The sequence below is a fragment of the Sphingomonas sp. LR59 genome, assembly GCF_036855945.1.
Taxonomy (GTDB): domain Bacteria; phylum Pseudomonadota; class Alphaproteobacteria; order Sphingomonadales; family Sphingomonadaceae; genus Sphingomonas.
Genome location: NZ_JASPFL010000001.1, coordinates 3622813 through 3738155, shown reverse-complemented (window position 1 = coordinate 3738155; position 115343 = coordinate 3622813). Strand labels below are relative to the sequence as shown.

General features: G+C 66.5%; 85 protein-coding genes and 7 pseudogenes (2 of these 92 only partly in view). 51 read left to right on the top strand and 41 right to left on the bottom strand.

The genetic code is table 11. From position 1 onward, the window contains the following. Positions 1-1131 carry the 5' portion of a class II fumarate hydratase gene (gene fumC / locus QP164_RS17545; protein WP_333923960.1) on the bottom strand. The gene continues 258 nt to the left of window position 1, outside the view, so the window shows 1131 of its 1389 coding nt (coding positions 1-1131); its start codon is at positions 1129-1131; its stop codon lies off the left edge, out of view. Between the two features lie 190 nt (positions 1132-1321). Beyond that, positions 1322-1807 carry an SspB family protein gene (locus QP164_RS17540; protein ID WP_056489744.1) on the bottom strand — a complete coding sequence of 162 codons (486 nt, stop codon included), beginning with the start codon at positions 1805-1807 and terminating at the stop codon, positions 1322-1324. Between the two features lie 71 nt (positions 1808-1878). Between QP164_RS17540 and hisB the strand changes: the two genes are divergently transcribed. From hisB to QP164_RS17500, 8 genes and pseudogenes are all read left to right on the top strand, one after another. Beyond that, positions 1879-2466 carry an imidazoleglycerol-phosphate dehydratase HisB gene (gene hisB, locus QP164_RS17535; RefSeq protein WP_333923959.1) on the top strand — a complete coding sequence of 196 codons (588 nt, stop codon included), beginning with the start codon at positions 1879-1881 and terminating at the stop codon, positions 2464-2466. 123 nt (positions 2467-2589) lie between these two features. Then, entirely contained in the window at positions 2590-3195 is a 606-nt protein-coding gene (hisH, locus tag QP164_RS17530; RefSeq protein ID WP_333923958.1) for an imidazole glycerol phosphate synthase subunit HisH, read from the top strand. After that, positions 3192-3925: pseudogene (gene hisA, locus QP164_RS17525) on the top strand (1-(5-phosphoribosyl)-5-[(5-phosphoribosylamino)methylideneamino]imidazole-4-carboxamide isomerase). Before hisH ends, hisA begins: the two are co-directional and overlap by 4 nt. Before the next feature lie 247 nt (positions 3926-4172). Then, complete coding sequence (gene hisF / locus QP164_RS17520; RefSeq protein ID WP_333923957.1) at positions 4173-4946, top strand: imidazole glycerol phosphate synthase subunit HisF; 774 nt, start codon at positions 4173-4175, stop codon at positions 4944-4946. Between the two features lie 4 nt (positions 4947-4950). Continuing rightward, a complete protein-coding gene (locus QP164_RS17515) occupies positions 4951-5142 on the top strand; it encodes a hypothetical protein (RefSeq protein ID WP_132895998.1) in 192 nt (63 codons plus the stop codon). A 32-nt stretch (positions 5143-5174) separates the two neighbouring features. Further along, positions 5175-5491: pseudogene (locus QP164_RS17510) on the top strand (phosphoribosyl-ATP diphosphatase). A 112-nt stretch (positions 5492-5603) separates the two neighbouring features. Further along, positions 5604-5981 (top strand): HIT domain-containing protein, encoded by a 378-nt coding sequence (locus QP164_RS17505; RefSeq protein WP_132895996.1) that lies wholly within the window; start codon positions 5604-5606, stop codon positions 5979-5981. A 110-nt stretch (positions 5982-6091) separates the two neighbouring features. Further along, positions 6092-7624: an amino acid permease gene (locus QP164_RS17500; protein ID WP_132737247.1), complete on the top strand. Its 1533-nt coding sequence runs from the start codon at positions 6092-6094 to the stop codon at positions 7622-7624. Between the two features lie 109 nt (positions 7625-7733). Here the strand turns inward: QP164_RS17500 and QP164_RS17495 are convergent, their stop codons facing one another. After that, entirely contained in the window at positions 7734-8732 is a 999-nt protein-coding gene (locus tag QP164_RS17495) for an adenosine kinase (RefSeq protein ID WP_333923956.1), read from the bottom strand. A 486-nt stretch (positions 8733-9218) separates the two neighbouring features. Here QP164_RS17495 and QP164_RS17490 point away from each other — a divergent pair, with 486 nt between their 5' ends. The 3 genes from QP164_RS17490 to QP164_RS17480 all read left to right on the top strand — a co-directional run bounded on the left by QP164_RS17490 (position 9219) and on the right by QP164_RS17480 (position 10791). Then, positions 9219-9908, top strand: coding sequence for an EI24 domain-containing protein (locus QP164_RS17490; RefSeq protein WP_333923955.1), 690 nt, complete (start codon positions 9219-9221; stop codon positions 9906-9908). After that, a complete protein-coding gene (locus QP164_RS17485; protein WP_333923954.1) occupies positions 9905-10276 on the top strand; it encodes a hypothetical protein in 372 nt (123 codons plus the stop codon). Before QP164_RS17490 ends, QP164_RS17485 begins: the two co-directional genes overlap by 4 nt. A 65-nt stretch (positions 10277-10341) precedes the next feature. After that, on the top strand, positions 10342-10791 hold the full coding sequence (locus QP164_RS17480; RefSeq protein WP_333923953.1) for a hypothetical protein: 450 nt from the start codon (positions 10342-10344) through the stop codon (positions 10789-10791). Between the two features lie 78 nt (positions 10792-10869). Here the strand turns inward: QP164_RS17480 and queG are convergent, their stop codons facing one another. Next, complete coding sequence (queG, locus tag QP164_RS17475; RefSeq protein ID WP_333923952.1) at positions 10870-12024, bottom strand: tRNA epoxyqueuosine(34) reductase QueG; 1155 nt, start codon at positions 12022-12024, stop codon at positions 10870-10872. Positions 12025-12068: 44 nt separating this feature from the next. Between queG and QP164_RS17470 the strand changes: the two genes are divergently transcribed. The 4 genes and pseudogenes from QP164_RS17470 (at position 12069) to msrB (ending at position 16157) form a co-directional block, all read left to right on the top strand. Beyond that, positions 12069-12995: an ABC transporter ATP-binding protein gene (locus QP164_RS17470; protein WP_333923951.1), complete on the top strand. Its 927-nt coding sequence runs from the start codon at positions 12069-12071 to the stop codon at positions 12993-12995. After that, a complete protein-coding gene (locus tag QP164_RS17465) occupies positions 12992-14227 on the top strand; it encodes an ABC transporter permease (protein WP_333923950.1) in 1236 nt (411 codons plus the stop codon). Before QP164_RS17470 ends, QP164_RS17465 begins: the two co-directional genes overlap by 4 nt. 141 nt (positions 14228-14368) lie before the next feature. After that, positions 14369-15608, top strand: a pseudogene (locus QP164_RS17460) (cytochrome P450). A 60-nt stretch (positions 15609-15668) separates the two neighbouring features. Further along, positions 15669-16157 (top strand): peptide-methionine (R)-S-oxide reductase MsrB, encoded by a 489-nt coding sequence (gene msrB, locus QP164_RS17455; RefSeq protein ID WP_333923949.1) that lies wholly within the window; start codon positions 15669-15671, stop codon positions 16155-16157. A gap of 409 nt (positions 16158-16566) precedes the next feature. Here msrB and QP164_RS17450 read toward each other — a convergent pair whose 3' ends face one another. From QP164_RS17450 to QP164_RS17430, 5 genes are all read right to left on the bottom strand, one after another. Further along, entirely contained in the window at positions 16567-17184 is a 618-nt protein-coding gene (locus QP164_RS17450) for a CHAP domain-containing protein (protein ID WP_333923948.1), read from the bottom strand. Between the two features lie 136 nt (positions 17185-17320). Then, complete coding sequence (locus tag QP164_RS17445; RefSeq protein ID WP_333923947.1) at positions 17321-18628, bottom strand: leukotriene A4 hydrolase C-terminal domain-containing protein; 1308 nt, start codon at positions 18626-18628, stop codon at positions 17321-17323. Next, positions 18628-19200 carry a hypothetical protein gene (locus tag QP164_RS17440; protein ID WP_333923946.1) on the bottom strand — a complete coding sequence of 191 codons (573 nt, stop codon included), beginning with the start codon at positions 19198-19200 and terminating at the stop codon, positions 18628-18630. Before QP164_RS17440 ends, QP164_RS17445 begins: the two co-directional genes overlap by 1 nt. A 180-nt stretch (positions 19201-19380) precedes the next feature. Then, entirely contained in the window at positions 19381-20823 is a 1443-nt protein-coding gene (locus tag QP164_RS17435; RefSeq protein WP_333923945.1) for an MFS transporter, read from the bottom strand. Then, positions 20820-21647, bottom strand: a complete 828-nt coding sequence (locus QP164_RS17430) for an SDR family NAD(P)-dependent oxidoreductase (RefSeq protein ID WP_333923944.1) — start codon at positions 21645-21647, stop codon at positions 20820-20822. Before QP164_RS17430 ends, QP164_RS17435 begins: the two co-directional genes overlap by 4 nt. A gap of 130 nt (positions 21648-21777) precedes the next feature. Here QP164_RS17430 and QP164_RS17425 point away from each other — a divergent pair, with 130 nt between their 5' ends. Next, the gene (locus QP164_RS17425; RefSeq protein WP_333923943.1) at positions 21778-22566 is read left to right on the top strand and encodes an SDR family NAD(P)-dependent oxidoreductase; all 789 of its coding nucleotides are present in this window, start codon (positions 21778-21780) and stop codon (positions 22564-22566) included. A gap of 161 nt (positions 22567-22727) precedes the next feature. Here the strand turns inward: QP164_RS17425 and QP164_RS17420 are convergent, their stop codons facing one another. After that, positions 22728-24983 (bottom strand): NADP-dependent malic enzyme, encoded by a 2256-nt coding sequence (locus tag QP164_RS17420; RefSeq protein ID WP_333923942.1) that lies wholly within the window; start codon positions 24981-24983, stop codon positions 22728-22730. Between the two features lie 298 nt (positions 24984-25281). Between QP164_RS17420 and mutS the strand changes: the two genes are divergently transcribed. The 3 genes from mutS (at position 25282) to QP164_RS17405 (ending at position 29544) form a co-directional block, all read left to right on the top strand. Further along, entirely contained in the window at positions 25282-27861 is a 2580-nt protein-coding gene (gene mutS / locus QP164_RS17415) for a DNA mismatch repair protein MutS (RefSeq protein WP_333923941.1), read from the top strand. Positions 27862-28087: 226 nt separating this feature from the next. Then, entirely contained in the window at positions 28088-29050 is a 963-nt protein-coding gene (locus tag QP164_RS17410; protein ID WP_333923940.1) for a cation diffusion facilitator family transporter, read from the top strand. Positions 29051-29115: 65 nt separating this feature from the next. Then, positions 29116-29544 (top strand): glycine zipper 2TM domain-containing protein, encoded by a 429-nt coding sequence (locus QP164_RS17405; RefSeq protein ID WP_333923939.1) that lies wholly within the window; start codon positions 29116-29118, stop codon positions 29542-29544. 91 nt (positions 29545-29635) lie between these two features. Here the strand turns inward: QP164_RS17405 and QP164_RS17400 are convergent, their stop codons facing one another. Further along, positions 29636-30664 carry a polyprenyl synthetase family protein gene (locus QP164_RS17400; protein WP_333923938.1) on the bottom strand — a complete coding sequence of 343 codons (1029 nt, stop codon included), beginning with the start codon at positions 30662-30664 and terminating at the stop codon, positions 29636-29638. A 110-nt stretch (positions 30665-30774) separates the two neighbouring features. On the opposite strand from QP164_RS17400, the gene QP164_RS17395 reads away from it, so the two are divergent. The 12 genes from QP164_RS17395 to QP164_RS17340 all read left to right on the top strand — a co-directional run bounded on the left by QP164_RS17395 (position 30775) and on the right by QP164_RS17340 (position 43594). After that, the gene (locus QP164_RS17395; RefSeq protein ID WP_132737208.1) at positions 30775-31062 is read left to right on the top strand and encodes a chorismate mutase; all 288 of its coding nucleotides are present in this window, start codon (positions 30775-30777) and stop codon (positions 31060-31062) included. A gap of 258 nt (positions 31063-31320) precedes the next feature. Then, positions 31321-32070, top strand: a complete 750-nt coding sequence (locus QP164_RS17390; RefSeq protein ID WP_333923937.1) for an AcvB/VirJ family lysyl-phosphatidylglycerol hydrolase — start codon at positions 31321-31323, stop codon at positions 32068-32070. 147 nt (positions 32071-32217) lie between these two features. After that, on the top strand, positions 32218-32511 hold the full coding sequence (locus QP164_RS17385) for a DUF2147 domain-containing protein (RefSeq protein ID WP_243643278.1): 294 nt from the start codon (positions 32218-32220) through the stop codon (positions 32509-32511). Positions 32512-32516: 5 nt separating this feature from the next. Then, positions 32517-35063 (top strand): bifunctional lysylphosphatidylglycerol flippase/synthetase MprF, encoded by a 2547-nt coding sequence (mprF, locus tag QP164_RS17380; protein ID WP_443027489.1) that lies wholly within the window; start codon positions 32517-32519, stop codon positions 35061-35063. Between the two features lie 19 nt (positions 35064-35082). Beyond that, a complete protein-coding gene (locus tag QP164_RS17375) occupies positions 35083-35742 on the top strand; it encodes a thymidylate kinase (protein ID WP_333923935.1) in 660 nt (219 codons plus the stop codon). Positions 35743-35824: 82 nt separating this feature from the next. Next, positions 35825-36622, top strand: a complete 798-nt coding sequence (locus tag QP164_RS17370; RefSeq protein ID WP_333923934.1) for a TOBE domain-containing protein — start codon at positions 35825-35827, stop codon at positions 36620-36622. A 276-nt stretch (positions 36623-36898) separates the two neighbouring features. Then, positions 36899-37288: a MarR family winged helix-turn-helix transcriptional regulator gene (locus tag QP164_RS17365; protein WP_333923933.1), complete on the top strand. Its 390-nt coding sequence runs from the start codon at positions 36899-36901 to the stop codon at positions 37286-37288. Positions 37289-37367: 79 nt separating this feature from the next. After that, positions 37368-39341 (top strand): FUSC family protein, encoded by a 1974-nt coding sequence (locus tag QP164_RS17360; RefSeq protein ID WP_443027460.1) that lies wholly within the window; start codon positions 37368-37370, stop codon positions 39339-39341. Then, the gene (locus tag QP164_RS17355) at positions 39338-39544 is read left to right on the top strand and encodes a DUF1656 domain-containing protein (RefSeq protein ID WP_132737194.1); all 207 of its coding nucleotides are present in this window, start codon (positions 39338-39340) and stop codon (positions 39542-39544) included. Before QP164_RS17360 ends, QP164_RS17355 begins: the two co-directional genes overlap by 4 nt. Beyond that, positions 39541-40440, top strand: a complete 900-nt coding sequence (locus tag QP164_RS17350; RefSeq protein ID WP_277982920.1) for an efflux RND transporter periplasmic adaptor subunit — start codon at positions 39541-39543, stop codon at positions 40438-40440. Before QP164_RS17355 ends, QP164_RS17350 begins: the two co-directional genes overlap by 4 nt. Before the next feature lie 218 nt (positions 40441-40658). Then, positions 40659-42086: a TolC family protein gene (locus QP164_RS17345; protein WP_333923932.1), complete on the top strand. Its 1428-nt coding sequence runs from the start codon at positions 40659-40661 to the stop codon at positions 42084-42086. Further along, positions 42083-43594, top strand: coding sequence for a DHA2 family efflux MFS transporter permease subunit (locus QP164_RS17340; RefSeq protein ID WP_333923931.1), 1512 nt, complete (start codon positions 42083-42085; stop codon positions 43592-43594). The genes QP164_RS17345 and QP164_RS17340 overlap by 4 nt, the downstream gene beginning before the upstream one ends. Before the next feature lie 101 nt (positions 43595-43695). Here QP164_RS17340 and mdoH read toward each other — a convergent pair whose 3' ends face one another. From mdoH to QP164_RS17235, 21 genes and pseudogenes are all read right to left on the bottom strand, one after another. Beyond that, the gene (mdoH, locus tag QP164_RS17335; RefSeq protein ID WP_333923930.1) at positions 43696-45504 is read right to left on the bottom strand and encodes a glucans biosynthesis glucosyltransferase MdoH; all 1809 of its coding nucleotides are present in this window, start codon (positions 45502-45504) and stop codon (positions 43696-43698) included. Beyond that, entirely contained in the window at positions 45504-46997 is a 1494-nt protein-coding gene (locus QP164_RS17330) for a glucan biosynthesis protein (protein ID WP_333923929.1), read from the bottom strand. Before QP164_RS17330 ends, mdoH begins: the two co-directional genes overlap by 1 nt. 87 nt (positions 46998-47084) lie before the next feature. Beyond that, positions 47085-47330 (bottom strand): hypothetical protein, encoded by a 246-nt coding sequence (locus QP164_RS17325; RefSeq protein WP_332755681.1) that lies wholly within the window; start codon positions 47328-47330, stop codon positions 47085-47087. Between the two features lie 301 nt (positions 47331-47631). Further along, positions 47632-48321, bottom strand: a complete 690-nt coding sequence (locus QP164_RS17320; protein WP_333923928.1) for a response regulator transcription factor — start codon at positions 48319-48321, stop codon at positions 47632-47634. Next, positions 48318-50976 (bottom strand): annotated as a pseudogene (locus QP164_RS17315) (DUF4118 domain-containing protein). The gene QP164_RS17320 and the pseudogene QP164_RS17315 overlap by 4 nt, the downstream one beginning before the upstream one ends. Next, positions 50973-51554, bottom strand: coding sequence for a potassium-transporting ATPase subunit KdpC (gene kdpC / locus QP164_RS17310; RefSeq protein WP_132737174.1), 582 nt, complete (start codon positions 51552-51554; stop codon positions 50973-50975). Before kdpC ends, QP164_RS17315 begins: the two are co-directional and overlap by 4 nt. Before the next feature lie 315 nt (positions 51555-51869). After that, a complete protein-coding gene (gene kdpB, locus QP164_RS17305; RefSeq protein WP_333923927.1) occupies positions 51870-53900 on the bottom strand; it encodes a potassium-transporting ATPase subunit KdpB in 2031 nt (676 codons plus the stop codon). 14 nt (positions 53901-53914) lie between these two features. After that, a complete protein-coding gene (gene kdpA, locus QP164_RS17300) occupies positions 53915-55618 on the bottom strand; it encodes a potassium-transporting ATPase subunit KdpA (RefSeq protein WP_333923926.1) in 1704 nt (567 codons plus the stop codon). A gap of 12 nt (positions 55619-55630) precedes the next feature. Next, positions 55631-55720, bottom strand: a complete 90-nt coding sequence (kdpF, locus tag QP164_RS17295) for a K(+)-transporting ATPase subunit F (protein WP_055875324.1) — start codon at positions 55718-55720, stop codon at positions 55631-55633. Positions 55721-55836: 116 nt separating this feature from the next. Then, positions 55837-56685 carry a TorF family putative porin gene (locus QP164_RS17290; RefSeq protein WP_333923925.1) on the bottom strand — a complete coding sequence of 283 codons (849 nt, stop codon included), beginning with the start codon at positions 56683-56685 and terminating at the stop codon, positions 55837-55839. A 127-nt stretch (positions 56686-56812) separates the two neighbouring features. Beyond that, positions 56813-57890, bottom strand: a pseudogene (gene nhaA / locus QP164_RS17285) (Na+/H+ antiporter NhaA). A 43-nt stretch (positions 57891-57933) separates the two neighbouring features. Beyond that, positions 57934-59310 carry an FAD/NAD(P)-binding protein gene (locus tag QP164_RS17280; protein ID WP_333924294.1) on the bottom strand — a complete coding sequence of 459 codons (1377 nt, stop codon included), beginning with the start codon at positions 59308-59310 and terminating at the stop codon, positions 57934-57936. Positions 59311-59535: 225 nt separating this feature from the next. Further along, positions 59536-61528, bottom strand: a pseudogene (locus tag QP164_RS17275) (alpha-L-fucosidase). Further along, a complete protein-coding gene (locus QP164_RS17270) occupies positions 61525-63834 on the bottom strand; it encodes a GH92 family glycosyl hydrolase (protein ID WP_132895961.1) in 2310 nt (769 codons plus the stop codon). Before QP164_RS17270 ends, QP164_RS17275 begins: the two are co-directional and overlap by 4 nt. After that, positions 63831-65279: a glycoside hydrolase family 125 protein gene (locus tag QP164_RS17265; RefSeq protein ID WP_243693202.1), complete on the bottom strand. Its 1449-nt coding sequence runs from the start codon at positions 65277-65279 to the stop codon at positions 63831-63833. The genes QP164_RS17270 and QP164_RS17265 overlap by 4 nt, the downstream gene beginning before the upstream one ends. Further along, positions 65276-67807 carry a glycoside hydrolase family 3 C-terminal domain-containing protein gene (locus QP164_RS17260; protein WP_333923924.1) on the bottom strand — a complete coding sequence of 844 codons (2532 nt, stop codon included), beginning with the start codon at positions 67805-67807 and terminating at the stop codon, positions 65276-65278. Before QP164_RS17260 ends, QP164_RS17265 begins: the two co-directional genes overlap by 4 nt. Before the next feature lie 154 nt (positions 67808-67961). Then, entirely contained in the window at positions 67962-70574 is a 2613-nt protein-coding gene (locus QP164_RS17255) for a beta-mannosidase (protein WP_333923923.1), read from the bottom strand. Continuing rightward, a complete protein-coding gene (locus tag QP164_RS17250; RefSeq protein WP_333923922.1) occupies positions 70574-72862 on the bottom strand; it encodes a beta-N-acetylhexosaminidase in 2289 nt (762 codons plus the stop codon). Before QP164_RS17250 ends, QP164_RS17255 begins: the two co-directional genes overlap by 1 nt. Further along, entirely contained in the window at positions 72859-74277 is a 1419-nt protein-coding gene (locus QP164_RS17245; protein ID WP_333923921.1) for a glycoside hydrolase family 2 TIM barrel-domain containing protein, read from the bottom strand. The genes QP164_RS17250 and QP164_RS17245 overlap by 4 nt, the downstream gene beginning before the upstream one ends. Positions 74278-74279: 2 nt before the next feature. Further along, positions 74280-75032: a sugar-binding domain-containing protein gene (locus tag QP164_RS17240; RefSeq protein ID WP_333923920.1), complete on the bottom strand. Its 753-nt coding sequence runs from the start codon at positions 75030-75032 to the stop codon at positions 74280-74282. 58 nt (positions 75033-75090) lie between these two features. Beyond that, positions 75091-77916 carry a TonB-dependent receptor gene (locus QP164_RS17235; RefSeq protein ID WP_333923919.1) on the bottom strand — a complete coding sequence of 942 codons (2826 nt, stop codon included), beginning with the start codon at positions 77914-77916 and terminating at the stop codon, positions 75091-75093. A 478-nt stretch (positions 77917-78394) separates the two neighbouring features. On the opposite strand from QP164_RS17235, the gene QP164_RS17230 reads away from it, so the two are divergent. The 8 genes from QP164_RS17230 (at position 78395) to QP164_RS17195 (ending at position 89209) form a co-directional block, all read left to right on the top strand. Beyond that, positions 78395-79018 (top strand): copper homeostasis protein CutC, encoded by a 624-nt coding sequence (locus tag QP164_RS17230; protein WP_333923918.1) that lies wholly within the window; start codon positions 78395-78397, stop codon positions 79016-79018. A 125-nt stretch (positions 79019-79143) separates the two neighbouring features. Further along, the gene (locus QP164_RS17225) at positions 79144-79881 is read left to right on the top strand and encodes a GntR family transcriptional regulator (RefSeq protein WP_132737137.1); all 738 of its coding nucleotides are present in this window, start codon (positions 79144-79146) and stop codon (positions 79879-79881) included. Positions 79882-79926: 45 nt separating this feature from the next. Then, complete coding sequence (locus tag QP164_RS17220; RefSeq protein ID WP_333924293.1) at positions 79927-80967, top strand: SIS domain-containing protein; 1041 nt, start codon at positions 79927-79929, stop codon at positions 80965-80967. 26 nt (positions 80968-80993) lie between these two features. Continuing rightward, positions 80994-82145, top strand: a complete 1152-nt coding sequence (gene nagA / locus QP164_RS17215) for an N-acetylglucosamine-6-phosphate deacetylase (protein ID WP_333923917.1) — start codon at positions 80994-80996, stop codon at positions 82143-82145. Between the two features lie 4 nt (positions 82146-82149). Continuing rightward, positions 82150-84738 (top strand): phosphoenolpyruvate--protein phosphotransferase, encoded by a 2589-nt coding sequence (gene ptsP / locus QP164_RS17210; RefSeq protein ID WP_333923916.1) that lies wholly within the window; start codon positions 82150-82152, stop codon positions 84736-84738. Then, the gene (gene nagE / locus QP164_RS17205) at positions 84735-86432 is read left to right on the top strand and encodes an N-acetylglucosamine-specific PTS transporter subunit IIBC (protein WP_333923915.1); all 1698 of its coding nucleotides are present in this window, start codon (positions 84735-84737) and stop codon (positions 86430-86432) included. The genes ptsP and nagE overlap by 4 nt, the downstream gene beginning before the upstream one ends. A gap of 213 nt (positions 86433-86645) precedes the next feature. Further along, complete coding sequence (locus QP164_RS17200; RefSeq protein WP_333923914.1) at positions 86646-87509, top strand: TonB-dependent receptor plug domain-containing protein; 864 nt, start codon at positions 86646-86648, stop codon at positions 87507-87509. Continuing rightward, entirely contained in the window at positions 87506-89209 is a 1704-nt protein-coding gene (locus tag QP164_RS17195) for a TonB-dependent receptor (protein WP_333923913.1), read from the top strand. Before QP164_RS17200 ends, QP164_RS17195 begins: the two co-directional genes overlap by 4 nt. Positions 89210-89382: 173 nt before the next feature. Here QP164_RS17195 and QP164_RS17190 read toward each other — a convergent pair whose 3' ends face one another. From QP164_RS17190 to QP164_RS17180, 3 genes are all read right to left on the bottom strand, one after another. Beyond that, positions 89383-92226: a TonB-dependent receptor gene (locus tag QP164_RS17190; protein ID WP_333923912.1), complete on the bottom strand. Its 2844-nt coding sequence runs from the start codon at positions 92224-92226 to the stop codon at positions 89383-89385. A gap of 185 nt (positions 92227-92411) precedes the next feature. Beyond that, the gene (locus tag QP164_RS17185) at positions 92412-92609 is read right to left on the bottom strand and encodes a hypothetical protein (protein ID WP_333923911.1); all 198 of its coding nucleotides are present in this window, start codon (positions 92607-92609) and stop codon (positions 92412-92414) included. Beyond that, complete coding sequence (locus QP164_RS17180) at positions 92606-92932, bottom strand: hypothetical protein (RefSeq protein WP_132895950.1); 327 nt, start codon at positions 92930-92932, stop codon at positions 92606-92608. Before QP164_RS17180 ends, QP164_RS17185 begins: the two co-directional genes overlap by 4 nt. Before the next feature lie 253 nt (positions 92933-93185). Here QP164_RS17180 and bamA point away from each other — a divergent pair, with 253 nt between their 5' ends. The 3 genes from bamA (at position 93186) to QP164_RS17165 (ending at position 97155) form a co-directional block, all read left to right on the top strand. Further along, positions 93186-95807 (top strand): outer membrane protein assembly factor BamA, encoded by a 2622-nt coding sequence (gene bamA, locus QP164_RS17175; protein ID WP_443027459.1) that lies wholly within the window; start codon positions 93186-93188, stop codon positions 95805-95807. A 134-nt stretch (positions 95808-95941) separates the two neighbouring features. Continuing rightward, a complete protein-coding gene (locus QP164_RS17170; protein WP_332755706.1) occupies positions 95942-96241 on the top strand; it encodes a putative quinol monooxygenase in 300 nt (99 codons plus the stop codon). A gap of 11 nt (positions 96242-96252) precedes the next feature. Continuing rightward, a complete protein-coding gene (locus tag QP164_RS17165) occupies positions 96253-97155 on the top strand; it encodes a Gfo/Idh/MocA family protein (RefSeq protein ID WP_333923909.1) in 903 nt (300 codons plus the stop codon). A 345-nt stretch (positions 97156-97500) separates the two neighbouring features. On the opposite strand, the gene QP164_RS17160 is transcribed toward QP164_RS17165, so the two are convergent. The 3 genes from QP164_RS17160 to QP164_RS17150 are packed head-to-tail and all read right to left on the bottom strand — an operon-like array spanning position 97501 to position 100744. Next, positions 97501-98223 (bottom strand): TadE/TadG family type IV pilus assembly protein, encoded by a 723-nt coding sequence (locus QP164_RS17160; RefSeq protein ID WP_333923908.1) that lies wholly within the window; start codon positions 98221-98223, stop codon positions 97501-97503. After that, on the bottom strand, positions 98220-98837 hold the full coding sequence (locus QP164_RS17155; protein ID WP_333923907.1) for a TadE/TadG family type IV pilus assembly protein: 618 nt from the start codon (positions 98835-98837) through the stop codon (positions 98220-98222). The genes QP164_RS17160 and QP164_RS17155 overlap by 4 nt, the downstream gene beginning before the upstream one ends. Positions 98838-98839: 2 nt before the next feature. Beyond that, positions 98840-100744, bottom strand: a complete 1905-nt coding sequence (locus tag QP164_RS17150) for a TadE/TadG family type IV pilus assembly protein (protein WP_333923906.1) — start codon at positions 100742-100744, stop codon at positions 98840-98842. Positions 100745-101074: 330 nt separating this feature from the next. On the opposite strand from QP164_RS17150, the pseudogene QP164_RS17145 reads away from it, so the two are divergent. After that, positions 101075-102464 (top strand): annotated as a pseudogene (locus QP164_RS17145) (cation:proton antiporter domain-containing protein). Between the two features lie 362 nt (positions 102465-102826). On the opposite strand, the gene QP164_RS17140 reads toward QP164_RS17145, so the two are convergent. Next, a complete protein-coding gene (locus QP164_RS17140; RefSeq protein ID WP_333923905.1) occupies positions 102827-103186 on the bottom strand; it encodes a hypothetical protein in 360 nt (119 codons plus the stop codon). A gap of 192 nt (positions 103187-103378) precedes the next feature. Here QP164_RS17140 and QP164_RS17135 point away from each other — a divergent pair, with 192 nt between their 5' ends. Both QP164_RS17135 and topA read left to right on the top strand, forming a co-directional pair. Further along, positions 103379-105541: a TonB-dependent siderophore receptor gene (locus QP164_RS17135; RefSeq protein WP_333923904.1), complete on the top strand. Its 2163-nt coding sequence runs from the start codon at positions 103379-103381 to the stop codon at positions 105539-105541. Positions 105542-105863: 322 nt separating this feature from the next. Next, a complete protein-coding gene (gene topA / locus QP164_RS17130) occupies positions 105864-108482 on the top strand; it encodes a type I DNA topoisomerase (protein WP_333923903.1) in 2619 nt (872 codons plus the stop codon). A 113-nt stretch (positions 108483-108595) separates the two neighbouring features. On the opposite strand, the gene QP164_RS17125 is transcribed toward topA, so the two are convergent. Together QP164_RS17125 and panC are read right to left on the bottom strand one after the other, a co-directional pair. Beyond that, positions 108596-108892, bottom strand: a complete 297-nt coding sequence (locus QP164_RS17125; protein WP_132737094.1) for a sel1 repeat family protein — start codon at positions 108890-108892, stop codon at positions 108596-108598. A gap of 78 nt (positions 108893-108970) precedes the next feature. After that, a complete protein-coding gene (gene panC / locus QP164_RS17120; protein ID WP_333923902.1) occupies positions 108971-109810 on the bottom strand; it encodes a pantoate--beta-alanine ligase in 840 nt (279 codons plus the stop codon). 75 nt (positions 109811-109885) lie between these two features. Between panC and QP164_RS17115 the strand changes: the two genes are divergently transcribed. The 6 genes from QP164_RS17115 to QP164_RS17090 all read left to right on the top strand — a co-directional run. Continuing rightward, complete coding sequence (locus tag QP164_RS17115) at positions 109886-110704, top strand: division plane positioning ATPase MipZ (protein ID WP_333923901.1); 819 nt, start codon at positions 109886-109888, stop codon at positions 110702-110704. After that, positions 110701-110955 (top strand): DnaJ domain-containing protein, encoded by a 255-nt coding sequence (locus QP164_RS17110; RefSeq protein WP_333923900.1) that lies wholly within the window; start codon positions 110701-110703, stop codon positions 110953-110955. Before QP164_RS17115 ends, QP164_RS17110 begins: the two co-directional genes overlap by 4 nt. Positions 110956-111097: 142 nt before the next feature. Next, entirely contained in the window at positions 111098-112471 is a 1374-nt protein-coding gene (gene pgmG, locus QP164_RS17105) for a phosphoglucomutase/phosphomannomutase PgmG (protein ID WP_333923899.1), read from the top strand. A 330-nt stretch (positions 112472-112801) separates the two neighbouring features. Further along, entirely contained in the window at positions 112802-113257 is a 456-nt protein-coding gene (locus QP164_RS17100; protein ID WP_333923898.1) for a PH domain-containing protein, read from the top strand. Positions 113258-113322: 65 nt separating this feature from the next. Next, positions 113323-114063: an exonuclease domain-containing protein gene (locus tag QP164_RS17095; RefSeq protein ID WP_333923897.1), complete on the top strand. Its 741-nt coding sequence runs from the start codon at positions 113323-113325 to the stop codon at positions 114061-114063. A 213-nt stretch (positions 114064-114276) separates the two neighbouring features. Then, positions 114277-115343: the 5' portion of a sensor histidine kinase gene (locus QP164_RS17090; RefSeq protein WP_333923896.1), read on the top strand. It continues 442 nt past the right edge of the window; the window shows 1067 of its 1509 coding nt (coding positions 1-1067); the start codon lies at positions 114277-114279; the stop codon falls past the right edge of the window.

Genomic DNA, 115343 nt, shown 5'->3' with positions numbered 1-115343 from the left:
CGCGAGCAGGTCGATCGAGCGCAGCACGTTGGCGCCGATCAGCGGCTTGAACACGTTCAGCTCGAGATGGCCCTGCATCCCGCCGACGGTGACGGCGACGTGGTTGCCCATTACCTGGCCGGCGACCATCGTCAGCATCTCGCACTGCGTTGGGTTGACCTTGCCGGGCATGATCGAGCTGCCGGGCTCGTTGGCGGGAAGGTCGATCTCGCCGAAGCCGCAGCGGGGGCCGGAGCCCAAGAGACGGATGTCGTTGGCGATCTTGGTCAGTGCGACCGCCAGCGTGTTGAGCGTGCCCGAGAGGTGGACGAGCGGGTCGTTCGACGCGAGCGCCTCGAACTTGTTGCGCGCGCTGACGAACGGCAGGCCGGTGATCTCGGCCAGTTCGTGCGCGATCGCGTCGCCGAACCCGGCGGGGGCGTTGAGTCCGGTGCCGACCGCGGTGCCGCCTTGCGCAAGAATGACCATGCCGTGGCTGATCGCAGGCTCGATGCGGTGGCGACAGCGGTAGAGCTGGTTCGCATAGCCGGAGAATTCCTGCCCGAGCGTCAGCGGGGTCGCGTCCTGGAGGTGCGTCCTGCCGATCTTGACGATGTCGTCCCAGGCGTTGGCCTTTGCGTCGAGCGCGGCGTGGAGCTTGTCGAGCGCGGGGATCAGGCGGTGGGTGGTGGCGATCGCGGCGGCGATGTGGAGCGCGGTCGGGAAGCTGTCGTTGGACGACTGGCTCATGTTGACGTGGTCGTTGGGGTGGACGGGTGACTTGCCGCCGCGGGTGCCGGTGAGGACTTCGTTGGCGCGGCCGGCGATGACCTCGTTCGCGTTCATATTGGACTGCGTGCCGCTGCCGGTCTGCCAGATGACGAGCGGGAACTGGTCGTCGAGCTTGCCGTCGATGACTTCCTGCGCGGCGGAGTCGATCGCGGCGGCGATTTTTTCGTCGAGGCCGTGCGACCGGTTTACGCGGGCGGCGGCTTGTTTGACGAGGGCTAGCGCGTGGACGATCTCGATCGGCATGCGTTCGCGGGTGGCGAAGGGGAAGTTCTCGATCGAGCGTTCGGTTTGCGCGCCCCAATAGGCGGCGGCGGGGACTTCGATCGGGCCGATCGTGTCGGTTTCTGTGCGGGTGGTCATGCTGGGAGAACCTTCCGTAGCGTGCGTGGGTCCCTCGCCCCTCCGGGGAGAGGGAGGGAGGAGCCGCAGGCGACGGAAGGGAGAGGGGCCGTTGGGATGAACCGTCCCGAGCCTCACTCCCCTCTCCCTTCCCACCGCAAGTGCGGCGGGCCCCTTCCCTCTCCCCGAAGGGGCGAGGGAGTTTAGAGGGTCACTTTTTCCGTTTGAAATCCACCGCCACGACATTCGAGCCGTCTTCGATAGGCACAGCCGTCGGGCCGTCGTTTTCCGCTTCGTCGTGGTCGCCGAGTGCGTCTTCCGCACCTTCCTGCGCCTGGAAGCGGAGTTCGAAGCTTACGGCGGGATCCTGGAACGCGGTGATCGCCGAGTACGGGATCACCAGCTTCGAGGGCACCTGGTTGAAGCTCAGCCCGATCGAGAAGCGCTCGTCGTCGACGATGAGGTCCCAGTAGCGGTTCTGCATGACGATCGTCATCTCGTCCGGGAAACGCTCGATCAGGCGCTTGGGGATATCGACTCCCGGCGCCTGCGTCTTGAAGGTGATGTAGAAATGATGCTCGCCGGGAAGCCCGCCGGCCTCCGCGACCGAACCTAGCACGCGGCCAACCACGGCACGCAGGGCTTCTTGTACGATCTCGTCGTACGGAATCAGGCTATCGGGCAGTCCATCGGTCATATCCCTTGGGTAGCGCCATTCGGATGCCGGTCAAGATTGCATGCGTCGTGGCGCACGTTATGGGAGGTGGCATGCGCACCGCCACGATCACCCGCTCCACCGCCGAGACGGCGATCGACGTCACCGTGAACCTCGATGGGACCGGCATGTACGACGTCGAGACCGGGGTCGGTTTCTTCGATCACATGCTCGAACAATTGTCGCGTCACTCACTGATCGACATTCGCGTGCGGACGAAGGGCGATTTGCATATCGACGAGCACCACACCGTCGAGGATACCGGCATCGCGATCGGCCAGGCGTTCGCGCAGGCGCTCGGCGACAAACGCGGCATCGCGCGGTACGGCGATGCGCTGTCGCCGATGGATGAGACGCTGACTCGGGTGGCGCTGGATATCTCCGGGCGGCCGTGGCTGGTGTGGAAGGACCTGTTCTCGCAGAAGCGGCTTGGCGGCATGGATACCGAGATGTTCGAGCATTTCTTCCACAGCTTCGCGCAGGCGGCGGGCATCACGCTGCACGTCGAGACGCTGTACGGGTCGAACAACCACCACATCGCCGAGGCGGCGTTCAAGGGTGTCGCGCGCGCACTGCGGACCGCGATAGAGATCGATCCGCGCAAGGCCGACGCGATTCCGTCGACCAAGGGGATGCTGTGAGCGCGTTGACTCCGTCAGCTCAAAGTCCGTCACCCCAGCGAAAGCTGGGGTATCCCCGTTACGACGAGACCCCAGCTTCCGCTGGGGTGACGGACTTCTTGTACCGTGTCGCGGGGATACAGCATGACGCTCGCGCTCATCGATTACGGCGCAGGGAACCTGCATTCGGTCGAGAACGCGCTGCGGACGGCTGGGTGTCTCGATCTGGTCGTGACGTCGGACGCCGATGTGGTTGCGAAGGCCGAGCGGATCGTGCTGCCGGGTGTTGGGGCATACGGCGCTTGCGCGGCGGCTCTGCGCGCGGTGCCGGGGATGGTCGAGGCGCTCAACCGGCGGGTTCGCGATGAGGGTACGCCGTTTCTGGGAATTTGCGTCGGCATGCAGTTGATGGCCGATGCAGGCGAAGAGATGGGGACGCATGCGGGACTCGGCTGGGTCTCCGGACGCGTGCGGCGGCTTGAGCCCGGTACGATGGAGGCCAAGGTGCCGCATATGGGGTGGAACGACGTCGTTCCGTCCGTCGCGCATCCGCTGATCGAACCGGGCGAGGCGTATTTCCTGCATAGCTTCGCGTTCGAAGGCGCCGACGTGCTCGCGACGACCGACCATGCCGGTGCGGTTACCGCGGCGATCGGTCGCGACACGATGATCGGCGTGCAGTTTCATCCTGAGAAAAGCCAGCGCTATGGCCTGGCATTGCTCGAACGTTTCCTGGAGTGGCGGCCGTGAGCCTGATTATCTTTCCTGCGATCGACCTCAAGGCGGGTCAGGTGGTGCGTCTCGCCGAGGGCGATATGGACCGGGCGACCGTCTATGGCGACGATCCCGCAGCGCAGGCGATGCTGTTCGCAGACGCCGGCGCGGAGCATCTGCACGTGGTCGATCTCGACGGCGCGTTTGCGGGGGCTTCGGTCAATGGCGACGCGGTGCGGTCGATCGTCGCGCAGTTTCCGGGGCACGTGCAGCTTGGCGGCGGGATCCGGACGCGGGCCAGCGTCGAGGGCTGGTTCGATCTGGGCGTGTCCCGCGTGGTGATCGGGACGGCGGCGCTGGAGGACCCCGACTTCGTGCGCGGCGTGGCGAAGGATTTCCCCGGCGGGATCGTCGTCGCGGTCGACGCGAAGGACGGCATGGTCGCGACCAAGGGGTGGGCGGATGTGTCGACCACCAGCGCGGTCGATCTGGCGCGGCGGTTCGAGGATGCGGGGGTGGCGTCTTTGCTGTTTACCGACGTCGGGCGCGACGGGATGCTGAAGGGGTGCAACGTCGACGCGACTGTCGATTTGGCGCGGTCGGTGGACATTCCGGTGATCGCCAGCGGCGGGGTGAAGGGGATTGCCGAGATCCACGTGCTGGCGCTGCATGTGCGCGACGGGGTCGAGGAGTCATCACCGGGCGGGCGTTGTACGACGGTCGGCTCGATCTTGCTGCGGCATTGAGTGTGGCGAAGGCTGCATGATGGTTCATGCGGAGACGCGGAGACGCGGAGATAGTAGTTTCGCGCAAAGGCGCGGAGCATCGCTTGGCGCCGCAGGCAAAAATATGTTCACGCAAAGGCGCAAAGGCGCGAAGAGTAAGCAGAAGGGAAGGCCTGTTCTTCTTTTCACTCTTCGCGCCTTTGCGCCTTTGCGTGAATCATTCTTAGCGGCTTTGCCGCGTCTCCGCGTCTCCGCGTCTCCGTGTGAACAAAACCTGCGGCACAGCGCATGACGGTCCGCGCGCGCGTCATTCCGTGCCTCGACGTTGCCGATGGGCGCGTGGTGAAGGGCGTGAACTTCGTCGAACTGCGCGACGCCGGCGATCCGGTCGAGCAGGCGCGGGCCTATGATGCGGCCGGGGCGGACGAGCTGTGTTTCCTCGATATCGGCGCATCCCATGAAGGCCGGGGTACGATCCTCGACGTGGTGCGACGGACCGCAGCAGTGTGCTTCATGCCGTTGACGGTCGGCGGCGGCGTGCGGACGGCGGACGATGCGCGCGCGCTTTTGCTGGCAGGTGCCGACAAGGTGGCGGTCAATTCGGCGGCGGTCGAGCGGCCGGAACTGGTCGCCGACATCGCCGAGCGCTTCGGCAGCCAGTGCTGCGTCGCGAGCGTCGATGCGCGCAGGTCCGGCGAAGGTTGGGAAGTATTCACGCATGGCGGCCGCCGCGCGACCGGGATCGATGCGATCGCGCATGCCTTGAAGCTCGCCGAGCTGGGCGCTGGCGAGTTGCTGGTCACGTCGATGGACCGCGACGGCACGCGCAGCGGCTACGATCTCGAGCTAATCCGCGCGATCTCGGACCGCGTCAGCGTACCGGTGGTGGCGAGCGGCGGGGTCGGCGGGCTCGACGACCTGGTGGCGGGCATCCGCGACGGGCATGCGAGCGCGGTGCTGGCCGCGTCGATCTTCCATTTCGGGCAGGCGTCGATCGGTGACGCGCATGCCGCGCTGGCGGCGGCAGGGATCCCGGTGCGGACACCGGTCAGGTCGGCCTGATCCGATGATCGCGCTGCCCCTCCTCGCGGTGCAGTCGGGGCATAGCGGCATCGTCCACCCGCGTACCGGGCCCGAACTCTCGGACATCGCACTTTTCGTGGTAGCAGCGCTAGGCGTGTGGCTGGTCCGGCGGGCGCTGCGGAAGCGGTTCGCCAAGACCAAACCGCCCGCGAAGGCCCACCCGAAGAGGGATTGACCCGCCTGCTCGGCTACGTCAGCACGCGAGCCATGGACCCCGTATTCGACCGCCTCGAAGCGACCATCCGCGCCCGTCGCGATGCGCCCGCCGACACCAGCTACACCGCCAGCCTGTTTGCGAAAGGCCGGCCCAAGATCGCACAGAAGCTCGGCGAGGAAGCCGTCGAAACGGTGATCGCAGCGTGCTCGGGCGACGAGGCGAGCATCGTGCCGGAAGCGGCGGATTTGATGTTCCACCTTGCCGTGCTGCTGGCGGATGCGGGGCTGAGTTTGGACGACGTGCGGGCGGAATTGGAACGGCGCGAGGAGTCGGTGGCCTAGTCGAAAAGGCCGGCCGGGCGGGGTAATCTGCCCCCTCCCGCTTGCGGGAGGGGTCGGGGAGGGCATGGTCTATGCGCTCCGCCGGGATCGGGACGGCACGCCCCTCCCTAACCCCTCCCGCAAGCGGAAGGGGGATTTATGCCGATCGACGCCACCCAGCCGTATGACGACCAGAACATCTTCGCCAAGATCCTGCGCGGAGAGATTCCGTCGAAGCGGGTGTACGAAGACGACTTCGCGATCGCCTTTCACGACATCAACCCGCAGGCGCCGACGCACCTGCTCGTGATCCCCAAGGGTGCGTACGTGTCGTGGGACGACTTTTCCGCGCGTGCACCCGATGCCGAGATCGCCGGGTTCATCCGGGCCGTCGGGGCCGTGGCGCGCGCTGCGGGCCTCGTCGAACCGGGCTATCGCCTGCTCGCGAACATCGGCCAAGACGGGCACCAGGAGGTGCCGCATCTGCACGTTCATGTCTTCGGCGGGCGTCCTCTGGGGCCGATGCTGGCGCGATAGGGCAGCTTTGCCGCACTAAAGGATTGCACGTAATAAAATTGCCATTAGGCTCTGGGGATTGAGCAAGGGGGCCTTCTGACCGGGCCCCTGCAATCCCCGGGGGTACCGAATTGATTTTTGGTCGCGTAAAATCACTGGACGCCATCCTGGCGACGGCGGAGAAGAAATCGCTCCACCGATCGCTGGGCGCGTTCCAGCTTACCATGCTCGGCATCGGCTGCGTGATCGGCACGGGCATCTTCGTGCTGACCTCCGCCGCCGCGCAGAAGGCGGGGCCGGGCATGATCCTGAGCTTCATCGTCGCCGGCGCGGTCTGCGTCGTCGCCGCGCTCTGCTATGCCGAGATCGCGGCGATGGCGCCGGTCGCCGGCTCCGCCTACACCTATACCTATTCGGTGATGGGCGAACTGCTCGCCTGGACCGTGGGCTGGGCGCTGATCCTCGAATATGCCGTCGCCGCGAGCGCCGTGTCGGTCGGGTGGTCCGGCTATTTCTCGGGCTCGATCCTGCGAGAAACGTTCGGGATAGACCTGCCGCTCTGGCTGGCCGCGGGGCCGTACGTGCCCGGCGGGTTCATCAACCTGCCCGCGGTCGTCATCTCGCTGCTCGTCACCTGGCTGCTGATGATCGGCACCACCGAGAGCGCACGCGTCAACGCAGTGCTGGTGACGATCAAGGTCGTCGCGCTGACCGCGTTCGTCGCGCTGACGCTGCCCAAGACGCATGGCGGCAATTTTGAGCCGTTCCTCCCCACCGGCATCCTCGGCAGCAACGGCCTCGGCGTGGTCGGTGCGGCGGCGACGATCTTCTTCGCCTATGTCGGCTTCGACGCGGTCTCGACCGCGGCCGAGGAAACCAAGGATCCGCAGCGCAATGTGCCGATCGGCCTGATCGCGTCGCTCGGCATTTGCACCGTGTTCTACATGCTGGTCGCGGCGGGCGCGATCGGAACGATCGGTGGCCAGCCGCTGTTCGGGGCGGACGGCGTACCGTTCACGACCGGCTCGCCAGAACTGGCACGCGCATGCCTCATTCCGGCCAACGCGCAGGCGCTGGTATGCTCGAACGAAGCGCTCGCGCACGTCCTTCGCCAGATCGGCTATGCCAATGTCGGCAACTGGATGGGCTATGCGGCCGGGCTCGCGCTGCCGTCGGTGATCCTGATCCTGATGTTCGGCCAGACCCGCATCTTCTTCGTGATGAGCCGTGACGGCCTGTTGCCGGAAGTGCTGAGCCGCGTGCATCCGAAGTGGAAGACGCCGTATATCGTCACCGCGATCACCGGCGTGTTCGTGGCGTTCGCCGCGGCGTTCCTGCCGGTCGGCCAGCTGGCGGACATCGCCAATGCCGGCACGCTGTACGCGTTCATGATGGTCGCGATCGCGCTGCTGATCCTGCGCAAGCGCGAGCCGAACCGGCATCGTCCGTTCCGTACACCGGCCGCTTGGGTCGTCGCACCGCTGACGATCGTCGGCTGCATCGGGCTGTACTTCTCGCTGCCGTACGAGGCGATGGCGGTGCTGCCGATCTGGGGCGCGGTCGGGCTCGTGATCTACTTCCTGTACGGCTACCGGAAGAGCTATCTGGGTCGCGGAATGGCCGATGGTGGCGAGACCGACATCGACCTGACGCCGGGTCACTGAGACCGGACGCAAAAGGGCCGCGGGAGGAAACTCCCGCGGCCCTTTTTTGTGCTCCATAGCCAACGCGTCATCCCCGCGGAGGCGGGAATGACGGTGCGGCGGGCCACGTTCAGCCGATATGTTTGGCGGCGAGCGCCTGCATGTCGACCATCGGGCGGGCGCCGACATGGCTGATGATCTCGGCCGCGCAGACCGCGCCGAGCTTCAGCGACGCGTGCAGGTCGTAGCCCTGTGCCTGGCCGTGGAGGAAGCCGGCCGCGAACAGGTCGCCGGCGCCGGTGGTGTCGACGACCTTGGCGATCGGCTCGGCCTTGACCTCGGCGCGCGTGCCGTTCTGGAGCGCGCAGGCGCCGTGCTCGCCGCGGGTAACGACCAAAGTCGGGACCTGTGCAGAGATCTTGGCGACTGCTGCGTCGAAGTCTTCGGTCTCGGCGAGCGCGGCGAGTTCGCTCTCGTTGGCGAACAGGATGTCGATCAGGCCGTCGCTGAGCAGCTGGCGGAAATCGCCGCCGTGGCGCGAGATGCAGAACACGTCGCTAAGCGTGAACGCGACCTTCCGCCCTGCCCCGCGTGCGCAATCGATCGCGGCGCGCATCGCCGCGCGCGGCTCCTCGGGGTCCCAGAGATAGCCTTCGAGATACAGGATCGCGCTGTCGGCGATCATCGCGGTGTCGATCGCGGCGGCGGGCAGGAACTGGCCCGCGCCGAGGAAGGTGTTCATCGTGCGCTGGCCGTCCGGCGTCACGAAGATCAGGCAGCGGCCGGTGGTCGGGTCGCCGGCGCGGACGGGGGTGGCGAACTCGATGCCGATGCTGCGGACGTCATGCGCGAAGACCTGGCCGAGCTGGTCGTCGGCGACCTGACCGATGAACCCGCATTTACCGCCGAGTGCGGCGATGCCGGCGACCGTATTGGCGGCCGACCCGCCCGAGACTTCCATGCCCGGGCCCATCTTGGCGTAGAGCGCGTCGGCTTCTTCCGACGAGAACATGAGCTGCATCGAGCCCTTGGCGACGCCGATCTCGGCGATGAACGCGTCGTCTGCGGTGGCGAGGATGTCGACGATGGCATTGCCGATCGCGACGACGTCGTAGGTTGGGTTGGGCAAGGCGAGACTCCGGGGTGCGGGAAAACGCTTGCCGTAAATGCCGGGCGGGATTGGTGCAACTGGTGTGGGGGTGCCGCTGCCTGCGGAGGCGGGGTCTGCGGGGCCGCCGGAACAGTATGTCGTCTGGGGATAGGTACCACCCCGGCGGAGGCCGGGCCCAGTTGGAAAGGTGGTCGTAATGAAACGCGGCCCGTCATTACCGCTGTCTCCCAACTGGGCCCCGGCCTCCGCCGGGGTGGAGATCATGGTTCGGGCTGCTGCAACGGTTACGGCGGTTCGAACAGTTGCAGCGGTTCTCGCGTAATAGATATCTACAGCACAGACACACCGCCTTTCCTGTTCCCTCGCGGACGCGGGGGTCCAGAGTCTCGGGCGGTATGCGTGGCCGCGTCGGAGGGGGAACGTAACGCTCAGGGGGAACGTCGTAGCCACCATCGGCGCCAAAGCTTCGTTGACCTCGCCACCACCGCGCGTCATCCCGAACCGATGTTCCGCGCCCTCCTCCTCTCACTCGGCCAACTCACCGATCCGCCGGTCCTCCGCGTGTTCGTGAAGTCGATGCTCGTCACGCTGCTCGTCTTCGCGCTGCTCGGCGTCGGGACGTGGTGGGGCACGCAGGCCGCGCTCGCCGCGTGGCTCGGCTGGCATGCCGACGGACTCGCCGCGGCGTTCGCGCTGTTCGTCACGATCCTCGCGTTGTGGCTCCTGTTCCGCGCCGTCGCGATCGCGGTCGTCGGGATCTTCGCGGACGAGGTGGTCGAAGCCGTCGAAGCGCGGCATTATCCCGAGGCGCTGAAAACCGCCCGCCCCGTGCCGCTCGCCCGCAGCCTCGCGATGGGCCTCCGCTCCGCCGCCCGCGTCGTGCTCGTCAACCTGCTGATGCTGCCGGTCTATATCGCGCTGCTCGTTACCGGTGTCGGCACCGCGGCCGCGTTCTTCGTCGTCAATGGCTGGCTGCTCGGGCGTGATCTTGGCGACATGGTGGCAGCGCGACATATGGACGCAGCGGCGATGCGGGGCTGGCGTGCGACGACCAAGAGCGGGCGGTTCGTACTGGGGCTTGCGAACACCGGGCTGTTCGTGGTTCCGATCGTCAACATCGCTGCGCCGGTTCTGGGCGCCGCGATGGCGACGCATTACTTCCACACCCAATATTACCGTAAGGCCCGATCATGACGCGATTGACGACGATAGGGATCGCGCTGGCGCTCGGCGGCGGGCTCGCGGGTTGCGCCGCACCGGTGGCCAAGCCAGCAGTCGGGCGTCCGGCGATTCCATACACGAGCGTCGGGCTCGAGCGCGTCCTCGGCCAGGATGCCGCCGGCCTGGCCAAGCTGTTCGGCCAGCCCGACGCCGACGTCCGCGAAGGCAGCGCGCGAAAACTCCAGTTCCAGAGCGGCATCTGCGTGCTCGACGCGTATCTCTACCCCAAGGGATCCGACGCCCCCCGTGTCACCTATCTCGACGCGCGCGAACCCGACGGCAGCACGATCGACCGCGCCAGCTGCGTAGCGGCACTGACGCGCCGCGAGGGTGGCAAGTAACGGGCGAGATCGTCCACTTTCCGACAGTCACTCTGCATAGTAGCATCTCCAAAAGGAGACGTTCGTTGCCCGCAACTGCTCGCCCCTTCTGGATTTTGACAGCAGTTCTAATTGCTGCATTTCCAATTCTAAATTTTGTGTACTGGCCTCAGCTACTGCGCTCAGGCCGGTTGCAGCCGGACGGCGATAATATTGGCGTACCGATGTATGGCAGCGTTCTGATCGCGATTATCGCGTCACCGTTCGTAATTGGCATCGCCGGTCTTTGCCTACGAAGATACAATCAGCCAGTTCGCCTGACCGCCTACAGGCGCGACCGACCTTTCCGAAGCGCTCTTGCGACGATCTTTTTTGGTGGTGCGGGATTCGTCCTGATGCTCGGTTCGATCGCCCAGCTTGTACACCCGCTTCCATGGTACGAATATCTATGGCCAGCGTACACGGCGCTTTGGGTCCCATGGATGTTCGGCTTGCGTGCCGCCTTCATTGAGCAAGACACCGTTGTTGTCGGTTAGGCGGCTGGGCTCAACCACGTTTTATCCCTGGCAAAAGCGGCCAGTCCGCTCTCCTCCTCAAGCCGGACGTGCCGAAAACTAGGCTTGATAGTCGGCGGCGACGCTGGCGGCCCATTCCGCGGTGACGCCCGGGTCGTGCTCCGAGGTCGAGAACCAGTTGCGTTCGCTGTGACAGCGCACGGCATCCAGCCGCCGGAGTGCCCAGATTGCGGCACCGCGCACCACCGGGGCTTCGTCGGCCAGCAGCTTTACGACAGGCTCGACCAGCTCCAGATCACCGCTATTGCCCGCTGCGATCAGCGCGTTGCGGACCATCCGGTCGCGGCCGATGCGTTTGATCGGGGAGCCAGCGAAGACCTGGCGGAAGCTCGCGTCGTCCAGCGCGAGGATGTCCCCCAGTTCCGGCGCGACCAGTTCCGCGCGGGGGTGAAACGCGAGGTTCGCGTTGGCCGAGGCGGCGAATTTGTTCCAGGGGCACACCGCCAGGCAGTCGTCGCAGCCATAGATGCGGTTGCCGATCGCGGCGCGGAACTCGTGCGGGATCGGGCCGGCATGCTCGATCGTGAGATAAGAGATGCAGCGGCGGGCATCGAGCTGGAACGGCTTCGGGAAGGCGTCGGTCGGACAGGCGGTCTGGCATGCGTCGCAACTGCCGCAGGAGTCGACGCCGCCCTTGTCCGGCGCCAAGTCGAGCGTCGTGTAGATCGCGCCGAGGAACAGCCAGCTGCCATGCTCGCGGCTGACGAGGTTGGTGTGCTTGCCCTGCCAGCCGAGGCCAGCGGCTTCGGCGAGCGGCTTCTCCATCACCGGCGCGGTGTCGACGAACACTTTCAGGTCGAACGGCGGCAGGTCGCGCCCCGCTTCCGCCGCAAGCCACCGGCCGAGCGCCTTCAACTGCCGCTTCACGACGTCGTGATAGTCCGGCCCCTGCGCATAGACCGAGATGCGCCCTACCCCGCCCTCGTCCGCGAGCCGCAGCGGATCGTCCTTCGGCGCATAGCTCATGCCGAGCGCGATGACGCTGCGCACTTCGGGCCAGAGGCCGGCGGGGCTCTCGCGGTGGTGCTTGCGCTCCTCCATCCAGATCATGTCGCCGTGACGCCCGTCCGCGAGCCACTGGTGCAGCCGTTCGCCCGCGCGCGGCGCCGCCCCCGCATGCGCGATCCCGCACGCGACGAAGCCCAGTTCCGCCGCTTTGGCCTTCAGCCTGTGTTCCAGCTTGTCTTGCGCCACGTCCGCCCGCTACCACGACGCCACCCTCGGGAGGAAGATTGCGCGTGAACGATGAATGGGCGGTCACCGCGAACGGGATCGTGAAGCGGTTCGGCGACCGGCGCGTGGTCGACGGGGTGGACATCATGGTGCCACGTGGCGCGGTGTACGGCGTGCTCGGGCCCAACGGCGCGGGCAAGACGACGACGCTGCGGATGCTGCTCGGGATCATCGAGCCCGACGAGGGATCGCGCACGCTGCTTGGGCACGACAATCCGCGCGATGCGAGCGACCAGGTCGGCTATCTGCCCGAGGAGCGCGGACTGTATCCGGCAATGAAGGCGCGCGAGGCGATCGCATTCCTGGGAGCCTTGCGCGGGCTCGACTGGAAGACCGGGCGCGAGCGTGCGGTGGTGCTGATGGAAGCCGCCGGCCTTGGCCATGCGGTCGACGAGAAGATCCGGAAGCTGTCGAAGGGCATGGCGCAGCTGGTGCAGTTGCTCGGCTCGGTGGTCCACCAGCCCGACTTGCTCGTGCTCGACGAGCCGTTTTCGGGCCTCGATCCGGTCAACCAGGAGCGGCTCGAGAAGCTGATCCTCGCCGAACGCGACCGCGGCGCGACGATCCTGTTCTCGACGCATATCATGAGCCATGCCGAGCGACTGTGCGATCGGCTGGCGATCATCGCCGGCGGCAAACGCCGGTTCGAAGGCACAGTCGCGGACGCTCGGGGTATATTGCCGCAACGCGTCCACTACACGCCGCATCGGCCCGATCCTGCGATCCGCGCCGTGCTGCCGATGGACGCGGTGCAGGACGGGGATAGCTGGCGGTTCGAGCTGCCGGACGAGGGGATCGAAAGCTTGCTGGTGAGGCTGATCGACGCTGGATACGGGATTTCGGGATTGTCGATCGAGCGCCCCGGTTTGCACGAAGCGTTCGTCCGGATCGTCGGCCAGCATGGCGACGTCGCGAAGGAGCAGGCGGCATGACGCGTTTCCGCCGAACCCTCCGCCAGACCTTTACGATCGCGCGGCGCGACTTCATCGCCACGGTGTTCACGCCGATCTTCCTGCTATTCCTGTTCGCGCCGCTGATCATGGGATCGTTCGGCGCGATCGGCGGGCTTGGGGCGGCGAGCGTCAGCGGCGGCGCGCAGGACAAGACGCGGATCATCGCGATCGTCCCCGCCACCGTCACACGCCCGATCGCGGAGGCCGATACACGGCTGCGCGGCATGTTCCGCGACGACGAGGCGCCCCCAGGGCTGACCACCGTCGCGCCCTCGGCCGACCCGGCGGCACAGGCGCGCGCGGCGTTCGAAACGAAGGATATCGACGCGTCCGCAGTTCTCTACGGCCCGCTCAACGCGCCGCAGATCCTGTACGGGCCGCGCGGCGCGAGGTCGGCGGACTATCTGGGGATGCTCGCACAGACGACTCTGGCGGCGCAGAAACTGGGTGGCACGCTGCCCACGATCGCCGCGACCAAGACGCAGGTCACGCGCTCGACCACCTCGGTCGGCGGGCAGCACCAGTCGGCGTTCTTCGCGGTGTTCGGAATCTTCTTCCTGACGCTGTTCCTCTCGGGTCAGGTCGTCGGGACGATGGCCGAGGAGCGCAACAACAAGGTGATCGAGGTGCTAGCCGCCGCGGTGCCGCTCGAGTCGGTATTCTTCGGCAAGCTGATCGGCATGTTCGGCGTCGCGGTGCTGTTCGTCGCGTTCTGGGGCACCGTCGTCACGCAGATCACATCGCTGATGCCGGCCGCCGCGGCGGTGGCGCTGGGCGACCTGACGCCCGCGGTCGGCGCACCGATGTTCGCGCTGCTGTTCGCGGCGTATTTCAGCATGGCGTATCTGCTGCTGGGCTCGGTGTTCCTCGGCGTCGGTGCGCAGGCGTCGACGATGCGTGAAATCCAGATGCTGTCGCTGCCGATCACGATCCTGCAGGTCGCGATGTTCGGGCTGTCGTCGGCGGCGGTTTCGCATCCGGGAAGCTGGATCGCGACCGCCGCGGAACTGTTTCCGCTGTCGTCGCCATTCGCAATGGCAGGCCGCGCGGCGAATTCGCCTGAGCTGTGGCCACACGTCGCGGCGCTTGCTTGGCAGGCGTTGTGGGTAACGATCTTCATCACCGTCGGCGCGAGGCTGTTCCGCCGCGGGGTGCTGCAATCAGGGAGTGTCCGGCCGTTCTGGCTGCGCAAGGCCAAGGCAGTCGCTTAACCGTTCTCCTGCGAACGCAGGAGCCCAGGACCGCGAGGGATGGCGTTTGTTACCCTGGACTCCTGCGTTCGGAGGAGAACCGCGTCTATTGACATAAGTGTCAGCAAAGCCTCTCCTGCGGCAAAACACGGGAGAGAGACGATGGCGACTCTGGTACGAGACGTGGCGCAACCGACGGTCGATCCGCTCGACGTGAGCCGCGCCGAACTCTACCGCGACGACCTCTGGCAAGCGCCGTTCGCGCAACTGCGCGCCGAGGCCCCCGTCCATTACGTCGAGCAGTCCGACTACGGCCCCTATTGGTCGGTCTCCTCCTACAAGGGCATCGTCGAGGTTGAGTCGCTTCCCGATCTCTATTCCTCCGAGGCGGGCGGGATCACGATCGCCGATTTCGTTGCCGAGCGCGACGTCCGCATGCCGATGTTCATCGCGCGCGACCGCCCCGTGCATACCGGCCAGCGCCGCACCGTCGCGCCGGCCTTCACGCCGAGCGAAATGACGCGGATGTCGGGCGATATCCGGCGGAGGACTGCCGACATGCTCGATAGCCTGCCGTGGAACACGCCGTTCGACTGGGTCGACACGGTCGCGATCGAACTGACCACGCAGATGCTCGCGATCCTGTTCGACTTCCCCTGGGCGGACCGGCGGAAACTGACGTTGTGGTCGGACTGGGCGGGCGATATCGAGATCGTGAAGAACGAGGAACTGCGCGGCCAGCGGCTCATGCACATGTTCGAATGTGGGTCGTATTTCAAAGGCCTGTGGGACGCGAAGATCGACAAGGATCCGACGCCCGACCTGATCTCGATGATGATCCATTCGGACGCGATGAGCCATATGGATCACAACGAGTTCATCGGGAACCTCATCCTGCTGATCGTCGGCGGCAACGACACGACGCGCAATCTCGATGTCCGCGCTTGCCTACGGCCTCGACAAGTTTCCAGAGTCGCGCGCGAAGCTGGAGGCGGATCCGGGGCTGATCCCCAATGCGGTGAGCGAGATCCTCCGCTGGCAGACCCCGCTCGCGCACATGCGGCGAACCGCGACCGTGGATACGGAACTGATGGGGCAGCAGATCAAGGCGGGCGACAAGCTGGCGCTCTGGTACATCTCGGCAAACCGCGACGAGAGCGTGTTCGGCGATGATGCGGATGCGGTCGTGGTCGATCGGCCGAACGCGCGGCGCCATCTCGCGTTCGGGCACGGCATCCATCGCTGCGTCGGCGCGCGGCTGGCCGAAATGCAGATCGCGATCCTGCTGGAGGAAATGGCCGCCCGCCGCATGCGGATCAACGTGCTCGCCGAACCGACGCGCGTCGCCGCGTGCTTCGTGCACGGCTATCGGACGTTGCCGGTCGAGATCAGCCGGTACTGAGGTCTTGAGTCACCTTTCCGTGCGTTCGTACGTACCTATATTCGAACCATGGAGACCGATATGACCCAGGACCGTCGCGCCTTTCTCACCTTGGCCGGAACAGGCGTGGCCGGCTTCGCGCTGTGGGGGTGCACGTCGCAGCCCGCGCAGGCGGCCGAGCGGTTCGAGGTCACGCTGACCGCCGCGCAGTGGCGCAAGAAGCTGTCGCCGGATGCGTATGATACGTTGCGCAAGGAGGGCACCGAGCGACCCTATTCGAGCCCGCTCAACGGCGAGCATCGCGCGGGGATCTTCTCGTGCGGCGGGTGTGCGTTGCCGAACTTTTCGTCGAAGACCAAGTTCGAGAGCGGGACGGGCTGGCCGAGCTTCTGGCAGCCCTTGCCGAACGCGGTGCGGACGCGGGTGGATTCGACGATGGGAATGGCGCGGACCGAAGTCCATTGCCGGCGCTGTGGGGGGCATCTCGGGCATGTATTCGACGATGGGCCCAAGCCGACGGGGAAGCGCTATTGCATGAATGGCGACGCGCTGACGTTTAAGGCTGCCTGAAGCCGTTCTCCCGTCAGGCGGCTGCCACGTATCGCGTGGAGCGCGGAAAGCTTGTTTCCCCGCGAAGGCGGGGATCCAGACTGGGCTCCCGCCTTCGCGGGAGAACAAGGTGGCGGACGGGGCGGCTATGGTGCGCTTGGCTCGCTCCTATAGTTCTCTCTCAGACCCTTCCCTCAACACCTCCCCGGCGAAGGCCGGGGTCCAGTTGGGGGACGTCGCTAACGAGGGTCGCGCGCCGTTACGGCGACCTTTCAAATTGGGCCCCGGCCTTCGCCGGGGAGGTGCATTGTGGGGAAGTAGAGACGCTGACCTGCCGGGGGGACGATCAGTAGCGAAACTTTAGACTGCTGACCTGAGCAGCGTGCGGTGATGCCGGAACGAGCCCAGCCCCACCCCGCAAAGACGAACCTCAGTTCGCCTCGTTCACCAGCGTGAAGATCCCGCGCGGATCGGTCGGGCCGTGCTGGGTCGTCGCGAGCTGCGCGGCGTTGGCGCGCTGCGTTGCGGTGATGGTGTGGGCGGCACTGGCCAGCTGGTACGAGGGCTGTGCGTCGAGCGTGTCGCCAGCAGGCGCATGGCCCGAGTAGATGAAACCCTTGGTCGGATAGGCCGAGGTCCCGAGGTCACCCTGCGGGCCATACCACACCTTCACCATGCTCCAGTCGCCGGCAGCCGAAACGTCGACCGCGCGAACGTTGGTCTCGATTGCGCCGGGGCGCGACCAGTTGGCGTGCGTAAGGAGGACTTCGCGGTCGCTGACGACCTTCGAGACCATCGCGACATGGCCAACGCGCATGCGGGAAGTGGGCGAGAAGGCGAGGACCGAACCGGCCTTCGGGGTGTGGCCACGCTCGTAGCGACCCTCGGCCTGGCCCCACCAGGTGTTGGCGTTGCCGCGGATTTCGATCCCCGAAACCGAGCGAGCGAACGTCACGCACTGCCAGAACTGGGCCGCAGCAGGGGTGGCCGTCATCAGGCCGCACGATACCAACAGCGCAAAACGCGCTGCTAACGCCTTGAAATTCATCGAGACCCCCGGCCAAAACCCGTTTGTCACAGTCTGGCTACGGGAGGTTCGATTTAATTGAAACCCGGCTGGGAACCATATCCGACGAAGCGTGTTACCGCGCCGACCAACGCCCGAAAGGGCCAGCCAGGCTGGCTCAGTTCATGAGTTTCCAGCCGGTTATGCGGTCCACGGTGACCTGCGTGACCGCATGATAGCCCGGCCGCGCCTTGCCGTAGATCTGCATCGCGAGCTTGTGCCCCCAGTCGCCCGAGTCCATCATCTGCTGGAAAAGCGGCGCGACGAATTTCCGGCGCCCCTGCGAGGTCAGGAACTGCTCGGCCGACGCGTCGGCAGGCGCATAGTGATTGGCGAGCGCGAGTTGCAGCCAGGCGAAGCGGATTTCCGAATTGCCGGTGGTATTCCAGCCGAACGCGGTGTCGAGAGTCTTCAACCGCTCAGCCGGCAATTTACGCGGGAGCTGCGTGATGAAGCGCGTGATCTCCTGCGTGGTCGCCTTGCCCGGCACGCCCGAGACCGGCCCGCCGGCCGCATATGCCTTCGCCGCCGCATCGACTGCGGGGAACGCGGCGGACGTCACATGGACCGCGTTCGCCGGAATGCCAGGGCTGTAGACCCAGGTGTCGACACCGATCGTCTTGGCTTCGGCGGGGGTCAACAGCTTCGACTTTAGGTCGGCGAGGAAGCCGGCGCTGGTCTGCGGCTGGAAGGCGTGGCGGTCGAAATAGCTGCGGAGATAGGCATCCCACCGGGCACGACCGACCTGCTTTTCGATCGTGCGCAGGAACGCGGCGCCCTTGTCATAGGCGATCTGCGTCATGCCGTCGTCGGGATCGCGCGCGGCGTCGAGATCGAGGTGGAGCTGCGTGTCCTTCGCGGCCGGGCCACCGGCGTCCTTCACCGCGGCGAGCATGTCGGTCCAGGCGAGGTCGGCCTCCATGTCGGCGCGGCGCTTGCCGTAGAGCGCCTCCATGATCCGGTTCTCGAAATAGCTGGTGAAGCCTTCGTTGAGCCAGAAATCGTCCCACGTCGCGTTCGTCACGAGATTGCCCGACCAGCTGTGCGCAAGCTCGTGCGCAATCAGCGAGACGAGGCTGCGGTCGCCGGCGATCGCGGTCGGCGTGGCGAAGGTGAGCGTCGGGTTCTCCATGCCGCCGAACGGGAACGAGGGCGGCAGGACCAGCACGTCGTACCGGCCCCAGCGATACGGGCCGTACAGCCCCTCCGCTGCGGCGACGAATTTCTCGAGCTCCCCGAATTCGTACGCGGCCTTGGGTAGGGTGGCGGGTTCGGCCCAGATGCCGGTGCGCGGGCCGGTCGACTTGAACGCGATGTCGCCGACCGCGAGCGCGATCAGGTATGGCGCGACGGGCTTGTCCATCTTGTACTGGAACGTGCAGCGATCTGCGACGCAGGCGGGCTTGCCGGTCGCGAGCCCGCTCATCACCGCGGTGAGTTGCTTGGGAACGGCGATCTTCGCTTCCCAGGTCTGCCGGATGCCGGGGAGTCTTGCGTCGGAATCCAGCTGCGGTTGAGGATCGCCTCGCCCTGGCTGAACAGGAAGGGCTGTTTCTTGCCGGCGGTTTGCGCGGGGGTGAGCCATTGCAGCGCCTTCGCATCGGGGGACGAGGCGTAGGCGATGCGAATTTTCCTGGCGCCGTTGAGCGTGACGGTCAGTGGCGCGCCATGGATCTTGTCGACCGCGCCGACCGAGTAGGGGAGCGGCTTGCCGGCCATGTCAGTGATGTTGACGATCTTCAGGCCGTTGTCGTCGAGCACGACCTGCTTCGCGCCGGGAGCTGCGAGGATGTCGAGAGTGGCGATGCCGCGGATGACGTGCGTGTCGAAGTCGGCGGCTAGATCTAGCGCAACGTGCGTGACGCGCGCCTCGGCGGGGCGGGCATAGCTGTGCGGGTCGTGCGCGTCGGGGGTGGTGAGGACCGGCGCGACCGTCTGCGCGACGGCGGGGGATGCGAGGACGAGACCGAGGGCGGTGGCTAAAGCGGGGATGCGCATGGGAACTCCGATGTCGCCGTTCCTCGATATCGGGACGGCTAAGCGCCGGTCCTACCTTGGTGTCCCTGGCACTGGAAGGGCGGGCCGCGCAATGCCTTCCATCATCCTCGTCATCCTGACGAAAGTCAGGATCCAGAGTAACGGATGGCTGCCCTTCGCGGCTCTGGATCCTGACTTTCGTCAGGATGACGGAGGAAATTGCGCCGGTGTCGTTGCCAGTCTCGCCAACCGCGCCTCATGCTCGACCCGCCCGAACGGAAACCGCGAGAAGAAGAACGCCGAGACGCACGCCAGCACGATGTAGAGGCCGGCATAGATCAACGTCAGCCGGTCGATCGTCGCCACGGGCACCGTCCCCGGCATAGCCTTGGCCGGGAACCCCGCCACCGCGAGGATCATCCCCGCGAAGAATATTCCGATCCCGCTGGTGCACTTCTGGACGAAGAACGAGCCGGCGAAGAACACGCCTTCCGACCGCCGCCCCGTCTTCGCCTCCGAATCCTCGACCACGTCGGCCATCATCGACGCGCCGAGGATGAACCCGGTGACGTTCGATGCGGTGCCAAGGATGAAGAAACCGAACAGCATCGGCAGCAGCGAGGACTCGCCAACCTCCGGAAACACGCCGAGCATCCGCAGCCAATAGGGCGACGTGTTGAGCGCCGCGCCGAGCAGCACCGCGCCCATCGCCGCCTTGGGCTTGCTCCCCGTCCTGCCGAGCCGGGGCGCGGCGAGGAATGCGAGGAACACGCCCGAGAACAGCGCGATCGTCAGATAGACGAACACCGGCCCCTTGAAGCCCCACACATACGTGTAGAGGTAGTTCGACATCGCATAGCTGATGCCTTGGATCGTGTACGCGCAGACGCCCGCCGCCATCAGGATCGCGAACGCGCGGTTCTTCACGGTCTGGCGCAGTTCGGCGAAGGATTCGCGCAAGGTCTGCTTGGCGATCGGCGGGTTCGGCAGATGCCTGATCTCGTGGTGCGTGCCGAGCGCCGACACGAGGATCGCGACGCCGATGAACACCGCCCCCGCCAGCGCGAAACCACTGTAACCGGCGCGGTTGAGCAGGCCGTTCGGGAACGCGGCCGTCGGTGCGAGGAAATACTGGTACGCCGACAACAGCATCAGCAGCCCGCCGACCCAGCCGAACAGGTAACGATATGCCATGATCCGCGTCCGTTCGTCATACCCCGAGGTGAGCTCGGGCGTCAGCGCGACCGACGGCACCTCGTAGCAACTCACCGCGCTGCGCACGATCACCGCCATGACGAACAGCCAGACGAGCGTCTGCGGCTCCGACATGATCGGGGGCGGGTTCCACAGCAGCAGCCACCCCACCATGATCGGCAGCGCGGAGGCGTACATCCACGGATGTCGCCTGCCCCATTTCGTCCGCGTGCGATCGGAGAAGAAGCCCACCGCGGGATCGACGAACGCATCGATCAGCAGCGCCATCATGATGACGAGGCCGACGGTGGCGGATGGCAAGCCGACGACCTGGTTGTAGAACAGCAGCAGGAACGTGCCGAACCCGGCGTCCTTCACCCCGTAGGCGACGGCGCCGAAGCCGTAGCTCGCCATCGTGCCGGTCGAGAGGCGGCGGGCGGGTGCGGTCATTTCAGTTTGTCGAGCAGCGCGAACAGCGAGGGTTGCGCGGGATCCCAGCTCGGCCGCGTGCCGATCGTCATGCCGCCATCGACGAGGATATGCGTGCCCGTGATGAAGCTCGCATCGTCGCTGACGAGGAACGCGACCGCGGCGGCGATATCATCGCCGGTACCGGGCCGGCGGATCGGCTGTGCGTCGGCGGCGATGTGCGCGATCATCGCGTCCGCGTGCGACGTCTTGGCAGCGTCGAGTTCGAGCGTGCGCGTGAAGATGTTGGTGACGATGAAGCCGGGCACGACCGCGTTCACGCGGATCTCGTGCTGCGCGAGATCGGCGGCGGCCTGCTTCGTGAGGTGGAGGACGCCGGCCTTGGCGGTGGAATAGGCGGTCGGCGCGTAGCCGGTGCCGAGCGCGGATACCGACGAGGTATTGACGATGGCGCCGCCGCCGCGTTTCGCCATCAAGGGCGCGGCGTAGCGGATGCCGAGCGCCACCGAGCGAAGGAGAAGCGCTTGGGTACGATCCCAATCCTCCGGGGAGATCTCGCCGATCGGGTCGCGCGAGCCGCCCGCGCCGGCGTTGTTGAACAGGATGTCGAGCCCGCCCGCATCGTCGGCGGTCTGCATCAGCGCCTCGATATCGCCGGCTTGGAGCACGTCGGTACGCTGGAAGAGGATGCGGCCGCCGGATTCGTCGGCTAGCGCGTGGCCGCCGGCCTCGTCGATGTCGCCGATCAGGACGGTGGCGCCTTCGTCGGCGAGTCGGAGTGCAGTCGCTCGGCCGATGCCGGACGCGCCGCCGGTCACGACGGCACGCTTGCCTGAAAACCTCACACGCTCTCTCCTAGTTTTTGGCGAGCATAGTACGGGCTTTGCACTCGTCAATGACGGCTGGTTCGAAAAACGGGTTTGCGGCGGACGGCACTCGACGATACCAAGCGGGCAAACATTCGGAGGATGCGTGATGGATACGACCAACCTGTTCCGGCTCGACGGCCGCGTCGCGCTGATCACCGGCGGCAGCCGCGGGATCGGCAAGATGATCGCCGCCGGCTTCATCGCGCAGGGGGCCAAGGTGTATATCTCGTCGCGCAAGGCCGATGTCTGCGAGGCGGCGGCCGCGGAACTCGGGTCCAACTGCATCGCGTTGCCGCAGGACGTCTCGACGGTGGCAGGGTGCAAGGCGCTGGCCGCGCAGTTCGCCGAGCATGAGTCGAAGCTCGATATCCTCGTGAACAACGCGGGCGCGGCGTGGGGCGTGCCGTTCGAGGAATTTTCGGAGGTCGGCTGGGACAAGGTCATGGACCTGAACGTGAAGTCGCCGTTCTTCCTGACGCAGGCGCTGCACGCGGCGTTGAAGGCTTCTGGGTCGCGCGAGAAGCCGGCGAAGGTGATCAACATCACGTCGATCGACGGCCAGCGGCTGAACCCGTGGGAGACGTACAGCTATCACGCGTCGAAGTCGGCGCTGATCTACCTGACGAAGCGGATGGCGGCACGGCTTGTGACGGACTCGATCAACGTGACGTCGATCGCGCCGGGCGCGTTTGCGAGCGACATGAACAAGGCGGCGCGGGATCACGGCGATGCGGTGGCGCAGGGGATTCCGGCGAAGCGCGTCGGGGTGGACGAGGATATGGCTGGGGCGGCGATCTATCTTGCGAGCCGTGCGGGGGATTATGTGATCGGAGAGACGATCACGGTGGATGGGGGGCTGGTGCACGCGTCGTTGGGGACGAGCATCGACGCCTGAGCTAATTCCCTCGCCCCTCCGGGGAGAGGGAGGGAGGAGCGCTTGCGACGGAAGGGAGAGGGGCTTTGGGACGAACCGTCCCGAGCCTCACTCCCCTCTCCCTTCCCACGGCAAGTGCCGCGGGCCCCTTCCCTCTCCCCGGAGGGGCGAGGGACTTCTAGTTAGCGCGCTATGCCGCCAGCCGCGAGAACAGCCAAGGTCACCAGTTCGCTCGCGGTAGACGTCATCGGCGCGACCTGGACCGGCTTTTCCATGCCGATCAGCATCGGCCCGATGACCGAGTCCCCGCCCAGTTCGCGCAGCAACTTCGCCGAGATATGCGCCGACTGGAGCCCCGGCATGATTAGCACGTTCGCCGGCCCCGACAGCCGCGCAAACGGATAGTTCGCCAACTGCTTCGGGTTGAGCGCAACATCCGGCGCCATCTCGCCTTCATACTCGAACCCGACCTTCCGGCCATCCAGCACCGTCACCGCATCGCGGATGTTGTCGAGCCATTCCCCCTTCGGATTGCCGAAGTTCGAATAGCTCAGGAACGCCACGCGAGGCTCATGCCCCATCCGCCGCGCGACCGCCGCAGTCTGCTCCGCGAAATCCGCCAGCTGCTCGGCGGTCGGACGCTCGTTGACCGTCGTGTCGGCAATGAACACCGTATGGCTCTGCCCGACCAGCAGGTGGATACCGAATGGCGTCTTCCCCGCGGCCGGATCGATCACGCGGTAGATCTGGCGCATCGTTTCGCCATAGGTACGCGTGATGCCGGTGATCATCGCGTCGCCCTCGCCGAGCTGGAGCAGCAGCGCGCCGAAGATGTTGCGGTCCTGGTTGACCATCCGCTCGCAATCGCGGCGCAGGTAGCCGCGACGCTGGAGCCGCGAATACAGGAAGTCGACCATCCGCGGCACGAGCGGCGAGACGCGGCTGTTGTGGAGTTCGAAGCTCTCGGGATCGGTGACGCCGAGCGCGCGCAACCGGTCGGGCACGTCGTCGCGGCCGACGAGCACCGGCGTGCCGTAACCGCCCTCCTTGAACGCGATGGCGGCGCGCAGGACGACTTCTTCCTCGCCTTCCGCGAAGATCACGCGCTTGGGATGCGCGCGGGCGCCTTCATACGCCATCGACAGCACCGAGGTGGTCGGGTTGAGGCGGGCTCTCAAGGAGTGTCGATACGCTTCGATGTCGAGGATCGGCTTGGTCGCGACGCCCGAGGCCATCGCCGCCTTGGCGACCGCGACCGGAACGACTTCCATCAGCCGCGGGTCGAACGGCGCGGGGATGATGTAGGTCGGGCCGAAGCTGTGGCTGACGCCGTATGCGGCCGCGACTTCCTCCGGCACGCGTTCGCGCGCCAACTCCGCGATGGCGTTGGCAGCGGCGATCTTCATCGCGTCGTTGATACCGGTCGCGCGGACGTCGAGCGCACCGCGGAAGATGAACGGGAAGCCGAGCACGTTGTTGACCTGATTCGGATAATCCGAGCGGCCGGTCGCGACGATCGCGTCGGGGCGCGCGGCCATCGCCAGTTCGGGGCGGATTTCGGGCTCAGGATTGGCCATCGCGAAGATGATCGGCGCGGGCGCCATGTCCTTGACCATCTCGGGCGTCAGCGAGCCCGCCGCGGAGAGCCCCAGGAACACGTCGGCCCCGACCAGCGCCTCGGTCAGCGTGCGCGTTTCTGTCACCGCCGCGTGCGCCGACTTCCACTGATCGACGCCCTCGCGGCCCTGGTAGATCACGCCCTTGCGATCGCACAGGATGACATTGTCGCCGCGCACGCCCATCGCCTTGACGAGTTCGGTGCAGGCGATCGCCGCGGCGCCGGCGCCATTGACGACGATCTTGACCTCGGACAGTTTCCGCCCGGTCAGCAGGCACGCGTTGATCAGGCCGGCCGCGGTGATGATTGCGGTGCCGTGCTGGTCGTCATGGAAGACCGGGATGTTCATCCGCTCGCGCAGGGCCTGCTCGATGATGAAGCATTCGGGCGCCTTGATGTCCTCGAGGTTGATCCCGCCGAAGGTGGGCTCCATCAGCTCGACCGCGTCGATGAAGCGGTTCACGTCCTCGGTCTTCAGCTCGATGTCGATCGCGTCGACGTCGGCGAAGCGCTTGAACAGCACCGCCTTGCCTTCCATCACCGGCTTGCTGGCGAGCGGCCCGAGATTGCCCATGCCGAGGATCGCGGTGCCGTTCGAGATGACCGCGACGAGGTTCCCCTTCGCGGTATAGTCGTAGACGGTGGCGGGATCGTCGTAGATCGCCTGCACCGGCACCGCGACGCCGGGCGAATAGGCGAGCGCGAGATCGCGCTGCGTCGCCATCGGCTTCGACGCGATGATCTCGATCTTCCCCGGACGGCCTTCCGAATGGAAGAGCAAGGCTTCGCGTTCGGAGAATTGCAGCGTTTCGTCGGACATGGGCGGGGCCTCGCGCGGTCGTTAGGTTTGGAGGACCTTCTAGGCAGGTGGTCCGCGTTCGTCACCCTGGACACTTCGCCCTATAGCGTAGCCACCACCCCGGCGAAGGCCGGGGCCCAAGTGGAAAGGCCGAAGTGACGACGGGTCGCCCTTCGTTATTGCCGTCCCCCAATTGGGCCCCGGCCTTCGCCGGGGTGGTGCCAGGAAGCGGGAACCCGTCCAATCGGATGACGAACCCGCAAACTCCCGTTAGATCGACGCCGATGTCCACCCCTCTTCCACACCCGCCCCTACCCCCATGATGACGCAGTATCTCGGCCTGAAGGCGGAGGCGCAGGATTGCTTGCTGTTCTACCGGATGGGCGATTTCTTCGAACTGTTCATGGACGATGCGCGGATCGCGGCGAGCGTGCTCGACATCGCGCTGACCGCGCGCGGCGAGCATGAGGGCAAGCCGATCCCGATGTGCGGCGTGCCCGTCCACGCGGCGACGGTGTACCTGCAACGGCTGATCAAGGCCGGGCACCGCGTCGCGATCGCCGAGCAGGTGGAAAGCCCGGCGGAGGCGAAGGCGCGCGGTGGCTCTAAGGCGCTGGTGGCGCGCGCGATCGTGCGGGTGGTGACGGCGGGGACGCTGACCGAGGAAGCGTTGCTCGACGCGCGGTCGGACAATTGGTGCGTGGCGATCGGCGAGGCTGGGGGGTCTGTCGCCATTGCCGCGGCGGACGTGTCGACCGGGCGGTTCGAGATCGTCGAGGTTGCGGGCGACGCGGTCGAGGCGGAACTCGCGCGGCTCGGCGCGGCGGAAGTGGTGGCGTCCGAGGCGAGCGCTTTCGAGGAGTCCGCTACCACGCTGCGGCCGAAGATCGACTTCGACAGCGGCGCAGGCGAGGCCCGGCTGAAGCGGGTATATGGTGTAGCGACACTCGACGGGTTCGGGCAGTTCGGCCGCGCGGGACTGGCCGCGGCGGGCGGACTGGTCGCGTATCTGGAGCATAATGCGAAGGGCACGATGCCCTTCCTCCGCCCCCCGCGGATCGGCCGCGCGGCGGAGACGATGGCGATCGACGCCGCCACTCGCGAGAGCTTGGAGCTGACCTGCACCACCGGCGGCGTGCGCAAAGGCAGCCTGCTCGACGCGGTCGACCGGACCGTCACGGGCGCCGGCGCGCGGTTGCTCGGCGCGGACCTCGGTGCGCCATTGATGGACAAGGCGGCGATCGACGCGCGGCTCGACTTGGTGCGGCTGTTCCACGACGACCAGGCGGCGCGCGAGCGGTTGCGGTCGACGTTGCGGGCTTTGCCGGACATCGGGCGGGCGCTCGGGAGGCTGGCGGCAGGACGTGGTGGTCCGCGCGACCTCGGGCAGTTGCGCGACGGACTCGATGGCGCGTGGAGCCTTGGCGAGCGGATGGACGCGATCGTCGATCCGCCGGTGCTGCTCCGGGACATCGCGCCCAGATTACGCGGACACGGCGCGCTGATCGATCTGCTCAAGCGCGCACTGGTGCCGTCGCCGCCGATCGAGGCGTCGGACGGCGGCTATATCGCGGCGGGCTATGACGCGGCGCTCGACGACCTACGCGATGCCGGCGCTGGTGGGCGGCGGGCGATTGCCGCGCTGGAGGCGGAGTTCCGCACGGCCACCGGCGTCACCGCGCTGAAGATTCGGCATAACGGCGTGCTCGGCTATCATGTCGAAGTGCCGGCGCGGGCGGCGGATCCGTTGATGAAGCCCGAGAGCGGGTTCACGCATCGGCAGACGCTGGCGGGCGTGGTGCGGTTCAATACGCCTGCGCTGCACGAGGTCGCGGCGAAGGTGTCGCAGTCCGGCGCACACGCACTCGCGGCGGAAGCGGCGCATCTCGAGGAATTGACCACGCAGGCCCTCTCCGGGCGCGATGCCATCGCCGCGACGGCGGATGCGCTCGCGCGGTTGGACGTGGCCGCCGGGCTGGCGGAGCGTGCGGCGGAAGGCGCCTGGGCGCGGCCTTCGCTGGTCGATCACGCGTGCTTCGAGATCGAGGGCGGACGGCATCCGGTGGTCGAGGCGGCTGTCGCGAAGTCGGGCGACCGGTTCGTCGCCAACGACTGTAACCTGTCGGAGGCCTCGCGACTGTGGCTCGTCACCGGCCCGAACATGGGCGGTAAATCGACCTTCCTCCGCCAGAACGCGCTGATCGCGGTCCTCGCGCAGGCCGGGTCGTACGTGCCCGCGACCAAGGCCACCCTGGGTCTGGTCGATCGCCTGTTCAGCCGCGTCGGTGCGTCGGACAATCTCGCGCGTGGCCGCTCCACCTTCATGGTCGAGATGGTCGAGACCGCGGCGATCCTTGCGCAGGCGACGCCGCGCTCGTTCGTGATCCTCGACGAGGTCGGGCGCGGTACCTCGACCTATGACGGCCTCGCGATCGCGTGGGCGGTGGTCGAGGCGATCCATGAAGACAATCGCTGCCGCTGCCTGTTCGCGACGCATTATCACGAGCTGACTCGGCTGGCGGAGCGCTGCGAGGCGCTGTCGCTACATCACGTCCGCGCGCGCGAGTGGAAGGGCGAGCTGGTGCTGCTCCACGAACTCGCCGACGGGCCGGCGGATCGGAGCTACGGGCTGGCAGTCGCGCGGCTGGCGGGGATGTCGCCGGTGACGGTTGCGCGCGCGAAAGCGGTGCTGGCGAAACTTGAGGCCGGGCGGGCCAAGACTGGCGGGCTGGCCGCCGGGCTCGACGACCTGCCGCTGTTCGCAGCCGCGGCGCAGGTCGAGGAGGTGGCGTGCGACGTGTTGCGCGAGGATCTGGCCAAGCTCGATATCGACGCGATGAGTCCGCGCGATGCGCTGGACGCGCTGTATCGGTTGAAGGCCCTCGCGAACGAGGGGTGATCCTTTCCCCGTGCCGGGCCCTTCGGCTTCGCTCACGGGAGCCTCGTTCCGGCATCCACTGTTCCGCACATCCGAAACAGGTGAGTATGCGGTACGGTGGGCCCCGGCCTCCGCCGGGGTGACGGAGTGGGAGGGGACAGGGCGCAACCGACTAAGAATGCGCGCGTCCTAGTATCTCATGATACGTCGATGCTAGGCGGCGGCCGGATTTAGCGGAGCGCGGGCCTTGGGCGGACATCATCACGGGCATTCACATGGCCACGCGCACGCGGGCCACGCCGGAGGCCACTCCCACGGCGGCCACAGCCACGCCCCCGCCTCGTTCGACCGCGCGTTCGCGATCGGGATCGGGCTCAACATCGTGTTCGTCGCGGTCGAGGCCATCGTCGGCCTGCGGATCGACTCGGTCGCGCTGCTCGCCGACGCCGGGCACAATCTATCCGACGTGCTCGGCCTCGTCGTCGCCTGGGGCGGGACGATGCTCGCGCGCACGGCACCGACCAAGCGCTTCACCTACGGGCTGAAGGGCTCGACGATCCTCGCCGCGCTGACCAACGCGCTGCTGTTGCTGGTAGCACTCGGCGCGATCGTGCTGGAGGCGTCGCAACGCTTCTCGGACCCCGCCCCGACCGCCGGCCTCACCGTATCGATGGTCGCGGGCGTCGGCATCGCGGTCAACGCGATCACCGCCTGGATGTTCGCGCGCGGGCGCAAGGGCGACGTCAACATCCGCGGCGCGTATCTCCACATGGCCGCCGACGCGCTGGTCTCGGCGGGCGTGGTGATCGCGGGTATCGTGATCTGGCGTACCGGCTTCACCTGGATCGATCCGGCGGTCAGCATCGTCATCGCCATTCTCATTTTCTGGCAGACCTGGGGCCTGCTCCGCGAGACCGTCGAGATGTCGCTGTCTGCCGTCCCCCGGGGAATCGAGTTCGATCATGTCGACGAGGCATTGTGCGGCCTGCCCGGCGTCACCGAGATCCACGATCTCCATATCTGGCCGATGAGCACCACCGAGCCCGTCCTCACCGCGCATCTGGTCATGCCGGGCGGGCATCCAGGCGATCAGTTCCTCAGCGATGCGCGGACGATGCTCCACGACACATTCGGGATCGGCCATGCGACGTTGCAGGTCGAGACGGGCAGCGGCCATGATTGCTCGATGGCGAACGCGGCGACCGTCTGAGTCTGGCGGTTTGAACTTTTCCGGTGCGGCACGGGTTACCCTGTCACGCATCAGGAGCAAAGTTCATGAAAAAGCATCTTATAGCAGCGTTGATGTCGGTCGCCGTCGCAGCGCCGGCGATGCTGCCGACCGCCGCGACCGCCCAGCGGTACGATGACCGCCGCGACAACAACGACCGTCGCGACCGTGACGACCGTCGCGGTGGCGATCGCAACTGGCGTGGCGACGACCGCAACTGGGATCCGTCGAACAGCTACCGCGACGGCAAGTACCGCGAGCGCCGCCTCGGCCGTAACGACCGGATCTATCGTGGTCGCGATGGCCGCGCCTATTGCAAGCGCAACGACGGCACGACCGGTCTGGTGATTGGTGCACTCGGCGGCGGCGCGCTGGCGAACCTGATCGGTGGCGGCACGCTCGGCACGCTGGCAGGTGCCGGTGGCGGCGCACTGCTAGGCCGCTCGGTCGACCGCGGCAACGTGAAGTGCCGCTGAGCCCTAACCGGTTCTAGAAACAACGGCGGCCGAGCGATCGGCCGCCGTTTTTGTATCTACGAAATATGCCGTTCGTGCTGAGCGAAAGGGTCTAGTAGGCGCGGGCGACCGCGAACTCGACGGCTTCGATCATCGCATCCTTGGCGTCGCCGTTCGCAAAACCGGCGATCGAGTCGATCGCGCGCTGGCCGTAATGCCGGGCTCTCGCAAAAGTATCGTCGACCGCGCGGGTCGAGCGGATCAGGCGGATTGCGTGCTGGAGGTCGGCGTCACTGTCGCGGCGACCCTCGACCGCGTCCTTCCAGAACGCGCGATCCTCGGCCGAGCCGCGCGCATAGGCCAGGATCACCGGCAGCGTCATCTTCCCCTCGCGGAAATCGTCGCCCGCGTCCTTGCCCATCGTGTCCGCATCCGAGACGTAATCGATCGCGTCGTCAACCAGCTGGAAGGCAATGCCGAGGTTGCGGCCGTACGCGTCGAGCGCGGCCTCCTCGGCCTCGGGGCGTTCCGCGACGACCGCGGAAATCCGGCAGGCGGCGGCAAACAGCGCGGCGGTCTTCGCGCCGATGATGTCGAGATACCGCTCTTCGCCGAGTTCGACGCGGCGGGCGGCGGTCAGCTGGTTGACCTCGCCCTCGGCGATCACCGCGCTGGTCGAGGACAGAATCTTCAACGCCTTGAGGCTGCCCGCCTCTACCATCAGTTCGAAACTGCGGCTGAACAGGAAATCGCCGACCAGCACGCTGGCGGGGTTGCCCCAGATGATGTTGGCGGTGCGCTTGCCACGACGCAGGTCCGAGCCGTCGACGACATCGTCGTGGAGCAAGGTCGCGGTGTGGATGAACTCGACCGCGGCGGCGAGCAGGTGATGCTGCGTCCCCGAATAGCCGATCAGCTGCGCACTCGCGAGCGTCAGCATCGGCCGCATCCGCTTGCCGCCGCCCGCGATCAGGTGACCGGCGAGTTCGGGGATCAGCGGAATCTCGGACTCCATCCGGCCGCGGATCACCGCGTTGACCTGGTCCATATCGCCCGAGACGAGCTTGACCATCGGGTCCAGCGACGGCTGGGACTCGGGATTGGGACGTACGGTTTCGAGGCGGTGGACGGTGGCGCTCATCTTTCCGAGCCTCTGCCGCCTATGCCCCGGCAAAGCAACCCTTGGTGCCCCTTGCCGTTCATCGTCCGCGCCCGCAAAAGGCGCGGCGAACCAATGAAAGGGTGCTTCGCGTGGCTGACGAACTGCTGAACGGATACCGCCAGAGCATCGACAATATCGACGCGGCGCTGATCCACATGCTCGCCGAGCGCTTCAAGGTGACGCAGGCGGTCGGCCGCCACAAGGCGACGCACGGCCTGCCGCCCGCCGATCCGGGTCGCGAGGAACGCCAGATCGCCCGGCTGCGACAGTTGGCGACCGACGCGCAACTCGATCCCGAATTCTCGGAAAAATTCCTGCGCTTCATCATCGACGAGGTGATCCGCCATCACGAGCGCCTCGCGCACGATCCGGGGTGAGGCGGGAGGCAACGACCAAAACGTGTCGAAATGCCTCGCCTTCAAACTACCGCGTCGGCGAAATTCACGCTCCACCGAAACCTACCACCCCGGCGAAGGCCGGGGCCCAATTGGGGAACGGCAATAACGAGGCGCGGCGCGCCGTTACGACCACCTTGCCAATTGGGCCCCGGCCTTCGCCGGGGTGGAGCTTCTCAAACAGGCATTTTCGGCGCCCGGACAAAGTGCGATACGGCCAAAATGCGTGACGAAAACGTCATGTCAGCTCCACGTGCCGATCATCCGGTCGGGCGCAATCGGTTGCAAATGATGTGGTTTCGCCGATCCTTGCTCGCTTTTGCCGTATTCGGGTTCGCCGCAGTCGGCTTCATGGCTTGGCTCGGCTATTTCGGTGGACCTGTGTTCGCCGACATCACGCCGTCCAAACCCCAGCGCCGCTATGCGGTCGTGTTGCTGAGTGGCGACCTCGGGTTGAAGATCGGCATGGCGCCGGAGATCGCGCGGCGGCTGGCCGCAGACGGCGTGCCGGTGGTCGCGGTTAACACGCTGACCTATCTACGCAAAACTCGGACGCCCGCGGACATCACCACACTGATCGCGCGTGCCGAACAGCGCGCGTTGCGGCTCGGCCATACCGACCGGGTCGTCCTGATCGGCCAGTCGTTCGGCGCAGACATGCTCCATGTCGGGCTGGTCGGCCTCCCTCAGCCATTGCGCGCAAAAATCGCCCGCGTCGCGCTGATCGTGCCCGAGGACAACGTCCAGTTCCGCGCCTCGCCCAGCGAAGTGTTCGATCTCTGGACGCCGACCACGCCGGCGCTGCCCACCGCGCGCCACCTCACCTGGGCCCCTCTGCTGTGCGTCCAGGGCATCGTCGAGACGAATAGTCTTTGCCCGCTGTTAACGCAGGCCAATGCAAGACGCGTCGCGCTGCCCGGTGGGCATCCGCTTCACCGCGACGCCGATGCGCTCTACGACGTGATATGGCGGTTCGTCTCCGCAGCTTGAGGATCGATTGATGGTTGCTGCACTGTTGGCGCTCGCGATGATCGCGGGAAGCCCCGCTTCCCCGTCTCCCGCCCCCGCGTCTCCCGCTCCCCGTCTCCCGCCCCCGCGTCTGCAGTCGAGGGAATCTGGCACAATCCGAAGGACAGCGTGGCCGTGAAGACGGGCGCGTGTGGCGACAAACTCTGCGGCTGGGTCGTCCGCGCCAATGACGAGGCGCAGGCCGATGCCCGCGACGGTGGCACGCCGAAACTGATCGGTACCGCCTTGCTCCGCGAGTATCGCCCCAGTGGACGCGACACATGGTCGGGGCAGATTTTCGTCCCCGACATGGGACGCACGTTTGGATCGACGCTGAAGCTGGTCGACACGAACACGATCACGGTGAAGGGCTGTCTGATCGGCGGCTTCTTCTGCAAGACACAGACGTGGCACCGCGGTTGACGCACATGACCGGTATCCGCGACTGGATCGCGCATCGTCGCGGCACGCTGATCGCGCTTGCGGTGCTGGTCGTCGCCGTGCTGGGCTTCGCCGCGATCCACAAGCTGACCGCGGAGATCCGTCTATCGGAGGTGCGCGCGGCCTTCGCGGCGCTCGGCTGGCCCGAATTGTCCGCGTCGATCGCGCTGACCGTCGTCAGCTATATCGCGCTCACCTTCTACGACACCATCGCACTGAAGGTGATCGGCCACCCCTTGCGATGGCGGACCGCGGCGGTCGCCTCGTTCACCAGCTACACGATCAGCCACAATCTCGGTCTGGCGATGCTGACCGGGGGCTCCGCGCGCTACCGCGTCTATAGCCGCGCCGGTCTCGACGAGGCGGCGGTGGCGCGGGTCGTGCTCATTGCAGGCGTAACCTTCTGGGCAGGGGTTATCGCCGTCGCCAGCCTGTCGATGGCGATCCATCCGGGGATGCTGCCGATCGTCCACTGGACGATGCCACCGCTGCTTGAGCGGACGATCGGGATCGCGATCCCGCTGGCGATGCTGGGGATCGTCCTGCGGTATCGTCATGGCGGCGCACTCAGGCTGTTCGGCTGGCGGCTGCCCTTGCCGAACTGGCGACAGGCGATCGCCCTCCTGCTGGTGTCCACCGTCGACCTCGCGGCGGCGAGCGCGGCGTTGTTCGTGCTGCTGCCAAACGCATCGCCAGACCTCTATCCAGTGCTGTTCCTCGGCTATGCCGTCGCGATCGTCGTCGCGTTGATCAGCCATGTCCCCGGCGGGCTCGGCGTGTTCGAGGCGGTGATCATCGCGACGATGCCGCAGGACAACGCCACGGTTCTCGCCGCGCTACTCGCCTACCGGATCATCTATTATGTCGCGCCGCTGATCCTGGCGGCGATGCTGATGGCGTTTCACGAGGGGCGGCAATGGCGCAATCGGGATCGGGGCAAGGGCCGCGGCACCGATCCGCTGACGATCGCACTACCGCTCGCGCCGCTGCTGCTCGGCGTGCTGGTGTTCCTGAGCGGCGCGATGCTGCTCGTGTCGGGTGCGCTGCCCGCGGCGCCCGGCCGGATGGACACGCTGGCGACGATCCTGCCGCTGCCGATCAGCGAGATGGCGCACGTCGCTGCCAGCCTTGTCGGGGTGATGCTGCTGTTCGTTGCGCTTGGCCTGTACCGGCGGCTCGACGGTGCGTTCTGGGCGGCGCGCACCCTGCTCGTCGCGGGCACGCTGCTGTCGATCGCCAAGGGCCTCGATTACGAGGAGGCGACGATCCTGCTGCTCACCGCCGTCGCGCTGCAATGGACGCGCGCGGCCTTTTATCGGCGAACGCGACTGACCGCCGAGCCGCTGTCGCCCGAATGGCTGGTCGGCGTCGGCGCGGCGATCGGGCTGTCGGTGCTGATCGGGTTCTTCGCGTACCGCCGGGTCGGCTATTCGAGCGACCTGTGGTGGCAGTTCGAGACCAATGCCAATGCGTCGCGGTTCCTGCGCACCAGTCTCGCGGTCGGGCTCCTGTTGATCGGTGCGGCGATCTGGCGGATGTTTGCGGCGGCGCCGGTGCCGGTCGTCCACGACACGCTGCCCGACGACGTGGCTCAGGCAGCACTCGCGCACGCCGACCGCACCGACGCCATGCTCGCCTTCACCGGCGACAAGCGCTTCCTGGTATCGGACAGCGGCGATGCGTTCCTGATGTACCAGGTCAAGGGCGCGAGCTGGATCGTGCTTGGTGACCCTGTCGGCCCAAGCGAGGCGTGGTCAGAACTGCTCTGGGCGATCCGCGCGCGCGCCGATGCCGCACAGGGCCGGCTGCTGCTCTACCAGATCGGCCTCAGGATCGTGCCGATCGCGATCGAGATGGGGCTGAAGCTCGTCAAATACGGCGAAGAGGCAACCGTCGAACTTGAGGGCTTCACGCTGGAGACTCCCGAGATGCGCAGCGTCCGCAAGGCGGCGCGGGTCGCGGAACGCGCGGGCGCGCAGTTCGCGGTCGTCCCCGCCGCCGAGATGCCCGCGATCATCCCCGAGTTGCAGCAGATCTCCGACTGGTGGCTGGCCGACAAGGATCATGCCGAGAAGAGCTTCAGCGTCGGCAGGTTCGAGCCGGGGTATATGGCCAAGTTCGACTGTGCGGTGGTGCGGATCGAGGGCAAGGTCGTCGCCTTCGCCAACGTCTGGGGCACGCCCAACAGGCAGGAACTGTCGGTCGACCTGATGCGCCATTCGAAGGACATGCCACAGGGCGGCATGGACTTCCTGTTCACGCGGCTGATGCTGTGGGGGCATGAGAACGGCTATCGCCATTTCTCGCTCGGGATGGCGCCGCTGTCGGGGATCGAGGCGCGTCGACTGTCGCCGACCTGGTCGAAGGTGGCGGCGTTCCTGTTCCGCCACGGCGAACGCTTCTACGGGTTTGCAGGCCTGCGCGCGTACAAGGAGAAATTCCGCCCGAACTGGACGCCGCGCTACATCGCGTCGCCGGGCGGCACGTCGCTGCTGCGGGGCCTCATCGATTTGCAGGCTTTGGTGAGCCGGTAAGGCTTGCTAGGGCTCCCCTATGAGCTTCCTAATGGCAATCGAAGGCGCCGACGGCGCGGGCAAGGCCACCGCCTCGGCGTTGGTGGTCGAGCAGCTGCGCGCCGCCGGCCGCACCGCCGAAATCATGTCGTTCCCACGCTATACCGAAACGGTCGGCGGCTGGGCACTCGGCGCGATGCTGGCGGGCACGCTGCCGCGCGGCACGTCGCCGAAAGCGGCTGCGGTGCTGTATGCGCTCGACCGGATGGAATCGCGCGAGCACCTGCTGGCGACGATGGCGGCGAACGAGGTGGTGGTGTTCGATCGCTACATCGCTTCGAACATGGCGTATCAGGCGGCACAGGTGCCTCGGCACGAGGCGGACGCGATGATGACCTGGATCGCCGACCTGGAGACGGGCTCGTTCGCGCTGCCGAAGCCGGACCTCTCGGTGTATCTCGACACGCCCGCCGACATCGCCCGCGGGCTGATCCTCAAGAAGCGCAAGCGGTCCTACACCGACGATGCATTCGATGCGTACGAGGCGGATACCGGACTGCAGGACCGGGTACGGACCAACTATGCGGCGATGGCCGAGGCGGGTTTGCTGGGGCGCTGGGCGACGGTGTCGACCGTGACGGACGGCGCGTCGCGGTTACCCGCGGAGATCGCGGCGGAGATCGTAGCGCTCCTCGCCTGACCTGCCGTCATCCTCGCCACGCCGAGCGACCCGCGCACGATCGGGCTTACCTTCCGCATTCGCCAGTGAGTATGGAGGTCGGATGACGGACCCCGCCCTCCATGCCACGATCCTGCTCGCCAAGCATCAGACCGGTCGCGTCGGTGCCGACCGGATCGCGCTGCTCCGCGCGATCCGCGACGGCGGCTCGATCACCAACGCGGCCAAGGTCGTCGGACTGAGTTACAAGGCGGCGTGGGACGCGGTGCAGGTCATGAACAACCTGTTCGACCGCCCGCTCGTGCTCCCCGCAGCGGGTGGCAAGGACGGCGGCGCGAGCCCGATCACCGAGGCGGGCGTGGCGGTGCTCGATGGCTATGCGGTCGCCGAAGCAGAGCTCGCCAGCGCGATGGCACGGATCGAGGCGAGCGTGTCAAACGGGTTGTCGTTGAAGCCTTTGCTATGGGGAATCGGGATGAAGACGAGCGCGCGCAACGTCTTGCGGGGGACTGTATCGCAGGTGACGCCGGGAACGATCGATGCCGAGGTGACGCTAGCCGTCGCCGAGGGTGTCGAGATCGTCGCGACGATCACGCGCGGCAGTGCGGAGGATCTTGGGCTGGTGCCCGGCGCAACCGCGCTGGCACTGATCAAGTCGAGCTTCGTCATCCTGGCGCGAGGCGACGAGAGCCTACGGACGTCGGCCCGCAACACGCTGGCGGGGACGGTCATCGCGCGCGAGGACGGCGCGATCTCCAGCGAAGTGACGCTCGAACTGACGCGCGGCAAGACGCTGACCGCGACGTTGACCAAGGAGAGTGCGGACGCACTTGACCTGCAGATCGGCACGCGCGCGCTGGCCTTGGTCAAGGCGAGCCATGTGATCTTGGCGGTCGAGTAACACCGCTCGCGCTACCCGATACCACCCCGGCGAAGGCCGGGGCCCAATTGGGTAACGTTGCTAACTGAGTTCGGCCTTCCGTTACTGCAACCTTTCCACTGGGGCCCCGGCCTCCGCCGGGGTGGTTCCTATCAGTCCGCGGACGTTTCTAACTTTTCCGTCACAAACCGATTCCGCATTGCAGCATAAGTAAACGGCATTACTTAGCACGCTAATGACTTCCCCCGTGCCGCCCTCGAATCCGCCTACGCGCGCACGCTACTCCCGCTCGCGAAGATGTGGCGGCAGGCAGCGGATCGTGCGCTGCGCGATATGAACGTCTCCGCGTCGACCGGCTGGGCGCTGGTCCAGGTCGGGCGGCTCGGCGACGACGTTCGCCAGACCGACCTTGCAAGTCAGCTCGACGTGACGCAGGCCTCGCTGGTTCGTTCGATCGACCAGATGACCGCGGCGGGCCTGGTCGAGCGTCGGCGCGACCCCGCCGACGCTCGCGTCAGCCGTATCCGCCTGACCGCACACGGCCGCGCACTCGTGACCACGATCGAAGCGAAATTCGCGACGTTGCGCGCGGCAATGCTCGACGACGTGTCCGACGCCGATCTCGCCACCGCGTTGCGCGTCGCGGAACGGCTCGGCGCACGCTTCATGGCGGATCGCGCGCGATGAGCCTCGCCCGGTTCGGGGGAAGGAAGCGCTTTTCTCCGTCAAATGCTTCGTCGCCGCGATCCTCGCTTATTATATCGCGTTGAGGATCGGGCTGACGCGCCCCTATTGGGCGGTGACGACGTCGTACATCGTCGCGCAGCCGCTCGCGGGCGCAGTCCTGTCGAAGGCGGTGTTCCGCGTCGCCGGCACCGTGCTCGGCGCGGTCGCCGCGGTCGTGCTGGTGCCGAACCTGGTCAACGCGCCAGAACTCCTGTCGCTCGGCCTCGCGCTGTGGCTCGGGCTGTGCCTCTACATCTCGCTGCTCGACCGGACGCCCCGCGCGTACCTGTTCCTGCTCGCGGGCTATACCGCGAGCATCATCGGGTTTCCGTCGGTGACGACGCCCGGTGCCGTGTTCACGATCGCCGCCCTACGCGTGCAGGAGATCACGATCGGCATTCTCTGCGGCAGCCTGATCCACGGCTTCGTCTTCCCGCAGACCGTGACCGCGACGCTGCTCACGCGGATCGACGCGATCCTTGCCGATGCGGAGCGCTGGTCTCGGGATTCGCTGGCGGGGGCGTCCGACGCCACGCTCGACCGCGATCGGCGACGGCTTGCACTCGACATCAACGAGCTTCACCAGCTCTCGATCCACCTTCCCTTCGATACCGCGCGGCTGCTGCCCCGCACGCGTACGCTCCGTGCGTTGCAAGCTGAGTTGTCGATGCTGCTCCCCTTGGCCAGCGCGGTCGATGACCGCATCGTCGAGCTGAAGCGCGGTGCCGACGCACCCCGTCCCGAGGCCCTCGCGCTGATCGAGGACGTCCGCGAATGGCTGCGTGACCCTCCGCCTGTAGCGGACCGAGGCTCGACCGCGGACGCACTGATCGAACGCGCCCGCGCGCTCGAGCCGCCGGCCGGTGAGACGCTGATCTGGCGCGACGCGTTGCGGCTCAGCCTGCTGGCCCGGCTCGGCGAGCTGGTCGATGCGCACCGCAACGCGCGCGACCTGCGCGACCAGATGCGCTCGCCCTCGCGCGCGCCCGTCACCCCCGCAGTCGCCCGCCTGCTCGCCCGGATCGCCAGACGACCGCTCCACCGCGACCGCGGCATCGCACTGCGCGCCGCCGCGGGCACCGTCGCGACGATCCTGCTCGGCTGCATCTTCTGGATCGGTACCGGCTGGGCCGACGGCGCCGGTGCGGTGCTGATCGCGGGCGTGTGCTGCGCGCTGTTCGGCAACAGCGACGATCCCGCGCCGGCGATCAAGGCGTTCTTCTACGGCACCATCCTCGGCCTCGTCATATCCGCGATCTACGCCTTCGCGATCCTGCCACGCGTGACCGATTTCGTGACTCTGGTCGCGGTCCTCGCGCCGCCGATGCTGATCGGCGGGATGTACCTCGCGCGCCCGACGACCCTGCTCGTAACGCTAGGCGCACTGCTCGGCGGCCTCAACACGGTCGGGCTGAACGACCGCTTTGGCACTGATTTCAACAGCTTCATCAACGGCGGCATTGCCCAGCTGGTCGGCACGTTGTTCGCGGTGGTCACGGTCGGCCTGTTCCAGACGATCGGCGCGGACACCAGCGCACGGCGGCTGATCCGTGCAGGCTGGCGCGAACTGGCGGCGCGCAGCGACTCGACGAGCCGCCCCGATGCGGCCGGCTGGATCGCACGGATGCTCGACCGGATCGGCCTGCTCGCGCCGCGGCTCGCCTTGCAGGGCGAGGATCCGGGCAAGCCGCTGCTCGACGCGCTGACCGATCTGCGCGTCGGCGTCGCGGTCGGCGAACTCAAGCAGTTGCGGCTCGACGGTACGCCTGACGAGGCCGCAACGATAACACCGGTTCTCCGCGGTATCGGCGCACATTACCGCGCCCTGCGCCCCAACGAGCCTGCGCCCCCCGAGCCCGATCTGCTCGCCGGGATCGACACCGCGATGGCGGCGATGGCCACATCCACGCCTGATCGCCACCGCACGAGCGTACTCGCGCTGACCTCGCTGCGGCGCAACCTGTTCCCGTCGGCGCCCCCTTATCTGGCACCAGCGTACGGAGTGGCCGCATGACCGGCGAAATCTCGATCGGCGGCGTCTACCTGCCGAGCATCCTGTTGCTCGCGGTCGCAGCGGTCATCCTCACCGGCATCGCCACGCGGCTGCTCGCGTTCGCCGGCGCCTATCGCGCGGTCACCTATCGACCGCTCGTCGACCTCGCCTTGTTCATCCTCATCCTCGGGCTGCTCGCCCTGCTGACCGGACCTTCCGCATGAATACCCGCCTGAAATCGCTGCTCGCCCCCCTCGGTCGTTCCGCCGTCACGCTGATCATCGTCGCGCTCGCGGTGCTGGTCGCGCTGTGGCTGTGGCAGCGCTACGAGACCGATCCGTGGACGCGCGACGGGCATATCCGTGCCGATATCGTCCGCGTGACGCCAGACGTCGCAGGGCTGGTCACGCAGGTCGCGGTGCACGACAATCAGGCGGTGAAGCCCGGCGACGTGCTGTTCGTGGTCGATCGCCCGCGTTTCCAGCTGACTCTGGCGCAGTCGGATGCCTCGATCGCAAGCGCCCGCGCGACGCTGTTGCAGGCGCGCCGTGAAGCGCAGCGCGATCTGGCGCTCGGCGATCTCGTGGCGAAGGAAACGCACGAGCAGAACGTCGCGCGCGTCGCCACCGCGTCCGCCGCACTCGCGCAGGCCCAGAGCGCCCGATCGACCGCCGCGCTCAATCTCGCCCGCACGACGGTACGAGCGACGGTGCACGGGATCGTGACCAACCTCGATCTCCACCCCGGCGACTATATCGCGACGGGCGCGCAGGCGATGGCGCTGGTCGACACCGATTCACTGCGCGTCGAGGGCTATTTCGAGGAGACCAAGCTCGGCAGCATCCACCTCGGCGACCCCGTGATCGTCCACCTGATGGGCGAACCGCAGGCGCTGCACGGCCGCGTCGACAGTATCGCCGCGGGGATCAACGACAGCGAGCGGACGAACACGACGAACCTGCTGCCGAACGTCAACCCGACCTTCAACTGGGTGCGGCTGGCGCAGCGCATTCCGGTTCGCGTGAAGCTGACCCAGGTGCCGAAGGGAACGCAGCTGATCGTCGGCCGCACGGCAACGGTGACGGTCGAGCCGCGCGTCGCGCCGGGGACGACGGCATGAAGCGCGAACCCGGCATCCGTGATTGCCTCCTGGCCCCGACCGAGTTTGTCACGCGCTTCCCCCAGACCGATGCACCACCCCGGCGGAGGCCGGGGCCCAGGTGGCAAGGCCGTCGTGACGAAGCGCAGCTGTTTGTTGGCAACGATACCCAACTGGACCCCGGCCTCCGCCGGGGAGGAAGATGTGGGGATGCAGCCCACAGCCTAAGCCGGCATGCCGTGGTTGCTTGCGGCATATCGTCCAAAGCGCCCCGGATACTGAGTGGCGCACTTTCGCTCGCCCTTGCCGCGTGCACCACCGCCGGCCCCAACTACGCCCTCCCCGACCGCGCCGCCGTCAACACCCCCTCCGCCCAGGGCCAGTTCGACAGCGGCCATGAAAAGGCGTTCGTCGACACCCCGCTCCCCGACCATTGGTGGCAACTCTACGGTGACCCCCGCCTCGATGGCTTCGTCACCGAAGCGCTTGCCGCCAACACCGACCTCCGCGCCGCCGACGCCAACCTGCGCCGCGCCGATGCGGTCGTCGCCGAAGTCGCCGCGGGCCGCACGCTGTCGACCGTGCTCGGCGGCGGCACCTCGCTCGACCGACCCTACACGACCGGCGGCAACCTTCCCGGCACGCTCGACTATAACCTCGGCATCACGCTAGCCTATCCGCTCGACCTCTCCGGCCGCATCCGCCGCGGGATCGAGGCCGCGCAAGGCGATGCCGAGGCCGTCGCCGCCGCACGCGACAACGTCCGCGTCACCGTCGCAGCCGAAACCGCGCGGAGCTATGCCGCAGCCTGCACCGCCAATTCGGTGCTCGCCGCCAACAACCGCATCCTCGCCTTACAACGCCAGACTCTCAACGTGACGCAACGCCTGCAACGCGGCGGCCGCGGGACGGCCTTCGACGTGACGCGCGCCAGAACCGCGGTAGACCAGAGCGAGGCGCTGATCCCCGCACAGGTCGCGACCCGCACCGCCGCGCTGTACCGGCTAGCCACGCTGATGGGTCGCGCGCCGGCCGACTATCCCAAGGACGTCGCCACCTGCGCAAAGCCGCCCGCACTCAATCGTCCGCTCCCGATCGGTGACGGTGCAGCGCTGATCCGCCGCCGCCCCGATATCCGCGGCGCGGAACGCACCCTCGCCGCCGCCACCGCGCGGATCGGCGTCGCGACCGCGAACCTCTATCCGCAGGTCAGCCTCGGTGGTTCGGCAGGCTTCACCGGGCCGGTGTCGTCGCTAGGCTCGACCAACGCGTTCCACCTCGGGCTCGGGCCACTGATAAGCTGGAGCTTCCCCAACCGCCCGGTCGTTCGCGCCCAGATCGCGCAGGCAGGCGCAACTGCGGACCAGGCACTCGCCCAGTTCGACTCCACCACGCTTGAGGCACTCCGCCAGACCGAGACCGCGCTCTCAGCCTATGCCCGCGAAGGGGACCGCAACGCAGCCCTCCGCCGCGCGCAGTCCAGCGCCGCGCGCGCCGCGGATCAGGCCGGCACGCTCTACCGGTTCGGCCGCACCGACTTCCTGTCGCTGTTGACCGCACAGGCGGCGCTCACCACCGCGCAGGCGAACCTCGCCGCGTCCGACGCGTTGCTGGTCGATCGCCAGGTCGATGTCTTCAAGGCGCTCGGCGGAGGGTGGCAGACGTGAGGCTCCGCAGACGCGGTCTCGCCTCGATCAACAGCGAGATCCGCGACGGCATCATGCCCGCCGCCGACACCATCGCGCGCGTCGCCAGGGATCCGGACGCGCTGCCGCATACGCCGAGCAACTACCGCATCACCGCGCTGATCATCGCGTGTGCACTGTTCATGGAACAGATGGACTCGACCGTGCTGGCCACCGCGCTGCCGACGATGGCACGCGATTTCGGCGTGCCCGCGACCAGTATGAGTTCGGCGCTGACATCGTACCTGCTGGCGCTCGCGATCTTTATCCCGGCGAGCGGTCGCCTCGCCGACCGGTTCGGCTCGCGCACCATTTTCCGCGCGGCGATCCTCATTTTCGTCGGCGGATCGATGCTGTGCGGCCAGGCGACCAGCCTGCCGTTCATGATGGTCGCCCGCTTCCTGCAAGGTCTCGGCGGCGCGATGATGATCCCGATCGGCCGCCTCGTCCTGCTCCGCAGCGTCGCCAAGGAGGACATGGTCCAGGCGATGTCGTGGTTGATCATGCCCGCGCTGATCGGCCCGATCCTCGGCCCTCCGGTTGGCGGCGCGATCGTCACCTATCTCGACTGGCGCTGGATCTTCTACCTCAACGTGCCGATCGGCCTGCTCGGCGTGGTGCTGGTGACGCGCTTCATCGGCGAGGTGCGCGAGGACAAACCAGCGCGGTTCGACGTCCCCGGCTTCATCCTGTCGGGCATATCGCTCGGCTGCCTGCTGTTCGGGTTCGAGATGACCAGCAGGACAGGCGAATTGCCGCGCGCGATGGTGCTCATCGCGGTCGGACTGATTGCCGGCGTCGCCTACATCCGCCACGCGAAACACCGCAGCGACCCGATCCTCGACTTGTCGCTGATGCGGATCCCCACCTTCCGCCTGTCGGTGATCGGCGGATCGCTGACCCGCATCACGCAAGGCGCGCAGCCGTTCCTGCTGCCGATGATGCTCCAATTGGGCTTCGGGATGACCGCAGCGGCGAGCGGCGCGATCACGATCGCCGGCGCGATCGGCTCGCTGGGAATGAAGGGGCTCGCCCCGCGCGTGCTCCGTCGCTTCGGGTTCCGCAACAGCCTGATCGTCGGTGGCCTCTGCGCAAGCTCGGGCTACGCGGTCGCCGGCCTCTTCCGCCCCGACTGGCCGATCCCCGCGATCTTTGCGGTATTGTTGGTGTCAGGCTTCGTCATGTCCTTCCAGTTTTCGGCATATAACACGATCGCGTATGACGAGATCCCGTCGTCGCGGATGAGCAGCGCGACCAGCTTCTACGCGACGTTCCAGCAACTGATGCTGTCGCTCGGCATCTGCGTCGGTGCAGCGTCGCTGCATGTCGGGATGCTGGGAACGGGCGCGACCCGGCCGGCGCTGACGGACTTCACGCTGGCGTTCCTGGTGGTGACCGCGGTGTCGGCGTCGGCAACGATCTGGAACCGGCGGTTCGCAGTGGACGCGGGGGCGGAGTTGAGCGGGCATAAGGCCCTCCCCGCATCCTGACGCCTACTTCGTCATCCTGACGAAAGTCAGGACCCAGGGTAACGAGCGGCGCCCTGAGTGGCTCTGGGTCCTGACTTTCGTCAGGATGACGAAGTGCGGGGTTAGCCGCTATGCGCCGGCAGCGATGGTCGAGACAGCACCGACACATGCTCGCCCGGCTCGACGAACATCCCGTGCGACAAGGCCCACCGCCCCGCCTTTTCGCTCGCGGTCAGCATCGTCAGGAACGGACTGAGCAACAACCCGAGCGTGACCGGGGCCAGCCACGCCGCGGTGATCGGCGCGAACGGCGTCACCAGCAGTAACGCCACCCCGACCCCGACATGCCAGCGATACCGCGGCATAACGTCCGCCAGCGACAACTCATGCGCATCGCGGTTCTGCGGCGCCCAGCCCGACTTCCGCCCCATCAATATCCCGGCGAGGTCCATCGTCTGCGTCAACGCGATCACCGGCGCGGACAACATCGAGAACGGCACGTCGACCAGCACCGACCGCACGATCCCGCGCCGCCCGCCAAACCCCGCGCGACGCTCGGCATTCGAGAATGCCCAGATCACGCTCAACAGTTTCGGCCCAAACAGCAGCAGCAGCGTCACGAACAGCACCTGCAACGAGGTCTGCGCCTCGACGATATTACGCTCGCCGAGCAGCGCCTGGACGACGCTGGTGGCAATCATGAGCAGCCACACCGGCGAAGTGATGAACGCCGACGCGCCCATCAGCAGTTGCAGCCGGCTGACCCAGTGGAACCCAGACGAGGTCAGCAAGCTCAGATGCTGAATATTCCCCTGCGCCCAGCGTCGGTCGCGCACCGCCGCGTCGATCAAGGTCGGCGGATATTCCTCGAACGTTTCCTCGGTCATCAGCATGTGCACCCGCCAGCCGCGCCGCCGCAGCAACGCCGCCTCGACCATGTCGTGGCTCATGATGACGCCGCCGAACGGCGCTCGGCCGGGCAGGTCGGGCAAGCCGCAACTCGCCGCGAACGCCTCGATCCGGATCATCGCGTTGTGGCCCCAGAAGGTCGCCTCCGAGCCCGACCACCAGACGAGCCCTGCGGTCGAGATCGGGCCATATAACCGGCTGGCGAACTGCATCCAGCGCTGGAAGAACGTGACGCCGTTGATCACCGCAGGCACGGTCTGGAGCAGTGCCACCGCGGGCCGCCGTTCGAGCACCTGCGCCATGCCGATGATCGTGTTGCCGCCCATCAGGCTGTCCGCGTCGAGCATCAGCATATAGCGGTAACCGCCGCCGAACCGCCGGATCCACTCCGCCACGTTGCCCGGCTTGCGGCCCACGTTCACGGTCCGGCGGCGGTAATAGAGCGCGCAGTCGAGCGTCGGCGCGAGCCTCTGCCACGCCGCGACCTCGGCCGCCTCCGCCGCTTCGCCCGAGTCGCTCAGGATGAAGATGTCGAACCGGTCGGCGACACCGCCAGCCGCGATCGCGCGCGCCATCCAGGCGATCCGCTCGAACACGGCGTCGATGTCTTCGTTATGAACCGGCATCAGGATCGCGGTGCGCCCCTCGAGCGGTTCGGACTGGCGCGGTGTCGGCACGAAGCCCGGATGGCCGCCGGTCATCAACAGCACAAAGCCGATCGCCGCGTTCATGAAGCCGAACGCGATCCACGCGAACAGCGGAAAGAACAACGCCAGCAATACCGCGTCCCACAGGCTCAGCCCGTCGGCGAGCAGCGATTCCTGCACCGCGGACGATGCCGCGGTCGCCAACAGACCGGTCATCAAAATCAGGATGATCCGGCGCGCGAGCATATCGTCGTTCGAAACGACCATGCCCGGCCCCGGCTCGGGCGCGGACCAGGGCGGCGGCGGCCCGTCGAAACGCTGCGGGAGCATCTCGATCGGTGACTCGCCCGGCATCATGGCGGGAAGGTCGGACATCAGAAGATCGGCGTCAGCACGGTTTCGCTGAGCGCGCGACCACCGCGCGTGAGAAACAGCCTGACGTCGGCCGGGCCCTGTGCATCGGGCGCGATGTCGGCGGTCACGCGCCAGCGGTTCTTCTGGCCGACCACCGGATACGCCGCGTTGGCGAGCACCTTGCCGCGGACAACGTCGATCTTGGCGGTCACGCCGCTCTGCCGGTCGAGCCCGGCGAGACCGTCGCCGATGAAATCGACCACGAGCTTTCGCGCGCCCTTGACCGGTTCCGCGCCGGGTCGGCCGGCGACGCCCTGCCAGCAATCGACGACATGCGCGGTCGCGGCGACCGCAGTCGGGTCGCTCGATCTCCACGACAGCGAGTAATCGAACTGCAGCCGCTGCCCGGCCTTGGCAGGCGCGGCCGGCGTCCAAAACGAGACGACATTATCCACCGTCTCGCTGTTGGTCGGGAACGCATAGAGCATCACCGCACCCTTGCCCCAATCGCCCTGCGGCTGAACCCATAAGTTCGGCCGGCGATCGTAGAACGCCCCGTCGTCCTGATAATGATCGAAATTGCGGTCGCGCTGGATCAGACCGAAGCCCTTGGGCGCCTGATCCGCAAAGCTGTCGAGCGTATCGTGCGGCGGATTGTTGAGCGGTCGCCAGATGCGCTCGCCCGCGCCGGTGAGCAACGCGAGGCCGTCGGAGTCGTGGATCTCGGGCCGCCAATCGACCGCGGCGGCGCGGTTGCCTTCGCCGTACCAGAACATGCTGGTCGCGGGCGCGACGCCGAGCCGCTCGATGTCGCGGCGGATGTTCAGTACGGATGAAACCTGCTGTTCGACGCCCGCGCCCGCGACATGCCGCGACTGGAACCGGTACGCCCCCGTGACGCTGGCTCCATCCATCAGCGCGTAGATCGTGTACGCGTCGGCGCCGGTCCGCTCGATCCAGAATTCGGTGAAGTCGGGAAATTCCTCGCGACCCGGCAGCCCCGTGTTGATCGCGAGCCCACGCGCGGACAGGCCATATTGATCCTGCGCGCCGGCGGTGCGGAAATAGGATGCGCCCTGGAACGCCATCCAGTCGCTGGTCCCGCCCGGCGCCATCGCGCGGAACCCGGCGATGCCGAGCGCGGCGGCATGCCCCTCTTCGGCCTCGAACAGGTCACGCGAAAACTCGATGCGGCGCGCCTGCCCGCCCTCGACGACGTTGATCGCGACCGGCATCGGCGCATAGCGACCGAGCGGGAACAGCCGGATGCCGCCGGCGAGCGTCTTGTCCGCGCGAAAGCGGATGCTGCCGACCTTGTCGTAATCGATCGCGGCGGCGGCAGCGACCTTGGCGGGGGCTTGGTACGGCTTCGTTGCAAGCATTGCGGCGCGTTGCTGAAGCGTTTCCCACGAAAACGGCTCCGCCTTGCCGGGCGCTGCGCGCATCGCTGCGGCGGCCTGTGGCAGGACACCCAACAGACCCAGCGCGGTCATTACTTCGCGTCGACCGATCATGCAGAGCGCTCCCTCGTCATCATGCTGCAATGCGGTAGCATAAGGACATCGGGCGCGCGCGTCGACAGGTCCCGCCCCCGGCGCGGCCTATCGCGCCACGCGTCGCCAGCGAGCGCTGACCTTAACCCGGTCGTGGATGTGGTGGCCGACGATCACCAGCATCGCGCCACCACTCGCGCAGAGGAAGCCGATCGTGGCGAGCAGGAATGCGAGTACGCTGGTCGATGGCTTGAGACCGGCCAACGTGTGGATTGCGATGGCGGCGAGCGCGAGCGACAGGAAGCCGCTCGCGCGGAGGCTGAGGTCGGTGCGAAGGCGGCGGGCGTCGGTCATGCGACGCTTCAGCTATCGCTCGCCGCATAAGCGTTCGAGATCGATTTTGCGGGGGAGCCATAGTGTTCGCGTAGTGCGCAACCCCGTCATCCCGGCGAAAGCCGGGACCTCTCGCGGCAGGGGCGACCTATGGCAGGGAGACCCCAGCTTTCGCTGGGGTGACGGTTGGATTGGGTAGCGTGACGGCTGGTTGCGCGGAATAAAGAGCAGACCGCCCGTTTCCTTGTTATCCCGCGAAGGCGGGAGCCCAGTCTGGATCCCCGCCTTCGCGGGGAAACAAGCTTTCTGCCTATGAACTTGTTCAGGCGTCGACGAGGAGCCGGTATCCAATCCCCAGTTCGTTCGCGATGACCGTGCCGACGCCCCCCGTCCCCTCCAGCTTCTGCCGCAGGTTGCGCACCACGATCCGCAGATATTCGATCCGGCGATCGTGATCGGTCGGCCATGCCGCCTCCAATATCCGCTGGTGCGTCACGACCCGCCCAGGATGCGCCGCCAGCGCCGACAACACATCGAACTCCTTGCGCGTCAGATGCGCTTCCTCGTTCCCGCGGCGGACGAGCCGGTGTTCGAAATCGATCTCCACCCCATGCGCGCGCAACACCGTCGGCCGAGCCGTCGCCTCGCCGCGACCTCGCAACGCGACCCGCAACCGTGCGAGCAACTCCTCGGTATCGAACGGCTTGGTCACATAATCCTCGGCCCCCAGATCGAGCGCCGCCACCTTCTGGTCGGTCGCCTCGCGCGCGGAGACGACGAGGATGATCGGATCGCCGAGCTTCTTCAGCAACGGTACCAGCTCCAACCCATCGCGATCGGGCAATCCCAGGTCGAGCAGCACCGCGGTCAACGGCCGGCTCGCCGCGATGCGCAAAGCCTCGCGCGCGTCGACCGCCTCCTCGACGCCGTACCCCGCGCGTTCCAGCGTGTTCTTCAGCAACCGCCGGATATGCAGTTCGTCGTCGACGATCAGGACCGTCTGCACGCTCATAGATTCGCTCCATCGGTTTCGCGGACGAGCAGGGCCACCGGGAAGCACAGGCTGAACTGCGCGCCCGTCAGGTCTTCGCGGTTGCTGGCTTCGACGCTCATCCCCATCGCTTCGGCGAACGCCTTCACGATCGCAAGCCCGAGCCCCGTCCCGCCAATCGCGCGATCGGAGCCTTCGAGGCGGCGGAACGTCTCGAACACCTCCTTCTCGCGGCCGGGCGGCAGGCCCGGCCCCTGGTCGATCACGGACAGCCGGAGCAGCCCGAAACGGTGTTCCGCACGCACCACGATCGGCGTCCCCGGATCCGCATACCGGCCGGCATTGTCGAGCAGGTTGAGCAGGCAATGGTGGAGCAACTGCGGATCGACGCGGACGAGCGGCAGGTTCGGCGCGACGTCCAGCTCGATCGCATGGCCTTCGAGCACGCGCTTCGTGTCGTGCACCGCGCCCGCCACCGCGTCGGTGAGGTCGGTCGGTTCGAGCCGCAACCGCAGCGCCCCCGCCTCGACCCGCGCCATGTCGAGCAGATTGCCGACGAAGCGGTTGAGCCGCGCCGCCTCGGTCTCGATCGTGTCGATCAGCTCAGGCGTGACGCCACGGTGGAGTTCCCCGCCGCCGCCATCACCGACGTCAGTGGCGTGCGCAGATCGTGGCTGACCGACGACAGCAACGCCTGCCGCAGCCGATCGCGTTCACGCACCGCGTCGACATCGCGCATCTCGACCTCCAGCCGCGCGCGTTCGAGCACCAGCGACGCCTGGTCGACCAGGCTCATCAGCAACGGCAGCTGGTCCGATCGCACGGGATCGCCCCCCGCCTCACGCGCGAGCCCTAGCACCGCCAGCGTTCGTTCGCCCGACCGCAACGGCTGGAAAAACCACTCCGACGCAGCCAGCGTGCTCGACCCGCGCCCCGCCGGCGCGCCACTGTCATAGGCCCATTGCGCGGCCGCCATCTCCATCGTCTCGAGCCGGTAATCCGCGCCGTTCGCGGCCTGCACCGCAAGGCCGGTATCCTCCGCGACGAGGATCACCGCGCGGACGCCGAACAACCGCCCGATTTCCTCGCAGATTGCACGCGCCAGTGCGACCGGCTCGTTGAGCGAGGTCAGTTGGCGCAGGAACCCCGCGAGCGCGGCGTTGGTGCGGGCGCTCGCGGCCGCGATATCGGCCTGAGCGCGAACCCGCGACGTGAGCTGGCTCGTCACGAACGCGATGCCGAGCAGGACGAGGATCGAGATGACGTTCTCGGGATTGTTGATCGTCAGCGTACCGGTCGGCGGCAGGAAAAAGAAATTATATGCGATCGACGAGGCGATGCCGGCGAACAGCCCGGTGCGCAGCCCGAACAGGCTCGCCGCGGCCATCACCGGGAGCAAATACAGCAGCGCGACATTGCCGAGGTTGAGGATGTGGAACAGTGCGCTCGCCACGCCGGTAACGCCCGCGACCATCGCCGTCGTCCAGGCATAGCCTGCCTTGCTGCCCCAATCGCCGGTGCGTTTTCTCCCGGTCGGCGCCGCAGTGCCCGCCTCCATCGGCAGGACGTGGACGGCGATGCCCGGCGTCTCGCGGACCATCTGGTCGACGACCGAACCGTGGCGGAGTTCGAACCAGCGCGAGCGGCTCGACTTGCCGACCACGAGCTGCGTCGCGCGGGCCTCGGTGGTGAAGGTTTTCAAGCCGTCGACCACCGACGTCGCGGGGACGGTAGCGACGTCGCCGCCAAGCTGCGTCGCTAGGTTGAAGACGGCGGCAAGTTGGCGGTGCTCGGCCTCGCCGAAAGTCTGCGCGCGCGGCGTCTCGATATACACCGCGGTCCAGGGCGCATGCATCGCGTCGGCGATCCGCTTGGTCGCGCGGACGAGGCCGAGCGCGCCGGGGAGTTCGCTGATCGCGACGACGATCCGCTCGCCGCCCGCCCAGGTGCCGCCGACGCCTAATGCGCGGACGTGTTCGAGCATCTGCGCATCGACGGCCTGGGCTGCTCGACGGAGCGCGAGTTCACGTAAGGCCGACAGGTTCGACTTGGAGAAGAAGTGCGAAAGGGCGCGGGTGGCCTCTTGCGGGAGATAGACCTTGCCCGCCTTCAACCGCTCGATCAGTTCGTCGGGCGGGATGTCGACGACTTCGATCTCGGCAGCCTCGACGATGCTGTCGGGGACGGTCTCGCGGACGCGGACGCGCGTGAACGAGGCGACGACGTCGTTGAGGCTCTCGATGTGCTGGATGTTGATCGTCGAATAGACGTCGATGCCCGCGGCGAGCAGTTCCTCGACGTCCTGGTAGCGTTTCGGGTGGCGGCTGCCGGGGGCGTTGGTGTGGGCGAGTTCGTCGACGAGGACCAGCGTCGGCGCGCGTTCGAGGATCGCGTCGAGGTCCATCTCGTCGAGCGTGCGGCCCTCGTACGGGATCGCTTTGCGCGGGACGATCTCGTGGCCCCGCGTGAGCGCTTCGGTTTCGACGCGACCGTGCGTTTCGACCACGCCGATGACGACGTCGACACCGGCGCGGCGGCGCTCAGCGCCTTCGGAAAGCATCTCGTAGGTTTTTCCGACACCAGGGCCGCGCCGAGGAAGATCTTCAGACGGCCGCGACCCTCCTGCGACGCCTGTCGCAGAAGGGCCTCGGGGGATGGTCGCGTGTCGTCGTTCAACGTGCGCCCGTTGCGTCCAGCGCGCGGTTGAGGGCGAAGACGTTGACGCGCGGCTCGCCGAGAATGCCGAGCAGCGGGCCCTCGACATTGGCGGTTACCAGCGCGCGGACCCTGTCGGCAGGAAGGCCGCGGGTACGGGCGACGCGGGCGACCTGGGCATAGGCCGAGGCTGGCGACAGGTCGGGGTCGAGGCCCGAACCCGAGGCGGTGGCGAGATCGGCGGGGAGTGGCCCGGTCACGCCTTCCGCGCGACGCTTGGCAACGTCGGCCTTGGTGCGGTCGACGAGCGCCTGGCTAGTGGGGCCATAGTTCGAGCCCGACGAGGCGAGGCCATCATAGCCCTTGCCGGCCGCCGACGGCCGCGTCTGGAAATAACGGCCGGTGGTAAAGGCCTGGCCGACGACGGCCGAGCCGATCGCCTTGCCGTTGGCCATGACGAGGCTGCCGTTTGCTTGGGCGGGGAAAATGGCCTGTCCGATCCCGGTCATCGCGAGGGGATAGACGATCCCAAGCAGCAGCGCGAACAGGATCGTCATGACGAACGCCGGGCGGAGGGCGGAGGTGAAATCGGAGGTCATTGCATGCTTCCTTCTGCCGTCACCCCAGCGAACGCTGGGGTATCGTGCCGCGCACGGCGCGCTTCGGGAGGGAGACCCCAGCTTTCGCTGGGGTGGCGGGGTTGGGTTGGGTCGGGGTGTCAGGCCCGGAACGCGTTGCACCTTGCGCCCGCCCACTCGGCACCACCCCGGCGAAGGCCGGGGTCCAATTGGGTGACGTCGCCAACTCGAGTTGCGCTTCGTTACCTCGGCCTTTCCAATTGGGCCCCGGCCTTCGCCGGGGTGGTGGCTCGTGGTGAGACAGCGCGCGAGCGCACGACGGACTGATGTTGACCATCATGCCAGCCCCAGCACGCCGACCAGAAGGTCGATCAGCTTGATCCCGACGAACGGCGCGATGAGGCCCCCCAGGCCATACACCGCCAGGTTGCGCGCGAGCAGCGGCCCCGCGGCCATCGGCTTGTACGCCACGCCTTTCAACGCAAGCGGTACCAGCATCGGGATGATGATCGCGTTGAAGATGATCGCCGACAGGATCGCGCTTTCGGGCGAACCCAGCCGCATCACGTTGAGCACCCCGAGCCCCGGATAGAGCGCGACGAACATCGCCGGGATGATCGCGAAATACTTCGCGACATCGTTCGCCACCGAGAAGGTCGTCAGCGCACCGCGGGTCATCAGCAGTTGCTTGCCGAGACCGACGATCTCGATCAGCTTGGTGGGGTCGCTGTCGAGGTCGACCATGTTGCCCGCCTCGCGCGCGGCCTGCGTGCCGGTGTTCATCGCCACGCCGACGTCCGCCTGCGCCAGAGCCGGCGCGTCGTTGGTGCCGTCGCCGCACATCGCGACGAGCCGTCCGCCCTGCTGTTCCTTGCGGATCAGGTCGAGCTTGTCCTCGGGCGTCGCCTGCGCGAGGAAATCATCGACCCCCGCTTCGGCGGCGATCGCGGCGGCGGTGAGCGGGTTGTCACCGGTGATCATCACCGTGCGGATGCCCATTGCGCGCAGCTCGCCGAACCGCTCGCGGATGCCGGCTTTCACGACGTCCTTGAGGAAGATCGCGCCGAGCAACCGGCCATCGCGGGCCACCGCCAGCGGGGTACCGCCGGCGCGGGCGATTTCGTCGGTGATGCGGCGCAGTTCGGTGGCTGCGGCGGTTGCCCCTGCCCCCGGATTGGCCTTCAGGATCGAGTCGACGGCCCCCTTCTGGATCAGCGAACCACCGACGATCACGCCCGAGATTCGAGTCTGCGCGGTGAACGGAATGACCTCCGCGTCACCCGGCAGTTCGCTGGTCGTCACACCAAACTTGTCGCGCGCCAGCACCAAGATCGAGCGGCCCTCGGGCGTCTCGTCGGCGAGACTGGCGAGCAATGCCGCCTCGGCCAGCTCCTCGTCACGCGTGCCACCGACCGAGCGGAACTCGCTCGCCTGACGATCGCCTATCGTGATCGTACCAGTCTTGTCGAGCAGCAACACGTCGATATCGCCCGCCGCTTCCACCGCACGCCCCGACTTCGCCAGCACGTTGAACCGCACCAGCCGGTCCATCCCCGCAATCCCGATCGCCGACAGCAACGCGGCGATCGTGGTGGGGATCAGCGTGATCAGCAGCGCCGCGAGGATCGCGACCGGCACACGGCCGCCCGCATAGCTGGCGAAACCGGGGATCGTGCCGACCGCGATCAGGAAGATGATCGTCAGGCCGACGAGCAGCAACGTCAGCGCGATCTCGTTCGGCGTCTTCTGCCGCTCGGCGCCCTCGACGAGTGCGATCATGCGGTCGAGAAAGCCTTCGCCGGGGTTGGCGGTGACCTTCACGCGAATCTCGTCGGAGATGACGCGCGTGCCCGCGGTCACCGCCGAGCGGTCCCCGCCCGCCTCGCGGATCACCGGCGCGCTCTCGCCGGTGATCGCGGCTTCGTTGACCGAGGCGACGCCCCAGACGACTTCGCCGTCCGCCGGGATCAGGTCGCCCATCGTGACGAGGACGATGTCGCCTGCGCGGAGCATGCTGGCGGGGACGGATTCGACCTGGTCGCCCTTCATGCGGCGCGCGGTCAGTTCGGCCTTGGTCGCGCGCAACGACGCGGCCTGCGCCTTGCCGCGGCCTTCGGCCAGCGCTTCGGCGAAGGTGCCGAACAGCACGGTCAGCCACAGCCAGATCACCAGCTGGATCTTGAAGCCGACCGACAGCCCGTCGCCGCCGACGTTGACGAGGATCGTCAACAGCGTGGCGACGACCGCGGTGACGAACATCACCGGGTTGCGGATCAACTGCCGCGGATCGAGTTTCCGGAAAGCGTCGCCGATCGCCGGAATGATCAAGTCGGCCGTGAACAGCGACTTGGTAGGGGTGCGTGCCATTTTGGCTTGTCCCGTCAGAAGGTTTTGCCGCTGATCATCGCGAGATGATCGGCGATGGGACCGAGCGCGAGGCTCGGCAGGAAGGTCAGGCCACCGACGATCAGGATGATCCCGACCAGCAGGCCGACCCACAGCGCACCCGTCGTCGGGAACGAGCCTGCGCTTTCGGGCGTGTACTTCTTCGCAGCGAGACCACCGGCGATGGCGAGCATCGGCACGATGATGAAGAAGCGCCCAAGCCACATCGCGACGCCCAGCAAGCCGTTGTAATAGGGCGTGTTGGCGGTAAGCCCGGCAAAGGCCGACCCGTTGTTCCCGACGGCGCTGGTGAACGCGTAGAGGATCTCGCTGAACCCGTGCGGCCCCTTGTTGAGCGGCCCCGCCAGCCCGTCGGGCAGCACAGCGCTGAGCGCGGTGAAGCCGAGGATGACGAGCGGCAGGATGGCGATCGCCAGCACCGCCAGTTTCACTTCGCGCGCCTCGATCTTCTTGCCGACATATTCGGGCGTGCGGCCGACCATCAGGCCTGCGACGAACACAGCCAGGATGGCGAACAACAGGAAGCCGTAGATGCCTGCACCGACACCGCCGATGACGACTTCGCCGAGTTGCATGTTGAGCAGCGGGATCATGCCGCCGAGTGCCGTGAAGCTGTCGTGCATCGCGTTGACCGCGCCGCACGATGCGGCGGTGGTGACCACCGAGAACAGGGCGGACGCGGCGATCCCGAAGCGGACCTCCTTGCCTTCCATGTTGCCGCCCGCGACGCCGATCTGGTGGAGGATCGGGTTGCCCGCGGCTTCCTGGGCATAGGTGATCGTGACGCCGGCGAGGAACAGCACGAGCATCGCCGAGAGGATCGCCCAGCCCTGCCTGGTGTTGCCGACGGCCTTGCCGAAGGTCCAGGTCAGCCCGAAGCCGATGACGAAGATCGACAGCATCTGCACGAGGTTGACGAGCGCGGTCGGGTTCTCGAATGGATGCGCCGAGTTCGCGTTGAAGAAGCCGCCACCATTGGTGCCGAGCATCTTGATCGCTTCCTGGCTCGCCACGGGGCCGAGCGTCAGCGTCTGCTTGAGCCCTTCGAGCGTCGTGATGTCGACGGTGCCGGCAAGCGTCTGCGGCACGCCGCTGGCGATGTAGAAGATCGTCACGACGACGCAGATCGGCAGCAGCACGTACAGCGTGACGCGCGTCATGTCGGCCCAGAAATTGCCGATCGTCGCACTCGATCGCCGCGCGAACCCGCGGAACAGCGCGAATGCCAGCGCGATGCCCGTTGCCGCCGACAGGAAGTTGTGGATCGTCAGCCCGAACATCTGGCTGAAGTTCGACATGGTCGATTCACCGGCATAGCTTTGCCAGTTGGTGTTCGCGGTGAAGCTGATCGCGGTATTGAACGCGAGGTGGGGGCTGAGCCCTGGGAGCCCCTGCGGATTACCCGGCAACACGCCCTGCAGACGCAGCACCGCGTAGGTCAGCGCCATCAGCACGGCATTGAAAACGATCATGTGCAGGGCATAGCGGCGCCAGCCCTGCTCCGCCTTCGGATCAATGCCGCTGAGCTTGTAGAAGCCGGTCTCGACGGGGCCGAGGACCGCGTGGATCGGCGTGCGGCGGCCTTCGTACAAGGCGAACAGCCACAGGCCGACGGGTTTGGTCAACGCCAGCAGGATGCCAACGAAGCCCAGGATGAGGATCCATCCTTCGAATGTCATGAGGGCGCGCTCCTAAAAGCGTTCGGGACGGATGAGCACCGCCACGAGGTAAAACAGCAGCCCGAGCGCGACGATCGCGGCGAGCCAGAGGTCGAGGGTCATGATGATGTCCTCACGGGGCTCAGGCGTTGTCGCACAGGCGGACATAGGCGAGCGTCGCCGCCACCAGTCCGATCATGATCGCGATCCAGAGTAGGTCCTGCATAGCTCGGGTCCTTTCAGAACGCGGCGGTGAGCGAGGCAACCACGGTGCCGTCGGCGATCGATCCGGTGCCGTCCTGTCCGCGGGAGAAGCTCGGCTGGAGATACGCTGCACTGCGACGCGTGATGTCGGTGTCGATGTAGCTCACATTCAGCGTCAGATTTTTATACGTAGTGTCCGCACCCAGCGACCAATCCCAGTAGCTGCCGGTCGGCGCCGCGCTGGTGGCATTCGGGCCGAGCCCGTCATTGCCCCAGCTATGGCCGATATGCGCCTTGGCGGTGATCGGCGTACCGGGAAGCGCGAACGCACCGTCGCCGGTGAGGTAGAGGTTGTCCTCCTTGTCGCCGGCGTCGGTGTAGACGCCCGCGGCGGCATCGGCGCCGGTGCGATACCATTTGCCGAGTGCCTGCTGCTTCGGTGCGTAGAAGGCGCTCGCGGTCAGCGTCGCCGGACCAGTCGTACCGCTGAGCTTCACATAGGGTTCGGCATAATCGGTCTTCGACGCGCCGCCCGGATACATGTACCAGGTCAGGCCGACGTCGAGCGTCGCGTTGTCCGCGAGCTTGTGCTTGTAGCCGCCGATCAGGTCGAGCTCCATATTCGAGCCGCCGAACGTGCCCCAGCCCGACAGGTTCGAGCCCCAGGCGCCGACATAGACGCCGCTCTGGTGCGCGATCGTCAGCCCGCCCTGGATCGCGCCGTCCTTGTCCGACTGCGACACGCCGCGCAGGCGGTAGTCGGTCGCGAGTGTGACCGAACCAATGACGGTGACGGGCGAAGGCGGCGCGGTATCCTGTGCGAATGCGGGCGTGGCGAGACCGGCGAGAAGTCCGGCGGCGGCGGTGAAACGAAGAATGTGCATTGCGGTCCCCATGCGCGTGCCGCCGGAAGGATGGCGGTTCGCGAGGACTGGCAATTAGGCTCCGGCGACGTAGCAATTCGAGATCGATTGCCGGGGCGGCGCATATGTTTCGCGTAGTATTGTCGAATTATCGCGCGGTGCGGCGAAGGATCAGCCAGCCGGCGACGCCCGACAGGATCGAGCCCGCGAACACGCCGATCTTGACCGAATCCAGCGCGTGCGGCGCGTCCGCGAACGCAAGCCCGCCGATGAACAGGCTCATCGTAAACCCGATCCCGCACAGCACCGCCATGCCGTAGACCTGCGCCCAGGTCGCGTTCCGGGGCGCCTCGGCCAGCCGGACCATCACGAGCCCGCGGATCGTCGCGAAGATGCCGATCTGCTTGCCGAGGAACAGCCCGAGCATGATCCCGACCGGCAACGGCGAAATCACGTCCGCCGCCACCATCCCGCCGAACGCGATGCCCGCATTGGCGAACCCGAACGCCGGCACGATCAGGAAACTCGACCAGGGCTGGAGCGCGTGTTCGAGGCGTTTGAGCGGCGGCTGCCCCTCCCCGTCCGCAGCGGAATTGTCAGCGCGATCGCCACGCCGGCGAGCGTCGCATGGACGCCCGACAGCAGGACGCCGTACCAGATGCCGAGACCGATCAGCAGATACGGCGCCAGCGACCGCACCCCCGACAGGTTCAGGACGACCAGCACGCAGAGCCCCACGCCTGCGCCAAGCAACGGCAACAGCGCGATATGGCCGGTGTAGAACAGCGCGATGACGAGGATCGCGAGCAGGTCGTCGATCACCGCGATCGCGGTCAGCAGCACCTTCAACGAGGTCGGCACGCGCGATCCAAGCAAGGCCAGGATGCCCAGCGCGAACGCGATATCGGTCGCAGCCGGGATCGCCCAACCGCGCAGGCTGGCGGGCGTACCGATATTGACGAGCAGATAGAGGCACGCCGGCACCACCATGCCTGCGAGCGCCGCCGCACCGGGCAGGATGCGCTCCCCCAGGTCGAGAGGTGCCCCGAGACGAACTCGCTCTTCACCTCTAACCCGATCAGCAGGAAGAATAGCGCCATCGCGCCGTCGTCGATCCAGTGATGCACACTCATTCCGGCGACCGCGTGGTCCAGCGTCGCGAAATAGGCCGCCGCGAGCGGCGAGTTGGCGACGAGCAGCGCCGCGATCGTCGCCGCGAGCAGCACGATGGCCCCCGCCGCCTCGCCGGCAAAAACCGCCGGATTGCGGTCACAGCCCTTCGCCGCCAACCCATTGCGCGTTGGACAGGCGGCGCGCGAGATCCCAGCTCTGGACGCGGATGTCAGGCACCGCGACGACTTCCCACAGCCCGCCGCGGGTCATCGGTCCGATGCAGTGGATGCGGTCGTCGGGCGTGCCGTCAGCGCGGATCGCGCGAGACTGCGCATCGACGTCGACGCCGAGCCTGAGCGGATCGGGCCGGATCGCACCGGCCGCAAGCAGGTGCTTCACGAGCGGCTCCTCCGAGCGGAGCAGGTCACCCTGCGGCCCGGTGCAGTTCACGATCCGTGCCGCGCGCGTGACGACCGGGTCGGTCTCGCCCCGTGGCCGCCACGTCAGCTTTGCCTGCGTCCCGTCGGCGTCGGCGGACACGATCTTACCCGCCGCGAAACTCAGCCGCCCGGTCGCGACGAGCGCCTCGACCCGGCCCGCAACGGCAGGCGCCAGGCGATGGCGGTGAACGTCCCAATACGGGCGTAGATGGCGAAGAAAGCGTCCGCGCACGTCCTGCGACGCCGCTGCCCACAGCATCTGCGTGACCGGACGAAGCTCGTCGACGGCGCAGCGCCAGCCTTCCTGCTCAGCACGTGCACGAACATGGCGGACGAGGTCGGTCAGCCCGCCCTGGGGTTTGTCCGAGGCACCGCGGTGCGCCGGCGCGCCATCGACATGACGCCGCGGCGACAACCCGCGACGCGACATCGCCAGGATGCGTCCCGCGAATCCCTGCGCATCGAGCAGCAGCGCCGCATCGATCGCGGTCAGCCCGGTTCCAACCAACACCACCGTATCATCCGGATCCAAACCTTCGGCGAGATTGGCCGCCCACGGATCCGCGCAATACACTCCCGCGGGCAACGCGTCCGGCTTCAACCCGGGCGGCGTGTGCGGCGGCAGGTTTCCCAGCGCGAGCACCGCGGTATCGGCGGCAATCTTGCGTCCGTCCGCCATCGTCAGCGTCACCCCGTCGCCTTCGACCGGCTCGATCGCGCAGACCTCGCCCTCGACATGCACCAGCCGGCCCTCCGATTCCGCGATCGCCGCATCGAGCAGTTCGCGCAGATATGCGCCATAGGTGGTGCGCGGGACGAAGGTCTTGCGGTCGCCCTTGCCGTGCGCTTCGAGCCAACGGACGAAGTGATCGGGATCGTCGGGCAGCGCGCTCATGTTGCCAGCGCGGACGTTGAGCAGATGATCCGGGTGCGCTGCGCTGTAAGCCACGCCGCGCGCGAGCTGCCGGTCCCGGCGCTCGACCAGCGTCACGCGGGGGCCGTCATGCCGCATCAGATTGACCGCGAACAACGCGCCGGAGAACCCGCCGCCGACCACCACGACATGATCCTCGGGCCCCGCAATCCGTGCCATCGTCGTACGCTCGTCCATCTGTTCGCTCACCCGTTCTGCCGCGGGAAGCCATGCCCGATCGGAGCCGGCTAGCCCAGCCCCTGCTCTAATCCTCCCCCGCCAGGGGGAGGTGTCGCCTAAGGTGACGGAGGGGGAGGATACGGAACCTGTATGGTCGCTTACCTCCCCTCCGTCTGGCAAGTGCCAGCCACCTCCCCCTGGCGGGGGAGGATCGAGATCGGGAGCTTACGGCCGGAACGCGCCGATGCCGGCGATCGCCATCTTCGGCTGCGCGGTCGCGACGGTGGTGAAGCCGAGCATCAGGTACCGCGCCGATCGCGCCTTCGCGAATGTGATGCGCTGTGTCGCCCGCGCATAGGCGATGTTGCCGAACTCGCCCTCGCCCGCCGGCGTCCAGGACTTGCCGTCCTCGCTCGTCTCGACGCGGTAGCGCCCCGGCGGGCCGGCATCGGGCAACGCCTGACGGGTCGGCGTCAGGCTGAACCCGGCGACCTGCTCCGCCTTGCCCATGTCGATCATCAGCATCACCACACTCGTCGGCGTCGGCGCAGGCGTCGTCCAGACGGTCGCGAGATCGTCGTCGAGCACCGCCTCCGCACCGGGCAATCCGGGCTTGACCACGCCCGCCAGCGATGTCTCGCCCGCGAAATCCGGCTTGCCCGCCTTCATCGCCAGACTGTGCTGGATCGCGCTGACGATCGTCCACCCGGTCTTCGCAATGATCTTGTTGCCCGTCGCCTGCGATGCCGCGATCGCGACTGGGGCAACGCTCAGGAACAGCGACAGCTCGGTGATCGCAGGGCATGCCGGCGCCTCGACGATGCGCAGCCGCACGCGTCGCGCGGTTACCGGCTCGGGCAGGCGGATGATCCGCTGCGCGCCGATGCACTCGTGCATCGCAACCTCGCGCCACGCGCCCTTGGCATCCGCCACGTCGATCGCGAACTTCGTCACGCGCACGCCGAGGTCGAGCGCCTCGCGGATCCGGATGAGGTCGAACCGGCGCCCCGGCGGCAGGTCGAGCACTAGCGACGGCGTCTTCACCGCATCGGGCGTGCTCCAATAGTTGTCACGATTGCCGTCGAGCACGTTGGCCGGCGCGAACCGGCTCCCGCGCGATGGACCGCTCGCCACCGCGCCCTTCGCCAGATCGGTCTTGAAGCTGCCACGCAACGCATCACCGAACGACTTCAACGACGCGAGATCGGGCTCGGCGATCAGTCCGCGGCGATCGGGTGGCAGGTTGAGCATCATGTTGGTGCCGCGCCCGACCGACTCGTCGTGGAACTGCATCAGCCGCTGCGGCGACTTCACCTGCAGATCCTCGTCGGCATGATAGAACCAGCCCGGACGAGATCGATGTGTTCGTCTCCGCCGGCCACCAGAGCGGCGCGCCGCGCACGCCCGAATTACCCTCGCTCTGCACATACGGATGGTTCGGCATCGTCGGCCAGCACGGATCGCCCGCGCGCCCGTCCTCGTTGCCGACCCAGCGGATATCCGCGCCGAGCGGATCGAAGGTGCACGCCATCGGCTGCAATTTATGGACCAGCGCGATGATCGACGGCCAGTTATAATATTTCGGCGCATCGATCTTCCGCGCCTCGCGCGCGCCGCCATAATAGCCGTCGCCGCCGTTCGCGCCGTCGAACCACACCTCGAACAATTCGCCGTAATTCGTACAAAGATCGGTCAGCTGCGCACGGAAATACTCGACGTACGCGGGGGTGCCATAGTCGGCGCGGTTGCGATCCCAGGGCGACAGATACAGGCCGTAGGAAATCCCGCCGCGCCGGCACGCATCGCCCAGTTCGCGGACGATGTCGCCCTTGCCGCCCTTGTACGGGCTGTTGCGGATGCAGTGCTCGGTGAGCCTGGTCGGCCAGAGGCAAAAGCCGTCATGATGCTTGGCGGTCAGGACGAGCCCGGTCAGCCCGGCGCTTTTCGCCGCCGCGACGATTTGATCCGGGTCGAACGCGGTCGGGTCGAACAGCTTGGGGTCTTCGTCGCCATAGCCCCATTCCTTGTCGGTCCAGGTGTTCAGCGTGAAGTGGACGAAGCCGTAGCGCTCGCGTTTGTGCCAAGCGAGCTGGCGGACGCTGGGCGTCGCGCCCCACGGGGCGGGTGCACCGACCGGGCCGGCGGCGTTCACGCGGCCTGCCGCGGCGGTAGCGAGCGTACCGGCGATCAACGCGCGGCGGTTCAAGTCGAAGGTCATCGCGAAACTCCGGTGGTTGCTGGCGGCCGATCGGCAGTCGCGCGGCCAAAATCACGGTTGGGCGTGTCGCCCATTTCGAACACGAGCCGCCCGCCGCGGACGATGTCGGCATGCGCGATCCAGCTCTTCGTCCAGGGCTTGCCGTTCCACGTCACCGACTGAACGTAAGGCCGGTCCGCCGCATTGCCGCGCGCCTCGACGACCAAGGTCTTGCCGCTCCCAACGCGCATCTCCGCCCGATCGAACAGCGGCGAGCCGAGCACATAGTTCGCGCTCACCGGATCGACCGGATACAGCCCGAGCGCGCTCAGCACGAACCACGCGCTCATCTGCCCGCAATCGTCGTTGCCGATGATGCCGTCGGGATCGTCCTTGTACATCTCGGTCAGCAGCCGCCGGACCATCGCCTGCGTCTTCCACGCCGCGCCGCAATACGTATACATATAGGCGACGTGGTGGCTCGGCTCGTTGCCGTGCGCATATTGCCCGACCAGCCCGCTGATGTCGGGCGGCGCGTCCTTCGGCAGGATCGACGGCGCGTTGAACAAGCCATCGAGCTTGGCCTCGAACTGCGCATCGCCGCCCATCGCCGCGATCAGGCCGTAGACGTCGTGCTGGTTGAGGAACGTCGCCTGCCAGCCATTGCTCTCGGTATAATCGCGCCATTTGCTCGAATGGCCGAGCGCGATTGGATCGTATGGCGTCGTCCAGGTCCCGTTAGCGAGCTTGGGCCGCGCGAACCCGATCGATGCATCGAACACGTTGCGCCAATTCCCGCTCCGCTTGCGCAACCGCGCGGCATCCGCACTCGCGCCCGCCGCATCGGCCAGATGCGCAGACGCGTAATCGTCATATGCATATTCGAGCGTGCGCGAGACGGACTCGAACACCGTGTCCGCGGGAATATAGCCCATCGTGTCGTACGGCTTGATCCCGAGGCTGTTGTCCATCGTAGGCATCGCGAAATCGAACGACCGGCGGCGCACGTTCGGCCACGCGGCGGCATAGTTCGCGGGCACGCCTTTCGCGCGCGCCTCCGCCATCACCGACACCGAATGCCAGCCGATCATGCAGCCCGTCTCGACACCCTGCAAAGGCCAGACCGGCGGGCCGTACGGGCTCTGCTGCGTCTGCCGGATCAGGTCGCCGACGAGCTCCGCGGTACGCTCGGGCTCGATCAGCGTGAGCAGCGGATGCAGCGCGCGGTACGTGTCCCACATCGAATAGGTGCTGTACGCGCGGTCCTTGCCGGTCACCGTATGCACCTGCCGGTCGAGCCCGACATAACGCCCGTCGACATCGGAGAAGAGCGTCGGCGCAAGCTGCGCATGGTACAGCGCGCTCGCCATGATCGTACGTTGCGCGGGTGTGCCGCCCTCGACGCTGACCGCGGCGAGCGCAGGCGCCCAGCGCTTGGACGCATCAGCACGGTAGCGATCGAAATCCCAATGCCGCGCCTCGGCCGCAAGGTTCGCGCGTGCGCCCGCGACGTCGACCGCGGAGATGCCGGTGCGGATCACGATCGGCGCCGCACCCGCGTCGTCATAGTGCAACACGGCCTTGACGCGCTTGCCCGCGACGCCCTTCGCACCCGCTGGCTGCGCGACGTCGCCATCGCCGTAGAACACGATCCGGTCGGGCGTGCGCGAAACCTGCATCGCGAAATGGATCCGCCGCCCCTTCGCCCAGCGGAACACGCGCCGGCTGCCAGTCAGCATGCCGGTCTCGTCGATGTTCAGCGAGGCGTCGTCGATCAGCACGCCCTGGTCGGACTTGTCGAGGATCAGGTGCGACAGGTTGACGAGGATATGCCCCGCGCCCGCCGGAAAAACGTGGCGCTGGATGCCGGTCCGCTCGGTCGCGGTCAGTTCCGCGCGGACGCCCGACTCCAGCGTCACGCGGTAATAGCCAGGCTCCGCATGCTCGGCCGAGAACCGCTGGCGATACCCGGCGTCAGGATCGGCAAGCGTGCCCGGCGTAAGCTGCACCTTTCCCCGCGCGGGCACCACCAGCACGTCGAGCATGTCGCCGATCCCGGTGCCCGAAAGGTGCGTATGGCTGAACCCCATGATCGACGTGTCGGTGCGGTGATACCCCGAGCACGCATCCCAGCGCTCGACATCGGTATCCGGGCTGAGCTGCACCATGCCGAAGGGCAACGTCGCACCCGGATAGGTGTGGCCGTGACCACCGGTTCCGACGAACAGATCGGACGCCGTGGTGGTGCGCGGCGTAGCGGCAAACGTTCCGCGCGCGGTCAGCGCAAGCGCGCCACTACCGGCAAGAAGCATACGGCGGGAGATCATGCGCGGACTCCGAGAAGGGCGGAATTTTTGGCGGCGATGTCGACGATCATTTCGCCGAACAATCCGTTGGCCCAGGCGAACCAGGCGCGGGTAAATTTCGCGCCGTCGTCTTGGTTGAAAGATTCGTGCATGAACCCGGTACCGCCATGCGTCGATTTGAGCGCGGCGAGCGACCGCGCGACGGTCGCGTCATCGCCCGTCTCGAGCGCGTTCAGCGCGTGCATCACGATCGACATCGGCCAGATCTCGCGCAAGCCCGTATGCGGACTGCCGATCCCCTCCGCCGCCTTGCCGGTGAAGAAATACGCGTTGTCCTTACTCCACGCGCGCGCCGCGGTGCGCCGCCAGAGCGGATCGTCGGCCTTCACCGCCCCCAGATACGCCAGCCCCGACAGGCTCGGCACGTTAGCGTCGTCCATGAAGATCGCGTTGCCATAGCCATCGACCTCATACGCCCAGACCGGCTGGCCATCCGGCCCCTTGGTCATGCCATGCAGCCGCAACGCCGCCTCGACCTCGTCGGCCAGCGCGCTCGCATCCGCTGCCAGCACCGCATCGGGCCGGGCGCGCGTCGCGAGTTCCGCCAACTGGCGCAGCGCGCGGACCGCGAAGATGTTCGACGGGATCAGGAACGGGAGCACGCACGCATCGTCCGACGGCCGGAACCCGCAATGGATCAGCCCGACCGGGCGCGACGGCGGACCATAGCCGTCGAGCGCCATGCTTTCCCCGACGATCGGCGACGACCGGCGGAAGCGATACGGCCCCGGCCCGTCCTTGCGCTGCTGCTCGCGAAACGTCCGGATCGACGCGCGCGCGCCATCCGCCCACAGCGCGTCGAACGGCGCGGTATCGCCGGTCGCCTGCCAATAGGCGTGCGCAATCCACATCGGGTAGCAGAGCGAATCCACCTCCCACTTCCGCTCGCCGACGCCCGGCTTCATCACCGTGTCGTCGCCCAGCGACCAGCTCAGATTGGTCTTCGCCGAGGGGTCGTGCATGAACGCGTTGGCGTACGGATCGATCAGGATGCACCGCGCCTGCCGCGCGATCAGCCCGCGGAACAACGTCCGCAACGCCGGATCGCGCTTGGCCAGCGGGAGGTACGGATGGACCTGTGCCGAGCTGTCGCGCAGCCACATGCAATCGATGTCGCCGGTGATGACAAACGCATCGGGCTTGCCGTCGACCGCGCCCATGAACACCGTCGTGTCGAGCGTGTTCGGATAGCAATTGCCGAACATCCAGGCGAGTTCGGGATCGGCGATCTTTGCCGAAACGCGCGCGATCTCCGCCTCGACCGCGCGGCTGGTGTAGCGACGATCGTCAAGCTTCGGGCGCTTGCTGACGAACGACGGTGCGGCCGCCCGCAGCGGTCGCGCAAGCCCCAGTGCCGCAGCACCGGCAATCAGCATGCGCCGGTCTATCATCCTGGGGTCGATCATTTCGGCAAATCCTGCGTTCCCGTCACGGTGAAGACGGTATCGACACCCGGTCCGTCGCCGGGCTGGCCGCCACCGATATGCAGCCGGTATTCGCCCGGTACGACGCGACGCGTTCCCGCCGCATCGATGCTGCTCATGCCGCGAGGATCGATCGTAAATGCCACGCGTGCCGTCTGGCCCGGCTTCACTGTCTGGCGCCTGAACCCGACGAGCTGGCGCTGGAGGACGGGATCGTTGAAGCGCGGCTTTACCGCCGGCTCGGGCGGCACGAGATACGCCTGCACCACCTCGTCGCCCGCAACCTTGCCGGCATTGCGCACCGGTACTTCGATCGTGACGCTCTCGCCTGCCGCGATCGTGGTGCGCGCGAGTTTCGGCGCGGCATAAGCGAACTGCGTATAGCTCAGCCCATGCCCGAAGCCCCAGAGCGGCGTGCCCGTGAAGTATCGATAGGTCCGCTCACGCATGTTGTAGTCGATGAACGCCGGGAGATCGCGCGTCTTCGCGTAGAACGTCACCGGCAGTCGCCCGCCCGGATTGCTCTTGCCAACCAGCGTATCGGCGATCGCCTGCCCGCCAGCCTGCCCCGGATACCAGCCGACCAAGATCGCGTCGGCATGCGCCTTCGCCCACGTCATCGCAATCGCGCTGCCCGTCATCAGCACGACGACCAGCGGCTTGCCGGTCGCCTTGGCCGCTTCGAGCAAGCGCACCTGCGCCGCCGGAAGCCCGATATCGGTCCGATCGCCGCCCGAGAACCCGGCCACCTCGATCTGCAAGGCTTCGCCCTCGACCGCGGGCGACAGTCCGACGAACGCGACGATCGCATCGGCATCCTTCGCCGCGGCAACCGCCTCCGCAACCTGCGCATCGGCCGGCGCGGTCCAGGTCAGCCGCAGCCCCTGGTCCTCACCGCTATGCGCAAGCTCGACGCGGATCGCATGGGAGCCAGCCGCCAGCGTCACAGCCGCCTCGACGTTCTTGCCGCTGCCGTCGTCGTCGGCGATCGGCTTGCCGTCGATCCATAACCGCGCAGGATCATGCCCCTTGCAGTCGAAACAGCGCGGCACGTCGAGTCGGAACACATACTCGCCCGCCGCCGGCGCGGTGATCGTGCCGGTCCAGCGCACCGAGAACGCGGCCGGATCAATCTTCGGCGCGGGCGCGGTGCGGTCCCAGTCGAAGTCGATCAGCCGGTCGGCGCGCACCACCGACGTACCGGTGAAATCGCTTGCCCGGAAATATTCGCCACGCAAGGACAGCGCGGTATCGGGTACCGGCACGGGCACGCCCTCGGCGATGCTCGACCCCTGCGCATACCGCACGCCCGCAAACGATGTGCGCAGCGCCGCCAGCGGCGTGATCGGCGCCGCGGCCGTACCGTGGTAATTCGCCTCGAGCACGTCGACGCTGTCGGCATTCGGCCCGATCACTGCGATCTTCGCCGACGGTTTCAGCGGCAACACGCCGTTGTTCTGGACCAGCACCATCGCCTTCCGCGCCGCCTCCAGGGCCAGCGCGCGATGCGCAGGCGTGTCGAACTCGGTCGGCTTGATCCTGTCCCACGGGCTCGTCGTTCCGAACGCCCCACCGAGCATCCGCCGCACCGCGAACGTCCGCGTCAGGCTCGCGTCGAGCGTCGCCTCGGGCACCAGCCCCCGCCGCACCGCATCGCCAAGCGCCGCGTAGGTCTTCCCGCAGTTGAAATCCATGCCAGCGGAAATCGCCGCCGCCGATCCGCTCGCAGTATCGGGCCGATAATAATGGTAGTTCGAGATATTCCCGACCGCATCGCAGTCGGACACGATCAGCCCCTTGAAGCCCCATTGCTTCCGCACGGTCTCGGTCAGCAACGGCTCCGACGCACACACCGGCACGCCGTGGATCGCGTTGTACGCGCACATCGTCGACAGCGCCTTGCCCTCGGTCAGCGCAAGCCGGAACGCCGGGAGGAACGTCGCCTCGCGGTCGTGCGGCGAGATATCGACATCGAACCCGTCGCGCCCCGCCTCGGGGCCGCTATGCGCGGCGAGATGCTTCGGCGTGGCGATGACCTTCGGGTGCGCGAGGTCGGGCCCCTGCAGCCCGCCGATGAACGCGACGCCGAGCCTGCCCGTCAGATACGGGTCCTCGCCATAGGTCTCCTGCCCACGACCCCAGCGCGGATCGCGGAAGATGTTGATGTTAGGCGACCAGATCGTCAGCCCTTGATAGCGTTCGCGGTCGCCCGCCGGCAGCGCATTGGACTTCGCGCGCGCCTCGGTCGACACGACATCGCCAACGCGCCTGAGCAGCGCCTCGTCCCACGTCGCGGCCAGCCCGATAGCCTGCGGAAACACCGTCGCGACGCCGTTGCGCGCAAGCCCGTGCAGCCCCTCGTTCCAGTAATCATACGCCGGCAAGTTCAGCCGCGGGATCGCCGGCGCGACGCTCTGCAGCTGCGCCGCCTTCTCGTCGAGCGTCATGCTCTTCACAGCCGGATCGACGGTCTGCGCAAGCGCCGACGACGCGAGCAACAGGCCCGGCACGAAGGCGAGCCGGGCAAACCTGGCCCAGAGGCGCCCCCTCCCCCATCCGTCATCCTGGGCTCGACCCAGGATCCAGAGCCAAGGGTGGTGACGTCCGTAACTCTGGATCCCAGCGTTCGCTGGGATGACGAGGCGGTAGTGGCATGGTTGCGCATCACGACTTCACCGCCGCGATGCCCGCGAGCGTGCGGATCGACAGCGCACGCTTCAGCGCCGCAGCCGACGCCTTCGAAGCAACAGTCACCGTAACACTCTCCCCCGGCAACAGATCGAACGCATTGTCCGATGGCGCCGCCTCGACCTTCCCAAAATCGAGCCACACTGCGCGCGCCAGCTTGGTGGCAGTCAGCGTCAGGCGATCGCCCTCCCAGGTCGCGGTCAGTCCCGGATCGGGCAGCGTCATCGTCTTGGGCGCGGCCGACACCAGCACGCGCGACGTTACGCGGTCACCCACAAGCAACTCCGCCACCGCGATCGTCCGCGCCGGATCGCCGCCCGCGAACAGCGTCGCATCCGACAAAGTGGCAACCGCCGTTGCGGACAGAGGCGCCAATGTCGCAGCCTCCTCGCGCGTCGCGACGACCTTGCCGTCGACGTCGAGCGTCCGCACGCGCCACTTCGCCTCGGTCGGCACCGTCGCGTCTGAGATCAGGCTGACCTTGGTCAACCCGTCCTTGCGCTCGGCGGCGATCGCCAGCGGCGCGTAGAAATGCCGCGCGCGGAATTGCAGCGCCTTCCAGCGGCCGTAATAATCGATGCTCGCCCATGACGCGCCCGGCCAGACGTCGTTGATCTGCCAGAACAGCGACCCCATCGTCACCGGCCGACACGCGCGGTGGTGCAGCGCGGCGAGTTCGATACCCTCGGCCTGCATCACCTGGCTGAGATACACGAACTCGGCGAAGTCGCGCGGCTCGCGGTATTTCTCGCGAATGTAGAACAGCAGCCGGTCGTTACCCTCGCCCTTGAGGAACTTCTGGTGCGCCTTCATCACCGGCGAGGTCGGCGAGAAGTCGGCGTCGGTCGCGAACGTCCGGATCGTCTTCATCTCGGGCATCGATTGCAGCCCGTATTCGGACATGAATCGCGGGCAGCTGTCGAGATACGCCTCGACCGGTTTCTTGCCGCCCCACACGTCCCAGTAATGCCGGTCGCCATCGCCATCGATGTCGGGCTTGTCCTCGTAATTGTTGCTCGGCGAACCCGGCCAATAGACCGCGTCGGGATCGCGGCGTTCGGCGGCATCGCGCAGCACGCGGTCGAAAATCACCGCCATGCCGACGCCGATCCGCTCCTGCTCGTCCGCGCCGACCGCCTTCTTGAAGGCGATCCGATCGGACCAGTTCGCCCAGCCGCTGAGCACTTCGTTATTGCCCGACCACAGCACGATCGAGGGATGCGCCTGGAGCCGGTCGACCTGTTCCTCGGCCTCGATGCGGACGGTCTCGCGGAAATCGCGGTCGGGGGGCGTGACGGCGCCGCCGAACATGAAGTCCTGCCACACCATCAAGCCCATCTGGTCGGCGAGGTCGTAGAAGGCGTCGTCGAGATAATAGCCGCCGCCCCATACGCGGATCATGTTCATGTTGGCATCGCGCGCGCCCGCCATGACGGTCCGGATCTGGCTCTCGGGCACGCGCGCGGGAAACATGTCGAACGGGATCAGGTTCGCGCCCTTGGCGAACACCGGGATGCCGTTGACGACGAACGCGAACCCCCGCCCCTGCGCGTCCTTGTCGCGACGCAGTTCGACGGTGCGCAGGCCGGTGCGGCGCTGCGCGGTGTCGATCGTCGTGGTTCCGTCGGTCAGCGTCGCCTTCACGGTATAGAGCGGTTGCGCGCCGTAGCCCGCCGGGAACCAGCGTTGCGGATTGGCGACGCTCACAGGCACCGCAACGTGGCTCGCGCCCGCCGCGATGGTCACGGTCCGCGCTGCCTGCGTCACGCGACCGTCCGGCCCCGTGACCGCGATCTGCACGGTAACCGGCCGCTCTTGGCCAGCCACCACGTCGAGTTCCGCGGACAGCCGCGCTTCGGACTTGGTCAGCCCTTCCTGCGTAACCCGAAACGCCTCGATCCGCGCGTCGTCCCAAGCCTCGATCCGCGCCGGACGCCAGATCCCCTGCGTGACGATCCGGGGACCCCAATCCCAGCCATATTGATACTTCGGCTTGCGGATATAGGGCGAGGTCTGCTTGCCCATCGGCTCGTCGCCATAGATTGAATCATATTCGCCGGGCAGCGGGTTCTTCGCCTTCAGCACCATCGGCTGCAATGTGCGGATCGGCGAGCGGAACGTGACGAGCAGCTCGTTCGCGCCCGGCTTCAGCACCGCCTTGACCGGCACGCGCCAGCGCCGATGCGCATTGTCCGCCGCCAGCAGCTTGGTCCCGTTCAGCCGCACCTCGGCGAAGGTGTCGAGCCCGTCGAACACCAGGTCGATATGATCGCGCGCCAGCAGTTCGGGCGTCGCACGCACGACGGTGTGATATTGCCAGTCGGTCAGACCCACCCACTGGATCTTCGCCTCGTTCAGGCCCTTGTACGGATCGGGGACGATCTTCGCGGCCATCAGGTCGGTCTGCGCGCTGCCCGGCACGGTCGCGCGGAGCCAGCGTCCGGCCTTAGGGTGCGCCTTGGCCGCAGCGGTATCGGCCGGATCGATCCGCATCGACCAGCCCTTGTCGAGCACGACGCTCGTGCGTGGTGCCGCCCAGGCGGGCGTCGCAACGATCGCGGCGAGCAGCAGAACAGCCGTGCGCCGCATCACTTCTTCTCCGACAGCTGCATCGATTCGACCGCGTAGAACGGCGACTCCATCGACGCCGTAAACAACAGGCAGATATCCGCATCGCCCTTTCCTTCGGGCAGCGTGCCGCGGAAGGTCATACGGTTCGGGCTCGTCGCCGGGTTCGGCAGCGGGAAGGTCGCCGCGATCGTGCCCGTGCAGCCGCCGGTGCGCACCACGAGCTCGCCGTACGTCGTCACCGCATAATGCCGCCGCAACGCCTTCTCGTCATGCGCCAGCCCGTAATGCCGCGGCAACCGCGCGACATCCACGGTGAAGCTCCGCGCCACATCCAGCGGTGCGGCGGGGTACATCGTGCACGTGTCGAAGATGTTGACGTTGAATACCGGCGTATTGGCCGTCGCCTCCGACGTCAGCGGCACGCGCAGCCCGATCGCGCCATCAGGGCAGGCGACCAGCTCCGAACTCGACCGCCGCAGCAGCGCGACCCGGCTCGTCTCGAACAGACGCGGTTCCGCGGTCGAACGGCCGTCGCTGGTGAAGGCCGCCGCGCGGACAGTGGTCCCCGGCCTGAGCGACAACGGCGTGGCATAGGCCTTCGATCGCGCGGTCGGCACCTTGCCGTCGAGCGTGTAGCGGATCGTGCCGTAGCCCGTCTGCGTCGCCAGCGTCACCGGCACCTTGCCGCGGCGCAGCGCATCGCCGCGCGTGCCGGGAATCGCGAAGTCGACCGCGAATGCGCTGTCCGCCGCGGCGATACCAGCGCGGGCATAACGCCCCATCTGCGGCTCGAGACGCGCCACGAAGTCGTCGAAATTACGCGCGGACTTCGGCGACCAGGTCCGCTCGGCGAGCGCCGACAGCCGCGGGAAGGTCGCGTGCTGCAACTGCTCGGGCGTGACCAGATATTCGCTGAACGCGTTGATCTGCGCGCCCAGCACATGCTTCGCCTTGTCAGGTGCGAGCCCCGCGGGCTCGGGTTCGTACGCATAGAGCCTCGCGAGCGGGACGATCGCATCGCCGTTCGAGATGCGCCCCGGCGGCTCGTCGCTGCGATTGCTCTGCAAGCTGTCGAGATACAGGATCGGCGCGGGGCTCAGCACGACGTCATGCCCCTGGTTCGCCGCGTCGATGGCCCCCTTCTCGCCGCGCCACGACATCACCGACGCCGATGGCGGCAAGCCACCCTCGAGGATCTCGTCCCAGCCGATCAGACGACGGCCGTGCTTTGCCAAATACTCGCCGAGCTGGTCGATCATCCAGCTCTGCATCTGCATCTCGGTCTTCAGCCCGAGCGCCTTCATCTTGGCCTGCACAGCGGGCGAGCGCTCCCACTGGTCCTTGACCGCCTCGTCGCCGCCGAGATGGATGAACTGCGACGGGAACACCTCCATCAGCTCGTCGAGCACGTGCTTGATGAAGGTCATGCTGCGATCCTCCGGGCTGAACAGCCACGGGTTCACGCCCCAGTCGTGACCGACCGCGGGCCGATCGCCGAGCACGCCGACTTCAGCCGGATACGACGCCACCGCCGCCTGCGCATGGCCGGGCAAGTCGATCTCGGGCATGATCGTGATCGCGCGCTTCTGCGCATACGCGACCAACGCCTTCAGCTCGGCCTGCGTGTAGAACCCGCCGACCTTCTCGCCCGGCGCACCACCCGCAGACGGCGGCGTCCGCCACGCGCCGATCCGGGTCAGGTCGGGATAGCGCTTGATCTCGACGCGCCAGCCCTGATCATCGGTCAGGTGGAGATGCAGCACGTTCATCTTCTGCGCGGCGAGCTGATCGACCATGCTGTACAGGGTCGCCATCGGCACGAAATGCCGCGCCGGATCGATCATCAGTCCGCGCCACTTGAAGCGCGGCGCATCGCGGATCGTCATCGCCGCGAGCGTCACGGGCTTGCCGACCGCCGCATCGGGGCTGAGCAACTGCGCCAGCGTCATCGCGCCGTGGACGAGGCCCGCATCGCCGCTCGCCGCGATCGTCACGCCCTTCGCATCGACAGTCAGCGTGTAGGCCTCGTCACCCGCCACGCTCGCATCGCGCACGAAGCGGATCGGCCCCGTGCCGGCGTCGCTTGCAAGCGAGAGCCCGCGCACGACCTTGACCTGCTGGGCGAGCAGCTTGGCGGCGGTCTTTGCGCCTGTGTCGCCAGCGACGATCCCCGCACCCTCGCCGATGGTCAGCGTGCCGGCGTGAGGCTCGATCGAGGCGGGCATCGGGATCAGCTTCGGCCCTTCGGCCACCGCCGCGGTCGAGGACATCAGCAGCGCGAGCACCAGAGGGCGGAAACGGATCATTTAGGGTCCTTCGGCAATTGCGCTGGATCGGGTGGATAGACGGCAGAGCCGGCCTTGAACGGTTCGTAGTCGCGGACGACGCCGCCTGCGCGCGCGCCCTCCGCGGTGAGGATATCGACGGTCACCGTGACGGGCGTAAGACGACCAGTCCAGGCCGCGGACACCGTCGCGGTGCCGCCCGGCGCGATGACCGGAAGCGCCTGTTCGCCCTCGCCGAGCACGACGCGATCGCCGCCGATCGCGCGCCAGTGCAGTCGCGCACCGACCAGCGGATAGGACGGCAATGCAGCCTTCGCAGCGCCCATCACGGTCGCGGTGAAGCCGGTCGGCGTCTCGCCCGCCATCGTCAGGTCGACCTTCGCGGAGACGTCGCGGTTGGCGGCTTCCCACGCGAAATAGCTCGGGCGGCGCTGGCGATCGGCATCGACTAGGCCGTGATCGACATAGCCATCGGCCATGCCGGCGAAGAGGTTCTTGTTCGAGCGATAGTCCGCATAGCTCCAGAAGATCGCACCGCCGACCCAGGGCCGCGTCGCGAACGCCGCGAGCTGGTCCTTCAGGTTTTCGGTACGCGCGACGTCTGCGCTCGCGGAGTCGTGCGAGAACGGCCCGGGCCAGCCGAATTCGGAGATCACCAGCATCCGGTCGGGATACGCCTTGTCGAACGCGTCGAGCCACGGTCCGACTTTGTCCGCACCGCCGCTCCAGGTCCCGAAATAGGCGTTGGCCATCACGAAGTCCGCCTCGACCAGGGCGGGTACGCGTACGGCACGCTCCGCGATCTGCGAATCCGCGAACGTCACGAACCGGCCCGGATCGATCGCGTTGATATGCGCCTTCATCGCGCGCACGAACGCGAGGCCCTGCGGCGTCGCGGCCTCGCTCTCGTTCATCACGCTCCACGCGAGCACGCTCGGATGATTGCCGCTCTCGGCGATCATCTCGGCCATCATCGCCTTGGCGCGCACGAGGAGGCGCGGATCACCCAGCTGCGCCGCGGTCATCTGCCAGATCGGGATTTCGGGGATCAGCAGCATCCCCGCGCGGTCGGCGGCATCGAACACGCTCTGCGGCTGCGGGTAATGCACCGGCCGCGTCAGCGTCACATGCAGCGCGGCGAGATCGCGCATGTCGTGCAGGATCGTCCCGCGCGTTTCCGCGGCACCCTCCCACGGCGAATCCTCATGCCGCGTCACGCCCGTGAGGCGAACTGCGACGTCGTTGACGTACAGCCGCCGGTCACGGAGCGCGAGCGTGCGCAGCCCGACGGTGTCCTCGCGCCGGTCGAGCACGACGCCCTTCTCGTCGCGCAACTCGGCGACGATCCGGTAGAGCTTCCCCGCACCGATCTGCCACAGTTGCGGCTTGGCAATCGTCATTGCCGCATCCGCCATCGCCGCCGAAGACGCGGCCACCGTCACCCCGCGAAAGCGCGCGCAGCCAGGCGGCCGTCGGGATCTATCGCACTCGTCGTCAGCGAAAAATCATGCCGCTTGCTGTCGACATTCTCGATTCTAACGCCGCTCTTCACGATCGCGCTGTCGGCCTTCAGGACCTGCCGAATCCGCTGGCGGCGAATAAGCCCGCCCTCGGCGATCCGCAGCGACACGTCGCGCGTGATCCCGCCGCTGTGCCACCAGTCGTACCAGACGTTCCCCGACGCCTGGAGACGCATCGCATACCCCGGGATCGTTGCGAACCCCGGCCGGTCGTCGGCCGCGACGACGATCCGGTTCGCGCCGGGTTTCAGCACCTTCGAGACGTCGAGATCGAATGCGGTATGCCCGCCCTCATGGGTGCCGACCAGCGTCCCGTTCACCCAAACGCGCGTCGCGTAGAACACCGCGTCGAAATGCAGTTCGAGATGCTTGCCGACGATCGCCTCGGGCACCACCAGCGTCCGCGCATACCAGCCGACGCCCTCGGCACCCGCACCGCGCGACAGCGGCCAGCTATGCGGGACAACGACGCTCTCCGCCCCCGCCGGATCAGCCTTCAGCCACGCCGGATCAGCCGGCGCATCCTTCGCCAACCAGAAGCTCCACCCCGCATCGAGGCCGATCTGTTCCGCCGCGGCAGGCAGAGGCACCAGCATCAGGACGGCCGAGGCGAACCCGACACCGTAATGTCCGATCCGCCGCAACCCTGCCCTGATACATCCCGATATCATGCGTGCCGTCGTACTTCCGTCGAGGAGGATGGCGCGCCGTTTTCGGCGCGCCGAGACGTCACATCCGGAACGATACCGATGCCGCAAAGGTGCGACCGTTCTTGTAGAACGCGGTCGGACGATCGCGCGTCGTATTATACTGGAGATAGGTCGCGTCGAGCAGGTTCTGCGCGTTGACCGACAGCGTGATCGCCGGCGTGATGTTGAACCCCGCCGAGAAATCGAGCTGGTTGTACGGTGCCACCATCTCGCGCGATCCCAGACGACCGATCGTCCGGAAATACGCGGTGCGGTAGTTGTAGCTCAGCCGTGCCTGGAACGGCCCACTCTCAAAATACGGGATGATGTTGACCGTGTGCTTCGACAGATACGGCAGGTTGAGCTCGGCGCCGGTCACGTCGATCGAGGAGGTGCTGCTGTCCTGGTACGAATAGTTCGCCTGGAGACCGAAACCGCCCCAGATCTCCGCCTGGCCCGAGACGAGCGCACCGTTGACCTTGGCCTTGGCGCCGTTGATCGGCTGGCTGACGTTGTAGGTCGTGATCCGGTTCTGCAGCGCATTGAAGTAATCGACGTTCTGGCGCGAGCTGATGATGTAGTTCTCGATATCGCGACGGAACAGCTCGACCGCGAGCAGCGTACCGGCGCGCGGATACCATTCCGCGGTCAGTTCGTAGTTGGTCGATTCATACGGCTTCAGGTTCGGGTTGCCGCCGCCGCCATCCAGCGTGGTGTCGTTGAGCGACGTCGCCGCGGCCAGATCCTGATAGCGCGGCCGCGAGATCACGCGCGCCACCGCACCGCGGATGATCACCTGCGGGTTGACCGAATAGGCGATGTTGAGGCTCGGCAGGAACTTCATATAGTCGGTCGAGGTCCGCGTCGGCACCGGCTGTGGGTTCACTACGCCGCTCGGCGTCGTCGCGAAGTTCGAGATGTCGCGGGTATAGACCAGACGGCCACCGATATTGCCGCGGAACCCGCCCTGGTCGAAATTGGCCTGCGCATAGGAGGCGATGACCGTCTCCTTGACCTTGGTCGAGGCGCCGACCTTGTTCACCAGCGGACTGTTGATCGCACCGGCGAGGATATCGATCACCGACTGCTCGGGCAGGTTCAGATAGCTGGTCGCGTTGCCCATGCCGCCGCTGCCGTCGAACGTGCCGCTCGGCGTAATCAGCACCGGCACGCCGAGCTGCGCGATCGTCTGTGAGCTGGTCAGGTACGTATTGATGCCGCGCGCATCGATCTTGTTGACATGGTCGGTCACGCGGCTGCCGAGCAGGATCTCGGTGAACGGCCCGAACGAAACCGGGATCGTCGCGTCATAGCCGCCGAAGATGTCGCGGTCGGTGGTGACGCTGTAGTCGAGCCCACCGATCTGCGCGGCGTTGAGCTGCGTGCCGTTGACGACGACCGGACGGCCTTCGATCTGCGCGGGGTTGTTGTTGGGGTTGGTGAAATAGTTCGCCGGGTTGGTCTGGTCGCCGACGAAATTCACCGTCGCGGTCGTGTCGGTGAACGCATAGCTGTACGGCAGCTTGGTCTGGACGTTGAACAGATATTCCGGGTTACGCCCGCCGGTCGCTTTGCTCCAGCCGCCCGCGAACGAGACCTTCGCGCCGCCATCGCCTTCCCAATCGGTGAAGAAATTGAGGTTGTCGGTCTTCAGCTTGGTCTTGCGTACCAGCGTGTCGAGCTGTGCGGACTGGCTGTTCGCGGCACCGAACGATGCGCCGGTGACGACGCCGTTGCTGATCGTCGCCGACTGCAGCACGTCGCCGGTCCAGGCGCCGGGGATCGTGTACATCGACTGGCTGTAGTTGTTGTAGTTGCCGTCGATGTGCAGGCCGTTGAGCGTGAACGTCAGATCGGACGACGGACGATATTGCACCGTTCCCGACACGCTCTTGCGCTCGCGCGTCTGCTGGAAATACGCGTAATTGATCCCGAACGGCGAGGCCGCATTGTAGAGATCGGCGATCGTCCCGCCGGTGATGGTCGCGCCCGGGCTCTTCAGGCTCAGCGTACCGTCCTGTGCACGGTTGACGAACGGGCTGTTGCGCGTGCCGTCCGCATTCGCCGCAACGTTGTCATAGCCAAAGAACTCGACACCCGAGCGCGTCAGGCTCTGCTTGTCGTAAGTCGCGGCAACGAGGACACCGAACGTCTCGTCCTTGTTCTTCCAGCTGTACAGACCCGAGCCGCGGACGTTGCCCTTGTCCGAACGGTCGTTGTACGAATAGCCGCCCGAGGCGAAGATCGCATTGGCCTTCAGGTCGAGCGGGCGACGGGTGCGGACGATGACCGTACCGCCGAGGCTGCCTTCCTCGATGCGCGGCTCGGGCGACTTGTAGACTTCGAGGCGATCGACGAGTTCGGGTGCGAGCAGCGAATAGTTGAAGGTGCGGCTCGACGGATCGTTGTCGTTGCCGCCCCAATCGGCCGAGGCGAGCGCGTGGCCGTCGAGCAGCATGCGGTTGAGCGCGGGATCGGTGCCGAGGATCGCGACCTTCTCGCCCTCGCCGAAACGACGATCGATGCTGACGCCGGGGATGTGCGACAGCGACTCAGCGACGTTGCGATCGGGGAACTTGCCGATATCCTCGGCCGAGATCACGTCGACGACAGCGTTGGCGTTACGCTTAACCGCAATCGCGCTACGCAAACTCCCACGGATACCGGTGACGACGATGTCCTGGTCGGCATCGACCGTGGCGGGTGCACCGTTCTGCGTATCCGAACCCGCAGGCGTGGTTGTCGGGGGCGTCGTTGTCGGGGAGGCGGTCGCGACCTGCGCCATCGCCGATGGGGCGAAGAGGGAGCCTGCAAGACCGAACGTGATCGCGCTCGACGCCAACAAAACCTGCTTACGGAAAACCATCGTCAAAGCCCCTTCCCAATCGACGCCGCGGCGTCATCCCGACCCGGAAACTCCGCGCCACATCCACCCTTACCGCTGGTACTATTTTGGTCGCTATATGTGCGGTCTGGTACGGATATCGTATAACCAATTTGATTACGAAATCCATCGGTAATTACAGTTTGGTTACCATGCGGCGGAACTTTTGCGACGATCGGTTAGGTTGCTGTTTAATCCGGATTTTTATGTGACGAACCCGTTCTCGGTGGATTGGCGGCCGTCCAGGATCGGTCACGGTCGCAATACCTTTTCTTGCTTTGTGATTGCCACTTTGTCGTTGAACACACCGACTCGATCGGCCAGACGTAATAAAATTACGACCAATCGAAAGCCGGCGAATGACCCTCGAAATCTGCGTCGACGACATCACCGGCGTCGATTCGGCGGTTTCGGGGGCGCCGATCGCCTCGAGCTCTGCGCGGCGCTGGCGCTCGGCGGATTGACCCCGACGCCCTCGCTGATCGCCGCAGCACGCGACCTGCCCATCCCTGTCCATATGCTCGTGCGCCCGCGTGAAGGGGGCTTCCGGTACAGCGCACGCGAGGCGACACTGATCGCCGCGGACATCGCCGCGGCGGCTGACGCGGGGCTGGCGGGGGTCGTGATCGGCGCCAGCGCGGCGGATCATAGTCTCGATATCTCCCTTCTGACGCACCTCGTCGGCCATGCGCGAACCTGCGGTGCGGCGCGCGGGTCGCCGCTCTCGCTGACGCTGCACCGCGCATTCGACCTTTGCCCGGACCTTCCCGCAGCGCTCGAGACCGCGATCGCGCTCGGCTTCGATCGGATCCTGACCTCCGGCGGCGCGCCCAAGGCGATCGACGGCGTGCGGATGCTGGAGGCGCTCCACCGCGCCGCCGCCGGACGGATCGTCATTCTGCCCGGCAGCGGCATCGATGCGGGCAATGCGACCTGCTTCCTCGATGTCGGCCTGCGCGAGATTCATGCGTCGTGCGGCGCCACGCTCTCGCCGACCGAAACGGATGACGATACCCGCGAACGCCAATTCGGGTTCTCCGCCCCCATCGAAGGGTCACCGATGCACACCGTGTCCGCGACCTGAAGATGGTACTCGATTCCTTCGATCCGCAACTCGCTTGAACAATACCAATATATAACGTATCCCATTCCCCTGCTGTCGGTCCGCGCTTCGCAAAGCTCGTGCCGACACCATTGAAAGTCGCGTCCATGTCCTTTTCGACAAGCATTGGCAGGTTCCGGGATGGCAATCCCGCGCCGTTGTACGTTCAGCTCCAGCAACTGATCCGCGATGCGATCAACCGCAACGTGCTGGCCAAGGACGACGCGCTGCCGGCCGAACGCGATCTTGCGATAGAATACGACGTGTCGCGCATCACCGTCCGCAAAGCGATCGGCGGGCTCGTCGAAGAGGGCCTTCTGACCCGCCGTCGCGGTGCTGGCACCTTCGTCGCGACCCGCGTCGAGAAGAGCTTCTCGAAGCTGTCGTCCTTCTCGGAGGACATGCAGTCGCGCGGCCGGACGCCGAGCAGCGCGTGGGTCAGCCGGACGATCGGCATGGTGACGCCGGAGGAATCGCTGTCGCTCGGACTGTCGCCCGGCTCGGCGGTGTACCGGTTCCAGCGCATCCGCTACGCCGACGACACGCCGATGGCGCTCGAATATTCGACGATCGCCGGCTACTGCCTGCCGACGATCGATGCCGTCCAGGACTCGTTGTACGAGGCGCTCGAAACGGCGGGCAACCGTCCGGTTCGCGCGCTGCAACGCCTGCGCGCGGTCCATTTCAGCCCGGAGCATGCCAAGATGCTCGGCGTCGATGCAGGCCATGCCGGCCTGTTCATCGAACGCCGCGGCTTCCTGCGAGATGGCCGGGCCGCCGAATTCACCCAATCCTATTACCGTGGCGACGCGTACGACCTCGTCGCCGAACTCAACGATATCTGACGCCGGCGCACGGGCGCCGGCCGGGGGCTTACCGTGACCGAGACTATGACTGCGACCACTGCGTCACCGCAGACGCTGATGTACAGCGAGGCCGCCGAGGCCGCCGACGCGGTCGCGCGGCTGCTCGCCGCCAACCGTGAGGCGGTGGCCGCACTCGGGGAGCGCCTCCGCGCCGCGCCGCCTGCGGTGGTCGTGACCTGCGCGCGCGGCTCGTCCGATCATGCTGCGACTTACGGCAAATACCTGATCGAGACGCTGCTCGGCGTGCCGGTCGCGTCCGCCGCGCCGTCGGTGTCGTCGGTCTATGCCGCACCGATGGCGCCGGGCACCGCACTGGTGATCGCAGTATCGCAGAGCGGCCGCAGCCCCGATCTGCTCGCCACCGTATCCGCCTATCAGAAGGCCGGCGCGCATGTCGTCGCGTTCGTCAACGACGAGGGCTCGCCGCTCGCCGAGATGGCCGATACGATGATCGCGCTGAAGGCCGGGCCGGAGCGCTCGGTCGCGGCAACCAAATCCTATATCTGCGCGCTCGCGGCGTTCGCGGCGCTGACCGCGGCATGGTCGCAGAACGACGCGCTGACCAAGGCGATCGACACGCTCCCCGATATGCTGACGCTCGCATTCGGTGCAAACTGGACGTCGGTGGTCGATGCGCTGGCCGACGCAAACAACCTGTTCGTGATCGGTCGCGGCTATGGCTACGGCATCGCGCAGGAAGCGGCGTTGAAGCTCAAGGAAACCTGCGCGCTTCACGCCGAGGCGTTCAGCGCCGCCGAAGTCCGCCACGGGCCGATGGCGATCGTCAATGACGGCTTCCCGGTGATCGCGTTCGCCACCTCCGACACCGCCGGCGACGGCGTGCGCGAGGCCGCCGCCGAGTTCCGCGCACGCGGCGCCGTCGTCTGCCTCGCTGATGCCAAGGCGAACGGCGACACCGCCCCCGCCGCCTACACCGCGCATCCGGCGATCGAACCGATCCTCATGATCCAGAGCTTCTACCGCATGGCCAATGCCCTGTCGCTGCGTCGCGGCCTCAATCCCGATGCGCCTCTGCATCTCAGCAAGGTGACGAAGACGGTATGAGCGGGAACGGTATGAGTGCGCATGACATGAACGAGTCCCGGTTCCACGTCGTCAACGGCACCGTCGTTACCCGCGACGGACTAATGAACGGCGCGACGATCCGCGTCGTCGGCGACCGGATCGCCTTGATCACCCCGCTCGAGCGGGTCGCGTCCGAGGCGATCGACCTGGACGGTGGCTGGCTCGTCCCCGGCTTCGTCGACACGCAGGTGAATGGCGGCGGCGGCGTGCTGCTCAACGACCAGCCGACCGTCGAAGGCATCGCCGCGATCGGCGCCGCGCATGCGCCGTACGGCACGACCGCGTTCATGCCGACGCTGATCAGCGACACGCCCGACGTGATCGCGGCGACGCTCGACGCGATGGACGCCGCGATCGAGGCTGGCGTTCCCGGCGTCGTCGGTGCGCACATCGAAGGCCCGTGGATCAACCCCTCGCGCAAGGGCATCCACGACCCCGCCAAGTTCCGGCTGCTCGACGACGCGATGATCGAGCAGCTGATCCGTCCGCGAAAGGGTCGCGTGATGGTGACGCTAGCCCCCGAACTGACCGATGCGGCGTCGATCGCGCGGCTGGTCGAGGGCCGCGTGATCGTCAGCGCAGGCCATACCGATGCGGACTATGAGACGATCATCGACGCGGTCGGCGCGGGTCTCAGCGGGATCACGCATCTGTTCAACGCGATGTCGCCGCTGCTCCACCGCGCGCCGGGCGTGGTCGGCGCCGCACTTGACGACCGCCACGTCTATTGCGGGCTGATCGCCGACGGTTTGCACGTTCACGACGCCGCGCTGCGCCTCGCGCTCAACGCCCGGCCCAACGATCGCCTGATGCTGGTCAGCGACGCGATGCCGTCGGTCGGCGCGGTCGACAAGGATTTCCGCCTGCAAGGGCGCCTGATCCATGTCGAGGACGGCAAATGCTTCGGCGAGGACGGGACACTCGCCGGCTCGGACCTCGACATGGCCGGCGCGGTCCGCAATTTCGTCGCACGGACTCATGCCGACGTGCCCGCGGCGGCGGCGATGGCATCGACCAACCCTGCGGCTTTCCTCGGTCTCGGCCACGAACGCGGCACGCTTGCCCCAGGGCTGCGCGCCGACTGGGTCGCGCTCACCGCCGACCTGATGCCCGCGGGTACATGGATCGGCGGCCAACTGGTCGCAGGCAGGACGTAAAGCCATGAAGCCTATCATCCTGACGTCGCCCCTTCAGGGCTGGGCATCGCCTCTCGAGGCGGTCCCCGACCCGGTCTTCGCCGAACGGATGATGGGCGACGGGATCGCCGTCGACCCGACCGGCGACTGCCTGCACGCGCCGTGCGACGCGGTCGTGCTGAGCGTCCATGCGAGCGGCCACGCAATCACGCTGCGCACGCCCGAGGGCGCCGAGATCCTTATGCATATCGGGCTCGACACGGTGGCGCTCGACGGGCGCGGGTTCAGCCCTAGCGTGAGCGAGGGCGCGACCGTCCAGCGCGGCGACCCGCTGATCCGCTTCGACCTCGACCTGCTGGTCTGCGAAGCGCGGGCGGTCATCACGCCGGTGATCGTCACCAACCCCGAACGCTTCACGATCGTCCGCCGCGAGACGGACAAGCTGGTCGGTGTCGGCGAGGCGATGATGACGCTCGAACCCCGCGTCGATGCTGCCGACGTCGCTATAATCGAAGGCGACACGGTCCGCCGCACGATCGTCGTGCCGCTGGTCCACGGCATTCACGCACGCCCCGCCGCCCGGATCGGCGAAACCGCGCGGAAGTTCGTGTCCGAAGTCAAAATTACAAGGGATGAGCGCGACGGTAACGTCCGCAGCCCGGTCGCGCTGATGGCGCTTGGCGTAAAGCTCGGCGACGAAATCACGCTCGCCGCCACCGGTCCTGATGCCGCGGAAGCGCTCGCCGCGATCGGCGACCTGATCCTCGGCGGCATGGGCGAAAAGGCCGGATCCGTTGCGGCCCCCGCCGCCCCCGTGTTCCCCCGCGAAGGCGGGGGCCCAGGAATCACAAACGATGGCGCCCTTGGCTCCTGGCCCCCCGCCCCCGCGGGGGAACAGAAGGTCGCTGCGGGGAAGGTTTTGACTCTCCCCGCCGACGGCCGCCTGCCCGGCGTCACCGCCTCCCCCGGCATCGCGATCGGCCAAGCGGGACTCTTCCGCCTCACCGAGATCGCCGTGGCCCGCGAAGGTGCTGACGCAACCACAGAACGCACCGCGCTGGACGCAGCGCTCGCCACCGTCACCACGCGCCTAGCCAGCAAGTCCGCAACCGCCACGGGCGCCGAGCATGCAATCCTTTCCGCGCATACCGCCCTGCTCGACGACCCAACCTTGACCGACGCCGCCCACGCCGCGATCACCCAAGGCGACAGCGCAGCCTACGCGTGGCGCACCGCGATCCGCGCGCAGGCCGACGCACTAAAAGCCACCGGCGACGCCCGCCTCGCCGAGCGCGCCGACGACATGCTCGACCTCGAACGGCAGGTGCTCCGCGCGCTCGCCGGCGAAGACCTCGACGAACGCCTGAGCTTCCCGCTCGGCACGATCCTGCTGGCCGACGACCTACTCCCCTCGCATCTGCTCGGCCTCGACACCGCGTCGATCGTCGGCTTCTGCGTCGAGCGCGGCGGGCCCACCTCGCACGTCGCGATTCTCGCCGCGACGATGGGGCTCCCAGCCCTCGTCGCCGTGGGCCCAGCCCTCGCCGAGATCACGGCTGGCACGCCGCTGATCCTCGACGCCGGCGCAGCGCTGCTCCACGTCGCCCCCGATGCCGAGACGCTGGCGACCGCCCAAACCGCGTTCGACGCGCAAACCGAACGCCGCCGCGTCGCGCTCGCCAACGCCGCACGCGAATGCCGCACGCAGGACGGCGTCCGGATCGAAGCGTTCGCCAATCTCGGCTCGGCCGACGATGCCGAGGCCGCAGTCCGCAACGGCGCCGAAGGCTGCGGGCTACTCCGCACCGAATTCCTGTTCCTCGAACGCGACAGCGCGCCGAGTGTCGAGGAACAGACCGCCGATTACCAGCGCATCGCTGACACGCTCGACGGTCGCCCGCTGATCGTCCGCCTGCTCGACATCGGCGGCGACAAGCCCGCGCCCTACCTGCCCATCGCCGCCGAAGAGAACCCCGCGCTCGGCCTGCGCGGCATCCGCGTTGGTCTCGCGCACCCCGAGATGCTCGACGCGCAGCTGCGCGCGATCCTCGCGGTCCGCCCCGCCGGCCAGTGCCGCATCATGGTGCCAATGATCGCAAGCCTCGCCGAACTCCGCGCCGTCCGCGCCGCGCTCGACGCCGCAGCCGCCGCGACCGGCCACACCGAGCACGTCGCACTCGGCATCATGATCGAGACCCCCGCCGCCGCAGTCACCGCCGACCTGCTCGCCAGCGAAGCCGACTTCCTCTCGATCGGCACCAACGACCTGACGCAATATGCGCTCGCGATGGACCGCGGCAATCCGGCGGTGGCGAGCGATCTCGATGGGCTCCACCCCGCCGTGCTGCGCCTCATCGCGCGGACCTGCGAAGGCGGTGCGGTCCACGGCAAATGGACCGGCGTGTGCGGGGGCCTCGCGTCCGATCCGCTCGCCGTCCCGATCCTGATCGGGCTGGGCGTCACCGAACTCTCGTCCGCGCCAGCGCTCGTCCCCGAGATCAAGGCGCTGGTGGCGACCCTCACGATCGACGCCTGCCGCGCGCATGCCGCCGCGGCGATGAACTGCATCTCAGCCGCGGACGTGCGAACGCTCGCCCGGAGTTTCCGCCCATGAAGTCCGTGCTCGAAGCCCTCCAGCCGCTCGGTCGCGCGCTGATGCTGCCGATCGCGGTACTCCCCGTCGCCGGGCTTTTGCTGCGCCTCGGCCAGCCCGACCTGCTCGACATCGCCGTGCTCAGCGCCGCCGGCGATGCAATCTTCTCGCATCTCGGGCTGCTCTTCGCGATCGGCGTCGCCACCGGTTTCGCGCGCGACGGCAACGGCGCTGCCTGTCTAGCGGGCGTGGTCTGCTACCTCGTCACCACCCAAGGCGCGCAAGCCCTGATGACCGTCCCCGCCGACGCGCTCAAAGGCCTGGCCGGCGACACGATCGCGCTCGCCACCGCGGCGTGGAAGGCCAAGGCGATCGCCCGCCTCGACGTGCCGATCGGCATCCTCTCCGGGCTGATCGGCGGCAGTTTCTATAACCGCTTCTCGGCGATCGCGCTGCCCGAATACCTCGCCTTCTTCGGTGGACGCCGGTTCGTGCCGATCGTCAGCGGCGTCGCGGGCCTCGCGCTTGGCATCATCGTCGGCCTAGGCTTCGGCGCGCTCAGCACGGGCATCGACGGCCTTAGCTACGGGATCAGCGGTGCCGGCGGGTTCGGCCTGTTCGCGTTCGGGCTACTCAACCGCCTGCTGCTCGTTACCGGACTGCATCATCTGCTCAACAACATCGTCTGGTTCGTCGCGGGCGATTACCAGGGTACCACCGGCGATCTCCGCCGCTTCTTCGCAGGAGATCCGACCGCGGGCGCGTTCATGGCCGGGTTCTTCCCGGTGATGATGTTCGGCCTGCCCGCCGCGTGTCTGGCGATGTACCACGCCGCACTGCCCGAGCGCCGCAAAGCGGTCGGCGGCATGCTGCTCAGTCTCGCGCTCACCTCGATGCTGACCGGCGTGACCGAGCCGATCGAGTTCAGCTTCATGTTCCTCGCGCCCGTGCTTTACGCGATCCACGCCGTGCTGACCGGCGTGTCGATGGCGTTGATGGATGCGCTCGGTGTGAAATTGGGATTCGGCTTCTCCGCCGGGCTGTTCGATTATGTGTTGAACTACGGCAAGGCGACCAAGCCGCTGCTGCTGCTGCCGGTCGGCCTCGCCTATGCCGCGATCTACTACGCGCTGTTCCGCACCGTCATCAAACGCCTCGACTTGCCCACCCCCGGCCGCGAGCGCGATGCACCCGTCGCCGCAGCAAGTGTCGCCAAGAGCGAGCGCGGGGCCGCCTTCGCCGAAGCCCTCGGCGGCGCAGCCAACCTCACCAGCGTCGGTGCGTGCACGACCCGCCTGCGCCTGATCGTCGCGGACCAGGGTGCGGTCGATGAAGCCCGTCTCAAGGCACTCGGCGCCCGTGGCCTGATCCGTCCATCGGCCAATGCACTCCAGATCGTGCTCGGCCCGATCGCCGATTCGGTCGCGGTCGAGATCCGCGATGCCATCGCAGCAGGTGGTACGGCACCGGCAGCGATCGCCCCCGCCGCCAAGCTCGCCGACATCCGCTTGACCCCGGCGACGCTCGCAGCGCTCGGGGGCGCGGACAATGTCGAGGCGGCGACGCAGCACGGCACGCGCCTGCGCATTCGCCTCAAGGACGCCGACCGCGCCTCGGTTCCGGCGCTCGAGGCCCTCGGCGTTCACGCGATCGCCCGCCCCGCTCCCGGGCTGCTGCATCTGCTGACGACCCCGCACGCGACGGTCGTTGCATGATATTTCCGTAGCAAAGTCCGACGATATCAAAGCACCACTGCAAGATATGTGACACGTTCGGACACATACCGGGATATCGCTACAACAGCACGCCGCGAAAACATCCGCGCCCGCCAATAGACCCTATATTGTCATCTTCGCTCCATATCGGATCGATCGCACTGCGATCGCAATCATCGCGTCGCAGCTCGATCGATCTTTAAAGGGGTTTAGATGCGTAAGACTTTATTCTGCGGCGCGGCACTCGCGACGCTGGTCCTGCCGGCGATGGCGCAGGCGCAGTCGACCGGCACGGTGGATGCGGAATCGGACATCGTCGTCAGCGGATCGCGGGCCAAGCCCGACGTCAACGGCATCCAGACGCCCGATACACCAAAGGCGAAGGCGGTCCTGACGCAGGAACTGATCGAGCGTCGCACGCCCGGCCAGACGATCCTCGACACGATCAACCTGGTGCCCGGCGTCAACTTCACCAACAGCGATCCCTATGGCGGCTCGGGTGGCCAGCTGCGGATCCGCGGGTTCGACGGCAACCGCATCTCGCTGACGTTCGACGGTATTCCGCTCAACGATTCGGGCAATTATGCGATCTATTCGAACCAGCAGCTCGATCCCGAGCTGATCGAGCAGGTCAACGTCAATTTCGGCGCGACCGACGTCGATTCACCGACCGCCAGCGCGTCGGGCGGCACGGTCAATTACCGGTCGGTGATGCCGAAGGACAAGCTGGGCGCGACCGTCGCCTATTCGCACGGCACCAACGACATGAACCGCGTCTTCGCCAAGATCGATACCGGCGTGTTCACCTCGTTCGGGACTAAGGCCTGGGTGTCCGCCAGCGAGCAACGCTACGACCAGTTTCGCGGCTCGGGCGAGATCAACCGGCAGCAATATAATGCCAAGCTGTACCAGCCGATCGGCAGCAAGGGCGACTTCATCGCGTTCGGCGCGAACTACAACCAGAACCGCAACAGCTCGTACAGCAACCCGACGCTGGCCAATATCCGCACCACGCTCGGCACGACGGTCGTGCCGACGACGGGGTCAGCGCCGCCACGCCGTACACGCTCGACTTGAACAACGCGCAATACGACACGGTCTTCGACGACAAGACCAACGCGTATCTCTACGACGCCAGCTGTTCGCTGCCCTCGGCGAGCGGCGTCAACGGCACCAGCCAGAACGACCGGTCGTCGTGCGGGAATGCGGCGTCGACGGCGATCAACCCATCGAATACCGGCAATTTCCGGGTCAACTCGCGCTACACGCTGACCGACAAGCTCGTCTTCACGTTCGATGGTGCGTACAGCTTTACGCGCGCCAATGGCGGCGGGTCGGCGGTATTCGCAGAGAGCAATGCGAACGCGACCAATGCCGCGGGCACGGCGGCGGCGACCAGCGTCTACACCTATCAGCTCCAGCGATTGGGTGCAGGGACCGCGGCGGGCGTCGACATCAACGGCGACGGCGACACGCTCGACTATGTCCGTGCGTATTTCCCGTCGAACACCCGCACGCAGCGCTTCACCGCGATCGCCGGGCTGCGCTATGACATCGACGCCGACAACGCGGTCCGCTTCGCCTATACGTGGGACCGCGCCCGCCATCGCCAGACCGGCGAGGCCAGCCTGCTCGATGCAAACGGCAATCCGTACGATGCGTTCAGCGCGCTCGACGGCGAAGGCAGTTCGGCGATTCTCGATGCCGCCGGCAACGTCGTCAACAAGCGCAACCGCCTGTCCTACGCGATCCTCCACCAGGTTTCGGGCGAGTATCGCGGCTCGTATTTCGGCGATGCTCTGAAGCTGACGCTGGGCCTGCGCGCACCGTTCTTCCGCCGCAACCTCACCAATTATTGCTACACGATCCCCGGCAATTCGAGCGACGGCTATTGCACGTCGCAAACCGCCGAGCGGGTTGCCGCCAACGCGACCACGGCCACGTACGGCGCGCCCTACAAGAACCGCATCAAGTCGTACAACGCGGTGCTGCCGAACGTCGGCATGACCTATGCCTTCACCCCGAATGCGAGCATCTTCGCCAGCTACGCTAAGGGCTTCTCGGCACCGCGCACCGACAATCTGTACGCGTTCGACGACGTCAAGATCTCGCCCGTCGCGGAGGTGAAGCCCGAAAAGACCGACTCGTTCGATCTCGGGCTTCGCTATTCGTCGCGGCTGATCCAGGCGCAGCTGGCGGGCTGGTACATCCACTACGACAACCGCATCATCTCGACGCTGACCACGCTCGAGGGTGGTGGCACGCTGACCACCGATCGCAACGTCGGCACGGTCAAGAGCAAGGGCGTCGATGCGAGCCTTGGCATCACCCCGATCCGCAACATCTCGCTCTACGGGTTCGCCTCGTACATCGACGCCAAGCTACAGGACGATGCGGTCGACCCGACCACCGGCGCGATCACCGCGGCGACCGCGGGCAAGTTCGTCGTCGAGACGCCCAAGTGGCAATATGGCGGCCGTGTCCAGGCATCGTTCGATCCGGTGTCGATCGGCGCCCAGGTCAAGCATGTCGGCCAGCGTTACGTCACCGACGTCAACGACCTGATCGCCGCGGGCTACACCACGGTCGACCTCGACGCGCGGTTCGATCTGGCGTTTGCCGGGCTCGACAAGACGTTCTTCCAGCTGAACGTCTCGAACCTGTTCAACGAACGCTATTTCGGCAATCTGAGCACGGGCACCTCGTCGGCGAGCACCACGCGCTACACCTTCGGCGCGCCGCGCACCGTGATCGGTTCGGTCCACTTCGAGTTCTGACCACCACCGCCCCGTCGTCCTGCTGGATGACTCCTGCTGGACGACGGGGCGACCTTCGCATCGGGTCGCCGAACAGGCGGCGCACGAAAAAGGGCGGGGTGGTGACCACCCCGCCCTTTTTCATGTCCATCAGCGCTGCCCCTCCCCTTGCGGGGGAAGGGGGACAGGGTCTCCTAGAACTTGACGTTCGTGCTGACGAAGAAGGCCCGGCCGTACGGGTCGTAGGTCGACGGGTAGGTGTTCGCCTGCTGCTGGTTGTCACCCATGATCGGCGGCTGCTTGTTGAAGATGTTGTTGACGCCAACCGACCAGGTGAAGCCCGGCTTGATGTCGAACGCCGCGGTCAGGTCGAAATAGTGATACGCCTTGATCCGCTCGACGGCATAGATCGTACCGCTGTCGTCGTCCTTCACCGGCGACAGATAGCGATAGAGCACCGACACGGTCACCGGACCGGTCGAATAGGTCGTCCGTCCCGACAGCCGCCACTTGGCATAGGGATTGCCGCAGGTCTGGCCGAACTTGCCCGCGCAGTTGATCGTCAGATCGGGAATGGCGGCGAGCGGGTTGTAGTTGAACGCGATCAAACGCGTCCCGCTGAGCCGGAAGTCGAGCTTGCTCGTATCAGCCCCGAACGCACCGAAGCCGAGCGGCAGGCCGTAGCGCGCCTCGAAATCGACACCGCGGGTGGTCACGCCGCCGGTATTGGCGAGCGTGTTGACCGCATCGGTGATCGCATAGCTGTTGGAATCGCGCGGTAGCGACGCACAATAGCTGGCGTTGTACGGCGTATACCCGTTGTCCGCATCGCCGTAGCAGGCACGGATCAGGTTCGTGGTGCCGACCGTCGAGATGTAGTTGGCGATCTTGATCTTGTAGTAATCCACCGTAAGCGAGAAGCGCGGGAGGAAGCGCGGCTGCAACACGATGCCGCCCGTATAGGTATCGGAGGTTTCCTCGCGCAGCGCGGGGTTGCCGCCGTTGACCGTCTGGATCTGCGTGCTGCCGCCGTCATAGGCGGTACCGATCAGCGAGGCCGGGACGCCCGTCGAAAGGCAGCTGGCGTTGAGGTTGGTGTTCGTCACCGCGACCGCGGTCGTGCACGGATCGGTTGCCGCCGGGAAATCCTGCGACGACCCGCTGTAGAGATCGGACACGGTCGGTGCCCGCACGGCGCGCGAATATTGGCCGCGCAGCGAGAGGTCGTCGATCAGCGACCACACTACGCCACCCGAATAGGTGTTCACCGACTTCGCCGCGGTCGAATAATAGGAATAGCGGTACGCGCCGTTCACCTCGAGCTTCTTGATCAGCGGGATGTTCGCCAGCAGCGGCACCGCGACTTCGGTATAGGCTTCCTTGACGTCATAGCCGCCGCTCAGGCCTTCGCCTGCGTTGAAGCCGACGACGTCGCCCGACGACAGCGCGAAGTCGGGATTGTAGCTGCCGTGCTCACGGCGATATTCGGTGCCGAACACGATACCGACGGGGCCTGCGCCCAGATCGAACAGGTTGCGGTTCGAGATCGACGCGCTGGCGACCTGCTCGCTGATCGTGCTGGTGTTCTGCGCCGGGATGGTGATGAAATCGGCGGCGGCCGCACTGATGTTGCCCGTGCCGAAGATGTTGAGCGGTACGCACCCGTTGCTGGTATCCGAGCAGACCAGATTGCCGCTGGCATCATAGGTCGTGCGCAGCGCCTGCAGCACGCGGCTGCGCGAGACGTTGCCCGACTGGGTCTCGGTCGATTTGGTGCGCGAGTAGCTGTAATAGGCGTCGTAGTTCCAGCCGCCGCCGATATCGCCATTGGTGCCGAGCACCGCGCGATAGGCGGTGTTGTCGAGGTTCGACACACGCGAGCCGACTTCGGTCAGGCGGCGGTAGATCGTCGAGGTGACATAGCCGTCGCCGTCGGTGTCGAGACCGCGAAGAAGCGACTGCGAGCCGGCCGACAGGAACGACGAATCCACATCGAGTGCGACCGATCCGGTGAACGGCGTCGGCGCGAGTTGGTTCTTCACGCGGTTGTTGATGAACTGGCCCTCGGCATACACGTTCAGCGCCGGGCTGACCTCATAATGCGTCTGCGCGCTCATCAGGAACCGCTCCTGCGGGACCTGGAGATAGTTTGCGGGGGCATAGTTATACGCGTCGGTCGATGCGTTGTACGGCGTGTAGCTGCCGTCGGTCTCGAACTTGCGGTTGACGCCGCCAAGCGCGAAGCGCGTGCCTTCGATCGAGCCCGAGCCGCCCGCGATCAGGTTGCCGTCGCCGTCGTCGACCAGCGCCTGCTTCGAATAGTCGCGTGCCGACTGGAGGATGCCGTTGCGCTTGGTGTAATCGAAATAGATCGTCGCGTTACCGCGCCCATCTTCGAAATTGCCGCCGAGCAGCAGGTTTCCGTTGAAGGTGCCGCCGTCGCCCGCCTCGTTGATGCGGTAGTTCGCATTGGCCTGAACGCCGCTGAAGTCCTTCTTCATCACGAAGTTGACCACGCCCGAGATCGCATCCGACCCGTAAACCGCCGAGCGGCCGCCGGTGACGATGTCGACCCGCTCGATGAGCGCCGCCGGGATGGTGTTCAGATCGACGACCTGGTTCGAATCATACGCGACGTACCGGCGATTGTTGACGAGCACGAGCGTACGCGTCGAACCGAGCCCGCGCAGATCCGCGGTCGCGACGCCGCCGCCAGGATTGTTAGAGGCGCCAGTCGTGCTGGGGATCAACTGCGGCAGGTCCTTGAGGACGCTCTCGACGTTGATCTGGCCCGACAGCGCGATCTCCTTGGCGCTGACGACGGAGATCGGCGACGCCTGCTTCAGGCTGTCGCCACCGAGGCGCGAACCGGTCACGACGATCGTGTCGCCGTCCGCTGGCTCGGCCTGACCGGCGGCAGGTGTCGCAGCGGGGGCAGGATCGGCGGGCAGAGGCTCTGCAGTCTGGGCCCAGGCCGGACCGGCGATACCCAACAGGAGAGAGGACGCCAAAAGGCGTGCGCGGAAATCGAGACGCATGAATATACTCCCTGAACCGCGATCCTTGACCGCCGCGGCAGATGTTGTGGGGTACGGATAAGGTCCGCCACTCAGGTTTGCGGTGCGATTTCCCGCTCGACAAGCGGTGTTCCGGTGCTCTCCTCATTACGCCGCAAGGTGTCGTCTTGCGAACACGGTTCTATTCATCGCCTTTCATAAAACTGTCATACCGTGACGGTTGTTACAGGCTCGTAACGCAGCGCGGGTCCCGCAATACTCTTGGCAAAGACGATACGCCGGATCCGGACGCCCGGCGTGGTCGGCGCGCCCCAGACGACGCGCTTCGCAGCCGCCCAGCCGGAGCGCTTAATGTCGTCGAACCGGACGGTCCGGCGGATCGAGGGATACCCAGCCGCGCTCACTGGAACGTCGCCCCGGCGGCGATCGCCTTGGACGGGCTCAGCCCCTGCTGTTCGAGAAACTGGTTGAGCCCCGCGACCAGATCCTGGGCGGCGCTGCTGGTCAGCGCGATCCGGCCGACGACGACGCGGTCGACGCTCGGCGGCTGGCGCGCATGGTCGCAGCGCGCACTCTCGAGCGTCAGCACGATCACGCCGCTCAGGTTCGCCAACCCGGCGAACCCGGTCGCAAAGATCTCGGGCGCAAAGGGATTGTCGACGATCGGCGGCGACGCGGCGGGACGGATGGGTTCGGGTGCCGGGACACCCTTGATGGCAACACGCATGATCGGCCTTTCTTCAGACAGGCGCAGCATTGGCCTGCACCGCGGTCGCTACCGATCACGAATGTCCTGGAAATGTCCCCGCCAGCGATCCGTGACACGACTGAGACATATCACCCCAGGCGCCCGGCGAGCGTCCCGGGTCCCGGGTCCATCCCAGGCGATATGTTGCACGGCTGCGAACTTGCGACATATCGGAACATTCCGGGGAAACATGCCCCCCATAGCGCCGCGGTTCACTCCCGGAGACGCAGGCATGATGTTCGATTTAGGCGCCGGTTCCCTGGCTTTGGCCATGGCTGGAACGATGACGACGCCGGTCGCGCCCGCGCAGTCTGCCCCGCAGACCGCCGTACCCACTGCCGTACCGAACCAGATGACGCCCGCGCCTGTGCCCGTCGGCCGCATCATCAAGACCCTGCGCGTCGAGGGTTCGCAGCGGATCGAACCGGAAACCGTCCTCAGCTATACCAAGCTGCGCGTCGGCAAGCCCTATACCGCCGAGACGCTCGACCAGGCGCTGAAGGACCTGCAGGCCAGCGACCTGTTCGCCGATTACTCGATCGCCGGCGTCGCCGACGGCAACATCGTGCTGCGCGTACGCGAGAACCCGATCGTCAACCGCATCCTGATCGAGGGCAACAAGGCGCTGAAGAGCGACAAGATCACCAAGGAGATCAAGCTGGCGCCGCGCCAGATCTTTACCCGCACCGCGGTACGCCAGGATATCGCGCGGATCCTCGAACTCTATCGCCGCCAGGGCCGGTTTGCGGCGGTGATCGACCCGAAGATGGTCAATCTCGACCAGAACCGCGTCGACGTCGTGTTCGTCGTCAGCGAGGGTCCGAAGTCGAAGGTTCGCCAGATCAACATCCTCGGCAACGCAGTATTCTCCGAGGCGCAGATCCGCGCGCAGATGGCGACCAAGCAGGCGCGGTTCAGCCGGTTGCTGTCGTCGGCGACCAGCTACGATCAGGATCGCCTGAGCTACGACCAGCAGAAGCTCCGGCAGTTCTACCTGACGCAAGGCTATGCCGATTTCCGCGTGACCTCCGCGGTCGCCGAACTGACGCCGGACAAGAAGGACTTCATCATCACCTATGTGGTCGAGGAGGGGAAACGCTACAAATTCGGCGACGTCAGCGTCGACAGCCAGATCCGCGACTTCGACAGCAAGAAGCTGGCCGCCACGCTGCCGCTCAAGAAAGGCGACTGGTACAATGCCAAGCTCGTCGAGGATTCGGTCGACAACCTCAGCCAGACCGCAGGCCTGTTCGGCTACGCCTTTTCCGAAGTGAATCCGGAGTTCCAGAAGGACGCCGACACGCTGACGATGGGGATCAACTTCAATATTGCCGAAGCCAAGCGGACATACGTTGAGCGCGTCGAGATCAACGGCAACACGCAGACCAAGGACAAGGTCGTCCGCCGCGAGATCCGCCTCGCGGAGGGCGATGCCTTCAACAGCTTCCAGGTCAAGCGCTCGGAGGACCGGATCAACTCGCTCGGCTATTTCCAGGACAAGATGACGATCAAGCAGTTGCCGGGCTCCGCGCCCGACCGCGTGATCTTGGAAACCAACCTCGAGGAGAAATCGAGCGGCGAGCTGCAGCTGTCGGCCGGCTATTCGAGCCTCGAAAGTTTCATCGCCTCCGCCAGCATCACGCAGCGCAACTTCCGCGGCATGGGCCAGGAACTGCGCGCGAACGCCAGCCTGTCGAGCTACTCGAAATCGGTCAGCCTGGGCTTCACCGAGCCGTATATGTTCGACACCAACGTGGCGCTCGGCGGCGACATATTTCGGCGCGACTACAGCTCGTACAGCACCACCGGCGACAGCAACGACACCACCTACGAACAGGTTTCGACCGGATTCCAGATCCGCGCGGCCGTTCCGCTCACCGAATATTGGTCGGCCACCGCGCGCTATGGGCTGTCCTACGACCAGGTCACGCTCGACGAGGACACCTATTACACTAATGGCGTCTGCGATCCCGCGATCGCCGGGACGTATCTGTGCGACGCGGTCGGCAATCGCTGGACCTCGTCGATCGGCTATTCGCTGGTGTTCGACAACACCAACAGCCGCCTGCGCCCGACCAAGGGCAGCAAGTTCAGCGTGAGCCAGGACTTCGCCGGGCTCGGTGGCGACACCAAGTACATCCGCAGCACCGCCAACTACACCAAGTACATGAACCTCGGGTCGAGCTTCATCCTGTCGGCGCATGCCGAGGGCGGGTATATCAAGGGACTGGGGCAGGACGTCCGGCTGACCGACCGCTTCTATCTCGGCGACCCGCAGATGCGCGGGTTCGACATCCGCGGCGTCGGCCCGCGCGTGACGCGGACCTATTACGATACGTCGACGGTGCCTGCGACGCTGTCGAGCACCAGCAGCTCGAACACCCAGACCGCGCTCGGCGGCACCGCCTATTACCAGGCGCGGCTCGAGCTCGAACTGCCTCTCGGCGCCGGCGCGCGCGAGCTGGGGCTTCGTCCGTCGATCTATATGGACGTCGGCGCGGTGTTCGGCGGCAAGACTCCGACGCTGACCGACACCTGCGCGACCGCCAACGCGACGTCGGTCGCGTGCGTTGCGGGCACCCGCCAATATACCAACACGGCGGGCGATCTTCTGTATCTCGATTCGGCCGGCGCCAGCACCACGACGAACACCGGCACGCCCTACACCTATTCGCTCGGCACCTATAAGGAGACTTATTCGGGCAACACCGCCAGCCCGCGCCTGTCGGTCGGCGTCGGCGTCAACTGGACCTCGCCGTTCGGCCCGCTGCGGATCGATCTGGCGAAAGCGCTCCTCAAGGCGCCCGGCGACGACAGCAAGCTGATCACCTTCAACGTCGGCGGGCAGTTCTAATGGGCATCGATCGTCCCCCGCCACGGGGAGGATCGGGAGGTCGCCAGACGTGAAGTCGGCCTGTCGGAATCACGGCGCTTGCCGCGCTCTCCCGATCCCGCCAGAACGCGGGCAAACTCAAAGAGGATGCCGCCATGTCCGTGAAGATCATCGCCTTCGTCACCGTGAAGCCCGGCAGCGAGGATGCGTTCGTCGAAGCCGCCCGCGTTTGCGTCGCCGCGTCGCGCGCCGAGCCGGGCGTGCTGCACTACGACCTGTGGCGCGAAGCGGATGGCGAACGCCGCTACGTCTTCAACGAGCTCTATGCCGACGACACCGCGGTCCAGCACCACATGGCGTCCGATCATTTCAAGGCGTTCGGCCTCGCCGCGCGCGATCTCGCCGCCGCGCGCCCGGTGATCATCCAGACGCACGCCGTCGACGTCGTCGCCTGAGCAAGCGGACGATGCGCGTCGTGATGGCGGGGCTCGGCGACATCGCGCGCAAAGCCTATCTCCCGGTGTTGGCCGCGATGCCGGGGATCGAGCTCCACCTCGCCACGCGCAACCGCGATGTGCTCGCCGCACTCGGCGCGACCTACCGGATCGCGCATCGCCACGACAGCCTCGACGCGGCGCTGTCCGCGACGCGCTTCGATGCCGCGTTCGTCCATTCGGCGACGCCCGCGCACCCCGCGATGGTTGAGACGCTGCTTGCCCACGGTGCCGCGGTGCTGGTCGACAAGCCGCTCGCGGATACGTTCGACGCGGCCGCACGGCTGGTCGATCTCGCGCACCGCCAGGGCCGCCTGCTAGCCATCGGGTTCAACCGCCGCTTCGCCCCTGATTATGCCGCGCTGCGCAGCGAACCCCGCGCGTTCATGCTGATGCAGAAGCACCGCCACGCGCAGCCCGACACCCCGCGCCGAGTCGTGTTCGACGACTTTATCCACGTCGTCGACACGCTCCGCTTCCTGGCCCCCGGCCCGATCGAGCGGACGCAGATCGAGACGATCGTCCGCGACGGTCTGCTGAGCGGCGTCACACTGACGCTCGCCGGCGATGGCCATCACGCGATCGGCACGATGCAGCGTGAATCCGGGCTCGACGAGGAGCGGCTCGATATCATCGCTGGCGACCGCCGCCGCTCGGTCCTCAACCTGTCCGAGACCCGCGACCAGAACGGCACCGACACGCACGCCCGTCGCGGCGACTGGACCCCGGTCACCCGCCAGCGCGGCTTCGAAGCGATGTGCACCAACTTCCTCGCCGGCGTCCGCGAAGCCCGTCCCACCGCCGCCGAAGACATCCTCGCCACCCACCGTCTCTGCGAAGACATCGTCCGCCATGCGGAGGCAGGCAAGCAATAGGGTCAGCCGGTCTTCCACGGGCTGTCCGGAGTGGGAAGGAAAGCGGACAGGCCGACTTTGGGGCTGAAAGCGCGGCTTACTGAATTCCTAGATCAGGAACGACCTCGCCCTAGACAGACGAGCAACCAAACCGCGGCGATATTGATTCCAGCCGCTCCGAGCGCGATCCACAGCAAACTAAGGTTCCGCTCGTGGTCTGTAGGGCAGCTAACCACGCCGCCAGGGAGGCAATCGCCGACAACGGGACCAAGCATGGTCGAAAATGCACCTTATCCACGATGCCCCTCATAATAACCATCTACCATCTTGTAGTGAATTACAGGCCCTACCCCTCACCAGCTAGGGTCACTGCGTGTACAGGTTGCAGGTCGACGGCGTAGAGGTCGGCGCAGGATTATACATTTGAGAATAATCTCGCCGGTCGCGCACCACAAACGACGCGATATAGTGGATCGTCCGCGGCGGCGCGAGCCATGCACCGAACAGTGGTTTCGTCCGATAGTTTATCTCGACATACATCACCCCTGCGCCGCCAGGGGCCATGATCGGGGTCGAGCCGTTGTCGCTGATACCCAGCGGGAGGTCGTACCCCTTGTCATTCACCGTAGCCGTGCTGCCGGCCGTCGTAGCCACGTTGGCTTTGAACTGACCGTCGAAACCCGTGCCGCTTTGAGCGCCGATACACCGCTGCCAGTGGATGCGCTGTACCGGTTGCGTGTCATAACTTTGCGCGACGTTTTCCAGGCTCGACAGCGTGATGCGCCCGTTCGCGGTCAGACTGATACCTGCACCCTGGTACCGCGCCGCTTGGAGGATATCGTTCACATCAACTTCGCGAAGCTGCTGCGTCGCCAGGTTGCTGTAAGCCCCGACACGAGAAGCGTTATCGGCGAGGTTCAACGCGATCTGGCTGACCCGCATGTGGACAATCGCCAGGTTCGCTAATTCGACGCCGTAGCATCCGACCAACAGCACGATTGGCGCAGAAAGGGCGAACTCGATGAGCGCCAAGCCGGCTCGGTCGCGATAGAAGCCGAGAGCGAACCTGCGAAAATTGCCCTTGATCATGTGCATATCGTTGCGTTGGCGGAGACTGTCTGACCGGCGTAAGGCTGGTTCTTTAGCAGCGTGGTCGCTGCGATTGTCTGCATCGGCGACAATTTCATCAGCCCGGCCACTGGGAACAGACGCGGATAGGTGATCGTCATGGTGTATACCGTCACTGCGCTCGCCCCGCCTTGGCCGTTCAGGCCTGGGTCGGTATCCCACGCGCCGTTGCCGTTTACGTCCGTGTAACATTCGCCGGGATCGCGAACTCCGTTGCTGTTCGCGTCAGTAAACGGCTCGGGAGCGATTTCGCTGAAAGTGTCGTAGCTCTTGCGGGTTGAACACCACGTTCCGGTCGATCCCGAGGGCGCGCAATTATTGGTAAGATTTTTGATCAATGGCGTCATCAGCGTGATGACCTGTCCGTCGATGGTAGCGGCGTTGCTGGCGCCGCCTTCGAGCGCCGAATCCCGTGCCGCTTTCTGAATGGAGCCATTGAGGATGGACTGCGCATAGGCCTGGTACAGCAGATCGCCCAGACCCATCATTATCAACAGCATGACCGGGCAAACCAAAGCGAACTCGATCAGCGTCGCGCCGCGCCGATCTTTCGCCAGCCGCTCGCGGAAGAGCACTATCACTTCGTGATCCGCAGCATGGCAAGGTGCTGAGCAATCGACGTAAACGCTGCCGACAGGCCGTTGCCGCTAGTGGTGAAGAGCGCCTGGTTCGTCGTCGTCGCGCAGGTCTGCAACGGCGTCGATGTACTGGACGCGATCGCGACCGTCCACACATCGACATTGCGCGCCTTGGCGGCCGCGCACGCGGCAAGGAACCGGGCGTTATGATAGCTCGTCAGTTTGCTGGTGTCGCCGTTGGCAACCCGCTTGTCATAATCCTCATAGCCGTACATCGAATAGGAATTGCTGTTCGGAGACATTACGCCGTCGGTAAGGAACACGATCACCCGGTTTGGCGGGTTGCGACCAGCCCATGTGGCGGTATCGTTCGCCCAAGCGCCGGTGGGTGAAATCAGGCGACTGCCCCAGATCATGCCCGTATCGTGGTAAGTGCCGCCCTGCGGCACGAAATCGGTCGCATACAGGTAATTGTAGATGTCGCTTCGCGCCATCACGCCAAGCCTCTTTACCGGCTTGCCACAGGCAGAATAGCCGCTCTGCATCATTGTAGTAGAACCCAAGCTTGGACGGTTGTTGTTGTCGTCACCATTGGTGTAATCGGTGGCGGCAGTGCGCCAATATTCGATATCCTGCATATGCGGCCACCACCGCTTTGCCCCGCTCGGCTTCGCGTCGGGGTCAAGGTCGGAAGGCAGACTGTTTGTTGCGAAAACGGTCTGCCCGGGGTTTTCAACCGGTGTTTCGACGCATCCGAGCCACTGCGTTTTAGAACCGTCAACTGCGGTGGGATCGGTCATCGACGATGCGCCGTTGACCAAGGAACTCACATCCCATTGCAGTTGTTTATACTCCCATCGCGGGCCAAGCGTGTCCACCCTTAGGACACAATAGCTGCTCGAGAAGAAACCGCCCGTAGTCTTCCAGTAATAGTATGTGCTCGTCGCGGATCCCGATGAATTGTATGTCAAGGGGGTGGAGGGATTACGTACAGGTGCCCCCTTACAGACTGCTTCGGATCTATTATTAGGGGTGCTGTCGGATGTCGAAGATACGTAGTCGGCAATAACACGTCGCGACTGGTAATAGGGCTGGTCCGACGATCCACCCGAACCGACAAGATAGCTGGGCGAGACGTCCAAGATCGCTTGTCCAGGATTCACGACCGAACTGTACGAGACAAAGCCGTAGCGGACGTTCGTAGCGGGATCTGCATTAGCCGCGAACGCATCGTAGAAGCTCAGTACTGCTTTACGAAGCGCTTCAATGCGCGACACGTTGCCCCCGTTCGATAAGAGCTCATTTACGGCATAGCCCTTGCTGCCGGCATAGCCCGGTACGCCGCCGCTTGTCGGGCGCGTATAGGAATATGTGCCGGTCCCGCAGGTGTCGGGGCCGCCCGGTAGGCACGCCATTGAGCCCGTCGTATCCAGCACAAACATGACATCGGTATCGGCAACGTCGTACCGCGCCTGACAATTTACCGCGATCGCTTTGTCGGGCATGTTGAAGATCTTCATCAATGTCATAGGCACCGTGGTCGAGGCGGTACCGGCGACCTGGCTATCGCTGGTCTTGGTCGGCGTGAAGGCAACGTCGGTGCTTCCCATCCAGCCGGTCTTAAAGTTGTTGGAAAAGAAATTTTGCGCTTGCGTCACTGCAGCCGGATCGAGCGTGCTGTTGGTGCTCGTCATGAACTTGCGGCCCGCAAGGACCCCTGCATCACACGCTTGCTGAAGGCGCGCTTTGACGACGTAGAGACGCGCGACGTCTACCGCAGATCCGGCCAGTCCCAGCAGCGGAATGAGAAACGCGGCCATCATCGCCAGCGTGTTGCCGCGCCGGTCGCGGACAAGGCGCATGAGGAAGCCCGCGCGCGCGCGGTTGTCGCCAGACGTTGTCATGAAAAATCCACAAGCTCTGCCTCGTTACTTGGGGAGGCGTGTAAGCGCGCAGCCCATAAATCCGACTGAACCAAAATGATTAATTATGCGGCCACAAATCCGATAACCCACATATCCGATAACGACGTGCAGCTTTCTCCGTAGCCAATAATCAAACAATAGAGCCGCCTTCTCGCAAAGGGGATGGAGCGGGAGAGCCCCCCGCCCGATGGTGCTGACAGCCGTCCGATTTGTTGGATGAGACCAGACGGGAGCGCTCACCATGCGATCCCCAAAACGCCATCGATCCGTGTATAGGGACGCCTCCACATCACCCGAGGGCCCGCCGTTTTGCAGATCGTTACCTTGTGCCTGTTCCTGTTGCTCGCGGTCGTCATCAGCGGGATGGCGTCGCGGATGTTGCCCTCCGCACTGCCGCGGCCGCTCGTTCAGATCGCACTCGGCGCCTTGATCGGGATGGTCGCGCATGTCCGCGTCGAGCTCGATCCCGAACTCTTCTTCCTGCTGCTGGTGCCGCCTCTGCTGTTCCTCGATGGCTGGCGCATCCCCAAGGACGAGCTGTTCCGCGATCGCCGCGGTGCTGACTGGCGGCTTCTCGCTCGGCGAGGCGACGCTGACGTTCGCGTGGATGGCGCTCGCGGGCGTCGCGATCGGCGTCGGCATTACCTGGGCGATCGTCGCGAGCAAGGCCGCGTTCGCGCGGAAGTTCGGCGACGAGACCGGCTCGAACATCCTCGTCAGCCTGCTGATCCCGTTCGCCGCCTATCTGGCCGCCGAGCATGTCCATGCCTCGGGCGTGCTCGCCGCCGCCGCCGCCGGGATCGCGATGACCTTTACCGGCGCCACCACCAGCGTCGCGGCGGGCACGCGCATCCGTCGTCGTGCGGTGTGGGACATGCTCCAGTTCACGCTCAACGGCGTGATCTTCGTGCTGCTCGGCGAGCAATTGCCCGAGGTGTTCGTCCGCGCGCGCGATACGGTCACGACGACCGGGCATGTCAGCCCGTGGTGGCTGGCGGTGTACGTGCTGGCGGTGGTCGCGGGGCTCGCGCTGCTGCGGTTCGGCTGGGTGTGGGTGTCGATGCAGTTCACGCTGTTGCGCGCGCGCCGCCGCAACGACGAAGCGGTCAGTCCGCCGCGACGGATCATCGCGGCGATGTCGGCGGCGGGCGCGCGCGGCGCGATCACGCTGGCCGGCGCGCTGACGCTGCCGCTCACGCTGAACGACGGCACGCCGTTTCCCGCACGCGATCTGGTGATCTTCCTCGCCTCGGGGGTCATCCTGTCGTCGCTGGTGATCGCCGCGGTCGCGCTGCCGCTGCTGTTGCGCAATCTGAACCTGCCGCCCGACGAGGGCGTGGCGGCGGCGCGTGACCGCGCACGGCTGGTGTCGGCCAAGGCGGCGATCGCCGAACTCGACCGCGTCCAGCACCAGATGGCGGAAGGCCGCGACGATCCCGACCGGTTCACCGACATCGCCGCGCGGCTGATGGATCAGTATCGCGAGCGGATCGACAGCCTGGCGACGCTGCCCGAGGATCGCACCGGACAGGCGGATGCACCGATCGAGCGCGACATGCGGCTCGCCGCCGTCCGCGCGGAACGCAATGCGATCTTCGATCTGGCAAGGCGGCGTGAAATCGGCGTGACGCTGGCGGAGCAACTCGGCCGCGAGCTCGACCTGATCGATGCGCGCCTGTCGCGACAGGGGCTTGCATAAGCACGGGTAGAGCAGGGACACGGGCAGAGCAGGATTTTGCGCTCCGCCTGCCCGTGTGACTGAAACCGGCGGAGCGCAGAAGGTACGCGTTACTCAGCGAATCCTCTGCGGCCGCTTTGCAAGGACTTGGTGAATTTTTGGTGAACGATGGCGCCCCGCCCGTCCGTGCGACACTCTCGTATCCGGGCGGGGCGCCAAGGACGCAGCGCTTTGAGGCGCGCATCGCTGGCCATAAGCTAGCATCAGATTCTCACAGCGGAAGCACAGCCCGTCACGCGTGCGGCTCGCTTGGTCGGATATGTGTCCAAATCATGGCCATTAGCGCGCGTTCTTGCCGCCAAGAGCTTGTTAACGGCTGATCTTCAGTCGCCTGCGATCGTCTGCGGGGCCGTCGGATCAGGGATCTTCAGCTTTCGCAGACGGGCGATCACGTCGCGAGCGCCCGCCGGCGCGGCCTGTAGGAACAGCGCAAAAAGTGCCTCGTCGTCGAACGACTCCAGCGCGGTCCCGATCGGCAGCGCAATAATCTGGCGGCTGCGCGCACCCGGCTGCGCCTCCAGCACGATCGTCCGCCACGCCATCCCGACCGGCGGCGCACTCGTGACATCGGCAAACTCCCCCGGCACCATGTTGCGGATCCGCAATCGCCGGTCCGCCGCCTTGGCGAACCACGCTGCGTCGCCCGCGGTCGCAATCTCGATCGCCAAATCCCGTCCGTTCATGTCGTCCTCGATCCTGTCATTCGCGGCAGGCGGTGCTGCGGGAGCGCAGCGGATGCAAGTCTTTGCGGACGCCCGTCGCCACGAACTGGTGCGCAAATGCCACAATTTGCGCTCGCATGATGGAAGGACGCTCTTCGCTATTGATAATAATTATCATCAGCGGTAGCGCGCGGTCATTACGAAAGGGAACTCATGACACGACGTTTCGGCCTGGCCGTCCTGCTGGCCTCGGCAGCCGCCGCCCCGAGCTTTGCGCAGACCGCACCCGATGCCGCCGCCAACGGCCTCGATACCGGGATCGTCGTCGTCACCGGCCAGCATCCGCGCAACCAGGCGTCGTCGGGCACCAAGACCGACACCCCGCTCGCCGAAACGCCGCAGTCGATCAGCGTCATCACCAGCGACGACATCGCCGGCCGCAGCCTCCAGAACCTCAACCAGGCGCTCCGCTTCGTCGCCGGCGTGACTCCCGAGACGCGCGGCGCGAGCGCCGAAGTGTACGACCAGTTCAAGCTGCGCGGGTTCGATGCACCGGTCTATCTCGACGGCCTGAAGATGTTCGGCAGCGCGTCGGGCTATGCCGTGCCACAGGTCGACGTCTCGCGGCTCGACCGGATCGAGGTCATCAAGGGTCCGGCCTCGGTGCTGTACGGCCAGTCGAGCCCCGGCGGCCTCGTCGCCGAATCGAGCAAGCTCCCGCTCGACCAGTCGCTGTATGGCGCGATCGGCGGGACCTACGGCAATTACGATCTTTACCGCGTCGATGCCGATATCGGCGGGCGCACGGGCGATGGCGTGCTGTGGCGGATCAACGGCAGCGCGAACGGCGCGGACACGCAGCAGAAGTTCGGCAAGCGCGAACGCCAGACGGTCTCCGCCGCAGTAACCGCGGGCGCGGGCAGCTCGACCAGCTTCACGCTGCTCGGCGCCTATTCGCACGATCCATACAATGGCGATTACGGCGTGTTCCCGGCGAGCGGCACGTTGCTCGCCAACCCCAACGGCAAGCTGCCAACCAGCTTCGACGGGGGCGAGGCGGGCAACCGGTTCAGCCGCGAACAGGCCGCGCTCACCTACATCTTCCGGCATGATTTCGGTGGCGGCTGGGCGTTCCGCTCGTCGGGCCGCTATCAGTATGTGAAGGCGAACCTCGGGCTGATCTACACCGCGGGCGGGCTCGATGCGCGCGATCCGACCGGGCAGACGTTCCTCCGCGCCTCCTACGCGACCCGCGAAAAGCTCAACAACTGGACGTTCGACAACCAGCTGAGCGGCACCGTGCAGACCGGCCCGATCAAGCACACGTTGTTGTTCGGCGTCGATCGGCAGGTCGCACATTCGATCGAGGACGCCGCGTTCGGCACGGCGCCGTCGCTCAACGGCTATGCCCCGGTCTACGGCACCGTCAGCGTCCCACGGACGCCATCGCAAGTTCCGACGGAATACGGTGTTGGCAACACGACCATCCGCCAGCGCCAACAGGGCATCTACGCGCAGGACCAGATGGCGCTCGGCGACCTCCGCGTCGTGCTCAGCGGTCGGCAGGACTGGGCGCGCGCGCAGCAGATCAACCTCGGCGTCAAGCACGACGAGAAGTTCACCTATCGCGCCGCCGCGCTGTACACGCTGCCGTTCGGGCTCGCGCCGTATGTCAGCTATTCGACCTCGTTCGAGCAGCAGGCCAGCCTGATCGAACTCAGCGACGGATCGTCGGGTCTCGCCGACCCATCGCTTGGCAAACAGCTCGAAGCGGGCGCCAAGTTCACCATACCGGGCACGCAGATCCTGCTCTCGGGTGCGTGGTTCCGGATCGACCAGACCAACGTTCTCACCTCGACGCCGAACTTCTCGCGATCGCGCCAGACCGGTGGCGTGCGGTCGCAAGGCGTCGAGTTCGAGGGTACCGCACCGTTGCCCTACGGCTTCAACGCCCGCGCCGCGTTCAGCCGTCAGCGCGTCAAGGTCACCGAGGATGCCGACAACCCGACGCGCGTCGGCCGCGGGCTCGAAACCGTCGGCCGCGGCGGTACGACGCTCGGCCTCGACTGGACCCCGCCCGAGGGTCCGCTCGCAGGGCTGACGGTCGGCGGGGCGATGCGCCATGTCGACCAGGTCTATGCAGGCGTCACGCCCGGCGAGACCAAGGGTCGCAACAGCCCGTCCTACACCGTGTACGATGCGCTGATCCGCTACGACCTGGAAAAGTTCGCACCGTCGCTGCGCGGTCTCAGCCTGGCGGTCAACGGCGCCAACATCTTCGACAAGAAGTATCTGACGTCGTGCTTCGCCAACTATAATTGGTGCTGGTACGGCAACCGCCGCACCGTCCAGGCGACGATCGGCTACCGCTTCTAAGGCCCCCTTACGATCCTCCCCCGCCAGGGGGAGGTGGCTGGCGCTTGCCAGACGGAGGGGAGGAAAGCGATAACGTCTGCGCCCTGTCCTCCCCATCCGTCACCTTCGGCGAGACCTCCCCCTGGCGGGGGAGGATCGTTCGGTTTCGACTCAGAATCCTGTCGCTTAAGACCAATTTGCCTCGGAGATTACCCGCCCCCTCTGGAAAACCGGCTGCCTCGACGGCACTTGATGCACGTCATTCCGGATCGTCCCCGGGTTGACGCGGCCACCCCGACGCCGTCACCCTCGTACGCGTACACGTAAGGACCCCGGTTTCCCCATGCAGCTTGTCATCGTCGAATCGCCTGCCAAGGCCAAAACCATCGAGAAGTATCTGGGCAGCGATTACCGCGTCCTGGCCAGCTACGGCCATGTCCGCGACCTGCCGCCCAAGGACGGCTCGGTCGATCCCGACGACGCCTTCGCGATGACGTGGGAGAATTACGCCGACAAGTCGAAGCAGCTGAAGGCGATCACCGATCTCGCCAAGCTCGCCGACCGCCTGATCCTCGCGACCGATCCGGATCGCGAGGGCGAGGCGATCAGCTGGCACGTTCGTGAAGTCCTGCGGGCGCGGAAAGCGCTGCCCAAGGAGGTCGAGCGCGTGACCTTCAACGCGATCACCAAGGCCACTGTCACCGAGGCGATGAAGAACCCGCGCGAGCTCGACGACGACCTGATCGACGCCTACCGCGCCCGCCGCGCGCTCGATTACCTCGTCGGCTTCACGCTCTCGCCGGTGCTGTGGCGCAAGCTGCCCGGTGCCAAGTCCGCCGGCCGCGTCCAGTCGGTGTCGCTCCGCCTGATCGTCCAGCGCGAGCGCGAGATCGACGTCTTCAAGCCGCAGGAATACTGGTCGGTAACGGCCGAAATGGAGCATGACGGCACCGCGTTCACGTCGCGCCTCACGCAGTTCGAAGGTAACAAGCTCGACCGTCTCTCGATCGGTAACGAAGGCGATGCCCTGCGCGCCAAGCAGGCGGTGCTCGACGGCAATTTCTCGGTCCAGTCGGTCGAGACCAAGCCCGCCGGTCGCAACCCGCCGCCGCCGTTCACCACGTCCACGCTCCAGCAGGAAGCCTCGCGCAAACTCGGTTTCTCGGCGGATCATACGATGCGGATCGCGCAAGGCCTCTACGAGGACGGCGCGATCACCTACATGCGTACCGACGGCGTGCAGATGGATTCGAGCGCGATCAGCGCCGCGCGTCTGGCCGTCGCGAACCGCTTCGACGCGAGCTATGTCCCGGACAAGCCACGCCAATACCAGTCGAAGGCGAAGAACGCACAGGAAGCACACGAAGCGATCCGCCCGACCGACTTCGGCAAGGACAAGGCCGGCGGCGGCGATCACGCACGCCTCTACGACCTGATCTTCAAGCGCGCGCTCGCCAGCCAGATGGCGTCGGCGCGGATGGAGCGCACGACGGTCGAGATGGCCGACGGCACCGGCCGCAACATCCTGCGCGCCACCGGCCAGGTCGTGCTCTTCCCCGGCTACCTCGCCTTGTACGAGGAAGGGTCGGACGACTCTGCCGACGAGGACGCCCGCCGCCTGCCGCGGATGCGCGAAGGCGATTCGCCCGCCAAGAAGAAGGTCGACGCCGAGCAGCATTTCACCCAGCCGCCGCCACGCTTCTCCGAAGCCTCGCTGGTCAAGCGGATGGAGGAGCTCGGCATCGGCCGCCCGTCCACCTACGCGTCGATCATCAAGACGCTGAAGGACCGCGCCTACGTCCGGATCGAGAAGAACCGCTTCTTCGCCGAGGAGAGCGGGCGGCTGGTGACGGCATTCCTCGAGCGCTTCTTCGAGAAATACGTCGGCTACGACTACACCGCCGAACTGGAGGAAGAGCTCGACGACGTCTCCGGCGGCCGCGCGCAGTGGCAGTCGGTGCTCGACGCGTTCTGGCGCGATTTCAAGCCGCGTACCAACGAGGTGATGGAGCAGCAGCCCTCCGCGATTACCGCCGAGCTCGACACCTTCCTCGCGCCCTACCTGTTCCCGGCAAAGGCTGACGGCGGCGATCCCCGTCTCTGCCCGAACTGCGGCGAGGGTCAGCTCGCGCTGCGCGGTGGCAAGTTCGGCGCGTTCATTGCCTGCTCGAACTACCCCGAGTGCAAGTACACGCGCCGCTTCGCGCAGCCCGGCGGCGACGCCGAGGCGGATGCCGGCCCGTCGACGCTCGGTACGCACCCCGACACGGGCCAGCCGATCGAGCGCAAATCGGGACGCTTCGGCCCGTATCTGCAGATCGGCGAAGGCGAGGACCGCAAGATGGCCTCGATCCCGAAGGACATCGGCGAGCTGAACCTGGAATGGGCGGTCAAGCTGCTGTCGTTGCCACGCACAGTCGGCAACCACCCCGAAACCGGCGAACCGATCATCTCGACGATCGGCAAGTTCGGCCCGTACCTGAAGCATGCGGGCAAATACGCCCGACTCCAGACGACTGCGGACGTGTTCGAGACGGGCATGAATGCAGCGGTGGTGAAGCTCGCCGAAGCCGCAGCGGGCGGCGGACGTACCGCGCGCGGGGCGCAGGCACCGCTCAAGGTGCTGGGCAACCATCCGCGCACCGAGGCCGAGATCAAGCTGATGGAAGGCCGCTACGGCGCCTACGTCACCGACGGCACCACCAACGCGACGCTGCCCAAGTCGATCGAAAAGGACCAGCTCACGCTCGAGGAAGCCGCGTCACTGATCGACGCACGCGCCGCGGCGGCACCGGCGACAAAGAAGAAGAAAGCGCCCGCCAAGAAGCCGGCGGCAAAGAAGGCGCCGGCCAAGACGGCAGTGTCCAAGGACGAGGCTGAGGCGAAGGCTCCAGCCAAGAAGGCTCCCGCTAAAAAGGCCCCCGCCAAGAAAGCCGCGCCAAAGAAGAAGGTCGAAGCCTAATTCTCCTCCCGCTTGCGGGAGGGGCTAGGGAGGGACCGAAATACCCCACGAACGCGACGTTCGCGGTGATCCCCTCCCCAACCCCTCCCGCAAGCGGAAGGGGAGTTTTCAGATCAAGCAGCCCGCCGCTGTGTCAGTTGCATCCAATCCCGCGCCGCGCGCTGCGCCACCGAGATCTCCCGCGCGGTCATGTCCTCGGCGATCTCCGCCCGACATTCCTGCGCGGCGATGTTCCCCGACACCGCCGCCAGGTTAAACCACTTATGCGCCTCGATCAGATCGAGAACGACACCCGACGTCCCCGTCGAATACACCATCCCCAGTTCGTAGCACGCCCGGTCGTCGCCGCGCGCGGCATCCGCCAGACGGCGTTCGATCGTAATATTCGCGTTCTTGAGACTGCTGCCCATGGTCTTGCCCCCAATGTTCGTGAGGACAGACTGCGGCGATTCCGACTACGAAATGGTTAATGGGTTAACGCTCGTTTTTTACAACTCTACCGCGATGTTATCGATCAACCGCGTCGCGCCCATCCGCGCAGCCGCCAGCAACCGCCGCGGTCGATCCGCCGCCGGGTTCTCCGCCAGCGTCTCGGCATCCGCCAAAGCAACGTAATCGATCGTGAACCCCGCCCCGACCAACGTCGTCCGCGCATCGTCCAGCACCGACTCCACGTCCTCGCCCTTCGCGATCGCCCGCGCCGCAACACCCAGAGCGCGCGGCAAGGCGATCGCCTGTTTGCGCTGCTCGTCATCGAGATAGATGTTGCGCGACGACATCGCCAAACCGTCGTCGTCGCGCTGCGTCGGCACCCCGACGATATCGATCGCGAAATCGAGATCTGCGACGAACCGCCGCACGACGGCGAGCTGCTGGTAATCCTTCTCGCCGAAATACGCCGCATCGGGGCCGACCTGGTTGAACAGCTTCGACACGACCGTCGCGACGCCGTCGAAATGACCGGGCCGAGAGGCGCCATCGAAGCCCTCACTGACGCCCGACACGCGTACCGACGTCGCGAAACCCTCGGGATACATCGTCTCGACCGACGGCAGCCAGAGCAGGTCGCATCCAGCTTCGGTCAGCATCCGGATATCGGCCATCTCGCGCCGCGGATAGCGCGACAAATCCTCGTTCGGCCCGAACTGCGTCGGATTGACGAAGATCGACGCGACGACCTTCGTCCCCGGCCGCTTTGCCGCCTCGATCAGCGCGACGTGGCCGGCGTGGAGCGCGCCCATCGTCGGGACGAGCGCGACGCGCTGCCCCGCCGCACGGAAGGCGGCGACGCTTTCGCGCAACGCATTAAGGTCCCGGACGGTGTCCACGTGAAACTCCTACTCGATAAGTGCGGTCGCGGCTTCTATGAAGGGTGACTGTTACGATCAATAAGGAAACGCGCGTTGGCCACGGGCCCCGAACAGACCCCCGCTTCGCCGCACGTCATCGTGTTCGCCAACGAGAAGGGCGGCACCGGCAAGTCGACGACCGCGGTGCACGTCGCGATCGCGCTCGCCGCCAAGGGTGCGCGCGTCGCGTGCCTCGATCTCGACCACCGCCAGCGCACCGTCGGCCGCTATCTCGACAACCGCGCCGAGACGATGAAGCGCAACGGCTCGGTGTTGCCGATGCCACGTCACGCGACGCTGTCGGAGCAGAGCGAGGATCAGTTCGAGGACCTGTGGCATTCGCTGTGCGAGGGTTCAGACTTCCTGGTCGTCGACACGCCAGGCCGCGACGATCCGTTCGCGCGTACCGCCGCCGCTCTGGCGAACACCTTGGTAACGCCGATGAACGACAGCTTCGTCGACTTTGATTTGATCGGTCAGGTCGATCCCGAGACGTATCAGGTGACCCGTCCGAGCTTCTATTCCGAGCTCATCTGGGATGCGCGGAAGCAGCGCGCGCGCGCCGACGGCACCACGATCGACTGGGTCGTACTGCGCAACCGCCTCCAGCACATCGAGGCGCGCAACATGCGCCGCGTGTCTGATGCGCTCGCGCAACTTGCCAAGCGCGTCGGCTTCCGGATCATTCCGGGGCTCGGCGAACGCGTGATCTACCGCGAGATGTTCCCCGCCGGCCTGACGATGATCGATTCGAAGGCATTCGGCAGCATGGGCCTCGCGCATGTCGCTGCGCGCCAGGAACTGCGCGAGATGATGGCCGCATTGCAGTTGCCCGAGGTGGTCGCCGAGCGCGCACCGGATGTGGCTGCGTGAAGTGGATCGTAGCCGCGCTGTTTATCTGGGCGGCGTGGCATTACCTGCGGCCCAAGCCGAAGCAGCGCGTAGTCACGGATGAAGCGGAAGCGCGCTCGATCCTCGGCATCGATCGCAATGCGGACGCCGACGCGATCCGCAGTGCGCACCGCCGCCTGATCGCCTCGGTTCACCCCGATCGCGGTGGCTCCACCGACCTGACCCGCCGGGTAAACGCCGCGCGCGACCTCCTGCTGAAGCGGACCCGGTAACCCCCGTTATGCCGGGCTCGTTCCGGCATCCACCGTTCCGCACTCTCGATAGTTGTGGGAGCGCGGCACCGTGGCCCCGGAACAAGTCCGGGGTGACGGTGGTAGGGTAATCCCACACGCAACCGAGATTGGAGAGAGGCCCATGACCCACCAGTTCGACCCGACCTCGCTCCGCGAATACGACATCCGCGGGATCGTCGGCAGAGCGCTCGGCCCCGCCGACGCCGTCGCGATCGGCCGAGGCTTCGCCACCCGCATCCGCGCCGCCGGCGGCACCCGCGTCGCGGTCGGCTATGACGGCCGCAACTCCTCTCCCGAACTCGAAGCCGCGCTCGTGTCCGGTCTCACCGCGGGCGGCGTCGACGTCGTCCGGATCGGCCTCAGCACCTCGCCGATGCTCTATTACGCCGAGGCGACGCTAGAAGTGGATGGCGGCATCCAGGTAACCGGCAGCCACAATCCCCCCGAGTATAACGGCTTCAAGATGGTACACGCCCACGCGCCATTTTTCGGCGACGACATCCAGGGCCTCGCCACACTCGCCGCGTCGGGCGCCTGGAGCGAAGGTGCGGGCGAGGTCACGACCGCCAACGTTCTCGACGCCTATGTCGGCCGCTTGATGCTGGGCTATGCAGGCGGTGCGTACCGGATCGGCTGGGACACCGGCAACGGCGCCGCCGGCCCGGTGATCGAGAAGCTCGTCCAGCTGCTGCCGGGTGAGCATCATGTGATCTTCGCCGAAGTCGACGGCAATTTTCCCAACCATCATCCCGATCCTACCGAAGAATCGAACCTCGCCGATCTGAAGAGCCTGGTCGCGGAGAACAACCTCGATTTCGGACTGGCCTTCGACGGCGATGGCGACCGGATCGGCGCAGTCGACGGGTCGGGACGGGTAATCTGGGGCGACCAGATCCTCTCCATATTGGTCGAACCTGCGCTGCGCGAGCATCCGGGCGCGCCGATCGTTGCCGACGTAAAGTCGTCCCAAGCGCTGTTCGACCGAATCGCCGAGCTGGGCGGTGAGCCGGTGATGGCTCCCACCGGCCACAGCCTGATGAAGACCGCGATGACCCGCACCGGCGCGCCCTTGGGAGGCGAACTCAGCGGGCATCTGTTCTTCGCCGGCGAGTATTACGGTTTCGATGATGCGCTGTATGCGGCGGTGCGGCTGATCCGTGCGGTGCATCTGTCGGGTCGCTCGCTGACCGAACTGCGCGACGCGATGCCGGCGCTGGTGGCGACGCCCGACCTGCGCTTTCCGGTCGATGACGCGCGCAAATTCGCGGTGGTCGACGAGGTGATCGCGCGGTTGAAAGAGGATGGCGCGGAGATGAACCTCACCGACGGCGCGCGTGTGACGACACCCGAAGGCTGGTGGCTCCTCCGCGCGTCGAACACACAGGCGATGCTTACGGTTCGCGCGGAGGCGAAGGATCAGGCGGCGCTCGACGCGTTGCTCGCGGAGGTCGACGCGCAACTCGCGGTCAGCGGTGTTGCGAGATCGGTACCATAACAAGGCCGCCACCCCGGCGAAGGCCGGGGCCCAGTTGGAAAGGTGGACATAACGAAGTGCCGCGTACCGTTAGCAACGTCCCCCAACTGGGCCCCGGCCTTCGCCGGGGTGGTGCAGGGGATGGGATGGTCGCAGAATTTGACGCCCGGCGAGCGCCGAGGCTCGCGACGTAACGCGAAACTAACCGTTCCCCCGCAAAGGCGGGGGTCCAGAAGCCACGAATGCCGGCGCCCGGAACCCTGGACTCCCGCCTCCGCGGGAGAACGGGAGGACGATTGACACGCGACCGCCCCAGCCTACCGTCCCGCCACCACCCCAAGGAGTCCCCAAGTGGAGCGCCCAGTCGACGAATTCCGCTCCAGCACGCGCCGCTGGCTGCTCGGCAGCTTTGCAGGTTGGGGCACCCTTGTCACCTGCCTGATCGGCGTCGGTTTCGTCCTGATCGGCGTCCGCTGGCTCAAGAACCGCAGCGCCAGCTACGAGATCACCGACCAGCGCCTGATCATCAGGCGCGGCATCCTGTTCAAGACGATCGACGAGATCGAGCTCTACCGGATCAAGGACGTCCGCCTTGGCTATTCGCTGCTCAATCAGATGACCGACATCGGCACGATTACGCTCACCTCCAGCGACCGCACGACGGGCGGCGGCGAATTCGTCCTCCGCGATATCCCGATGGCGCGCGACCGCCGCGAAGGCCTGCGCAAGCTGGTCGACCGCGCGCGCCAACGTCGCGGCGTCCGCGAGATGGATATCGACCACGAGAACGCATACGCGCTGGATTAAGCGCGCTTTTGTCCCCACATGGCGGGCATGGCGCCCCCTACCCCAAGCCCAAACAGCAACCGCAGATGATCCGGGTCGTGGACCTGGAGACCACCGGTTCAGCCCCGCCCGCGCACGGCGTCTGCGAGATCGGCTGGCAGGACGTCGCGCTCGGCGAGGACGGCCGTTGGGAGATCTACGGCGAAGGCGGCAGCATCCTCGTCAATCCCGGCCGCCTCATCCCGCCGGTGACGCAGGCGATCCACCACATCCTCGACGAACAGGTCGCCGACGCGCCCTATTGGCATGATTGCGCGCGGCAAGTGCTCGACCCCTGGCCGCGCCGCCTCGCGCTGGCTGCGCACCGCGCCGATTTCGAGCAAAAATTCTGCACGTCTGCGCTGACCCGGGATGCCGAGTGGATCTGCACCTGGAAATGCGCGCTCCGCCTCTGGCCCGATAGCCCGAGCTTCTCGAACCAGGTGCTGCGCTACTGGCGCAAGCCGCACGGCATGGAGCACGAGCGCGGCCTGCCCGCGCACCGCGCGTTCCCCGACGCGTACGTCACCGCGTTCCACCTCCGCGACATGCTCAACGAAGCGAGTCTCGCGCAACTGCTCGAATGGTCGCGCGACCCCGGCCTCATCCCGCGCGTCCGTTACGGCCCCGATCGCGGCAAGGAATGGTCCGAGCTCGATCACGAGACCTTGATGGCGTTCATGACCGACCGCGACCCCGACATCCGCTTCACCGCCAACCACGAAATGGACCGGCGCAGCGGCGGCGGCCGCGTCGGCAAAGCCAGCGCGCAGGACCTGCTGCTGTAGCACCCCTATGATCCTCCCCCGCCAGGGGAGGTGGCTGGCGCTTGCCAGACGGAGGGGGAGGTAAGGGAAACCAATGTTCCGTATCCTCCCCCTCCGTCGCCTTCCGCGCCACCTCCCCCTTGCCGGTGAGGATCGTGAAGCGGGCGCGCCCCTTGCTTCACGGCTAGCCAGTATCGCTGGCGTAACGACCGGCGCTGACGTAGATCGGCCTCAATGGTAAGCGTCCGTCTGAAATTGCCCTCGTCGGAGGGGCGGGTCGCCCGCTGGCTGGTCGCGTTCATGACGCTCGGCTTCATCGCGCTTGCCGCCGCAGCGATCGCGATCGGCTGGATCACGATCCGCAACCGCACCTACACCGCCGAGATCCTCCACACGCAGGACGTCCGCCAGGCGATCGCCACGCTCCAGATCCAGATGGAGCAGTCCGAGACCGCACGCCGTGGCTATGTCCTGGCGGGGAAGCCGCTCTTCGCCACCGCCTATGCGCGCAGCGCGGGCAACATCGTCCCCTCGATCGCCACGCTGCGCCGCCTGACCCACGACAACCCCGCACAGATCACGCGACTCGATCGGATCGAGCCGCGCTTCGTCCGGTTGCGCGCACTCAGGACCCAATCGATGGCACTGGTCGCGTCGGGCCAGATCGCCGAGGCACAGCGCCGGTTCGCAGTCGATGCCAGCGTGCCGCTGATGCGCGGCATCCGCTACCGCCTCCAGGCGATGGCCGCCGACGAGGTCCGCCTGCTCGCGATCCGTACCCAACGCCAGCAACGCAGCAGCGCGCTTTTCCTCTCGGTCGCGGGCCTCGCCGCCGCGCTGCTGCTAGTCGTGGCGATCCTCGCGATCCTGGTGATCCGCCGCTACACCGCCGATCTCGCCGCCTCGCGCGACAGCCTGCGCGAACTCAACGAATCGCTCGAGGATCAGGTCGCGACGCGCACCGCCGATCTCAGCCGCGCGAACGAGGAGATCCAGCGCTTCGCCTATATCGTCAGCCACGATCTGCGCTCGCCCCTGGTCAACGTGATGGGCTTCACCGCCGAACTCGCGACTGCGGCCGGACCGCTCGCCGACCTCGTCGACCGCGCCGAAGCCGAAGCGCCACACATCCTCACCGCCGACGCCCGGCTGGCGGCGCGCGAGGATCTGCCCGAGGCGATCGGCTTCATCCGCACCTCGACGCAGAAGATGGACCGGCTGATCAACGCCATCCTCAAGCTGTCGCGCGAAGGCCGCCGCACGATCGCGCCCGAGCATATCGACCCCGCGCAACTGGTCGA

Bases quoted from the DNA above. Each gene is read 5' to 3' on its own strand.
- kdpA (WP_333923926.1), bottom strand. From the start codon at position 55,618: ATGACATTCGAAGGATGGATCCTCATCCTGGGCTTCGTTGGCATCCTG.
- QP164_RS17450 (WP_333923948.1), bottom strand. From the start codon at position 17,184: ATGAATTTCAAGGCGTTAGCAGCGCGTTTTGCGCTGTTGGTATCGTGC.
- kdpC (WP_132737174.1), bottom strand. From the start codon at position 51,554: ATGACCTCCGATTTCACCTCCGCCCTCCGCCCGGCGTTCGTCATGACG.
- QP164_RS17365 (WP_333923933.1), top strand. From the start codon at position 36,899: ATGTGGCGGCAGGCAGCGGATCGTGCGCTGCGCGATATGAACGTCTCC.
- QP164_RS17350 (WP_277982920.1), top strand. From the start codon at position 39,541: ATGAATACCCGCCTGAAATCGCTGCTCGCCCCCCTCGGTCGTTCCGCC.
- QP164_RS17320 (WP_333923928.1), bottom strand. From the start codon at position 48,321: ATGAGCGTGCAGACGGTCCTGATCGTCGACGACGAACTGCATATCCGG.
- QP164_RS17485 (WP_333923954.1), top strand. From the start codon at position 9,905: ATGACGCGATTGACGACGATAGGGATCGCGCTGGCGCTCGGCGGCGGG.
- QP164_RS17330 (WP_333923929.1), bottom strand. From the start codon at position 46,997: ATGATCGGTCGACGCGAAGTAATGACCGCGCTGGGTCTGTTGGGTGTC.
- QP164_RS17290 (WP_333923925.1), bottom strand. From the start codon at position 56,685: ATGCACATTCTTCGTTTCACCGCCGCCGCCGGACTTCTCGCCGGTCTC.
- ptsP (WP_333923916.1), top strand. From the start codon at position 82,150: ATGAAGCCTATCATCCTGACGTCGCCCCTTCAGGGCTGGGCATCGCCT.
- QP164_RS17190 (WP_333923912.1), bottom strand. From the start codon at position 92,226: ATGCGTCTCGATTTCCGCGCACGCCTTTTGGCGTCCTCTCTCCTGTTG.
- QP164_RS17125 (WP_132737094.1), bottom strand. From the start codon at position 108,892: ATGGGCAGCAGTCTCAAGAACGCGAATATTACGATCGAACGCCGTCTG.
- mprF (WP_443027489.1), top strand. From the start codon at position 32,517: ATGACCGGTATCCGCGACTGGATCGCGCATCGTCGCGGCACGCTGATC.
- QP164_RS17465 (WP_333923950.1), top strand. From the start codon at position 12,992: ATGACGCGTTTCCGCCGAACCCTCCGCCAGACCTTTACGATCGCGCGG.
- QP164_RS17440 (WP_333923946.1), bottom strand. From the start codon at position 19,200: ATGCGCATCCCCGCTTTAGCCACCGCCCTCGGTCTCGTCCTCGCATCC.
- QP164_RS17140 (WP_333923905.1), bottom strand. From the start codon at position 103,186: ATGAACGGACGGGATTTGGCGATCGAGATTGCGACCGCGGGCGACGCA.
- QP164_RS17270 (WP_132895961.1), bottom strand. From the start codon at position 63,834: ATGATCTCCCGCCGTATGCTTCTTGCCGGTAGTGGCGCGCTTGCGCTG.
- nagA (WP_333923917.1), top strand. From the start codon at position 80,994: ATGAACGAGTCCCGGTTCCACGTCGTCAACGGCACCGTCGTTACCCGC.
- QP164_RS17420 (WP_333923942.1), bottom strand. From the start codon at position 24,983: ATGTCCGACGAAACGCTGCAATTCTCCGAACGCGAAGCCTTGCTCTTC.
- QP164_RS17135 (WP_333923904.1), top strand. From the start codon at position 103,379: ATGACACGACGTTTCGGCCTGGCCGTCCTGCTGGCCTCGGCAGCCGCC.
- bamA (WP_443027459.1), top strand. From the start codon at position 93,186: ATGATGTTCGATTTAGGCGCCGGTTCCCTGGCTTTGGCCATGGCTGGA.
- QP164_RS17405 (WP_333923939.1), top strand. From the start codon at position 29,116: ATGAAAAAGCATCTTATAGCAGCGTTGATGTCGGTCGCCGTCGCAGCG.
- QP164_RS17150 (WP_333923906.1), bottom strand. From the start codon at position 100,744: ATGACAACGTCTGGCGACAACCGCGCGCGCGCGGGCTTCCTCATGCGC.
- QP164_RS17390 (WP_333923937.1), top strand. From the start codon at position 31,321: ATGTCAGCTCCACGTGCCGATCATCCGGTCGGGCGCAATCGGTTGCAA.
- QP164_RS17235 (WP_333923919.1), bottom strand. From the start codon at position 77,916: ATGGTTTTCCGTAAGCAGGTTTTGTTGGCGTCGAGCGCGATCACGTTC.
- QP164_RS17255 (WP_333923923.1), bottom strand. From the start codon at position 70,574: ATGCGGCGCACGGCTGTTCTGCTGCTCGCCGCGATCGTTGCGACGCCC.
- QP164_RS17490 (WP_333923955.1), top strand. From the start codon at position 9,219: ATGTTCCGCGCCCTCCTCCTCTCACTCGGCCAACTCACCGATCCGCCG.
- QP164_RS17225 (WP_132737137.1), top strand. From the start codon at position 79,144: ATGTCCTTTTCGACAAGCATTGGCAGGTTCCGGGATGGCAATCCCGCG.
- QP164_RS17370 (WP_333923934.1), top strand. From the start codon at position 35,825: ATGACGGACCCCGCCCTCCATGCCACGATCCTGCTCGCCAAGCATCAG.
- QP164_RS17220 (WP_333924293.1), top strand. From the start codon at position 79,927: ATGACTGCGACCACTGCGTCACCGCAGACGCTGATGTACAGCGAGGCC.
- msrB (WP_333923949.1), top strand. From the start codon at position 15,669: ATGACCCAGGACCGTCGCGCCTTTCTCACCTTGGCCGGAACAGGCGTG.
- QP164_RS17375 (WP_333923935.1), top strand. From the start codon at position 35,083: ATGAGCTTCCTAATGGCAATCGAAGGCGCCGACGGCGCGGGCAAGGCC.
- QP164_RS17435 (WP_333923945.1), bottom strand. From the start codon at position 20,823: ATGACCGCACCCGCCCGCCGCCTCTCGACCGGCACGATGGCGAGCTAC.
- QP164_RS17325 (WP_332755681.1), bottom strand. From the start codon at position 47,330: ATGACCGACGCCCGCCGCCTTCGCACCGACCTCAGCCTCCGCGCGAGC.
- QP164_RS17200 (WP_333923914.1), top strand. From the start codon at position 86,646: ATGCGTAAGACTTTATTCTGCGGCGCGGCACTCGCGACGCTGGTCCTG.
- QP164_RS17540 (WP_056489744.1), bottom strand. From the start codon at position 1,807: ATGACCGATGGACTGCCCGATAGCCTGATTCCGTACGACGAGATCGTA.
- QP164_RS17240 (WP_333923920.1), bottom strand. From the start codon at position 75,032: ATGATATCGGGATGTATCAGGGCAGGGTTGCGGCGGATCGGACATTAC.
- QP164_RS17095 (WP_333923897.1), top strand. From the start codon at position 113,323: ATGATCCGGGTCGTGGACCTGGAGACCACCGGTTCAGCCCCGCCCGCG.
- QP164_RS17445 (WP_333923947.1), bottom strand. From the start codon at position 18,628: ATGAGCGGGCTCGCGACCGGCAAGCCCGCCTGCGTCGCAGATCGCTGC.
- mdoH (WP_333923930.1), bottom strand. From the start codon at position 45,504: ATGTCCGACCTTCCCGCCATGATGCCGGGCGAGTCACCGATCGAGATG.
- QP164_RS17170 (WP_332755706.1), top strand. From the start codon at position 95,942: ATGTCCGTGAAGATCATCGCCTTCGTCACCGTGAAGCCCGGCAGCGAG.
- QP164_RS17165 (WP_333923909.1), top strand. From the start codon at position 96,253: ATGCGCGTCGTGATGGCGGGGCTCGGCGACATCGCGCGCAAAGCCTAT.
- pgmG (WP_333923899.1), top strand. From the start codon at position 111,098: ATGACCCACCAGTTCGACCCGACCTCGCTCCGCGAATACGACATCCGC.
- hisF (WP_333923957.1), top strand. From the start codon at position 4,173: ATGACGGTCCGCGCGCGCGTCATTCCGTGCCTCGACGTTGCCGATGGG.
- topA (WP_333923903.1), top strand. From the start codon at position 105,864: ATGCAGCTTGTCATCGTCGAATCGCCTGCCAAGGCCAAAACCATCGAG.
- QP164_RS17425 (WP_333923943.1), top strand. From the start codon at position 21,778: ATGGATACGACCAACCTGTTCCGGCTCGACGGCCGCGTCGCGCTGATC.
- mutS (WP_333923941.1), top strand. From the start codon at position 25,282: ATGATGACGCAGTATCTCGGCCTGAAGGCGGAGGCGCAGGATTGCTTG.
- hisB (WP_333923959.1), top strand. From the start codon at position 1,879: ATGCGCACCGCCACGATCACCCGCTCCACCGCCGAGACGGCGATCGAC.
- QP164_RS17515 (WP_132895998.1), top strand. From the start codon at position 4,951: ATGATCGCGCTGCCCCTCCTCGCGGTGCAGTCGGGGCATAGCGGCATC.
- hisH (WP_333923958.1), top strand. From the start codon at position 2,590: ATGACGCTCGCGCTCATCGATTACGGCGCAGGGAACCTGCATTCGGTC.
- QP164_RS17505 (WP_132895996.1), top strand. From the start codon at position 5,604: ATGCCGATCGACGCCACCCAGCCGTATGACGACCAGAACATCTTCGCC.
- kdpB (WP_333923927.1), bottom strand. From the start codon at position 53,900: ATGGCACGCACCCCTACCAAGTCGCTGTTCACGGCCGACTTGATCATT.
- kdpF (WP_055875324.1), bottom strand. From the start codon at position 55,720: ATGACCCTCGACCTCTGGCTCGCCGCGATCGTCGCGCTCGGGCTGCTG.
- QP164_RS17355 (WP_132737194.1), top strand. From the start codon at position 39,338: ATGACCGGCGAAATCTCGATCGGCGGCGTCTACCTGCCGAGCATCCTG.
- QP164_RS17280 (WP_333924294.1), bottom strand. From the start codon at position 59,310: ATGGCACGGATTGCGGGGCCCGAGGATCATGTCGTGGTGGTCGGCGGC.
- nagE (WP_333923915.1), top strand. From the start codon at position 84,735: ATGAAGTCCGTGCTCGAAGCCCTCCAGCCGCTCGGTCGCGCGCTGATG.
- QP164_RS17160 (WP_333923908.1), bottom strand. From the start codon at position 98,223: ATGATCAAGGGCAATTTTCGCAGGTTCGCTCTCGGCTTCTATCGCGAC.
- QP164_RS17250 (WP_333923922.1), bottom strand. From the start codon at position 72,862: ATGATCCGTTTCCGCCCTCTGGTGCTCGCGCTGCTGATGTCCTCGACC.
- QP164_RS17400 (WP_333923938.1), bottom strand. From the start codon at position 30,664: ATGAGCGCCACCGTCCACCGCCTCGAAACCGTACGTCCCAATCCCGAG.
- QP164_RS17265 (WP_243693202.1), bottom strand. From the start codon at position 65,279: ATGATCGACCCCAGGATGATAGACCGGCGCATGCTGATTGCCGGTGCT.
- QP164_RS17180 (WP_132895950.1), bottom strand. From the start codon at position 92,932: ATGCGTGTTGCCATCAAGGGTGTCCCGGCACCCGAACCCATCCGTCCC.